The organism is Arcicella sp. LKC2W (genome assembly GCF_034931005.1).
Classification (GTDB): Bacteria; Bacteroidota; Bacteroidia; order Cytophagales; family Spirosomataceae; genus Arcicella.
The window spans coordinates 1-115,343 of record NZ_JAYGIN010000010.1 but is presented as its reverse complement, the minus strand read 5'-3'; the positions used below and the strand labels follow the sequence as shown (position 1 = coordinate 115,343).

Annotated in this window: 109 protein-coding genes, 1 pseudogene and 1 riboswitch (1 of these 111 running past the window's edge); of the genes and pseudogenes, 51 read left to right on the top strand and 59 right to left on the bottom strand. The window is 35.8% G+C overall.

What is annotated here, in order from left to right:
• From VB796_RS09500 to VB796_RS09485, 4 genes are all read left to right on the top strand, one after another.
• Window positions 1-407 carry the 3' portion of a LemA family protein gene (locus VB796_RS09500; protein WP_323346288.1) on the top strand. It extends 187 nt beyond the left edge of the window, so the window shows 407 of its 594 coding nt (coding positions 188-594); the start codon falls outside the window, past its left edge; its stop codon occupies window positions 405-407.
• Between the two features lie 102 nt (window positions 408-509).
• On the top strand, window positions 510-944 hold the full coding sequence (locus tag VB796_RS09495; RefSeq protein ID WP_323346287.1) for a TPM domain-containing protein: 435 nt from the start codon (window positions 510-512) through the stop codon (window positions 942-944).
• 83 nt (window positions 945-1,027) lie between these two features.
• Complete coding sequence (locus VB796_RS09490; RefSeq protein ID WP_323346286.1) at window positions 1,028-1,810, top strand: TPM domain-containing protein; 783 nt, start codon at window positions 1,028-1,030, stop codon at window positions 1,808-1,810.
• 103 nt (window positions 1,811-1,913) lie between these two features.
• Window positions 1,914-2,456: a hypothetical protein gene (locus VB796_RS09485; RefSeq protein ID WP_323346285.1), complete on the top strand. Its 543-nt coding sequence runs from the start codon at window positions 1,914-1,916 to the stop codon at window positions 2,454-2,456.
• A 199-nt stretch (window positions 2,457-2,655) separates the two neighbouring features.
• Here the strand turns inward: VB796_RS09485 and VB796_RS09480 are convergent, their stop codons facing one another.
• Together VB796_RS09480 and fmt are read right to left on the bottom strand one after the other, a co-directional pair.
• The gene (locus VB796_RS09480) at window positions 2,656-4,494 is read right to left on the bottom strand and encodes an acyl-CoA dehydrogenase (RefSeq protein WP_323346284.1); all 1,839 of its coding nucleotides are present in this window, start codon (window positions 4,492-4,494) and stop codon (window positions 2,656-2,658) included.
• A gap of 78 nt (window positions 4,495-4,572) precedes the next feature.
• Entirely contained in the window at window positions 4,573-5,514 is a 942-nt protein-coding gene (fmt, locus tag VB796_RS09475) for a methionyl-tRNA formyltransferase (RefSeq protein ID WP_323346283.1), read from the bottom strand.
• 439 nt (window positions 5,515-5,953) lie between these two features.
• Here fmt and greA point away from each other — a divergent pair, with 439 nt between their 5' ends.
• Together greA and VB796_RS09465 are read left to right on the top strand one after the other, a co-directional pair.
• On the top strand, window positions 5,954-6,427 hold the full coding sequence (greA, locus tag VB796_RS09470; RefSeq protein WP_323346282.1) for a transcription elongation factor GreA: 474 nt from the start codon (window positions 5,954-5,956) through the stop codon (window positions 6,425-6,427).
• A gap of 111 nt (window positions 6,428-6,538) precedes the next feature.
• The gene (locus tag VB796_RS09465; RefSeq protein ID WP_323346281.1) at window positions 6,539-7,123 is read left to right on the top strand and encodes a Uma2 family endonuclease; all 585 of its coding nucleotides are present in this window, start codon (window positions 6,539-6,541) and stop codon (window positions 7,121-7,123) included.
• On the opposite strand, the gene VB796_RS09460 is transcribed toward VB796_RS09465, so the two are convergent.
• Window positions 7,120-8,811 (bottom strand): sodium:solute symporter, encoded by a 1,692-nt coding sequence (locus VB796_RS09460; protein ID WP_323346280.1) that lies wholly within the window; start codon window positions 8,809-8,811, stop codon window positions 7,120-7,122. The two genes, VB796_RS09465 and VB796_RS09460, sit on opposite strands and share 4 nt — an antisense overlap.
• Before the next feature lie 241 nt (window positions 8,812-9,052).
• On the opposite strand from VB796_RS09460, the gene eat reads away from it, so the two are divergent.
• From eat to VB796_RS09440, 4 genes are read left to right on the top strand one after another with little or no spacing between them, the layout of a single operon-like run.
• Window positions 9,053-10,348: an ethanolamine permease gene (gene eat / locus VB796_RS09455; protein WP_323346279.1), complete on the top strand. Its 1,296-nt coding sequence runs from the start codon at window positions 9,053-9,055 to the stop codon at window positions 10,346-10,348.
• On the top strand, window positions 10,335-10,715 hold the full coding sequence (locus VB796_RS09450; RefSeq protein WP_323346278.1) for a group III truncated hemoglobin: 381 nt from the start codon (window positions 10,335-10,337) through the stop codon (window positions 10,713-10,715). Before eat ends, VB796_RS09450 begins: the two co-directional genes overlap by 14 nt.
• Entirely contained in the window at window positions 10,712-11,434 is a 723-nt protein-coding gene (locus VB796_RS09445) for an alpha/beta hydrolase (RefSeq protein ID WP_323346277.1), read from the top strand. Before VB796_RS09450 ends, VB796_RS09445 begins: the two co-directional genes overlap by 4 nt.
• Window positions 11,428-11,937, top strand: coding sequence for a hypothetical protein (locus VB796_RS09440; RefSeq protein ID WP_323346276.1), 510 nt, complete (start codon window positions 11,428-11,430; stop codon window positions 11,935-11,937). The genes VB796_RS09445 and VB796_RS09440 overlap by 7 nt, the downstream gene beginning before the upstream one ends.
• Window positions 11,938-12,099: 162 nt before the next feature.
• On the opposite strand, the gene VB796_RS09435 is transcribed toward VB796_RS09440, so the two are convergent.
• Entirely contained in the window at window positions 12,100-12,924 is an 825-nt protein-coding gene (locus VB796_RS09435) for a fumarylacetoacetate hydrolase family protein (protein ID WP_323346275.1), read from the bottom strand.
• A 234-nt stretch (window positions 12,925-13,158) separates the two neighbouring features.
• On the opposite strand from VB796_RS09435, the gene VB796_RS09430 reads away from it, so the two are divergent.
• Together VB796_RS09430 and VB796_RS09425 are read left to right on the top strand one after the other, a co-directional pair.
• Entirely contained in the window at window positions 13,159-14,640 is a 1,482-nt protein-coding gene (locus VB796_RS09430; RefSeq protein ID WP_323346274.1) for a hypothetical protein, read from the top strand.
• 63 nt (window positions 14,641-14,703) lie between these two features.
• A complete protein-coding gene (locus VB796_RS09425; protein WP_323346273.1) occupies window positions 14,704-15,162 on the top strand; it encodes a hypothetical protein in 459 nt (152 codons plus the stop codon).
• A 217-nt stretch (window positions 15,163-15,379) separates the two neighbouring features.
• Here the strand turns inward: VB796_RS09425 and VB796_RS09420 are convergent, their stop codons facing one another.
• The 11 genes from VB796_RS09420 to VB796_RS09370 form a co-directional block, all read right to left on the bottom strand.
• On the bottom strand, window positions 15,380-15,994 hold the full coding sequence (locus VB796_RS09420; RefSeq protein ID WP_323346342.1) for an inorganic pyrophosphatase: 615 nt from the start codon (window positions 15,992-15,994) through the stop codon (window positions 15,380-15,382).
• An 80-nt stretch (window positions 15,995-16,074) separates the two neighbouring features.
• Complete coding sequence (locus VB796_RS09415; protein ID WP_323346272.1) at window positions 16,075-16,749, bottom strand: TatD family hydrolase; 675 nt, start codon at window positions 16,747-16,749, stop codon at window positions 16,075-16,077.
• Window positions 16,750-16,762: 13 nt separating this feature from the next.
• On the bottom strand, window positions 16,763-17,110 hold the full coding sequence (locus tag VB796_RS09410; RefSeq protein ID WP_323346271.1) for a HigA family addiction module antitoxin: 348 nt from the start codon (window positions 17,108-17,110) through the stop codon (window positions 16,763-16,765).
• 2 nt (window positions 17,111-17,112) lie between these two features.
• Window positions 17,113-17,415 carry a type II toxin-antitoxin system RelE/ParE family toxin gene (locus VB796_RS09405; protein ID WP_323346270.1) on the bottom strand — a complete coding sequence of 101 codons (303 nt, stop codon included), beginning with the start codon at window positions 17,413-17,415 and terminating at the stop codon, window positions 17,113-17,115.
• A 39-nt stretch (window positions 17,416-17,454) separates the two neighbouring features.
• Window positions 17,455-19,518 (bottom strand): helix-hairpin-helix domain-containing protein, encoded by a 2,064-nt coding sequence (locus VB796_RS09400; protein ID WP_323346269.1) that lies wholly within the window; start codon window positions 19,516-19,518, stop codon window positions 17,455-17,457.
• Between the two features lie 107 nt (window positions 19,519-19,625).
• Window positions 19,626-20,762, bottom strand: a complete 1,137-nt coding sequence (locus tag VB796_RS09395) for a hypothetical protein (protein WP_323346268.1) — start codon at window positions 20,760-20,762, stop codon at window positions 19,626-19,628.
• Window positions 20,763-21,084: 322 nt separating this feature from the next.
• Window positions 21,085-21,816: a ribonuclease III gene (rnc, locus tag VB796_RS09390; protein WP_323346267.1), complete on the bottom strand. Its 732-nt coding sequence runs from the start codon at window positions 21,814-21,816 to the stop codon at window positions 21,085-21,087.
• Between the two features lie 109 nt (window positions 21,817-21,925).
• Complete coding sequence (fabF, locus tag VB796_RS09385) at window positions 21,926-23,176, bottom strand: beta-ketoacyl-ACP synthase II (protein ID WP_109743437.1); 1,251 nt, start codon at window positions 23,174-23,176, stop codon at window positions 21,926-21,928.
• A 156-nt stretch (window positions 23,177-23,332) separates the two neighbouring features.
• Window positions 23,333-23,569 (bottom strand): acyl carrier protein, encoded by a 237-nt coding sequence (locus tag VB796_RS09380; RefSeq protein ID WP_109743436.1) that lies wholly within the window; start codon window positions 23,567-23,569, stop codon window positions 23,333-23,335.
• 122 nt (window positions 23,570-23,691) lie between these two features.
• Complete coding sequence (locus VB796_RS09375; protein WP_323346266.1) at window positions 23,692-24,603, bottom strand: ROK family protein; 912 nt, start codon at window positions 24,601-24,603, stop codon at window positions 23,692-23,694.
• A 72-nt stretch (window positions 24,604-24,675) separates the two neighbouring features.
• Window positions 24,676-25,182: a YkgJ family cysteine cluster protein gene (locus tag VB796_RS09370; protein ID WP_323346265.1), complete on the bottom strand. Its 507-nt coding sequence runs from the start codon at window positions 25,180-25,182 to the stop codon at window positions 24,676-24,678.
• A 104-nt stretch (window positions 25,183-25,286) separates the two neighbouring features.
• Here VB796_RS09370 and VB796_RS09365 point away from each other — a divergent pair, with 104 nt between their 5' ends.
• Window positions 25,287-26,120 (top strand): rhomboid family intramembrane serine protease, encoded by an 834-nt coding sequence (locus VB796_RS09365; RefSeq protein WP_323346264.1) that lies wholly within the window; start codon window positions 25,287-25,289, stop codon window positions 26,118-26,120.
• 134 nt (window positions 26,121-26,254) lie between these two features.
• Here VB796_RS09365 and VB796_RS09360 read toward each other — a convergent pair whose 3' ends face one another.
• The 10 genes from VB796_RS09360 to murB all read right to left on the bottom strand — a co-directional run bounded on the left by VB796_RS09360 (window position 26,255) and on the right by murB (window position 34,451).
• Complete coding sequence (locus tag VB796_RS09360; protein WP_323346263.1) at window positions 26,255-26,422, bottom strand: hypothetical protein; 168 nt, start codon at window positions 26,420-26,422, stop codon at window positions 26,255-26,257.
• A gap of 8 nt (window positions 26,423-26,430) precedes the next feature.
• Window positions 26,431-26,871, bottom strand: coding sequence for a DUF6934 family protein (locus tag VB796_RS09355; RefSeq protein WP_323346262.1), 441 nt, complete (start codon window positions 26,869-26,871; stop codon window positions 26,431-26,433).
• Window positions 26,872-26,961: 90 nt separating this feature from the next.
• A complete protein-coding gene (locus VB796_RS09350) occupies window positions 26,962-28,242 on the bottom strand; it encodes an adenylosuccinate synthase (protein WP_323346261.1) in 1,281 nt (426 codons plus the stop codon).
• Window positions 28,243-28,369: 127 nt separating this feature from the next.
• On the bottom strand, window positions 28,370-28,918 hold the full coding sequence (locus VB796_RS09345) for a YceI family protein (protein WP_323346260.1): 549 nt from the start codon (window positions 28,916-28,918) through the stop codon (window positions 28,370-28,372).
• A gap of 86 nt (window positions 28,919-29,004) precedes the next feature.
• Window positions 29,005-29,511 carry a hypothetical protein gene (locus tag VB796_RS09340; RefSeq protein ID WP_323346259.1) on the bottom strand — a complete coding sequence of 169 codons (507 nt, stop codon included), beginning with the start codon at window positions 29,509-29,511 and terminating at the stop codon, window positions 29,005-29,007.
• A 77-nt stretch (window positions 29,512-29,588) separates the two neighbouring features.
• Entirely contained in the window at window positions 29,589-30,692 is a 1,104-nt protein-coding gene (locus VB796_RS09335; protein WP_323346258.1) for a M15 family metallopeptidase, read from the bottom strand.
• Between the two features lie 71 nt (window positions 30,693-30,763).
• Window positions 30,764-31,639: a DMT family transporter gene (locus VB796_RS09330; RefSeq protein ID WP_323346257.1), complete on the bottom strand. Its 876-nt coding sequence runs from the start codon at window positions 31,637-31,639 to the stop codon at window positions 30,764-30,766.
• Between the two features lie 34 nt (window positions 31,640-31,673).
• Window positions 31,674-32,249 (bottom strand): peptide deformylase, encoded by a 576-nt coding sequence (def, locus tag VB796_RS09325; RefSeq protein WP_323346256.1) that lies wholly within the window; start codon window positions 32,247-32,249, stop codon window positions 31,674-31,676.
• Window positions 32,250-32,457: 208 nt separating this feature from the next.
• The gene (gene kdsA / locus VB796_RS09320; RefSeq protein WP_323346341.1) at window positions 32,458-33,267 is read right to left on the bottom strand and encodes a 3-deoxy-8-phosphooctulonate synthase; all 810 of its coding nucleotides are present in this window, start codon (window positions 33,265-33,267) and stop codon (window positions 32,458-32,460) included.
• Window positions 33,268-33,431: 164 nt separating this feature from the next.
• The gene (murB, locus tag VB796_RS09315) at window positions 33,432-34,451 is read right to left on the bottom strand and encodes a UDP-N-acetylmuramate dehydrogenase (RefSeq protein WP_323346340.1); all 1,020 of its coding nucleotides are present in this window, start codon (window positions 34,449-34,451) and stop codon (window positions 33,432-33,434) included.
• Between the two features lie 169 nt (window positions 34,452-34,620).
• Between murB and VB796_RS09310 the strand changes: the two genes are divergently transcribed.
• Window positions 34,621-35,226 (top strand): SPOR domain-containing protein, encoded by a 606-nt coding sequence (locus VB796_RS09310; RefSeq protein ID WP_323346255.1) that lies wholly within the window; start codon window positions 34,621-34,623, stop codon window positions 35,224-35,226.
• Between the two features lie 241 nt (window positions 35,227-35,467).
• On the opposite strand, the gene VB796_RS09305 is transcribed toward VB796_RS09310, so the two are convergent.
• Together VB796_RS09305 and VB796_RS09300 are read right to left on the bottom strand one after the other, a co-directional pair.
• Window positions 35,468-36,238, bottom strand: coding sequence for a glucose 1-dehydrogenase (locus VB796_RS09305; RefSeq protein WP_323346254.1), 771 nt, complete (start codon window positions 36,236-36,238; stop codon window positions 35,468-35,470).
• A gap of 185 nt (window positions 36,239-36,423) precedes the next feature.
• Window positions 36,424-37,149, bottom strand: a complete 726-nt coding sequence (locus tag VB796_RS09300) for a DUF4377 domain-containing protein (protein WP_323346253.1) — start codon at window positions 37,147-37,149, stop codon at window positions 36,424-36,426.
• A gap of 1,001 nt (window positions 37,150-38,150) precedes the next feature.
• On the opposite strand from VB796_RS09300, the gene VB796_RS09295 reads away from it, so the two are divergent.
• The 3 genes from VB796_RS09295 (at window position 38,151) to VB796_RS09285 (ending at window position 42,313) form a co-directional block, all read left to right on the top strand.
• Window positions 38,151-38,699, top strand: coding sequence for a YfiT family bacillithiol transferase (locus VB796_RS09295; RefSeq protein WP_323346252.1), 549 nt, complete (start codon window positions 38,151-38,153; stop codon window positions 38,697-38,699).
• Between the two features lie 79 nt (window positions 38,700-38,778).
• Entirely contained in the window at window positions 38,779-39,870 is a 1,092-nt protein-coding gene (locus VB796_RS09290) for a DUF6089 family protein (protein ID WP_323346251.1), read from the top strand.
• Between the two features lie 184 nt (window positions 39,871-40,054).
• Window positions 40,055-42,313 (top strand): bifunctional (p)ppGpp synthetase/guanosine-3',5'-bis(diphosphate) 3'-pyrophosphohydrolase, encoded by a 2,259-nt coding sequence (locus VB796_RS09285; RefSeq protein WP_323346250.1) that lies wholly within the window; start codon window positions 40,055-40,057, stop codon window positions 42,311-42,313.
• 74 nt (window positions 42,314-42,387) lie between these two features.
• Here VB796_RS09285 and VB796_RS09280 read toward each other — a convergent pair whose 3' ends face one another.
• Window positions 42,388-42,753, bottom strand: a complete 366-nt coding sequence (locus VB796_RS09280; protein ID WP_323346249.1) for a glyoxalase — start codon at window positions 42,751-42,753, stop codon at window positions 42,388-42,390.
• Between the two features lie 309 nt (window positions 42,754-43,062).
• On the opposite strand from VB796_RS09280, the gene VB796_RS09275 reads away from it, so the two are divergent.
• Complete coding sequence (locus tag VB796_RS09275) at window positions 43,063-43,545, top strand: Fur family transcriptional regulator (RefSeq protein ID WP_109743416.1); 483 nt, start codon at window positions 43,063-43,065, stop codon at window positions 43,543-43,545.
• A gap of 87 nt (window positions 43,546-43,632) precedes the next feature.
• On the opposite strand, the gene tpiA is transcribed toward VB796_RS09275, so the two are convergent.
• From tpiA to VB796_RS09220, 11 genes and pseudogenes are all read right to left on the bottom strand, one after another.
• Window positions 43,633-44,394, bottom strand: coding sequence for a triose-phosphate isomerase (tpiA, locus tag VB796_RS09270; RefSeq protein ID WP_323346248.1), 762 nt, complete (start codon window positions 44,392-44,394; stop codon window positions 43,633-43,635).
• A 302-nt stretch (window positions 44,395-44,696) separates the two neighbouring features.
• Window positions 44,697-46,112: a tetratricopeptide repeat protein gene (locus VB796_RS09265; protein ID WP_323346247.1), complete on the bottom strand. Its 1,416-nt coding sequence runs from the start codon at window positions 46,110-46,112 to the stop codon at window positions 44,697-44,699.
• Between the two features lie 84 nt (window positions 46,113-46,196).
• The gene (locus tag VB796_RS09260) at window positions 46,197-46,520 is read right to left on the bottom strand and encodes a hypothetical protein (RefSeq protein WP_323346246.1); all 324 of its coding nucleotides are present in this window, start codon (window positions 46,518-46,520) and stop codon (window positions 46,197-46,199) included.
• A gap of 319 nt (window positions 46,521-46,839) precedes the next feature.
• Entirely contained in the window at window positions 46,840-47,652 is an 813-nt protein-coding gene (locus VB796_RS09255) for an enoyl-ACP reductase FabI (RefSeq protein WP_323346245.1), read from the bottom strand.
• A 155-nt stretch (window positions 47,653-47,807) separates the two neighbouring features.
• Window positions 47,808-48,839: a hypothetical protein gene (locus VB796_RS09250; RefSeq protein ID WP_323346244.1), complete on the bottom strand. Its 1,032-nt coding sequence runs from the start codon at window positions 48,837-48,839 to the stop codon at window positions 47,808-47,810.
• Window positions 48,840-48,924: 85 nt separating this feature from the next.
• On the bottom strand, window positions 48,925-49,584 hold the full coding sequence (locus VB796_RS09245; RefSeq protein WP_323346243.1) for an ABC transporter ATP-binding protein: 660 nt from the start codon (window positions 49,582-49,584) through the stop codon (window positions 48,925-48,927).
• Window positions 49,585-49,749: 165 nt separating this feature from the next.
• Window positions 49,750-50,727: a GSCFA domain-containing protein gene (locus VB796_RS09240; protein WP_323346242.1), complete on the bottom strand. Its 978-nt coding sequence runs from the start codon at window positions 50,725-50,727 to the stop codon at window positions 49,750-49,752.
• A 116-nt stretch (window positions 50,728-50,843) separates the two neighbouring features.
• Window positions 50,844-51,677 (bottom strand): hypothetical protein, encoded by an 834-nt coding sequence (locus tag VB796_RS09235; protein ID WP_323346241.1) that lies wholly within the window; start codon window positions 51,675-51,677, stop codon window positions 50,844-50,846.
• A gap of 109 nt (window positions 51,678-51,786) precedes the next feature.
• Window positions 51,787-54,597, bottom strand: a complete 2,811-nt coding sequence (locus tag VB796_RS09230) for a TonB-dependent receptor (RefSeq protein WP_323346240.1) — start codon at window positions 54,595-54,597, stop codon at window positions 51,787-51,789.
• Between the two features lie 196 nt (window positions 54,598-54,793).
• Window positions 54,794-55,576, bottom strand: a complete 783-nt coding sequence (locus VB796_RS09225; protein ID WP_323346239.1) for a class I SAM-dependent methyltransferase — start codon at window positions 55,574-55,576, stop codon at window positions 54,794-54,796.
• Window positions 55,577-55,588: 12 nt separating this feature from the next.
• A pseudogene (locus VB796_RS09220) lies at window positions 55,589-55,900 on the bottom strand (helix-turn-helix domain-containing protein); the annotation flags it as partial.
• Window positions 55,901-56,215: 315 nt separating this feature from the next.
• On the opposite strand from VB796_RS09220, the gene VB796_RS09215 reads away from it, so the two are divergent.
• From VB796_RS09215 to VB796_RS09205, 3 genes are read left to right on the top strand one after another with little or no spacing between them, the layout of a single operon-like run.
• The gene (locus tag VB796_RS09215) at window positions 56,216-57,181 is read left to right on the top strand and encodes a hypothetical protein (RefSeq protein ID WP_323346238.1); all 966 of its coding nucleotides are present in this window, start codon (window positions 56,216-56,218) and stop codon (window positions 57,179-57,181) included.
• Between the two features lie 5 nt (window positions 57,182-57,186).
• Entirely contained in the window at window positions 57,187-57,729 is a 543-nt protein-coding gene (locus tag VB796_RS09210) for a hypothetical protein (protein WP_323346237.1), read from the top strand.
• Window positions 57,730-57,741: 12 nt separating this feature from the next.
• The gene (locus VB796_RS09205; RefSeq protein WP_323346236.1) at window positions 57,742-59,433 is read left to right on the top strand and encodes a M43 family zinc metalloprotease; all 1,692 of its coding nucleotides are present in this window, start codon (window positions 57,742-57,744) and stop codon (window positions 59,431-59,433) included.
• 68 nt (window positions 59,434-59,501) lie between these two features.
• On the opposite strand, the gene VB796_RS09200 is transcribed toward VB796_RS09205, so the two are convergent.
• From VB796_RS09200 to VB796_RS09175, 6 genes are all read right to left on the bottom strand, one after another.
• On the bottom strand, window positions 59,502-60,215 hold the full coding sequence (locus tag VB796_RS09200) for a LytTR family DNA-binding domain-containing protein (RefSeq protein ID WP_323346235.1): 714 nt from the start codon (window positions 60,213-60,215) through the stop codon (window positions 59,502-59,504).
• Between the two features lie 156 nt (window positions 60,216-60,371).
• A complete protein-coding gene (locus VB796_RS09195) occupies window positions 60,372-61,394 on the bottom strand; it encodes a sensor histidine kinase (protein WP_323346234.1) in 1,023 nt (340 codons plus the stop codon).
• 179 nt (window positions 61,395-61,573) lie between these two features.
• On the bottom strand, window positions 61,574-64,945 hold the full coding sequence (gene infB / locus VB796_RS09190) for a translation initiation factor IF-2 (RefSeq protein WP_323346233.1): 3,372 nt from the start codon (window positions 64,943-64,945) through the stop codon (window positions 61,574-61,576).
• 127 nt (window positions 64,946-65,072) lie between these two features.
• Window positions 65,073-66,320: a transcription termination factor NusA gene (gene nusA / locus VB796_RS09185; RefSeq protein ID WP_323346232.1), complete on the bottom strand. Its 1,248-nt coding sequence runs from the start codon at window positions 66,318-66,320 to the stop codon at window positions 65,073-65,075.
• Between the two features lie 134 nt (window positions 66,321-66,454).
• A complete protein-coding gene (rimP, locus tag VB796_RS09180) occupies window positions 66,455-66,925 on the bottom strand; it encodes a ribosome maturation factor RimP (RefSeq protein ID WP_323346231.1) in 471 nt (156 codons plus the stop codon).
• Window positions 66,926-67,164: 239 nt separating this feature from the next.
• Entirely contained in the window at window positions 67,165-68,514 is a 1,350-nt protein-coding gene (locus tag VB796_RS09175; protein WP_323346230.1) for an aspartyl protease family protein, read from the bottom strand.
• 214 nt (window positions 68,515-68,728) lie between these two features.
• On the opposite strand from VB796_RS09175, the gene VB796_RS09170 reads away from it, so the two are divergent.
• A complete protein-coding gene (locus tag VB796_RS09170) occupies window positions 68,729-69,202 on the top strand; it encodes a hypothetical protein (RefSeq protein ID WP_323346229.1) in 474 nt (157 codons plus the stop codon).
• 121 nt (window positions 69,203-69,323) lie between these two features.
• Here VB796_RS09170 and VB796_RS09165 read toward each other — a convergent pair whose 3' ends face one another.
• The gene (locus tag VB796_RS09165) at window positions 69,324-71,903 is read right to left on the bottom strand and encodes a hypothetical protein (RefSeq protein WP_323346228.1); all 2,580 of its coding nucleotides are present in this window, start codon (window positions 71,901-71,903) and stop codon (window positions 69,324-69,326) included.
• 201 nt (window positions 71,904-72,104) lie between these two features.
• A riboswitch (SAM riboswitch) is annotated at window positions 72,105-72,213 on the top strand.
• Between the two features lie 245 nt (window positions 72,214-72,458).
• Between VB796_RS09165 and VB796_RS09160 the strand changes: the two genes are divergently transcribed.
• The 5 genes from VB796_RS09160 to VB796_RS09140 all read left to right on the top strand — a co-directional run bounded on the left by VB796_RS09160 (window position 72,459) and on the right by VB796_RS09140 (window position 76,615).
• Window positions 72,459-72,983: a YfiT family bacillithiol transferase gene (locus VB796_RS09160; RefSeq protein WP_323346227.1), complete on the top strand. Its 525-nt coding sequence runs from the start codon at window positions 72,459-72,461 to the stop codon at window positions 72,981-72,983.
• Between the two features lie 104 nt (window positions 72,984-73,087).
• Window positions 73,088-74,170, top strand: coding sequence for a hypothetical protein (locus tag VB796_RS09155; protein WP_323346226.1), 1,083 nt, complete (start codon window positions 73,088-73,090; stop codon window positions 74,168-74,170).
• A gap of 130 nt (window positions 74,171-74,300) precedes the next feature.
• On the top strand, window positions 74,301-74,678 hold the full coding sequence (locus VB796_RS09150) for an endonuclease domain-containing protein (RefSeq protein ID WP_323346225.1): 378 nt from the start codon (window positions 74,301-74,303) through the stop codon (window positions 74,676-74,678).
• A 192-nt stretch (window positions 74,679-74,870) separates the two neighbouring features.
• Window positions 74,871-75,971 (top strand): homoserine O-acetyltransferase family protein, encoded by a 1,101-nt coding sequence (locus VB796_RS09145; RefSeq protein ID WP_416233521.1) that lies wholly within the window; start codon window positions 74,871-74,873, stop codon window positions 75,969-75,971.
• Window positions 75,972-76,036: 65 nt separating this feature from the next.
• Window positions 76,037-76,615, top strand: a complete 579-nt coding sequence (locus VB796_RS09140) for a transposase (protein ID WP_323346224.1) — start codon at window positions 76,037-76,039, stop codon at window positions 76,613-76,615.
• A 105-nt stretch (window positions 76,616-76,720) separates the two neighbouring features.
• Here the strand turns inward: VB796_RS09140 and VB796_RS09135 are convergent, their stop codons facing one another.
• The gene (locus tag VB796_RS09135; RefSeq protein ID WP_323346223.1) at window positions 76,721-77,374 is read right to left on the bottom strand and encodes a phosphatase PAP2 family protein; all 654 of its coding nucleotides are present in this window, start codon (window positions 77,372-77,374) and stop codon (window positions 76,721-76,723) included.
• 142 nt (window positions 77,375-77,516) lie between these two features.
• Here VB796_RS09135 and VB796_RS09130 point away from each other — a divergent pair, with 142 nt between their 5' ends.
• The 9 genes from VB796_RS09130 (at window position 77,517) to VB796_RS09090 (ending at window position 85,600) form a co-directional block, all read left to right on the top strand.
• Entirely contained in the window at window positions 77,517-79,871 is a 2,355-nt protein-coding gene (locus VB796_RS09130; RefSeq protein ID WP_323346222.1) for a S8 family serine peptidase, read from the top strand.
• A gap of 41 nt (window positions 79,872-79,912) precedes the next feature.
• On the top strand, window positions 79,913-80,944 hold the full coding sequence (locus tag VB796_RS09125; RefSeq protein WP_323346221.1) for a serine hydrolase domain-containing protein: 1,032 nt from the start codon (window positions 79,913-79,915) through the stop codon (window positions 80,942-80,944).
• A 102-nt stretch (window positions 80,945-81,046) separates the two neighbouring features.
• Window positions 81,047-81,409, top strand: coding sequence for a hypothetical protein (locus tag VB796_RS09120; RefSeq protein ID WP_323346220.1), 363 nt, complete (start codon window positions 81,047-81,049; stop codon window positions 81,407-81,409).
• A complete protein-coding gene (locus tag VB796_RS09115; protein ID WP_323346219.1) occupies window positions 81,406-82,320 on the top strand; it encodes a zeta toxin family protein in 915 nt (304 codons plus the stop codon). Before VB796_RS09120 ends, VB796_RS09115 begins: the two co-directional genes overlap by 4 nt.
• Before the next feature lie 102 nt (window positions 82,321-82,422).
• Complete coding sequence (locus tag VB796_RS09110) at window positions 82,423-83,568, top strand: Gfo/Idh/MocA family oxidoreductase (protein ID WP_323346218.1); 1,146 nt, start codon at window positions 82,423-82,425, stop codon at window positions 83,566-83,568.
• Between the two features lie 84 nt (window positions 83,569-83,652).
• Complete coding sequence (locus tag VB796_RS09105) at window positions 83,653-83,898, top strand: DUF433 domain-containing protein (RefSeq protein ID WP_323346217.1); 246 nt, start codon at window positions 83,653-83,655, stop codon at window positions 83,896-83,898.
• Window positions 83,898-84,251, top strand: coding sequence for a DUF5615 family PIN-like protein (locus tag VB796_RS09100; RefSeq protein ID WP_323346216.1), 354 nt, complete (start codon window positions 83,898-83,900; stop codon window positions 84,249-84,251). Before VB796_RS09105 ends, VB796_RS09100 begins: the two co-directional genes overlap by 1 nt.
• Before the next feature lie 9 nt (window positions 84,252-84,260).
• Window positions 84,261-85,313, top strand: a complete 1,053-nt coding sequence (locus VB796_RS09095) for a sugar phosphate isomerase/epimerase (protein WP_323346215.1) — start codon at window positions 84,261-84,263, stop codon at window positions 85,311-85,313.
• Between the two features lie 77 nt (window positions 85,314-85,390).
• Window positions 85,391-85,600: a hypothetical protein gene (locus VB796_RS09090; protein ID WP_323346214.1), complete on the top strand. Its 210-nt coding sequence runs from the start codon at window positions 85,391-85,393 to the stop codon at window positions 85,598-85,600.
• Window positions 85,601-85,610: 10 nt separating this feature from the next.
• Here the strand turns inward: VB796_RS09090 and VB796_RS09085 are convergent, their stop codons facing one another.
• From VB796_RS09085 to VB796_RS09050, 8 genes are all read right to left on the bottom strand, one after another.
• Window positions 85,611-86,366, bottom strand: a complete 756-nt coding sequence (locus tag VB796_RS09085) for a glycosyltransferase family 2 protein (protein ID WP_323346213.1) — start codon at window positions 86,364-86,366, stop codon at window positions 85,611-85,613.
• A gap of 21 nt (window positions 86,367-86,387) precedes the next feature.
• On the bottom strand, window positions 86,388-87,695 hold the full coding sequence (locus VB796_RS09080) for a glycosyltransferase family 4 protein (RefSeq protein WP_323346212.1): 1,308 nt from the start codon (window positions 87,693-87,695) through the stop codon (window positions 86,388-86,390).
• Between the two features lie 5 nt (window positions 87,696-87,700).
• Window positions 87,701-88,351, bottom strand: a complete 651-nt coding sequence (locus VB796_RS09075; RefSeq protein ID WP_323346211.1) for a hypothetical protein — start codon at window positions 88,349-88,351, stop codon at window positions 87,701-87,703.
• A gap of 8 nt (window positions 88,352-88,359) precedes the next feature.
• The gene (locus tag VB796_RS09070; protein WP_323346210.1) at window positions 88,360-88,950 is read right to left on the bottom strand and encodes a hypothetical protein; all 591 of its coding nucleotides are present in this window, start codon (window positions 88,948-88,950) and stop codon (window positions 88,360-88,362) included.
• A 12-nt stretch (window positions 88,951-88,962) separates the two neighbouring features.
• The gene (locus tag VB796_RS09065) at window positions 88,963-89,688 is read right to left on the bottom strand and encodes an FkbM family methyltransferase (protein ID WP_323346209.1); all 726 of its coding nucleotides are present in this window, start codon (window positions 89,686-89,688) and stop codon (window positions 88,963-88,965) included.
• Window positions 89,685-90,689: a glycosyltransferase family 2 protein gene (locus VB796_RS09060; RefSeq protein ID WP_323346208.1), complete on the bottom strand. Its 1,005-nt coding sequence runs from the start codon at window positions 90,687-90,689 to the stop codon at window positions 89,685-89,687. Before VB796_RS09060 ends, VB796_RS09065 begins: the two co-directional genes overlap by 4 nt.
• A 100-nt stretch (window positions 90,690-90,789) precedes the next feature.
• Window positions 90,790-91,821, bottom strand: a complete 1,032-nt coding sequence (locus VB796_RS09055; protein ID WP_323346207.1) for an acyltransferase — start codon at window positions 91,819-91,821, stop codon at window positions 90,790-90,792.
• Complete coding sequence (locus VB796_RS09050; protein WP_323346206.1) at window positions 91,818-93,314, bottom strand: lipopolysaccharide biosynthesis protein; 1,497 nt, start codon at window positions 93,312-93,314, stop codon at window positions 91,818-91,820. The genes VB796_RS09055 and VB796_RS09050 overlap by 4 nt, the downstream gene beginning before the upstream one ends.
• 213 nt (window positions 93,315-93,527) lie before the next feature.
• On the opposite strand from VB796_RS09050, the gene VB796_RS09045 reads away from it, so the two are divergent.
• The 10 genes from VB796_RS09045 to VB796_RS09000 all read left to right on the top strand — a co-directional run bounded on the left by VB796_RS09045 (window position 93,528) and on the right by VB796_RS09000 (window position 105,032).
• Complete coding sequence (locus VB796_RS09045; RefSeq protein WP_323346205.1) at window positions 93,528-94,382, top strand: hypothetical protein; 855 nt, start codon at window positions 93,528-93,530, stop codon at window positions 94,380-94,382.
• Window positions 94,383-94,456: 74 nt separating this feature from the next.
• On the top strand, window positions 94,457-95,455 hold the full coding sequence (locus VB796_RS09040) for an NAD-dependent 4,6-dehydratase LegB (protein WP_323346204.1): 999 nt from the start codon (window positions 94,457-94,459) through the stop codon (window positions 95,453-95,455).
• Window positions 95,452-96,588: a LegC family aminotransferase gene (locus VB796_RS09035; protein ID WP_323346203.1), complete on the top strand. Its 1,137-nt coding sequence runs from the start codon at window positions 95,452-95,454 to the stop codon at window positions 96,586-96,588. The genes VB796_RS09040 and VB796_RS09035 overlap by 4 nt, the downstream gene beginning before the upstream one ends.
• Window positions 96,585-97,217, top strand: a complete 633-nt coding sequence (locus tag VB796_RS09030; RefSeq protein WP_323346202.1) for an acetyltransferase — start codon at window positions 96,585-96,587, stop codon at window positions 97,215-97,217. The genes VB796_RS09035 and VB796_RS09030 overlap by 4 nt, the downstream gene beginning before the upstream one ends.
• Window positions 97,218-98,225, top strand: a complete 1,008-nt coding sequence (neuB, locus tag VB796_RS09025; protein ID WP_323346201.1) for an N-acetylneuraminate synthase — start codon at window positions 97,218-97,220, stop codon at window positions 98,223-98,225.
• On the top strand, window positions 98,222-99,376 hold the full coding sequence (gene neuC / locus VB796_RS09020) for a UDP-N-acetylglucosamine 2-epimerase (RefSeq protein ID WP_323346200.1): 1,155 nt from the start codon (window positions 98,222-98,224) through the stop codon (window positions 99,374-99,376). The genes neuB and neuC overlap by 4 nt, the downstream gene beginning before the upstream one ends.
• 34 nt (window positions 99,377-99,410) lie before the next feature.
• Entirely contained in the window at window positions 99,411-100,466 is a 1,056-nt protein-coding gene (locus VB796_RS09015; RefSeq protein WP_323346199.1) for a nucleotidyltransferase family protein, read from the top strand.
• A gap of 101 nt (window positions 100,467-100,567) precedes the next feature.
• Complete coding sequence (locus VB796_RS09010) at window positions 100,568-101,269, top strand: acylneuraminate cytidylyltransferase family protein (protein WP_323346198.1); 702 nt, start codon at window positions 100,568-100,570, stop codon at window positions 101,267-101,269.
• A 150-nt stretch (window positions 101,270-101,419) separates the two neighbouring features.
• Complete coding sequence (locus tag VB796_RS09005; protein ID WP_323346197.1) at window positions 101,420-102,469, top strand: LamG domain-containing protein; 1,050 nt, start codon at window positions 101,420-101,422, stop codon at window positions 102,467-102,469.
• A gap of 448 nt (window positions 102,470-102,917) precedes the next feature.
• Window positions 102,918-105,032, top strand: coding sequence for a prolyl oligopeptidase family serine peptidase (locus tag VB796_RS09000; RefSeq protein ID WP_416233520.1), 2,115 nt, complete (start codon window positions 102,918-102,920; stop codon window positions 105,030-105,032).
• Between the two features lie 95 nt (window positions 105,033-105,127).
• Here VB796_RS09000 and VB796_RS08995 read toward each other — a convergent pair whose 3' ends face one another.
• The 3 genes from VB796_RS08995 to VB796_RS08985 form a co-directional block, all read right to left on the bottom strand.
• Window positions 105,128-105,679 (bottom strand): hypothetical protein, encoded by a 552-nt coding sequence (locus VB796_RS08995; RefSeq protein ID WP_323346196.1) that lies wholly within the window; start codon window positions 105,677-105,679, stop codon window positions 105,128-105,130.
• A complete protein-coding gene (locus VB796_RS08990) occupies window positions 105,660-107,057 on the bottom strand; it encodes an AAA family ATPase (protein ID WP_323346195.1) in 1,398 nt (465 codons plus the stop codon). Before VB796_RS08990 ends, VB796_RS08995 begins: the two co-directional genes overlap by 20 nt.
• Window positions 107,058-107,139: 82 nt before the next feature.
• Window positions 107,140-108,336 carry a Gfo/Idh/MocA family oxidoreductase gene (locus VB796_RS08985; RefSeq protein ID WP_323346337.1) on the bottom strand — a complete coding sequence of 399 codons (1,197 nt, stop codon included), beginning with the start codon at window positions 108,334-108,336 and terminating at the stop codon, window positions 107,140-107,142.
• A gap of 284 nt (window positions 108,337-108,620) precedes the next feature.
• On the opposite strand from VB796_RS08985, the gene VB796_RS08980 reads away from it, so the two are divergent.
• The 4 genes from VB796_RS08980 (at window position 108,621) to VB796_RS08965 (ending at window position 112,620) form a co-directional block, all read left to right on the top strand.
• Complete coding sequence (locus VB796_RS08980) at window positions 108,621-109,841, top strand: MFS transporter (RefSeq protein WP_323346194.1); 1,221 nt, start codon at window positions 108,621-108,623, stop codon at window positions 109,839-109,841.
• Between the two features lie 143 nt (window positions 109,842-109,984).
• Window positions 109,985-110,848 carry an alpha/beta hydrolase gene (locus VB796_RS08975; RefSeq protein WP_323346193.1) on the top strand — a complete coding sequence of 288 codons (864 nt, stop codon included), beginning with the start codon at window positions 109,985-109,987 and terminating at the stop codon, window positions 110,846-110,848.
• A gap of 80 nt (window positions 110,849-110,928) precedes the next feature.
• Complete coding sequence (gene ispF, locus VB796_RS08970; RefSeq protein ID WP_323346192.1) at window positions 110,929-111,408, top strand: 2-C-methyl-D-erythritol 2,4-cyclodiphosphate synthase; 480 nt, start codon at window positions 110,929-110,931, stop codon at window positions 111,406-111,408.
• A 60-nt stretch (window positions 111,409-111,468) separates the two neighbouring features.
• Complete coding sequence (locus VB796_RS08965; protein WP_323346191.1) at window positions 111,469-112,620, top strand: MFS transporter; 1,152 nt, start codon at window positions 111,469-111,471, stop codon at window positions 112,618-112,620.
• A 105-nt stretch (window positions 112,621-112,725) separates the two neighbouring features.
• Here VB796_RS08965 and VB796_RS08960 read toward each other — a convergent pair whose 3' ends face one another.
• Window positions 112,726-113,262 (bottom strand): GNAT family protein, encoded by a 537-nt coding sequence (locus VB796_RS08960; RefSeq protein WP_323346190.1) that lies wholly within the window; start codon window positions 113,260-113,262, stop codon window positions 112,726-112,728.
• Between the two features lie 148 nt (window positions 113,263-113,410).
• Between VB796_RS08960 and VB796_RS08955 the strand changes: the two genes are divergently transcribed.
• Window positions 113,411-115,312: a tetratricopeptide repeat protein gene (locus VB796_RS08955; protein ID WP_323346189.1), complete on the top strand. Its 1,902-nt coding sequence runs from the start codon at window positions 113,411-113,413 to the stop codon at window positions 115,310-115,312.
• The last annotated feature ends 31 nt before the right edge of the window (window positions 115,313-115,343 follow it).

The window sequence follows — 115,343 nt, the reverse complement described above, 5'->3', positions numbered from 1 at the left end:
ATTTTGAAAAAGGAACGCTTACCGATGTAATTTCTGCACGTGCGAGTGCAACACAAATTAAATTAGATGCCAATGACCTTTCTCCTGAAAATATCCAAAAATATCAGGCTGCTCAAAGTCAATTAAGTGGTTCATTATCACGTTTGATGGCAGTTGCAGAAAACTATCCTCAATTAAAAGCAACTGAAAATTTCTCGGAATTACAGTCGCAATTAGAAGGTACTGAAAACCGTATCAAAGAAGAAAGAGACCGTTTTAATGATACTGTAAAAGGATATAACAACAAAATTGTTACCTTCCCTAATAGCTTAATTGCAGGTTTCTCAGGCTTTGCTACAAAAGGATATTTTGAAGCAGATGCAGGTGCATCAAAAGCTCCAACGGTTGATTTTGGTGGTGCAAAATAATGTTTTTGAGTAAACGGTTCACGGTAAACGGTTCATGGTAAACAGTGAACCATTCACCGTGAACCGTTTACCTTTTCCCCTTTACTGTTTTCCTGAAAAATCATGCCTCAAAATTTTTTTACTGATTCCCAAAAAATAGAAATTACCAAAGCTATTCAAGCCGCAGAACTCAATAGTTCGGGTGAAATACGTATTCATATCGAAAAGGTTTGTGCCACCGAAAATGTTCTCGACCGTGCTGCCGAAGTTTTCGTGAATCTTGGCATGGCAAATACTGCTCAACAAAATGGTGTGTTGTTTTATCTGTCGATTGACGACCGCAAATTTGCTGTTTTAGGAGATAAAGGAATTGACAAAGTTGTTCCCGAAAATTTCTGGGAATCGACCAAAACTTTACTTAAAACTCATTTTGCCCAAGGACTTTATACAGAAGGTTTAGTCAAAGGAATTCATTCAGCAGGAGAGCAATTGAAACATTATTTCCCTTATCAATCCGACGATGTTAATGAACTTCCTGACGATATTTCGTTTGGGTAAATTGTAGCACGGGATTTTGTCCCGTGAATTGTACTCCGACACGGGACAAAATCCCGTGCTACATTACTAATCACCATAATTTCATGTTCAGAAAATTATTTCCATATATAATTACTGTTTTCTGCTTTCTGTTTTCTGCCATTTCGCAAGCACAGAATATTCCAGCAAAACCTAACCCACCCAGATTGGTCAATGATTTTGTAATGAAATTATCACCAACGGAATTACAATCTTTAGAACAAAAATTAAGAGGTTATGCCGATAGTACCTCCACACAAATTACCATCGTAATAGTGAAAACTACGGGCGATTCTGACCCTTATGATTATGCCATGAAAATTGCAAAAGATTGGGGCGTTGGACAAAAAGATAAAAACAACGGCTTGGTGCTTTTATGGGCTACGGAAACTCGTAAACTCAGAATTGTAACTGGGCGAGGCATGGAAGCCACCATTACTGATGCCATTTCTAAAAGAATTATTAATACCATTCTGAAACCCTATTTTCAAGCAGGGCAATTTTATCAAGGTTTAGATGAAGCGACTTCCGAAATCATGAAGCGTGCTTCGGGGGAATTTCAGGCAGAACCTGAATCGGATGGAGAAGGTGGTTTTTGGGTTATCTTAATTATCATCATCGTCGTTATTGTGATTTTGTACATCATTGGCTCTAAAAATGGCGGTGGCGGAGGCGGTGGCAGACGTAGTTATAGAGATTCAGGTTGGGGAGGTCCAATAATTTTCTCAACTGGTGGTTCATCAGGCTGGGGCGGAGGTTCAAACAGCGGCGGAGGCGGAGGTGGCTTCGACTTCGGTGGCTTTGGTGGTGGCGACTTCGGTGGCGGTGGTGCTGGGGGTGATTATTAGAAGTTAGTTTGTTGATTTGAAATTTTAATAGTCAGTTACTTGCCCAATGTTATTAAATACCTTAACTTAATGACATTGGCAGAGCGACTGCATGAAAAGTAGAATGAGACAACTTAAAGAAAAAGAATTAGCATTAATTGACGAATGTATCTTAGGATTAATTTCGGAAGAGGAATTTGAAAATAAATTCCCTTTTAGAGTTTCCATACAAGAAATAGAGTCTTATTTGGATAGCTTCATAACCAATAAAAAAAATCAACGTTTCGAAATTGTACTTTGGAGCATTCCCAAAGAATTTGCAAAGACCGAAGAAGGGAGTTTGTTTGGTCGTTATTTACTTGTTGATGGACATTTTGGTCATGATAATATAGCTTCTGCGTTTCAGACTTATTTTAACGATAATAAATCTTTTATAAATCCCTTGATTGAGGCAGTTAGTAATGTTCCAGAATACTTACAAAACGATGATGTAAAGTATCCTTATTTAAGAAAAATTATTTACGCAATTGGTGCACAACCTGAGCCATATAATATTAATGCATTGGAAGGTTTACTAACAAACGATGATTTAGCAATAGTTGATTTAGTAAAACATCAGATTGAAAAAAGAAAAAGCCGTGGAAGATGGGAACCTAAAAGTATTTAGAGCTCAATTCCCCGCAGTCGCTTGCCTAATGTCATTAAGTTAAGAGAATTTGTAAGGAGTTGTTTTATTTTTAAACTATTTACCTTCCCGAAACAATTCCTTTGTGGGTTAAACTTTCGGGAAGGTTGCACCAAATTGCACTTCTTATAATCCTTAACTTGATGACATTAGGCAATCGACTGAGTAATCCAAAACAACTCTAAAACCACTCCGCCTTCATTTCCACCGTCACATTATCTTCACTCAAAAGTCGTTTCATCAAAGCATCAATTTTTACTAATTCGTATTCATAAAAATATCGTAACGTAAAGATTTTACCTTGATAGAAATTCTCTTCATCGCCCGATGTGCCTGCTTGTAGAGCTTCTTCTGCCTTGATACTTTGCACTAACCATTGCCAAGCAATTGTCATAATTCCGAATAGTTCTAAATATAAAGTAGCGTCTGACAAAAAGATTTCTAAATCCTTACTTGCCAAGCCCAAAAGGTGTCGGGTTATGCTGTCCGTTTTACCTAAATAATGTTGTAATTTCTGAGCAAAAGGCTTTAATTTCTCAAATTGATTGGCTTTTTCAATCGTTTTCAATATTTCAGTTACCAATAATTGAAGTGACTTACCATTCTTAATAATGATTTTTCTGCCCAATAAATCTAAACCATGAATGGCTGTCGTGCCTTCGTGAATCGGGTGAATTCTTGCTTCACGGTAGAATTGTTCTACGGGAAAATCCGTTGTATAACCTGCCCCACCCAAAATCTGAACGGCGGCGGAAGTTGTCAAACAACACATTTCCGAAGGGTACGATTTAGCAATGGGCGTGAGTAAATCTAACAATAAATGATAGTTTTCACGTTCTTCTCCCTCAGTTACATGAGCTAAATCGGCATACATTGAACATTGTACCAAAAGCGACAAAGAGCCTTCCACAACTGCTTTTTGGAATAACAACATCCGTTTCACATCGGCATGACGAATGATTTGGACTTGTGGCTTAGTTACGTCTTTATCCGAAATAATTCTACCTTGCGGACGTTCCTTCGCATATTCCAATGACGCATAATACGCAGCCGTCCCGATAGCGGTGGCGTTCATACCCACACCAATCCGAGCCTCATTCATCATTTGGAACATATACGTAAGTCCTTTGTGTGGTTCGCCAACTAAATATCCCAAAGTATTATCATTCGAGCCAACCATTAAATGAGCAATTGGAGCTCCTTTATAACCCATTTTATGATAAACGCCTGCGGTAATTACGTCGTTGTTAATTAATTGTGACGTTTCCTCATTCCCCATTACACTTAACTCCTCAACTCTTTTCTGTGGGACGACAAACAACGATATTCCTTTTGCACCCGCTGGACCACCTTTTATTTTGGCGAGCATGAGGTGAATTACGTTTTCGCAACCATCGTGGTCGCCCGCAGAAATGTATATTTTTTGTCCTTTTATTTTGTAAACGCTTGGGCGGCACTCCGCTTCTTGGTCGGTTGGTTCTGCGGTGGTGGAAATATCCGAAAGCGAACTTCCTGCATCGGGTTCGGTCAATGCCATTGTACCTTGCCACACACCTGCATACATATTGGGCGTGTAGGTATTTTTTAATGCTTCCGAGCCAAAACTACGAATCAAATTTGCAGCTCCAGAAGTTAAAAATGGAAAAACTGAAGCCGAATAATTGGCAGCTTGAAAAATAAAAGCCGCAGAATTGAGTATTATAGCAGGAATTTGTTGTCCACCTTCATCGTAAGAAAAACCTGCATTTATCCAGCCATCTTCTCCAAATTTTTTCAAAATCGGAAACATTCCTTCGTGAATTCTGATTTTACCGTCCACCAATTGCGGTTCTTTTCTATCCATTTCCGTGAGGAGTGGTTTCAAAAGTTTTTCCGCAATCTGCTCCGCCGAATCCAACACCATGTCAAAGGTTTCACGAGCGTGGTCTTGGAAATATTCGTATTGTGTAAGTGATTCAGCATCAAATACTTCGTACAGAAGGAATTGTAAATTTCGTTTGGAGAAGAATTGAGTAGCCATGAAATGTATCACGATTCTCCTGAATCGTATTGGTTAATGATTTAAAATCGCTGTATGCTAATTTTGAATAATTATATTTTATAATCTATATCCTCTTAAAAATTCCTCAATTCCCATGCGTTTTTTACCTTCCAATTGTAAGTTTTCAATAGCTAAAATTCCGTCAACACATTGAAAATGGATATATTTCTTGCCATCGGTTGTGTATGAACCAGCCTCTGAAGCCCTCTCCATTGGGGAGGGTTGGGTGGGGTCTTCCGCTTCTAATATTTTCGCCTCATAAATCCGACAAGTTTTATCATTCAACATCGTCCAAGCCACAGGGTAAGGCGAAAGTCCACGAATGAAATCATAAATTTTCTTCACGGGCTGATTCCAGTCGATTTGACAAGTTTCCTTAAAAATCTTAGGAGCGTGATTCAGATGTACCGATTCATCTTGTGGTTCTTGCGGATAATTTCCTGCTTCGATAGCCTTAACCGTTTTCAAAACCAAATCCGCCCCTTTGTGCATGAGTCGCACATAAACATCACCAACATTATCAGTTAGAGCAATCGTTTCTTTTTCTTGAAAAATAATTGAACCAGTATCAATATCTTGTTTCAAAAAGAAAGTTGTTACGCCTGTTTCCGTTTCACCATTGATAATTGCCCAGTTAATCGGAGCAGCCCCACGATACTGCGGTAATAGCGAACCATGTAAATTAAAAGTCCCCAATGATGGCATTGCCCAAACGACTTCTGGTAACATTCTGAAAGCTACAACGATTTGTAAATCAGCTTGGTAGCTTTTTAGTTCGGCTAAAAAGTCTGGATTTTTCAATTTTTCGGGTTGTAAAATTGGGATGTGTGGAGCATTTGCTAAAACATACTCTTTTACCGCCGACATACCTAATTTTTGTCCTCGCCCGATGGGTTTATCAGGAGCCGTAATAACTGCTACGACGTTATAATTATTTTCTACTAAAATGCGTAAACTCTCAACGGCAAAGTCGGGAGTTCCCATAAAAATTATTTTCATCTGATTATAATGTTTAGTCATTTTCAAAGGTATCAGTTTGGAACGCATAGTTGGAACGCCTCATCGTCTATTGGGGTATCAAAATCTTGATATGGGCGTTTCATTTAGATGCTCTTTAAATATGGTTTTACTTTCTTGAAGAGTCTGAATTAGCTTATTGATATTCAACAATCAAATTAAATAAGCTGTGTGAAAAAAAACCTTTGAAATCGTTAATCGTTTTTGTAATTTTGTTGTTCAAAATTTTACAACAAATGCAACGAAAAGAGAAACAGGTAATTTTATATACTAATTGATGCTTCTGCAAAGGTCATAAAAAATCTTGTAGAACGGTCAAAAGCCGTTCTTTTTGTTTGTAAATAATAACGTTTTTTGCTGGGCAATTTCCAGTATTTTTTATTTAATCATCATTTAGAATTTCAGAAATTAATACCCAATTATGGCGAAGTTTCAATACTATACACAAGAGAAATTAGACGAATTAAGAGCTGAATTACAGTTCCTTAAAAGTCAAGGGCGTGCAGATATGGCAAAACAAATTGCGGAGGCTCGTGACAAAGGCGACCTTAGTGAAAATGCCGAATATGATGCCGCTAAAGATGCTCAAGGTTTATTGGAATTGAAGATTTCTAAAATGAACGAAATCGTTGCAAACGCCCGAGTGATGGATGAGACGAATATTGATACTTCTAAAGTTTCAATTTTATCAAAAGTGAAAATCCGTAACAAAAAAAGCGGTATGGAAGTGGTTTATACGATTGTTTCGGAAGAAGAAGCGGACTTGAAAGCAGGTAAAATTTCTAATTCATCACCTTTCGGAAAAGGTCTTTTCGGAAAATCAGTGGGTGATACAGCTCAAATTCAAGCTCCTGCGGGCTTAGTTGAGTTTGAAATTTTAGAAATTACTCGATAATATTTCTTTAGATTTATAGATAGAAAAAGGCTCTTGATATTAAAATTCAAGAGCCTTTTTGTGTAAATTCGAGCATTAGTAATTTCTTAAATGAATTAAATCGTCAATACAATGTCTGCATTACCTAAAATATCTCATTACTCTCCCGAAGAATATTTGCATTTGGAAAGAGAGGCAAATTATAAAAGCGAATATTTTCAAGGAGAAATATTTGCGATGGCTGGGGCTTCTGAAAATCATAATATGATTTCAAGAGGAATTTCTGGAGCATTATTTAATCATCTCAGAGGAAAAAAATGTACTCATTATTCCTCTGATATGAAACTCCATATTCCTGCAAATACGCTTTATACCTACCCAGATTTAATGGTGGTTTGTGGTGATAAAAAGTTTTTGGATGACGGCAAAGATGTTATTCTTAATCCCGTTATCATCATTGAAATTCTCTCAAAAAGTACGGAGGCTTACGATAGAGGCGAAAAATTTGCTTTGTATCGCAGTATTCCGAGTTTGAGAGAGTATGTTTTAATCAGTTCTACAAGTATCCGTGCGGAAGTTATGCGAAAGGAGAATGATTTAGGGCTTTGGTTTTTGGCTTCCGAAGCAGACACTTTAGAAGGCTCAATTGAAATTAAAAATATTGATTTAACTCTTTCTTTATCAGGTATTTATGAAGAGACGGAAGGTGTTTTCTAAACCGTCTTTTTCAACTGATTTTCAACCATTTGAAATAAATAACCGAACACAATCACCAAAACACAGCCAATGAGATTTAACCATAAAAATGCCGTTAAATCTATCCACCAAGTATAAATAACTACGATTTCAGCCAAAATAGTTGCCCAAAATACTGCCGTACTTCCGATAGATTTGAAGTAAAAAGCTACTAAAAATACCCCCAAAATTGTTCCGTAAAACCATGAACCTAAAATGTTTACGGCTTCGATTAAACTCCCAATGTTTGCCGTAAATTGAGCCACAATAATGCAGAAAATCCCCCAAAATAAGGTAGAGATTTTAGACGCATTCAGATAATGTCTTTCCGAATCTTTTGGGTGAATCATGCGTTGGTAAATATCCACAATGGTACACGAAGTAAGCGAACTGAACGCTGATGCCATTGACCCCATCGAGGCTAATAAAATGACGGCTATCAGTAATCCAACCATTCCTTGTGGTAAATATTTGGTTACGAAAGACAGAAAAATGTAATTGGTATCGTTGGTGTCTGCCGTTCCATCGGTTTTTTTGATTAAGGTTTTTACCTCTTCTCGCAATCCGTTGGCTTGTTTATCAGCGGCTAAAACTGCCGTTCTTCCTGAATTGATACCTGCTTCGTCGTTGGTCTGAATGGCAGTGAATAAGGTATTTACAGCCGACTGTTTTTGCTCAAAAACTTCTTTATTTTTCTTAGTAATTTCTTGATATTCAGTAGTTTGTTCTACTTTTTGTAAAACCGTTTTGTTGAAAAATAGAGGTGCTTCGTGAAATTGATAGAAAACAAAAACCAAAACGCCTACTAATAAAATCAAGAATTGCATCGGGATTTTGAAAATACCATTCATCAATAAACCCAAGCGACTTTCACCAACGGATTCTCCCGAAAGATAACGTCCAACTTGCGATTGGTCGGTTCCGAAATAGGATAATTGCAAAAAGAACCCACCAATCAATCCCGACCAAACATTGTAACGATTACTCAAATCAAATTTCCAGTCAATTACATTTAATTTACCCATTTTCCCTGCCACTTTCAGCGTATCTACGAAACCCATTTCGGCGGGTAATAAATGTACAACCATGTAACCCGCCAAAAACATACCGCCCAAAACCACGAACATTTGTTGCAATTGGGTGTAAGAAATGGTTTTTGAACCGCCAAATAAACAGTAAACCGTTACGACAGAACCCGTTAGGATATTCGTCCAATATAAATTCCAACCTAAAATAGTTGATAAAATAATGGAAGGTGCGGCAATGGTTACACCCGTTGATAAAGCCCTTGGAAGAAGAAATAAAAATGAAGTTAAGGTTCTGGTTTTGAGGTCGAAACGTCCTTCCAGAAATTCATAAGCCGTGAAGACTTTCATCTTTTTGAACATCGGAATGAACGTAATCGACAGTACAATCATCGCCAAAGGAAGTCCGAAGTAAAACTGAACAAATCGCATTCCGTCGATGTAGGCTTGCCCTGGAGCAGACAAAAACGTGATTGCACTCGCCTGTGTAGCCATTACTGAAAGCGTAACATGATACCAAGGCATTTGACGGTCAGCTAATAAATATCCTTCAATATTTTGTTTGGACATTCGCCCTTTCCAAAATCCGAATCCTACAATTCCTCCTAACGTAAGCAATAAAACTAACCAGTCAATATTTGTCATTTTCTAAAAGAGTTGATGGGTTATGAGTTTATAAGTTTATAAGTAACGATTTCACCCATAGCAACATAAACTTTAGCACTCCTTATCAAAGCTATTCACGATAATATTAATCTGCAAATTGTTGGCTAAAAAATGTTGAACGTTTACATTTGTTATGGCTACTGTGGCTGTCGGCTTTCGGCAATCAGCAACCAACAAACATTGTCGACAGCCGATTGCTGAAAGCCTAAAACCTATCAATATGTCCCAACTCAAAAAAGTAATCAATACAACACAACTTTGGTCAATTGCGGTAGGCTTGGTAATATCAGGCGAGTATTTTGGTTGGAATTATGGTTGGGCAACTTCTGGAACAATCGGTTTTTTGATTTCTACACTGATTGTAACCGTTATGTACGTCACTTTTATATTCTCTTATACCGAATTAACGGCGGCAATTCCAGACGCAGGAGGTACTTTTGAATACGCCAGTCGAGCTTTTGGAACATTGGGCGGTTTTATTGCTGCTTTTGCTACTTTAGTTGATTTTTTGCTTGCTCCGCCCGCAATTGCTTATGCTTTAGGGAGTTACACGCATTTTTTGAATCCCAATATTCCCGTAATTCCTGTAGCCATCGGGACATATTTTGTTTTTATCGCCATCAATGTTTTAGGAATAAAAGAATCCGCTCGTTTTTCGTTGATTGTCACCATTCTTTCTGTGGTAGAATTGGTAATTTTCATGGCTATCATTTTTCCATTTTTCAAAACAGATAACTTTTTAGCTCATAATCCACCAACTTTAACTACTGATAATATTTTTGCAGGAATCCCATTTGCCATTTGGTTTTTTGTAGCAATTGAAGGTGTAGCCATGGTTGCTGAAGAAGTAAAAGACCCCAATACTACCATTCCCAAAGCCTATATTTCGGGTATTTTGACTTTGGTTTTATTGGCTTTGGGCGTGATGATTTTGAGTGCTGGCGTAGGCGATTGGCGACTTTTAAGCAACATTGATTATCCCTTGCCCGAAACCCTCGCCATGACTTTAGGACGTAATAATTATTGGGCAAAAGCCTTCGCCAGCCTTGGGCTTTTTGGTCTGATAGCCTCATTTCATTGTAATACCATCAGTTATTCTCGACAAATTTATGCTTTGGCTCGTGCGGGATATTTACCCAAATTTTTATCAGCAGTCAATCAGCGATTTCAAACACCACATTGGGCATTAATTGGCGGTGGATTGGTCGGTTTTGTTGCTATCTTTACAGGAACAATCAGTCAAATCATCATTTTATCGGTATTAGGAGCAGTTATTATGTACGGAATTAGTATGTTGAGTTTGATAGTTTTGAGACGAAAAGAACCCCATTTGGTGCGTCCTTTCAAAGCTCCCTTTTATCCAATTTTCCCAATAGTCGCTTTCGTTTTATCTTTGATTTGTATGATAGCGATTATTTATTACAACCAATTTTTAGGAATGATTTTCTTTGTGGGAATGTTAGTTTCATTAGGAGGTTTTTATTTGATAAGAAATAAGAAAAATGCAAGATATTAGTAACAGAACGGACGTTGAAAATTTAGTAAAAACATTTTACGAAAATGTCCATCAAGACCCATTGCTGGCATCAATTTTTGAAATGCCTGCTGAAGAATGGAAACGCCATTTAACTCGTGCGGTGAACTTTTGGGAAAATTGGCTTTTTGATACAGGTAGTTACACGGGCGGAATGATGTGGGCTCATGCCCAAGCAAATATGGCTCATGGACTCACTACGGAGCGTTTTGAACATTGGTTATCACATTGGTTTTCAACGGTAGATAGCCTTTTTGTGGGTGAAAATGCTACCTTTGTTAAAAATAAAGCCTTAGAAATTGGACAAATTATGAATTCAAAATTCAATAATAAGCCCTCAACATTATGAAAAAAGCAGTTGTTTTACTACACGGTTTTGGCGAAGACTCTACCATTTGGGCAGGGTTTGTTCCATTTTTGCAAAAGGATTATTTCTTGATTTTGCCAGATTATGCTCGTTTAAGTCATTTGAAAAGTATGGATGATTATGCAGATTTTGTGCATGAAAAAATACAAGAAAAAGGCTTTGAAAATTGCGTAATAATTGGACACTCAATGGGTGGTTATGTAGCTTTGGCTTTTGCTGAAAAATATCCAACAATGGTGGCAGGACTTGGACTTTTTCACTCAACTGCCTATGCAGATTCTGATGAAAAGAAGGCAGCGAGAGCTAAAAATGCGGAGTTTATCTTGAAAAACGGAACGGAGTTATTTATCAAAACTTCTACGCCCAATTTATATGCTGACGGATTTGTAAAACACAACCCAGAGGTGATAGAAAGACACATAGAATACGCCTCACAATTTCCTGCTGAGGCGTTGGCGGCTGGAATGTTAGCCATGCGTGACCGCCCAGACCGCCGTCAGGTTTTGAAGTCTTTGCGTTGCAATGTCATGTTTATTATTGGTGAAAAAGATAAAAGTGTATCACCCGAAGATGCCAAATCTCAAATTATGATACCTAAATTTTTCTCATCATCAATTTTAGATAATGTCGGACACATGGGAATGATTGAAGAACCCGAAGATTGTTTGAAATTTGTTGGTAAATTTTTATTAAAATGTTAGAAATCAATACAATAGCTCTGAAACAACTTTTTGCAGAAGAAGACCTTTATTTATTGGAGAATGAATTTTCTAAGCCTGAAAAACCTTCTGAAAACGTAGTGGAAGTTGTGGAAGAGAAACCCAAAATAGAGGAAGTGAAACCCAATTATTATCAGCCTAAAAGTAAGGTAATTATTTTATTGAAATCATTGAATCCTGCTGATAGTGAATTGCTTGGGAAAATTTTGGTAGCGATAAAATTAGATTTTCATTCGATAGATTTGATTGAATTGGATAAAATTGGAGAGATAGATTTGAGCCAAATCATTGCACAAAAATCGGTAAATCAATTAATTACCTTCGGAATAGCTTTGCCGACTGTTAAATTACCGATTTCTCTAAATCCATATCAGTTTACTGAACAGCAAGGCATTAAATTAATTTATTCCGATTCCCTCTCGAATTTACAAAATGATATTCCAAAGAAAAAAGCACTTTGGGGAGCTTTGAAAGGCTTTTTGTAGGTAGAAATTAGTATGTGAGATAAATTAGACCACGGATGGCACGGATGGCACGGATTTAATAGATTTACACTGATTATTTATCATTTTATCTGTGAAAATCTGTATAATCCGTATCATCTGTGGTCTAATTTTGGGTAGTCCATATTTTATTGTAGGAACAATCTATTCAACCTCATTGCTCAAAGTTCCGATGCCTTCAATGGTAATATTAACAACATCACCACTCAAAAGCGTAAAGTCATTATCAGGAACAATGCCCGTACCTGTCATCAAATACGCCCCGCTTGGGAAAGACATTTCTCGGAACAAATAACCCACCAGTTCGTCCAATCCACGTTTGATTCTATTGATAGAAATGTCACCTGCAAAAACACCATTTCCTCCACGTACAATTTCGATTGAAATTTGGGTATCAGGATTGATTACACCATTCGGAACGTACAAACAAGGTCCAATAGCGGCAGCTTTATCATAACTTTTAGCTTGGGGTAAATACAAAGGGTTTTCGCCTTCAATATCTCTTGAACTCATATCGTTACCAACGGTATAACCTACAATTTTACCATTTGAGGTAGCAAAAACCGTCAATTCTGGCTCTGGCACATTCCATTTTGAATCTTTACGGATACGTACTTTTTCACCAGTACCTACGCAACGAGCCGCTGAAGATTTAAAGAATAATTCTGGACGTTCAGCTTCGTAAACTTTGGCATAAAAATCTGCTCCGCCCGAATCTTTTGATTCGTCCATTCTTGCCTCACGACTACGCATATAAGTTACGCCAGAAGCCCAAATTTCTTGTTGTACAATAGGAGCAAGAATACCAGAACCGTCCCAAGAAAATTCGTTAAGTTCTTGAATTTCAGCATTTAATTCGTCAAAAAGATTATCACGATTTACGTAAGTGTCCCAATTTTGGGCATTAGAAAGATAAAATTTTTCGTTTGCTTCAATAATAATTCCTTGTGTTGTTCTATAAATTTTCATAGAGATTTTGATTGTTTTGAAATGATAAACTAAAATTAGTTTAAATTTAATGTTTATGTGTGCTTAATTATATTTTCTATGGTTAAATGTCAGACGATAGTCGGACTACCTTTGCGAGTTCGTTCTGACTATCGTCTGACCGAAAATTACTAAATTCTTTAAAAATCTATAAAATCTGCGTTGCAAAGCATCTGCGTAATCTGCGTACCATGACCCAAAACCTGTTGTACTGAAATGCAAAAAAATCTTTTCATACTCCTTTTTTCTCTTATTTTTCAAAAGTCACAAGCCACAGATTTTGAGTTTAATCCGACGATGCAAAAAGCGTATTCGGAAATTATAAAAACAAAATTAAGTCTTGGAAGAACCATTCTCGACAATGATAAAAGTAATAATGGCGTAAAAATTTACTTGAAAAGTTATGCCGATTTAGTTCAATTATTAATCACAGAAGATAAAGTTTTTTATGGACAATTTGTTGATAATCAGGAGAGTAGGTTGGATTTTGTGAAAAAATTAGATAAGAAATTACCTTATAATCGTTTTATTCAAGCTGAAATACATTTACATTCGGCTTTTGTAAAATTAAAATTTGGGCATGAGGTAAAAGGCTCGTGGGAGATTATCAAAGCGTATAAATTATTAGAAGCCAATGCAAAAGAATTCCCAGATTTTCTTCCGAATCAAAAATCACTCGGTTTACTGCATATTCTTATTGGTTCAACACCCGAAAATTATCAATGGGTTGCCAACGTTTTGGGACTGAAAGGTAATATCAAGCAAGGGCTTGCGGAGATACAAAATGTTATTTCGAAAGACACAATTTTTGGAGATGAAGCCCAATTAATCAATTATTTGATTTACGCTTATATTTTGAAATTTACGCCAAAAAAACTCACAGAATTTCAAGACTTCATAAGTCAAAGTCATGATAATCAGTTATTTATATTTTTTGGAATAACTACATTGATGAAAGAGGGTAGGAGCGAGGTCGCATTGTCGCTTTTGGAGAATCATAAAACCGATAAAAATTATTTGCCTTTCCCGTTTTTAGAATACCTTAAAGCAGAGATTTTTTTGCAGAAAGGACAATACCAAATAGCTATAAAATGGTACCAAAATTTTCTTGCTAAATATAAAGGGTTCAATTTTCTGAAGGATACTTATTATAAATTGTTTCTTTGTTATTGGCTTAGTAATGAAGAAGTTAAGGGTGTGTTTTTCTTAGGGAAAATCAAAACAGTTGGTGAAAATATTGTAGAATCAGATAAATCTGCCACTAAGTTTGCTGAGAATTTTCTTACTAAAAAATCACAAAAGCCAATCGCTCAAAAAGTATTAATGAAAGCACGTTTAGCTTTTGATGGTGGTTATTACGATAAGGCTTTGGAGTTTTTAGAGCTTTATTCCGAAAACAGTTTTGACCAAATATCTGACCGTGCCGAGTTCAATTATCGTAAGGGAAGAATCTTTCAAAAACTCAATAATTTGGCTCAAACTATTCCGTTATTTGAACGTGCCATTGTGCTTTCGGAGAATCAAAGCTGGTCGTTTGGAGCGAGTTCAGCTTTGCAATTAGGCTATATTTTTCAGCGTAAAAATGAGAAATCGAAAGCCAAAATGTATTTTGAAAAGGCAATTTCTTACAAAAAACATGAATATAAAAATTCGGTAGATAATAAAGCCAAAGCCGCCTTGAATGAGATGGGTTTTTAGCGAATTCCATTATTATTTTCTACTTTCGTTATTATTTCATTTTTCTAATACTCACAAATCCCAATGAAAATTTTACACAGAATTTATATCGTTATCTTGCTTTTTTTTGTTTCACAAAGTGTTTATTGTCAAGCAATTAGCTATTATCCATTTGGAAATGCCCAACAATTGTCAATTGCTACCAATCCTACTAAGGTAGTTTGGTTAGATGTCCGCTTTCAGATGAATTCGTTTATTTCTTCTCTCAATACAGAACCTGCTTTGATGTTTAATTTGGCGTATTCACGCAATGCGAATTTCTACGCAGGCGGTGGCGCAAATTTAGGAATTATTGGTGCTGCAGTTGACAATAGAAGGTTAGTAAATGGTTATTTTGGTAGTTTCGGCGTGCGTGCTTATCCGTTTAAAGAAGCACCAAAAGTAAGTATCAATTTTGAATTTGGACCTTATGTACAATACGATGGAGCTGCGGGACAATTTAGGGCTTGGTTGGGTGTAGGGTATCATTTTGGAGGAAAGTAATAAAAAAGGTTTCGATACTTTTAAATATCGAAACCTAAATATTTTAACGGAACTATCTACAATTTGTCGCAGAATAAAATTAGACCACAGATTGTACTGATTCAACGGATTTACACGGATAAATTTAAAGAAAAATCAGTGTAAATCTGTTTTATCTGTTCTATCCGTGGTCTAATTTTGTCTTCCGACAAATAGTAGATAATTCCGTATTTTAAAACTATCCTACCAAGTTTCTGTAATCTTCTCTTGATTTCAAGATAACTTCGTGAGCCATTGCTGCACCATAAACTTCGTCAATATCAACGGCAACTTTTTCTTCTCCAGGGATATTTTTGTAAGTCAAAAAGTAGTGAACCAAACGGTCGATAATTGGTTTTGGACATTCAGTAATATCAGTCCATTTGCCATAAAGAGAATCGCCTTTCAAAACGGCAATAATTTTATCATCAGCTTCACCTTTATCAATCATTCTGATACCACCGATTGGAATAGCCTGACAAAGAATATCTCCGTGAGTGATTGTTCTTTCTGTCAAAACCAAAATATCTAATGGGTCGCCATCACCTTTTTCAATTTCTTTACCAGATTTTTCACGAGCCAAAACCGCCGTACCTTCTCCGCAATATGTTTGTGGCACAAAACCGTAAAGGGCAGGAACGATGTTAGAGAATTTCTGCGGACGGTCAATTTTCAAATAACCAGTTTCTTTATCGATTTCGTATTTAACGGTATCAGTTGGTACAATTTCAATAAATGCGGTAACAACTTTAGGCATATCTTCTCCGATTTGGATGCCGTGCCAAGGGTGCGATTTGTAAAAATTTCTTTGCATACTTATTGGTGGATAAACAGTCGGGGAAGTAGAAACTTTGGCAGGTACTATTTCTGGTTTTTGTTTTCTAACTCTCTTTCTCATGTTTCAAGGTTTTGATTACTGAATATCCGATTAAAATTATTTATTATTATTTCTTGTAATATTTCAATTGGTACATTGCTATATGCAGATGCAAGTGCAAATATACTTGATATTGTGCAATTTTTATCGTCTGTTTCCAAAAACAGTTTTTCTTTTGGAATCATCTTAATTACTTTGCTTGCATTAGAATTTGGATTGATTAAAGCTGCCCCCAAAGAGATATAAAATTGATGTTCAATGAGTTGTTCACAAATTTGAGAATTGTTATTAAAGCCATGAATAATCATCGGAATGGAAGGTTGTAATTTCTTTTTAATCGCAATTATTTCGGGGAAAGCTCGTACACAGTGAATAACTACGGGTTTTTGTAAACGTTCGGCTAATTGAATTTGTCGAATGAAAATATCTGTTTGAAAAGCTAAATCTATATCAATATTTCTGTCCAAACCACATTCACCAATCATAACAACTTGTTGATTTTTAGCACTTTGTTCTAATTTTTCAAAGTCATTTTCAATGGTGTTTTTATCTAAATACCAAGGATGAAGCCCAAGTGAAAATAGGTTTGGCGTTTGCACCGAAAAGGAATGAGATTGTGGTGCATTAACGATTTTTAAAGTATTTTCTTCTGTTGTTTGGTTATGTGTGTGAATGTCTATGAATTTGGGCATAGTTTCTGAAATATTAAGCCAATGCTTCCAAAAGCGATTTTTTCCGTTGTTGAGATAATTGTAGTTTCTCTAATAATTTCTGATTCCGTTGATAAGTAGTTACATAATCGTAACGTTTTTGAAGATTAAGCCATGTTTCTGCTGGAGTTTCTAAAGCACTTTCTAATTTCAACGCCATTTCAATTGAAATACGTCTTTTTTGATTAATAATTTCACTCAAAAGGGGCTGGCTAACTCCTAATAAATCAGAAAGTTGCTTTTGTGTAAGTTGCCTTTCTTTCATTTCGTCTTGCAAAATAATTCCAGGGTGAGTTGGATTTGCAGGAAGAATATTTGCTGTTATTTTGAATGTTTTTCCCATTTTTAATGATAATCTGTTAAGTCTTCAACTAAAACACCTTCAATTTGAATTTCATCCTCTATCAAAGAAAATACAATTCTATATTTCATATTAACTCGTACTGCAAATTTTCCAACTAAATCTCGTTCAAGTGTATGAAGGTTAAGAGACTTAAATTGTCGCAAATCTGTTATACTTTCAACTGAAAGCATTAAATCAATTACTTTTCGATATTGTCGTAAAACACTTTCTTGAAATTTAGGCTTTCCTTTTTGATTGCCAATATATAGACTCAGTAGTTCTTCTGATATAAATTCAACTGTCATAGTGTATGTGTATAACAAGTTATGTTATATTTTTGAAAATTAAAAATGTAAACGAATCTGCATTTTCACTTCCGACCGATGTGATAAAGGAATTTCCTCCAAACCAGAACTGAAAATACCTCCGTTAAATAAATCCGTTCTTGCCCAACGTACCCACGCATCTACATTTCGAGAAATTTTGTACTGAGCTATTAAATAGTGCCTAATTCCGTGCTGATAATAGGCTGGAAATGCAAAGGCATACAAAACATCTTGCTCATAAAAATATTGCCGATTATCGTAATCATCGGTTTTGAAAAATGCTAAACGTCCTGATAATGAGAGTTTTCCAAAGTCTGCATTAACATCTTGGGCAATGGCAAAACCTTGTGTAAATTCTTGCCCATCAAACTGATAAGTGCTATAAGAAGCTCTGGTTTGGAGATTCAACGTTTTAGAAATTTTATAGTCTAAATTGGCAATAAAAACGTTCCGAATTCTGTCTCGAACCACGGTAATTTCACGAGTTTTCTCCTTGCCTTTGTCGAGGTACGTTTCAGTGATTTTAGTATTTTCTTCTTTATTTTCTTGTCTGAATTGGAAGAAAATTTGAAGATTTTTCTGTGGTTGGTAGCTGATTCTTCCCAAATAATCAAAGCCAGTTGTCGGCATTTTATCCACCAAATAGCGATACCAAGGAAACTGAAAATAATCAAAATAAGCTGAAACCGACCACTTTTTATTCAAGGCGTGTTTTATGCCAACATACAAACCTGTTTCATTGATATTTCTGGAGTTTTCTGAAAACCCATTAGCATAAAAACTGTGAAAATCACGGTCATATTTTCGGAATAAAATGGAAAAATCCGTTCGTTTCCCCAAACTCGCCAATACGCCCGAAACTGTCCCGATACTGCCGCTGCTTGACCGTGCTACTTCCCCGAAAAGATTGAAATTCTGATAGTTATAACTGTAATGAAAACCCGTCAAAATATTTTCATTTCCCGAAAATTCATACAAATTATAATCTTTTTCCGCTTTTTGGAGCGTTTTGTCGAAGTTGGTTTTCAGAGCCGTAAAGCCAATTTGAAACGTATTGTCTTTATTTTTAAAAGTAATATCAGTTCCGATATTTTCTTCAAAAATGCTGCCTTTATCAGCAATTTCTGAGGGAGTTCGATGTAAACCAGACGTTTGTAAGGAAGAGGCATATTCCAAATTGGTGGTTTTGTCTTGAATAATATTTCCATCCCGATTTAACCTTGAGTAAAATCCTGTTACTTCAAATTTCCCTAACTGATAAGTAGCGGCTGCACCTCTAAAAAAGTTGTTTTCCAAAGCGGAAGTATAAGGTCTTACGCCTAAATGATTTCTACGAATGGTCAAAACTGTTTCAGAACCTTTGCCAATATAAAAACCTGCGGACGAAATTAATCCTTGTCCTAATTGTAATTGATAGTCACCTAAAGTGATATTTTTCCAATGTCCTTTGTTTTGAAATTGTAAGTGAAATGACTTAAAATCAGTCAATTGGCTTTCTCCTTCGTCTTTTTCGACAGTAAAGCCCAAACTAAAGTCTTTGGACGAATACATTTTATAACGGGCGTATAGCTTCATTGGAGAACCTTCATACCGTACTTTACTCCGAGAGTCAGGTTCGGTAAAACCTTTTTTAGTTTCCAATATTTGGGCATATCGCAACAGTAAATACTGGTTTGAACCCGAAAAGCCATCAGTTAATGTACCAAAAGAAAGTCCATCGGATTTTACCGCTACGAAAGGAATTAGTTTGTAAATCGTTGATAAATCGAAATCAGGAATGGCTTGTAACTCATAGATTGACAATAAGTTACCTGCTTTTTGGCGATAAGAAAAGAATGAATTAAGTTGTTTTTCGGAGAGGACATAAACCGACGCTAATTGTTGACGATTGACCTTATTCAAATCAATAGGATTCAAATAATTTTGGTAGAGCGATTCAAATAAATCTTCATTGATACCACCGTCTGGATTGCCCACAATATCTTGAATGAAGTTTCTGATATTGATTTCTTTGCGGGGATATTCTTGGGCAAAAGGTTTGAAAAAGCACAACAATAGTGCTAAAAATGTAATTTGTTTCATTGAGAACTAAATTTATAAATGTGATAACGTAGAAAAGCCCATTCTTTCAAATGGGCTTTATGATATTTCTAAATTAAAAAATGTTATTAATATTTACAAACGATTGCTTAGCTCTGAAACTTACGACTAACCACTTCCAAGAAATCATTAGCTTCTTCGGCTGCCATAATCCAGTTGTATTTTGGAGCTAAAGACTTGTTCATCAGGTTTTTAGCATCGCCAAAGTTTAAGCAATTATCTAAATCTTCAATGGCTTTATTGTAAGAATTAATATCGCCATCAAATAATTTTCCTATGAAAACAAATTTTTGGTTGATACTTACACCATCAACAATACTTTTGATAGGACGTTTAAATGCTAATTCTGATAATGGAGTCCCATTGCCGATTACTTCTTTTTTCAACAAATCATTAACCGTTGGCAAGTCATCGGTAAAAGTATCATTTAGTCGGTCTAAACCTGGTAGTTTAATGTCTGCAACTGGACTATCTTGTTCAAATTTTGCTTGCACTTGTGCCACCGTTGGAAGTGGAGCGTCTTCATCATCTAATTCTTCTTCGCTATCAAGGTCGAAGAAAGATTGCGACATTTTCATGGCTGAGGAGTCTTCCGCAACTATTTTAGGTGTCGATTTGATGAAATCCTCTTTTTTCAAAGCTACCGTTGCGGAAAGCATATCCAAATATTTATCTGGATTTTCAAATTCGCCTTTTTCCCCAATTTCATTCAACCAACCTAAAGCCGTTGTCACGTAAACTTTCTCTTCATCACCCAATTTTTCGGTTAATGCTTTCGAAACCTGTCCGTTAATTTTAGTATATTTTGTTAATTGAGCCAAACGGTCTTTCGTCAACGTGAAGTCGGGAGAGTCACGAACAAACTCATCAAAATGCTTGCTTGGGTCTAATAGCAGGACAATTGTTCTGTTTACAGCACTGGAAAGCATTGGCTCAAAGTCTTCTCGTTTCACCATAATGTGTTGAGAAGCCGTATTCATGAAAGTTTTTAGAGCCGCTTTTACATCTTCATGTTCAAAATTAAAATATGGACTTTTGAAGGCTTCTGTATCGGCTTTCCAACGCTCAAATAGGTCACTAACCACAAACATATTGACTTGAGCAACATTACTCAACTTCAATATTTGCTGACCATTGATGGTGGCAGTTCTATTAAAAAAATCATCACATACTTTAGCGGCGTACTGCCGCCCGTAGCTTTCTATTGCCGACAAATCTAACTTCATGCTTTCTTATAAAGTTTTAATTTTATTGAAATGGGGTGGGGTGGATTTTAATTATTGGACTTTTCGTATTTTCAATCTTCTTTTCTCTTAGCTTTTCAATACTTTTGAGTGCCATATCCAATACTTTTTCAAAATTACATTAATCCTTTCAGTAGAACGCAAAAACTAAACCAAAGATTTTGAAAGAGAGAAAAGAAATATAATTTAGGGATTAAATCAGTAAGAGAAAGTTTGAAAAGAACAATGAACATATAGCAATCACAATAAAAAATCCCGAAGAGATTTTCGTCTTCGGGATTTTTTATTGTGATTATAGCCTGTTTTAACTAATCTCCAATTTTTCACAAGCTTTCATGGCTGCGGTTTGTTCGGCTTTTTTCTTAGAATAACCTTGCCCAACCGAGAATGCTTCCTCTGCTACAAAAATGGTAGCGGTAAATTCTTTGTTGTGTTTTGAGCCTTCTTCCACAATATCAAAACGAATTGGCTTCCCTTCTCGTTGAGCCCATTCAATAATAAGTGATTTGAAGTTGGGATTATTTGATACAACTGTCTCAATATCAAAATGTTGTGTTAGTATTTTTTTGATAATGAATGAACGTGTAAATCTAAAACCTTTGTCTAAATAAATTGCTCCGATGAGAGCCTCAAAAGCATCCCCATACATAGATGTACGTGTGAGAACAGTTTTGCGGTTTCCATCATATTCTACCAATTTATCAATGCCCATTTTACGAGCTACGACATTTAATGATTCTCGACTTACCATTCTCGAACGAATTTCAGTTAAAAAACCTTCGTCTTTAAACGGGAATTTTTTAAATAAATATTCGGCAGTAATCATCCCCAAAACTGAATCTCCTAAAAATTCAAGTCTTTCGTTAGACTCTCTATAACTTTTAGAAACTGTTTCTTTTGAAACCGAGGCGTGCATAAAAGCCAAACGATACAATGTCAAATTAGACGGATTTTCGCCTATGATATGTTCGATAGCATTTTTCAGCTTTTTATCCTTGGGGTCGCTGGAAAAAAAATCAAGAATGGGTGAAAGCATTGTGTTCAGTTATCAGTTATCAGTAAACAGTTATCAGTAATTATCGTCCGTTATAAGCCTTAATAACTTATTTAATTGTTTACTGATAACTGTTTACTGTTCTCTGTTTTTATATTTTCTTAAAAATTACGGTTGCGTTGTGACCTCCAAAACCAAATCCATTACTTAAAGCAACGTTGATTTCACGTTCTTGGGCAGTATTGAGCGTTAAATTCAATTTATTATCTACCTCAGGGTCTTCTGTGAAATGGTTAATTGTTGGAGGAACTAAATTGTGTTGCATTGCCAAAATACAAGCCACTGCCTCTACCGCACCAGCACCACCTAAAAGGTGACCAGTCATAGATTTTGTTGAGCTGATATTCATTTTATAAGCGTGGTCGCCAAAACAATCAACAATTGCTTTTAATTCTTGTGGGTCACCTAATGGAGTTGAAGTACCATGTGTATTGATATAATCTACTTCCTCAGGTTTAATTCCTGCATCATCTAAAGCATCTTGCATCGACAATAACGCTCCGTAGCCATCTGGATGTGGAGCCGTGATATGATACGCATCAGAAGAGAATCCACCACCGATTAACTCAGCATATATTTTTGCTCCACGTGCAATTGCATGGTCATAATCTTCCAAAATCAATGCACCTGCACCCTCACCAACCACAAAACCATCACGGTCTTTGTCGTAAGGACGAGAAGCCGTTTTAGGGTCATCGTTGCGTTCAGACATCGCACGCATGGCAGTAAATCCACCAACGCTGGCAATGGTAACAGCAGCTTCAGAACCACCCGTTACGCAGATATTAATTCTACCCAAACGGATATAATTAAATGCGTCGATGATGGCATTGTTTGCGGATGAACACGCTGAAACGGTTACGTAGTTTGGACCACGGAATCCATGACGAATCGAGATATTTCCCGAAGCCGAATCCGCAATCATTTTTGGAATGAAGAAAGGATTGATTTTGGGAGTTCCATCACCTTTTCCGAAATAAATCATTTCGTCTTCAAAGGTTTTTAGTCCACCAATACCCGAACCCCAAATTACTCCAACTTTATTTTTATCAATTTTTTCAAGGTCAAGACCTGAGTCAATAATGGCTTCATCAGAGGCAACAATACCAAACTGAGTGAACATATCCATTTTGCGGGCATCCTGACGAGGAATAAATTTTGTAATGTCAAAGTTCTTTAACTCACAAGCAATGCGTGTACGGAATTTCTCAGCATCAAATCTTGTAATATGGTCGCAACCACTTACGCCATTTTTTAATCCTTCCCAGTATTCTGGGACGTTATTTCCGATAGGAGTCAACGCTCCGATACCCGTAACAACTACTCTTTTAAAACTTTTCATGCTTTTAGCAAATCTCGGTTGTATGAAAATCAATGATTTTTCAAATTTGAACAAATTAATCTGAAAATCAATAAAAATGTGCTAATCTGTCATAAAATTATAGCTTAAGAAGAAACTATAATTTCATTTTCAAATTAGCACATAAAGAAGTTTCAATTACTTGGCGTTTTCTTCAAGATATGTGATTGCCTGTCCAACTGTTTGGATGTTTTCAGCTTGGTCATCTGGAATAGATACGTTAAATTCTTTTTCGAATTCCATGATTAACTCTACTGTATCCAATGAGTCTGCACCCAAGTCATTTGTGAATGAAGCCTCTGTAGTAACTTCTGCTGCGTCAACGCCTAATTTCTCGACGATAATGCCTTTTACTTTTTCTGCAATGTCTGCCATTTTAAGAACGAATTTTGGTTAGAAAAACGGTGCAAAGATGATGATAAAAATTAGATTATCAAACTATTTTTTACAACCGTATTACTATGAAAAGATTTATTTTAATTTTTCTAAGAATATTACTAAAAACATAATGAAGCCGCTCCTAAAAGCCCTGCATCATTGCCCAGAGTTGCCCTTGTTATGGTCAATCCTTCGGCGTGATATTTAGTAAGCCATGTGCTGAACGTCTTGTTCATCGCTGGAAGAATGTAGTCAAATGAAGCCGATAACCCACCACCAACTAAAATTAAATTGATGTCAAGAATGGCAATTAAATGACAAAGACTTTCGCCTAATAATTCACCAACTCTTTCAAAAATTTGAAGAGCTAATACGTCGCCTTCACCAGCCGCTGCTACTAATCCCGTAGTGCTAATGGTTTCATCATCAGGGAGTTGTGTTGAACCTGTAAAGCTTTTACGCATAGTGTTTGCCATTGCTAAAAGTTCATTTTTACCAATGTTTCTCTCTAATACTTTACTATTCGATGAGGGCGTATGTCCAGGTTCCATAGCGTTTCCACGTCCGCCTGTAAATACTTTTTTATTAATAATGGCTGCTCCACCTACGCCAGTTCCTAAAGTGATGAAAATATAACTTTCGTCGATACGTTCTTCACCGAAATAAAATTCGCCTAAAGCCGCAGCATTAGCATCATTTTCCAAGAAGAAATCTACCGTTGGAAAACGCTTTTTTAGCACTTCCACTAATGGAACGTTATTCAATTCTGGAATTGCCGTAATTTCTACTGGTGTGGTACGTGATGAATCAATCATACCGGGCAGACCAATACCAACTTTATTAATATGCTTATGGTCAATCAGTTGTAACGCAATTGCTTCGCCAAGACGTTCTTCAAAATGTCCTGATTTTCTCCAACTAACACTGTCGTGACTGTAGAAATTAGAAATGTGTCCTGTCTCAGCATTCACAATGCCCATTTTGACGTTTGTTCCGCCAATATCAATACCTAAATACTCGATTGCCGCCATTAATTCAGAAAATATTTAATAGTTAATGTTTATATAGTTTTTGGGAGCTCAAAATTACGGTATATTTTTATATTATTTACCAAGACCTGCACTTTTGAGTTGCTCAACAATTTCAAATACAGCAGGACAGACTTTTGTATTATCTAAAGTCAGGGGCAAAATACCTGCAATATTTTTCCTATCTGTATGCGGATATTCACGACACGCTTTGGGGCGATAATCGTAAATTGAGCAATAATTATCTGAACCTAAAAATGTACATGGAGAGGAATTAAGGACAAAATCTCCGTCAGAATCAAGGTGTAAATGTTGCTTTACAAGTTCTGCTGGGCGTATTCTGAGATGTTTTGCAATTCTGTCAATGTCAATGTCTGAGAAAATTGGACTGGTTGTTTTGCAACAATTGGCACATTTTAAACAATCAATTTCTTCAAAAACTTCATCATGTTTTGGATGGAATGCTTGGTCTAAATTTTTGAGTTTTTTATTTTTTAGACGGTCAAAAAATTTTCTATTTTCTGGATATTTTAAACGACTTTCTTCGTTGAATTGGTCGATGGTTTCTTCTGTGTATATCATGGAATGATGTTTGATAACCCAAAATTACTCAATTACCGACACAATCAGTTCAAGATAAATGATTATGTTCGTAATGACTTTTGTCAATAAACTGTTTTTTACGCATGATGAACACTCCAATAACCTTATTTTTAACAATAATTACAGTCATATTTTCCTTTCAAGGCTTTCAAAATAAGCATTTTTTTGATAAATACGCTTTTAATGTAGATGGAATTCTGAAGTATAAAGAGTATTATCGTATGATTTCTTCTGGATTTCTACATGGTTCTTGGTTTCATTTAATTTTTAATTTGTACACGTTTTTCTCGTTTGGAGAAAGCCTTGAAATGGTCGTTGGAAGTGTAAATTTTCTTCTTATTTTCTTCACAAGCTTAATTGGAGGCAATATTTTAGCTTTAATAATTCATCGTTTTGAAGCTGAATATACTGCCATTGGTGCGTCTGGAGCCGTTTGTGGAATAATTTTTGCTTCAATTGCTATTTTCCCAGAAATGCAAATTGGAATGTTTTTGATTCCATTGTCGATAAGTAGCTGGATGTACGGTTTACTTTTTGTCTTGATTACGATTTATGGAATAAAATCGAGAAAAAGTAATATTGGACATGAAGCCCATTTGGGCGGTGCGTTGATTGGCATGGTAACAGCTGTTGCTCTCTATCCAGCAGTTTTGAAGGAAAATTATTTGCCTATTGTCTTGATTATCACTCCAACTTTGGCATTTATTTTCTTACTTATTTGGTATCCTGATTATTTATTTATCGAAAAATTTTCATTCCGACAAACGGATTACAAAGATATTGACGCTGAATTCAACGAACGAAAAGCCGCACGACAGGAAGAAATTGATGCCATTTTAGACAAAATACAAATGAAGGGAATTGATAGCTTAACGCCACGTGAGAAAGAGGCTTTGGAACGGTTTTCGGGGAAGTAACCCGATGCTTTCGCATCGGAAAATAGAGTCTGTCGATGCCAAAGCATCGAGTTACACTTTCTATTGAAATAAAAAAGGTTCAGCAATTTACGAAAAATGCTGAACCTTTTTAGCTGTATATTTTCCAAGGACTTCTACAATAATGCTTGAATTTGAGATAAATCTGCATTCAGAGCAATATCATTCGCCCATTCTAATTTCGTTTTTTGTGTTTTTGATGGAATACCACTTTCTCCTTTTCCTAATGCCTGTAATTTAGGAGAAATTTTTTCTTTCTTGATATTTTTTAATGTCTTTACCATATTCAATATTAATGTTTTTTGAGAGCAATTGCAAAACCATCATAGCTTTTATTTTTCCGAAATGGTTCAAATTTCATCCCATTAATTCCTAAGATTGTGAATCTCGAAATGATGTTGTCCAACTCTTTGTTAATAACTATTTGATAAAGTCTGGTTCTTGATTCTGTGCTACCTTTAAATAACACGATGGCCTCAGGATTTTGTTCAAAAAAGTAGATGAAAGATTTTACAACGGTGGCTAATACTTTCTCCATATCACCATTATTACTTTCGACAGTATCATCATAACTGCCATCTTCTAATATATCTACCAAAGCTAAATTATAAAAATTTTCTCCACTCGTACTTTGATAGAGAATTTTCTTTTTGATTTTTTCCTTTCCAATGCTCTCAAAATTAAAGGTTTGTGCATTATCTAAAGTAGTTAGGTCATAGAATGGTTGATTCATTTTCTAAAGTGTCTGTTATAGAAAAAGGTTCAGCAATTTACGAAAAATGCTGAACCTTTTGTGATTCAATGCCGAAGCATCAAACTACAATTATGCTAATTTACCTCTCAATACACACTCATCACGGTCTGGGCCAGTTGAGATGAAGTTGATAGGTAAGGCTAATTTCTCTTCTAAGAACGCAATGTACGCTGAAAGTTCAGCAGGCAATTCTTCAAATTTACGAAGTCCTTCTAATGAACAATTCCATCCTTTCAATGTCTCATAAACAGGAATAACTGTTGTGTCAGTCATGTCGTAAGGTAATTGTTCTGTAATTGTTCCGTCAGGTAATTGATAAGCGGTACAAACTTGAATATCTTCAAAAATATTCAAAACGTCTGCTTTCATCATCACCAATTGTGTTACGCCGTTAATCATCATAGCGTATTTTAATGCTGGCAAATCAATCCAACCACAACGTCTTGGGCGACCCGTTGTTGAACCAAATTCACGACCTTCTTGACGCATTCTTTCGCCAACTTCGTCCATCAATTCAGTTGGGAATGGCCCAGAACCTACACGTGTTGCGTAAGCCTTGAAAATCCCGTAAACTTCGCCAATATTTTTTGGAGCAACCCCCAAACCTGTGCAAGCACCTGCCGTAACGGTATTTGAAGAAGTAACAAATGGATATGAACCAAAGTCAACGTCCAATAAAGAACCTTGAGCTCCTTCAGCTAAAATAGTTTTGTTGTCAGTAAGAGCTTGATTTACAACATATTCTGAGTCAACTAAATTGAATTTTTTCATAAATTCAACAGCTTCAAAGAATTCAGTTTCAGCGGTAGTTAGGTCATATTCAAATTTATAAACATCCAAAATTCCTTTGTGAACATTTACTAATTTATCATATTTTGCTTTGAAATTCGGAGAAATCATATCACCAACACGCAATCCCTGACGAGAAATTTTATCGGTATAAGTTGGTCCAATTCCTTTCAAAGTTGAGCCAATTTTAGCATCTCCTTTGGCTTTTTCGTAAGCAGCATCTAACAAACGGTGCGTTGGAAGAATAATAGAAGCTTTTTTAGAAACCTCTAAATTTTGAAGAATATTGAGGTTGTATTTGGCTAAACCATCAATTTCTTTTTTGAAAATAATTGGGTCAAGTACAACGCCATTTCCGATAATATTTTGTACTTCCTGACGAAAAATACCCGATGGAATTTGGTGCAACACGTGCTTGAAACCATCAAATTCGAGTGTATGCCCAGCATTCGGACCACCCTGAAAACGTGCAACTACTTGATATTTAGGGGCTAAAACATCAACAATTTTACCCTTTCCTTCGTCTCCCCACTGCAAACCTAACAATACATCTACTGCCATTTCTTTATTTAGAAGTTCCCCCAAGTTTACGTTTAAAAAGTCTCCCCCTCTGAGGGTTGGGGGGCTTTTTCAAAGTTGCAAAGATAAACAATCTAAAAAGAAAAATGCTCGAAATTGCTTTACTTTATCAATTCTCGACTAATAAATCTGTTTTAAGTTCAAAATTATCTTTGATGGCATAGTCGCCCAGATTTTGGAAAAAGTTAGTAGAATTGTACTTTATCCCAAATTGGGTACGGTCAATATTAATGGTTGATTTAATATGAATTTTGTCCTTAGCCTGTTCAATAATTATTGGAAATGTGATTCTTTTTTGAATATTTTTTATTTTTAAAATCCCAACTGCTTGATTTTTAACAACTTTTTCTAAAGTAAAAACTGCTTTAGGGTACTTTTCAACATCGAAGAAGTCTTCGTTTTTAAGATGAATCTGCAAATCTTTATTTTCGTGTGTGATAGTTTTCATATCAAATTCAATAACGGCTTTCAAGATTTTATTGTCTTTCAAAACGACCGTTCCTTTTGAGAGCGAAAGCGTTCCTGTTGGTGCATAATTTCCTACTGAAGCATAGCCCGTCCATGATATTTTAGTTTCTAAAATATTTACATTGAAGGTTTTTTGAGCCTGTAAACTAATGGATAATAATATATTGGCAAAGATTAATATCGTTTTCATAGTTGCAAGTTTTAATATTGGGTATCCGACGAATATATTTTGAAAAAAGTATTCTGTTGTTTTATTGGGAACGATTCCCGAACTACTTATTTTAAACTTCCTTCTGTTTCAATGATTGCCATTCCTTTGTAGATTTTACCATTTTTATCTTTTGCCAAAACGTACCAAAGTGCGTCGCCACCGTAGAGATTATCGCCAAAACGGTAATTTTTCTTGAAAATATAGGTTTGTCCCTTCTTTAAAATACCATTTTTGCAATTGAATTTTTCGGCAAAATCCGCCTTTGTGTATTGAACATTGGTAAACCAACCTGCTTCTGAATACCAAATATAACTCCCCGCTGAAATGACTTCTAAATCTTCCATTTCTGAACGAACAAAGGTGCTGTGTTTCCAAACGTATTTGCCATCATATTCACCTTTTACATCGTTCAAAACGGGATAATTCGGATTGGGATTGTGGAAAATTGTAATACCTACTGGAACTTTGCGTAGGGTATCTGGAAGAATACGGGAATGGTCTGTCCAACCTTTTTGAGCAAAAAGTGGCGTACAAAATAATGAAAGACAGACAAATAAGAAGAGGTTTTTCATGTCATTATTGTTTAAAATAAACAACAAAATTGCTCTTGAAAATGTTTTGGGATTACTTACTTGAGAATTTTAAGCAATTATTTCCAAAGTCCTAAGGGATAGGTGATTATGCCGTTGTCGGTAATGAGTGAAACCGTTTTTGAGGCTAAATCTCCTATTAAAAGTATATCAGTTTCAGGTTGATAGCCTTGATTTTTTGCTTGATTTTGAGCGGAAGAAATTAAGGTATTTTGTAAATTGACTTTCCCTTTTAAACATGGGCAAGGTTTATCTTTTTTGTAATTATTGAGTTCAATTAACAACTCTTTCGTATCATTAGCCTTTTGTTCTTTTCCTGCCGAAATCATTTTATTCATCCAAGAATTATATTGCGGACGATAGGGTTCAAATTCAAAAATAAGGTCGGGATATTTTCTGAGCATTTCAGCCCCATTTCTAAATAACTGAATATGTCCAGGGTCAATAAATCCCACAAAATTTCCGCCCCAAGTCATGCCATGAAATGCTGTAAGTTCATTTAAAGGACGATAAAGCGATAAGTCATTTGAAATTCTATTCCGTCGAAAAACCGCAAAATCAGCTGCAAAACCAAAATTGTGCATCGAGATAGGAGAGGCGGTTTTATTTTTTGAAAGATATTTTTGTTGATTTGCCATTGAACGTAAATCAGAAATGACTTTGACGGTTCCGTTCAAATTTCTCATGATATTATGAATAGAATCTCTCTTTGAAAGGAAAATAATTCGCTCATCTGCCAATAATTTTTCCCAACGGTTGTACAAATAACGTGGCTGAGTTGCCAAAGCCCAAAGATATTCTTGGTCTTGCCAAGTTAATCCCAACGATTGGTTTACGGAAGAATCTACAATTTGCGGATGGTCTTCGCCTTGTGCTGTTACGCCATTAATTTTCAGCCGTCCTTGTTTATCGGCAATAGCTACGAAAACCCTTTGAGGTTTAAAATTCTGTTTGAGTAAAGTATCGGCTAAGTAAAAAGACTGTGTAATATCTTGAATGCTGAGGTCGTTCACTCGCTGAGTGGTGTCGCAAGCATAGTCTTTCCAAGTGGGGTCATTGTGGAATAATTTATTGGTACGTTCAATTAGATTACACGCCCAGAGGGAAAGGCAAGTTAAGGATATTTTGAAAAAATTTCTCAAAAGTAAAGTCGTTAAAAGCATTATAAATAGTGGTTCGTAAAGCTAATTAATTCTGAATTTAATAAGAAACGGTGAGAAATGATAATTTGAATTTACTTTGAGGATATTCTAAATTTTTCTCTTTGTGCCAAATATAGTCCTGCAATCACGAGTAAAGTGCCTATGTATGTGTAAGTTGTGATAGGTTCTTGTAGTATGAATGAGGCATAAATAAATCCAAAAATTGGGCATAAAAATAGCCAAAGAGATGCTTTTACGGGGTCAATTTTCAGCAGATAAAGCCACAACTGAACCGCCCCAATTGACACGGGAATAACCAACCAAAACACCGAACCCCAAAAACGAAAATCGTAAGTATTTGCTGACCAATCCGTGAAAAATAGGGTAATTGGTAATAATAAAATTCCGCCTAAAAGTACCTGCCAACCGTTGATTACGATAATTGGAAGTTCCCATTTTTGAGAAGAATAATACACCGTTCCGACGGAATAGGAAAGCATACTGATTGCCAAAATAATTAAGCCTTCCACATCTGCAAAACTGTTTTTGAGTAATGGGTACGTGGCAATACCAACGCCAGTGATGCCGAGAATTAATCCTAATATTTCGGTTTTTTTGACTGGGCGACTTAGCCAAAATGCAGATAAAATGCTGATAAATAAGGGATTTGTTGCCGTTGACAAACTGCCAATGCCTGCCGAAACGTGTTTCATCGCTAAGACAAAACACCCTAAATAAATGCTAACGTTTAAGATTCCGTAAATGGTCAATTGTTTCCATTCAGAACTTTTAGGCATTCGATTTTTTTGGAAAATATAAGCATAAACAAGCAATAAGATTCCTGCCAAGAAAAAGCGGAAATTCCCAATGACAAAAGGTTGTGCTGATAATAATCCTATTTTTGTAGCTGCCGAAGCCGATGCCCACAACATGGCGAAAAGAATACCTATGAGTAAATTTTTTATCATAAAAAAACCACGAGTTACAAACTCGTGGTACAATTTACTTCGGAAATTTCATTTTATAATCCACATCCACTCGCCCTTTCGTGATTTTTGCGAGCTTATTTTTTAACATTCGCTTTTTAATCGGGTTCAAGTGGTCGGTGAAAAGAATTCCGTCAATGTGGTCATATTCATGTTGAATGATACGAGCGGCAAGTCCTTCGTATTCTTCGGTATGTTCTACCCAATCTTCGTCAAAATATCTAATCGTCACAAATTCAGGGCGATACACGTCTTCACGAATATCTGGAATTGACAAACAACCTTCTTCAAAACCCCAATCGTCACCATCTTCTTCCAAGATTTCAGCGTTGATAAAAACCTTTTTGAAATCGACTAATGAAGGGTCTTTATCACGTTCTTCCAAATCTTCGCCTTCATTAAATGGACGACCATCCACCACGAACATACGAATATTTAGTCCGATTTGTGGGGCAGCCAAGCCAACGCCTTTGGCATTGTACATGGTTTCAAACATATCTTCTACAAGTTTTTTAACATCAAAAGATTTGTCTATATCAACAGCGACTTTTCTTAAAACGGGGTCTCCGTATGCAACTATGGGGTAAATCATTTTTACTATCTGCTTGAATTTTCGTGCAATTTACGAATTTTTAGTTTAATGTAGGACAGGTTTCCAACCCAATATCGTTTAGTTAAGCCGATTAACTTCCCGAAAGTTTAAAACTTTCGGGAAGTTTGTACCAAATAAATTTCTTAACTAAACGACATTGGTTTTCAACCTGTCTTCTGTTTTAAATACAGGTTAGAAACCTGTGCTACTAAATAATCGCTTGACGAATTTTTACTAATTTTTCTAAAAGTCCTTCCAATTGGTCTAAAGGTAACATATTCGCTCCGTCAGATTTGGCAATGGCAGGATTTGGGTGAGTTTCGATAAATAAACCTTCTGCACCAACGGCAATGGCAGCTTTGGCAATGGTTTCAATCATTTGGGGATTTCCGCCCGTTACACCCGAACCTTGATTGGGTCTTTGTAACGAGTGCGTACAGTCCATCACCACAGGTACGCCATGTGCTTGCATTTCAGGAATGTTACGATAATCAACCACTAAATCTCCATAGCCGAAAGAGTTACCTCTATCCGTTAAGAAAACTTGAGCATTTGGGTTTTCGTGAAGGACTTTCTCAACGGCAAATTTCATCGAAACGCCCGCCATAAATTGCCCTTTTTTGATATTTACAGCTTTGCCAGTTTGAGCTGCGGCAGCCAATAAATCCGTCTGACGACATAAAAACGCAGGAATTTGCAAAACATCTACATATTTTGCTGCCATTGCTGCTTCTTGAGACTCGTGAATATCTGTCACCGTTGGCAAGTCGTAAAATTCACCAACTTCTTTCAAAATTTCCAAAGCCGTAATGGCTCCAATTCCTGTAAAAGAATCCAATTTTGTACGATTTGCCTTGCGATAAGAGCCTTTAAAAATATAAGGAATACCAAACTGGTCGGTAATTCCCTTGATTTTTTCGGCAATTTCGAAAGCCAAATCACGGTTTTCAATCGCACAACTTCCTGCCATGAGGAAGAAGTTGTTTTTGTCTAAGTTTTTTAATTTTGGGATATTCATGTGGATATTGGCACGCAGATTACGCTGATGCTTTGCATCGCAGGTTTTATTTAGATTAATTAATTCCAAAAAAAAGTTTTATCATGAAAGAGTAAAATCTATAAAATCTGTACGGTTCGACGATTCGATTGCGAAGCATCAGCGTAATCTGCGTGCCATAAAATTTATATAAAATTAACTTCTGCCGATAGTTTAATGCCAAATTTCTCAAAAACCGAAGCCTGTACTTTTTCTGATAGTGCTTTGATTTGTTCGCCAGTTCCGCCACCATAATTGACTAAAACCAATGCCTGACGTGCGTGAACGCCTATTTGTCCGTCTCTAAAACCTTTCCAGCCTGCTTGTTCGATGAGCCAACCTGCGGGTACTTTCACGGTGCTTTCATTGATTGGGTAACTTGGAATATTCTCAAATTGAGCTTTCAGCGTGTCGTATTGTGTTATTGGAATTTCTGGATTTTTGAAAAAACTGCCCGAATTACCAATTTCGGCAGGGTCTGGGAGTTTGCTTTTACGGATGCTGATAACGGCATCGCTCACGGCTTTAATGCTTAATGCTTTTACGCCCATTTCTTCCAAAGTTTTCTGAATATCGCCGTATCCAACTTTGAAAATAGGTTCTTTCGTTAATTTAAAAGTTACTGAAGTAATCACATATTTTCCCTTGAATTCATGCTTGAAAACACTTTCACGGTATCCAAAATAGCAATCTGCCAATTTAAAAGTCTCGATTGTCAAGGTTTCTAAATTCAGAGCCTGTAATTCCTCAAAAATATCTTTTATCTCAACGCCATACGCTCCAATATTTTGCATCGGAGCAGCACCAACCGTTCCTGGAATCAGCGAAAGGTTTTCCATACCAGCGTATTGATGTTCAACGCAATACATCACTAATTCGTGCCAAACTTCACCCGCACCCGCTTGTATGTGGGTATGTGTATTGTCTTCAAAGTTTTTATGAATACCTTTGATACTGATTTTGATGACCAATCCGTCAAAATCCTTTGTCAAAAGCATATTGCTACCACCACCTAAAAATAGCTTTTCGGTGGACAGAAAATCTGGATTTTGTAGCACTTCCATCAATTCTTCTACCGACTGGATTTCTACGAAAAACTTTGCCGTAGCATCTAATCCGAAGGTATTGTAAGATTTTAGGGAAATATTTTGTAGTATCGTCATAATTTAATGCTGATTGAGAGATTTGTGATTGAGTGATTATTTTCGTCCAATATTCACTCAATCACAAATCTCCCAATCACTAAATGTACAATGACAAAGTTACAATGAGCGAAGGGTATTTCAAGTTTTTAACAAAAATTGTATCTTTGAACGAATTACCATCCCAAATTTTATGCAACGTTATAATCCTGCTTTTTTATTGATTTTATGGCTCTTAGCAAGTGCTTGTGGCTCAAAAGTAGTTTCAGGAGGAAATAGTTCGAGGACAACCACTGACGGAACCACCACTACAAATCAATCTTCAAACTCCTCTTCCCCTAAAAAAAATACGGAGGAGGATTTGTCTTTGTATCGTCCGAAGTTTAAAGGTTCGAATGATTCTGAGTCTAATTCACAAAGTAATGCTTCGCAGCCTGTCGAGGATTCTAAAACACCCTTGTCGGATATGCCTCTGCACGTAAATAAGAAATTAGATGCTATTTTGGATACCATTTCGATGCGAAACAAAAGTATCAAATTTACAAATGGTTTTAGAATTCAGATTTATGTGGGAAATGACCGCAAAGCCGCTGATGATGCTAAGATTTATACATACCAAAAATATCCAGAAATATTCCCGTACCTGAGTTATCAACAACCGATTTATAAAGTGAAAATTGGGGATTTCTTGAACAGAATGGATGCGGAGCGTTATTATGCAGATTTGAAAGATTTATATCCTTCAGCCATGATTTTACCCGATAAAGTAGAAATAAAGAAGGGAATTATGGTTAAGTAGAGTTTATGAGTTTATGAGTTAAGAGTTTATGAGTTGTGGGTTTATGAGTTAAGGGTTTATGAGTTTATAAGTGAAACGTTTAAGGTTGATTTCACCATAATGATTCATATTCTGTTCAAATATTTCGTGTTCTCTTAACTCATAAACCCTTAACTCATAGACTCATAAACCCTTAACTCATAGACTCTTAACTCATAAACCCTTAACTCACAAACCCTTAACTCATAAACTCTTAAAGACTCTACTGTTCCTTATAATGGAAAGTCAAGCCTCCATCTACGTAATACGTTGAGCCAGTTACATATTTTGCATCATCAGACGCTAAAAATGCTATAACCGCTGCAACATCTTCGGGTTCGCCCAAACGAGCCAATGAAATATTATTTTGAAGAGTAGCCAATAATTCTGGTTTACTTAAAAGGTCAGCATTTATAGGAGTTTTAATGGCCCCTGGAGCTACGTTATTGATTCTGATTCCCAATGGAGCCAATTCTACCGCCAAATTTCTCATTACCATTTGCATACCGCCTTTACTGGCACAATAAGCCGTAAAATTTGGGAAAGGCAATTCTTCGTGAACCGAACTATTATTAACAACCACACCAGCACGATTATTTTCCTTTACGTACTTTACAAATGCTTGCGTCAAGAAAAACATTCCTTTCAAATTGACATCCATCACAATATCATATTGTTTTTCAGTTACTTCCCAGAACGGAGCGTTGATTTCAACACCTGCATTATTAACTAAAATATCTAAAGTCCCGAAAGTCGCAACAGCTTCGGCAACCATTGCTGTAACTGCATCGACATGAGAAATATCCGCTTGTATAAAATGAGCTTTTGCTCCTGTTGCTTCTACCTGTCTAACCGTTTCTGTGGCGTTATCATCATTTCTTAAATCATTAATTACAACACTTGCACCTTCTTGTGCAAGTCTAACGGCGATGGCCCTACCAATACCTCTTCCACTACCAGTAACTAAGGCAACTTTCCCTGTGAATCTTCCCATGTTTAAAATGTTTAATAAGTATTCGTTAAGAATTAGTTGATGTTTGGCTATGTTTCAATGACCTGATTAATACAGCGTTTCAACACTAATGCCAACCCCTAAATTCAAATCTTTACTTAGTTTGATTAATTTTAGAGTAAGTTTAATCAAAAAAAAAGATATTCTTGTTCTGAGAATGTTATTTCTTATCTTCTTTTAAAGGCTAAGATTAATTCAGTGCCATGATAAACAAACATTCTATTGCCTTCAATTACAAAATTCTGCGAAAGAGGTAACAAATCGAAAAACGCTTTTTCTTTATCAGTCAAATTACAAGCAGACTTTGTACTACCAATGTTTTCAAAACGTACCCGATTTTTATCCAAGTCTCTTAATGTGCCAAAATAACGATTGCAGGGACCTTGTCCGAACACTTTCTTTTGGGCAAAATCCATTGTTAAAGTTGCTTCAAAACCTTTAGCTTCCAGTCCGTTATTTTTAAAAATAAAATCTGTCAAAATCCACTCTGTGGCTCGGCTTTTATTAGCTGGCGGAGTGGGTGTAACAGGAGCAATACTACTGGCTATATGGTTAGACTCCATCGCTCTTTTACTAATTACTTTTTTCAAAACATACTTTACAAACGAACCATCAGTCAGACCTTCTGGAACATCCACGATTTCAATAAGTAATTGATATTCATAGCCTTGTTCGTGTTTGAAGCCCTCTATTTGGTCATAGAAATATTCCCAACTTTTCTCAGGCGAGTTCTTCACCATCATACATTTGCCTTTTCCATCGCCTGTACAATCGACGGTTTTAGCACCTACAAATAGCTTTCGATACGGAGATTTGATTTTTAATTTAGGAGATTTCGTTGGGGTAAAGCACAAGAAGATAGCACTCAAACAAATTAATAGTTTGACTTTCATACAATTTTTATGGGTTTTTAAAACTTACTTAGTGACCCCATAAAACGAGCAAAAATGATGCCTTTTGTTGATTGTACAGAATAAAAAGAAAACCTCAACTTGTGGTTGAGGTTTCTTAATCATGGTTAAATAGTTATTATGAGAGGAGTTGTAAATACACTTAGAAATTCAAAAAAATATTCGTTTATAATAAAAATCAAGATTGTTTTTGGAATAATTATTGAATCTTAGAATATGAGTATTCTTATATTGTTCATAATTATGTTACAAAGATAATTTTATTTCATGAATAAAATATAACTTTCTTAACTATTTTTTTCACTTTATGGCTATTTTTTTGATTAGCTTCACGAATGGAGATTTGTTTAAACGAAAAAATCCTTTCTCCAATGAAGAAAGGATTTATGGAAATATCCAAAAACAATCTCAAAAAATTAAATATTTTGATAGTCTTTTCAGACTAATGAATGTTAAGAATAAAAAAGAATGGTTTGAAGACCATTGCTTGAATTTGGTATAATTTGTTGATGAAGTTGTGTCGTCATTTTTCAAAATAACATTTCAATATTAATTCAGAAGTGTTAATTTCACTAAGAACTTATACCTATGAGATGTTGCGTAGCCGTCGAGAATCTCCTGAAGTTTACAATATTTTAGTGTCTTGATGAAAAATGATACTTCGATAATAATACATAAAATGGTAAGTCCAAATGTTTTTTTGTTAAATTTTTTGAAGGTGCAATTTTTTCTTAAAAACATTCTAAAACAGAGTGTAGTTTGTAGTAATATTTTAATAAAAAGTATAACTGTGTAGAAAAGTTGATTTTAACTTATTAAAACGCTTAATGATTTATGAAAATAATCATAGGGTCATTTATGAGCATATTTACTCAAGAAATCTTAGAAATATAACAAGCATTTTTCTCAAGTTTAAAATTGTATTAAATTAAGAATTAAAAAAGAAAATTTTATAGCATTTATAACAATTAAATAGAAAGATTATGAGCATTCAAGAACCAAATTTAGAGCAATTACGCTACCCAATCGGGACATTCAAAAAACCAGAAATTATCACCAATGAAACATTACAACAATGGATTGCTGATATTGAAGCTCTGCCAGCATTGTTGAGCAAAGCGGTTGAAGGTTTGACAGAGGAACAGTTATTATTGCCTTATCGTCCAGATGGGTGGACGGTTCGTCAGACTATTAATCACGTAGCAGATTCTCATGCCAATGCTTTCATTCGTTTTAAATTGGCTTTGACCGAAAACACCCCGACTATAAAACCTTATGAAGAACATCTTTGGGCTGAACTGGAAGATGGTAAAAATGCACCCATCGAATGGTCATTGACAATGTTGGAGGTGATGCACAAGCGTTGGGTAATGTTGTTGAAATCAATGACTGATGCACAATTTGAACACCAATTTATGCACCCTGAAACCAAGCATTTGAATGCTTTGCGTACTGTAACAGGAATGTATTCGTGGCATGGAAAACACCATACTGCTCACATTACAGAGTTGCGTAAACGAATGGGAATCTAAAATATTTTTGCCGATTACTCATTCAAAAACATAAAACCTAACCAGAATACGTTATAAAAAAGAACCCATAAAAATAGTAATGAAAAAATCTATCAATTATAAACTAAACCAAGAGAAAAAACGGCGTTTGTTGCCGTTGTTCTTTATGATATTTTACTTGTTCTACAATCCTTGTTTTTCTCAATCGTTTTTCTCGAAATTATTCAATAGCGACGGAACAAAACGCAAGAGTTTGTATGAACGCCATTCGGATATTTCGTTTGGTATCGGTACATCAACTTATTACGGTGACCTTGCCCCTTATAACCGTCCGATACAATCAACTCTCCAGAGTGTTAGGTGGAATGTAGCATTTGGCTATACTCGCCATTTTAATCCACATTTTAGTGGTCGATTAGGTTTGACTTGGGCAAGAATTTTTGGCGATGATAATAAATTTGAAGGCATTGCAGGACTTGAACAATTGTATATGCGTAATGCTCATTTCAGAAATGATGTGAAAGAATTATCCTTTTCGGGCATCTATAATGTTATTGCAGAGTCACGTAGTTATCGTAATCGTCCGCAGTTAATTCCTTATTTCTTTGCAGGAATAGCGGTTTTTCATCATAACCCTGTGGCTAAAGCACCAACAGATTATGCAGGTACAGAAGCATTTCCAGGAGAATGGGTAAGTTTACAGCCGCTCAATACAGAAGGACAGGGATTGACGGGTTATACCGACCAACCTTACAATTTGGTAAACGTAAGTATTCCGTTTGGAGCAGGACTTAGATATAAAATCAATAGAAATGTTGATGTAGGCTTTGAGGTTGGTGTGAGATATACTTTTTCAGACTACCTTGATGATGTGGGTGGATATTTTGCCAAATCTTCAGATTTATCAGCAGTGAGTAGTTTATCAGCAGCAATGGGACACCGTGAAAATGAATTAATTGCAGCCTATTCAGGTAAAAATCGTGAAGCATTTATCCGTAATTATTATGGAACAAGGGTTAATCCTGCTTATATTGACCCAAATTTAACGCCAGCGAATACTTTTCCTGAATTAGATGGAACAATTGGAGGGGTAAGAAATAGTTCTTCTAAACTAAATGATATGTACGTACTAACGAGTTTTAAGATTATTTATCATATTGCTCCAAGTATAAAATGTCCTGTTATTAAATAGGAAATTTGCCAAATGAATGATTTTAGGAGTCTATTTAATTAAGCACTTGATTATAAGCGTTTTGTTAAAGGTTTCTAAAATCATTCATTTTTTTGTGCGTTTCTTTCATCTAAAAAACTCAATTCTAATTTGTCATTGTGCTTGGTTTCTATTAATTTAGTTTAATCACCATTTATAATATGCAATGTCAAAAACCGTGGAAGTCGTAGCAATTGATTTAGAACAGGAAAGAAAGGAAATCCTCAAACGGTACAGAAAATTACTTCATACCGCTCGTCCATATCTTCAAGATGATGATGCCAAATTAATAAAGAAAGCCTTTTTGATGTCAGCAGATGCCCATAAAGAAATGAGGCGAAAATCTGGCGAACCTTACATTTATCATCCCATTGCCGTCGCTCAAATTTGTGTGGAGGAAATTGGTTTGGGTGCTACTTCCATTATGTGTGCCTTATTGCATGATGTAGTAGAAGATACTGAAATAGAATTGAGTGAAATTGAAGGACTTTTTGGGAAAAATGTTGCCAAAATCATTGATGGACTTACCAAAATTTCAGGTGTTTTTGATTACGGAAGCTCACAACAAGCGGAGAATTTTCGTAAAATGCTCTTGACGCTTTCGGATGATATTCGTGTGATTTTGATTAAACTTGCCGACCGTCTTCACAATATGCGAACATTGGGGAGTATGGCACGTGATAAACAACTCAAAATTGCTTCTGAAACCTTCTATTTGTATGCTCCATTAGCTCACCGTTTAGGTTTGCACGCTATCAAATCAGAGTTAGAAGATTTGTGTTTGAAATATACCGAACCAGAAGCATACAAAGACATTGCCCGAAAATTAAAAGAAACCAAAACATCAAGAGAAACTTTCATTCAAAACTTTATCCGTCCAATTGAGAAAGATTTGAATGAAATGGGTTTTAAACACATTGTAAAAGGTCGCCCTAAATCCATTTATTCGATTTATAATAAACTCAAAAAGAACAATACGCCTTTTGAGGAAATATACGACCTTTTTGCGGTTAGAGTAATTTTGAATGTACCGACGGAGCAAGAAAAAGCTGCTTGTTGGGCAGTTTATTCGATGGTAACAGACCATTATAAACCCAATCCTGACCGATTGAAAGACTGGATTTCTAACCCAAAATCAAACGGTTATGAGTCTTTGCATACCACCGTTATGGGGTCGGGTAAGCGTGGGCGATGGGTTGAAGTTCAGATTCGGAGTACAAGAATGGACGAAATTGCAGAGAAAGGTTTTGCCGCTCACTGGAAATACAAAGGTAATGATACCCGAACTAATACTGCTTTCGAGTCGTGGTTGAGCCAAATTAGAGAAGCTTTAGATAATTCGGATAAAACTCAATCAGCCGTTGACTTGGTAGATGATATTCGCAGTAGTTTATACAACGAAGAGGTTTTTGTTTATACGCCAAAAGGTAAATTAGTGGTTCTGAAAGACGGAGCAACCGCTTTAGACTTTGCCTTTGAAATTCATACCGAAGTAGGAGCAAGGTGTATTGGAGCAAAGGTAAATAACCGTTTAGTTCCTTTGAGCCATAAACTCAAAACGGGTGATATTATTGAATGTATGACTTCGCCAAAACAAAAACCGTCGGAAGATTGGTTACAGTTTGTGGTAACCACCAAAGCCAAGTCACGCATTAAAGATTATATCAAAGAAGCCAACAAATCGCACGTCATTATGGGGCGTGATATGGTTGAACACCGACTCAAAGTTTTGGGGATTTCTCCACTTACTTTGGAGGTTACAAATCAATTACGAGCCTATTTCAACGCCAAAGATTCTAATGATTTATTTTATCGTTTTGGAAAGGGATATTTGCAATTAGATGAGTTAAAGCGTTGGAAGTCAGACCGTGAAGCACACGAACGTAAGCAAGAAGCAAAGGCAATAAAAGAACCTTTGACGGATACCAAGAGTATTACGAAAGAACTGAAAAAACTGCACGGAGATAAGAAAAATGCTGACGGAATTTTGATTGGAGAAGACATGGATAAGGTAGATTATACCTTAGCAAAATGTTGTAATCCAATTGCAGGTGATGGTGTTTTTGGTTTCGTTACGATTAATGAAGGTATTAAAATTCACCGAACGGCTTGTCCAAATGCTACTGAATTATTGTCTCGTCATGGAGATAGGGTTATTAAAGCTTTCTGGACGAGTCAAATACAAATGTCGTTTGTGGCACATTTAGTGATTCGTGGGACTGACCGTATGGGACTCATGAGCGATGTAACAAGAGTTATTTCACAAGAACTAAAGGTAAATATTCAAAACCTCTCTATTGGCGTAAAAGAAGGAATTTTTGAGGGTAAAATAGCTTTGATGGTAAGTGATACAAGTCATTTAGAAACTCTTGTAAACTTGCTTGAACAAGTAGAAGGCGTAATTGAAGTGGAAAGAGAAGAATAGTGGTTTGATGTTCGTTTTTCGATATTTGATGTTGGGTAATTGTCTGACATCAAGTTCCGAAAAACGAACATCGTCTATTTATAAAACTCTCCAAAGTGCCATAAAACCCCCGCAGGGTCGTGTAAAAAACATTCTCTACCCCAGTCATAATTGATAATTGGAGCAAGACGAACTCCCTCATATTTACTGCTTAAATCTAAAGCTGAAAGTTCATTCCAATAACGGCTTACGTCGTCAACTTCCATGAAAATCATAGAATTGTCAATCCAATCTTTCACGTAAGCATCTTGTAAATAAAAGCCCAAAGTCTCCGTTTTGAAATAGGACATATTATTCCCTAAAATCACTTCTTCAAAACCTAAATCACGGTAGAAGTTGCATGAAATTTCAAAATTTTTTGCTCCAATAAATGGTCTGATTGATACTGCTTTATGTTCCATTTTGTTGTTATTTTGGATTTTACTCGTAAATTTATTGAAAAAGTAGCATCTTTCTAACTCATATTTTAGCTTAAATTTAGTTTGAAAACTCAAGATAGAGGACTACAAGAAGGTATTTTGAATCAGTAGAAATTATGCAGTAGTTTTCTAATCATTTTCTTGAAGTTAAAATGAAAGAACTCTAAAATAAAATTGATTGTTGTATTTCAAGTAAATAATTTCTCTATCTATCAAAAATTGATTTAATTTGTAATACATAATAGAATTAGTCCAAATTAATAGTGAGTCGGGCTAACATTACCACAAAGAATGCAATCAAATTCAGATTCTGTTAAAAAAATATTTACGGCGTATCTTGAGAATAAAGGACTTCGTAAAACCCCCGAACGCTTTGCTATTTTGGAGGAAATATATTCACGTGATGACCACTTTGATGTTGAAGAATTATATATTTCAATGAAAAATAAGAAATATCAAGTCTCACGTGCAACAGTGTATAATACGTTGGATGTATTGGTTGAGTGTGACTTGGTAACGAAACATCAATTTGGACGTAATCAGGCTCAGTATGAAAAATCGTATGGTCGTCGTCAACATGACCACTTAATTTGTACTGATTGTCATCATGTTACAGAATTTTGCGACCCTCGTGTACAAGGAATTCAGAATATGGTAGGGGAAATGCTCCAATTTAATGTGATGCACCATTCCTTAATTTTTTATGGTTCATGTACCAAAACGGACTGCGAACATAAAAAAGCAATGTTGGCAGAACAACGGGAAGTTGCTTAGATAATTCAAAAAAAAGAACTGTAATGGCAATCATTACAGTTCTTTTTTTTGAATTATTATTTACAGACTAAAGTCTGTGTTACTAAATTAGAATGATTTTGCGATGTTTGTAAATTCACGAGATTTCAATGAAGCTCCACCGATAAGTCCACCATCAACGTCTGGACAAGCAAAAAGTTCTTGTGCATTTTTCTCATTACAACTTCCACCGTATAAAATAGAAGTATTGTCTGCCACTTCTTGACCGTACTTTGTAGCTAAATGACCTCTCAAAAATGCGTGCATATCTTGTGCTTGTTGTGAAGAAGCAGTCAAACCTGTACCGATTGCCCAGATTGGTTCATAAGCAATAACTACCTTGCCAAATTCTTCAGCAGAAAGATGGAAAAGACTATCTGTCAATTGAGAAGCTACAAACTCAAAGAAACCTTCAGCCTGACGTTGTTCCAATGTTTCACCACAACAGAAAATAGGAGTCAAATCATTTTCCAAAACGATATTTACTTTTTCAGCTAAAACTTCATTGCTTTCGTTGAAATATTGACGACGCTCAGAGTGTCCCAAAATAACGTGAGTTGCTCCGATTGATTTCAACATTGAAGCTGAAATTTCACCTGTATAAGCACCAGAAGCCTTGTTTGAACAGTTTTGGGCTGCAATTCCCATGTTGGCAACCGCTTCAGTATGTTTTTGTAAAGTTGTCAAATACAAAGCAGGAGGTGCAATAATTACTTGAACATCAGAATTAACTTCGTCCTTAACCATGTGAACCACTTCAGAAGCTAAAATCAAGGCTTCTTCCATTGATTTATTCATTTTCCAGTTTCCTGCAACAATTTTCTTTCTCATTATTTTTTGGTTTTATTTATACAAAATTATAAACGACAATCTTTAATTCCGAATCTATCTTGAAATTTTCGGTTTTGAGTAGGTTTGAAGTTCGGATTTCGATGTTAGATATTCAGATAACCGCTTAATTTAAAAGCCTTGCAGAAAAGATTTCTACAAGGCTTTTGATTATTTGGTGATTAGTTATTGGTAATTAGAAAAGGGTAAAATACCAATAACCAATTCATTATATTTTGTGAAATTACCCGATATATTTGAAAATCTATTAAAATGTATCGAGCATCAACTTACAAACATCGAAATTATAATTCTTTTTTCACTGCGTAATCGTCTGAGATAATTTTGAAAATATAGCCTGAAATCCACGCTACGTCACCACCTTTGATGAAGTAAAAACGCTTTTGAACACCGTCACGAGCGTATTCTTTCATTACTGTTTCTAAAATGGTAGCTCCCGCAATGATGTCTTGATTATTATATAATTTGGTAGTAATCAATTTTACATCTTCTTCTGCAATTTGTTTTACGATTGGGTCAGCGATTTTTCCAAAGTCAGGGTTAATCAATTCTTCGTAATTTGATACAGACATCTGACGGAATTTTTTTACATCATCCAACGAAACTTCTACTGGACGACCAATAATTGCAGCACGTTCTGGGTGTAATAATGTGTTCATCACAAAGGCGATACCTCCTAATAAATATACATTTTTACGGTTTTTCAAACCTACACGACGATTCATTTCGATTGCCATTTCTTCACGAACAGCTACGATTTCGTTATCAACACCTGCAATATATCCTTTGATGTCAGCATCTGGGTATTTCGTTTTTACAATTTTACCGAAAGCTTTTGTTCCGTAAGGAAAGTTAACTGCTTCAAATTTTGAACGGTTTAACAAATATCCACCTTTTACGTTACCACCGCCAATATCCATGATTGAAGATGATAAGTGTAATTCAGGAACAATCATTGCCAATGCACCGTATTTTGCTTCATCTTCAAATGAAACTACGTCAACTTTTAGACTTGGATTTTTAACGGCATCTCTGATAGCCGCTACTAATTCTGCTTCTTTACCTGGAGCTTTGTCAGTTGCTTGTTTCAATCCGCTACTCATAACCACAAAAAGGCGGTCAGAAACTACTGAATTTTTTACGGTTGCTGTGTCAATCAAATCTCTAACGGCTGCGGCAGTTTCTTTGATTGAAGCGGCAGACAAAGCACTTGGTTCAGTATTGATTGACATACTTTTTCTCAAGTTATAAGTCAAGCCTTTTTTAGGAGAAACTGAAACGCCAATGATACTTAATTTAACGCCTTTTGAGCCAATGTCGATACCAGCAAAAAGTTCTTCAGTATCTTTCAAACCTGCCATTAATTGCATAAGAGCTTTTTCACTCATTGCCATTTTAAGCGAACGATAAATGTCAATGGCTTTGCTGAAATTACGAGATGCTTCAAGGATATTTTCTTGGTCACGATATAAAAAACCTAAGTTTTCATAAGCTGCTGCTTCCCAATATTTGTCTTTATTTCTTACAACGTTAAGTGCTTTATTGAGGTATTCTTCGGCTTGGTCGTACTGTTTTACTTCACGTAAGGTGTTGCCAGCTTTAATGTATTTGAGGGCTGTGTTGAAGTCTGCCGTAGCTTGAGCGAAGCCTGATGCCCACACAAACATTCCTAAAAGAAGGGTAAGGAGTAATTTTCTCATGATTTGGGTTAATAAGGAATAATTTAATTTGAAAAAGTATAATTGATTTTACACAAAATCTTCAACTCTATGATAGGAGTTGTATTATTTGTTATTTGTTTTTTGATATAAAGGTGAGCTTGTATTAGCAGGGTCTATATCGCTAAGCGTATCTTTTCGGATAAGATTAGACTTACGTCCTTTGGTTTTTGCTTTTCCTTTTTTGGCAGTTTTTGCCTTAGTTTTTGTCGGAGTTGGTTTTTGAACTACCGATAAATTGGTGGCTTTAACTTCCGAGAAAAAACTCAAAGAAAAAAAAAGAAATACTGCTAAAAATAGCGAAGATAGTGAAAAAAGAGCATTGTGGTGTGTATTTTTACGAACGGGTAAGTCAGTAAAAAAAGAGTTTTTTTTAGGGACGGGTTTCATTATATTATGATTATTAGCGATTAAATACTTGAATAACAGATACTTGTTTTGTTACGAAAGTAGTTATTGTACCTTTTATAAGCAAAAAATGTTCCAAAGTTTTATAAAAAAAAGGTTTGAATCATTTGTAGGCGTAAAAATTAGTATTTATTACCTAAAGCTTGAGGCTTCGTTGCACAAAATAATGATGGATAAATGCAGAATTTAATTGCAAAAATATCAGTTTGTTTGGTTTAAGCAACTTAATATATAAAAAGGGAAGATTCCATTGATGAAATCTTCCCTTTTGTATTTGGCATTTGTATTGATAATCAAATACTTATTGCCCCATTTTATTAACAATTTCTTCTGAAATTCCTACACCGCTGAAACCTCCGTCATGGAAAAGGTTTTGCATGGTTACTTTCTTCGTTAAATCAGAGAATAATGTGATTACATAGTCTGCACACTCTTCAGCAGAAGCGTTTCCTAATGGAGACATTTGTTCTGCATATTCATAAAAAGCATTAAATCCAGAAATACCAGTACCAGCAGATGTTTTGGTAGGCGACTGAGAAACGGTGTTTACTCTTGTTCCGTTTTTCTTGCCATATACATAACCATAAGAGCGAGCAATAGATTCTAACATTGCTTTTGCCTGTGCCATATCGGTATAATCAGGGAATGAACGTTGAGCGGCAATATATGATAATGCTACAACTGAACCGTTATCATTGATTGCGTCCATTTTGTCAGCAACTTGCAACATTTTATGGAATGAAAGAGCTGACACGTCTAATGATTTTAAAAACCATTCGTAGTTCAAATCACCATAAGGACGGTTTTTACGGATATTGGTACTCATACCGATTGAATGTAAAACAAAGTCGATTTTCCCACCAAGAGCCTCCATTGAGCCTTCATAAAGTTTCTCTAAATCTTCTACGGAAGTTGCATCAGCAGGAATAATTTTTGCTTCACATTCTTCTGCTAATTTATTGATTTCGCCCATACGCATGGCTAATGGTGCGTTAGTGAGCGTAATAATAGCTCCTTCTTCTTTGGCACGTTGAGCTACTTTCCAAGCGATTGAGTTAGCATCTAATGCTCCTGAGATAATACCTCTTTTTCCTTTTAAAAGACCGTATGACATTTTGATTTGGGATTTTTAATTTCTAATTCGGGATTTTAAATATCTCCCAAATTATTCTTTTTTGTTACAAAAGTACATAGATTTTACAAGAAAAAACAAAAAAGTCGCTTGCTGAAAATCAACGAGCGACTAATACTTAACCAAAACTAAAGTAATTATAAAGACTTCACAGTGAGGTTTCCTGAACTTACTTTCAAGTTTATAGGAATGCCACCACCATTGAGTGTTCCTTTGATGTAGTTTTTCTCGGTATTTCCCTGAAAATGATTCAAAGGACTAACATTTATTTTGTTAGCAGCCCAATCTAAGGTCGCACCTTTATTCATGGGCATTTTTACGTTCATACTTCCTGATGAAACGCTCAAATTTAATGATGTTCCTAATTCTAAAATTTCTGCATCAATACTTCCTGCACTGGTAGCGGCATCTAAAGTTCCACGAATTTCACTCAAAACGATGGAGCCACCTGATGTTTTCACGATAGATTCCCCTCTTAATTCGGTTGCTTTGATACTTCCGCCTGAGGTGATAGCACTGGTTTTGCCTTTTAAATTATCTAAAGAAATACTTCCACCAGAAGTTTTTAGGTCGATTATCCCATCTAAATCAGTAGCAGAAATACTACCGCCAGAAGTAATAAGGTCAATATCTCCCGTACAATTTGTGGCAGAAATACTTCCTCCAGAGGTTTTTAGGTCTATTTTATTCTTACAATTTGTTACTGAAATACTACCTCCTGATGTTTTTCCAACGGCATTTCCAGCAATTTCTTTCACACTAATACTTCCTCCACTGGTACTTAAATCTGTCGTTATTTTTGTTGGAACAAAAGCTTTAAAAGCAATACTTAGTGATTTTTTGCCCCAATTATTGGTTTTATTTTTTGAAAAAGCAATGAGCGTATTACCATTTTGTGAAATCGTCAATTCGTAGTTTTGTAAACGTTCTTCAAGTTCTTCTTTACTGATTTCTTCTTTCCAATTATTCCCACGAACATACACTTCGATTTTAGCTTCGGATTCGTTTGTTCCCGTTACAGTTAGGCTTCCGCCTGAAGTAGTCATTTTTAAATTTTTGATAGCATTTGCCGAAAAGGTCTTAGTCATGTAAGGTTTATCACCATCTTTTTGGGCTATTACCACACAGGTTGTCAGTAGAATTGCGAGTATTATATTAAGCGTTTTCATATTGTTGAAGGGTTTAAATGGATAAATCTGGATTCTATTTTTAATAGATGCCATTATTGAGGAAATTGTTGCATTGTTTATCGAATTAAGCTAATCGCCCATCTAATAAGTTCACAATTCTGCTTCCGTAAGTAGCATTTTTTTCTGAATGTGTTACTTGTATAATCGTTACGCCTTCTTTGTTTAGGGCTTGAAACAATGCCATGATTTCTTCGCCTTGTTTAGAATTAAGGTTTCCTGTTGGTTCATCTGCCAAAATCAAATCTGGTTTGGTAATAACGGCACGAGCAATACCTACCAATTGCTGTTGCCCACCCGAAAGCTGATTAGGAAAAAGGTCTTTTTTGCCCACAATATTGAAACGGTCTAAGACATCAGCCACCATTGCTTTTCGTTCTGACGAACCAAAGCCATGATATAGTAATGGTGTTTCGATGTTTTCATAAACCGTCAATTCATCAATTAAATGGTATGCCTGAAAAACAAAACCTATGTGTTTTTTATAAAGTTCGGCTCTTTGCTTTTCCTTGATATTGAGTACACTATTGCCAAAAAAAAGATATTCGCCTTCGTTAGGGTCGTCCATCATGCCCATCACGTGCAAAAGAGTAGATTTGCCCGAACCCGACGGGCCCATGATAGAAATGAATTCACCTTTTTGAATTTCGAGACTTATATCACGCAAGACAAATGCACGATTTGCTCCTGAGTTGTACCAACGGAAAATATTTTTGAGTTGTAGCATTGTTTAGAAAATATTTAATCACAATCATTGAAGTAACATTATACTTCAATGATTGTAAAGATTGTGCCAAGAAGTTAATCGGTTGATTGTTAAATATTTGAAAGGAATTGTAGGAGGTAGAACTGTTCGTTTTTGATACAGTTTCGTTCGATAATGGACAAGGTTTTAGAATACAGACAAGGCAGTTTGTACTTCGTAGATTTCTTCACTTACGCTTACCTTTTTTGACATTTTGATTAAGTCTTCTAATAAATTCTTCAAGAACTTCTGATGACTTTCTGACTTTTCGTTGAAAGGACGGTGATTGATGGCACGACGAATTTGTTGCCATTCGGTCATGAAAGATTTTAAATCATCATCAAAATAAGTTTCGGCAAATTTTTCAAAAATGTATTGCTCTGCTACTTCGTTTGGATGAATTAAATCTGCTTTATAGAAACGATAATCACGTAAATCATCCATCATTATTTCATAAGATGGAAAATACGTAATGTCTTCATAATCAGTAGTTAAATAATGACAAGCAGCGATTAAAATGGACTTTGATACCTGATTCTCAGGCACACCATCTTTGGTATGTCTCACGGGCGAAACCGTTAGAATAATCTTTAAATCTGGATTTGCGTCTTTCAGTTCTTTGTATAAAATGGCAAAGGATTTACAAATATCTTTTACACTCAATAAGTTTTTTTCAAACAAATTATTGGGCATTTTATGACAATTGGAAATATAAGTTTGTGGATTTAGTAGTTTGTAGATAAATGCCGTTCCGAAGGTGATAACCAAGTGATTGGTAGTCGGTAGGAGGGAGTTGATTGCATAAATGGTTTGATTGATTTGCTCTTGTAAATTCTCCTTTGAATTACTTACAAATTGAGAATGGAAATCATAATTAAACCATAATTTTTGATTTTCCACAAATAATCTTTCATCTGCTTCTCGGTAAGATGGCGATAAAATTTTGAAAATGGAAAGAGGATTGAAAAGTGTCCCAAATGGATTTACTAATGTATCTAATTTGTTTTCTCTCAATTGGTTACCAACGACATCCGCAAAGCAAGAACCCAATGTTAGAATTTGAGAATCAAGCGAAATATGATGTTTAGATACTGGAATCGGAAAGGTTGTTCTGAAATTTTGCATTATATTTTTTGTAATTACTTAGCTACTACTTCCAAGTATATTTGATTATGTCCAAAAACAAAAAAAGGGATAAAAGAAACGTTACTTCCTTTTATCCCTTTCCGTATTGCTGTTTTTTATCTTTCTTTTACTAAAAACGCTAAAGTATCAGCATTTACACCTGTAAAAATACCAAGTCCGTTGGTAATAGTAGTTGGCGGTGTACTGATATTTTGAGAGGTCGTTCCTGAAGTATTATAGAGAGCTGCATAGTCTGGATTTACCTTCAAAACGACGATGTTGTATTTTCCAAAATACTCAAATTGTTGAGAACGCAAACGTGTCGCAGTTCCTTGTACGGGCTGACTTCTAAAACGACGATTGAAATCTGTAACCGTTGTTGAGCTTGAAGTTGGCAAAGTAACCACTAAGTCCAATTTAGATTCAAGGTTATCGGCAACCACAAAATGATACTCATTATTTGGGTTTGTCCAAGATAAATTAATGTCCACATTTTCGTCCAAATCTCTTCCAAAACCACCAGTTGATGTAATTACTTGGCGAGTTCTCACGATTGATTTTATGTCAGAAGCAACCCCTGTTGGTTTTGTAGGGATTATAGTGCTTGCTGAAACCGTTTTTCCGTTATAATCAAATGATAGACTGTAAGTTACGCCAACTTTCAATTTGACATTACTGTCAGATACATAAAGCGTATCTTGAAATGGTTTCAAAGCATAAGAAGAACCATCTGTTCCTGTAACTTTGATGGATAAACCTGCTATAAAAGTTTCTTTATTTGCCAAGTCTTCGCTGTAAGCAATTTCCTTCTTTACTTTTAAAGTAATCGGTTTATTTGGAATTAAATATGCTTCAACAATTGCTTTTGCTCCGCCTGGAATGGAAGTCGAAACTTCTTCACAAGCAGTTAAAACACCCAAAGCCAACGCAAAAAGTAGCGTTGATGCCATGAATTTTATATATTTTGAATTTGATTTCATCTTTCGTATTTCAATTATTTATTATTGCTTGCTGAGTACACATCAGAGATAATAAATTCAGACTTATTTAACTGATAAACTATCTAAATTTATACGTAAACGTAATATTTGGTGTAAATCCAAGATAGTTTACATCCGTGATTGATAAGTAACGTTCGTTGGTTGTAGCATCGGTAACAGTTTGGTATTTTTTATACCACACATTTGTACGAGCATACAGATTATAGATTGAAAGTCCGATGGTACCATGTGAATAATTATAAGTAGCTGATACATCTAAACGGTGCGAATCAGGTAAGCGGTTACCGTTGGTTGTTGACGGGTCAGTGAAATCTTTAACAGTACCATCTAATAGTTTCACGGTATAACCACCCACAATTGAAGTATATGGCTTGCCTGTTGCAAAAATCCATGTAGCTCCTAAATCCCAACGACCTAATTTATAAATATTGACAGACTTAAATTCGTGTCTTACATCAAAATTGGAAGGAAATGGGTCTGCCGAAAATTGCGTTATTACTTTATCCGACTGAGCCAAAGTATAACCTACCCAACCTGTATAATCTCCAAATTTCTTCTGAACCAAAAAGTCAATACCTTTTACTTTTCCTGTACCATTAAAGAAACTTTCGCTTGCTAATAACCCACGACCAATTTGTGGAGCAAAGCGAAGTGTATAGCGAGTATCGTTTTGAATGTCTTTGTAATAACCTTCTACGTCAAAAAGATAGTCATTCAATTCGTAACTAAATCCGAAAATATAATGTGTTGACGAAGTAACAGGTAAGTATGAATTATTGGCTAACACCCAGAAGTTACGGCTACCGTTGGTGATGTCTTCACGCTCAACTTGTTTAGCAAATTGATTATAAATACCCCAAGCTCCTTTAAACTTCAAGCGGTCATTAACGGCATACGATGCTGATAAACGTGGTTCAAAATAGGTCTTAGCAGTTGGGCTAAAATATGACATTCTCAAACCGCCTTTCAATGCTAATTGCCCCAACTTTAATTCATCTTGTAAATATGCAGAAATAAGATTTCCTCTGTCTCTTTTACCAATAATTTCAAGTGTATCGTTTTGGCTGTAAGAATAATCAATGGCTAATTTGTTAGCTTGAATACCAAAAAGAACGTTATTGTTAGACGATGTTTTATATTCTACGTCAAATTTTGCTGAGAAATCAGTCAAATTATTTGATTCCAACGCTCCAAATTTCACAGTACGAGTTTCCGTTGCAGTTGTAAAAGTTGATGAATTTGTGTTATCTCTGTTGCTGAAGAAGTTTGAGTAACTTACGAGTGCGTTGGTGTAAAGTTTATCACTCCAACGTTTTGACCATTTCAAACTTGACCCTGTATTTCCCCATTTAGAAAGGTCGGTATTACTAAAACCACCCGTTCCTCCAAATGGCGAAGTGATGCTTTGAGAATTATCCAAAACGTCATCACCATTATAAAAACTCAATGAAATATTTTCGTTTTCAGAAGGTTTGAAAGTTAGTTTTCCGTTCAAATCATAGAAATATGAACTGGCAGTTTGAGAATTAGTTGTTTGACGACGGAATCCAATTCCTCCTGTTTGTGCCGTTGAATTATTGAAAGTGTCAAAGATTTTATTGTAAAGAGGTCCTGCCCATGAGCGTCTGCCTGCCACCGAGAATGTTAATCTTTTATCTTTATTCACTGGTCCTTCTGCCCAAATATTGGCACTCATTAAGGTGATGTCTCCACCAAAATTTCTTTCACGTTTGTTACCGTCTTTACTCGTGATTTCTACTACGGAAGAAATACGTCCCCCAAATTTAGCATCAAAGCCACCTTTGTAAAGCTGAACATCTTTGATTGGATTTGAGTTGAAAGCTGAGAAGAAACCGTAAAGGTGGTCAACGTAATAAACCGTGAATCCATCATAAAGTACCAAATTTTGGTCAGGCGTACCACCACGTACATACAAACCAGAAGATGATTGATTGGCAGCACTAATACCTGGCATTAATTGGAATGAACGGAAAATATCTTTTTCACCGATATTTGGCAATTTAGCGATATTTCGAGGAGTCATTTTAAACATACCGATTGTTTCGGCAGCTTTTAGCACTTCTGTTTTTTCACCTTTAACAACTACTTCGTCTAATTCTGAATTATCAGGTTCCATTTCAATCGTTACGCCATTAATGGGTGCATCGGGAACAAGTTTGATAGTAGTTGTGATGTAGCCAATATAGCTCAAAACTAAAGTTGTGGTATCACTCGGAACTTTCAATAAAGTAAAATATCCGTCCACGTTACCCTGTGTACCCGATTTATTACTTTTGATTGAAATATTTACGAAAGGTAAAGGCTCTGATGAACGAGTATCAATAATACGACCCGTGAAGGTAAAGTTGAATTTCGTTGGCGATTTTACAACTTGTTTATTATTAACAATCGCAATTTTGGGACGTTCTGTTGGAACTGCTACCACACCTGTTGATGGCGTATTTGGCACAGTCGGTGCAGTAATAACGGGTACATCACTGGCATTTCCACCATAGTAAGTTCCGCTATTATAGCTACTTTTTACGTAAACTTTCTGAGATTTTGGAATAATGTTTACGATTTGATTATCATCCACATAGAATTTCAAACCTGAGCCTTTTAAAAGCCCCTTCATTCCTATTTCCAATGACATATTATCAAACCAATAACTTGCATAAACTCCTTTAAGAATGCTTGGTTCGTATTTGAATTTAGCTCCTGTTTTAGCTTCTAAATCCCCTAAAATTTCAACCAACTGTCGATTATTATAAAATTCATCTTTAATAGTTATCCCCGTTGAGGTTGTCACCTGCGAGAACCCCTGCAATGAGCATATAAGAAAGGTGGTTAATAGAAAAAGTTTTTTCATTTACTTATTTTTTAAAAAGAATACAAAGTTAGGGCAATCTTATCAAGAAATTGCCATTTGCTTGTGTAATACTGAACTGGTGAAAGGTTTTCTATTAATAATACACCGAATTTTGGGTAAATATTGTGGAGACGTAACGTTAAAATTTGTTAAAAGCAAAAGAGAGCAAAATATTTTGCTCTCTTTATTAATGATATTACCCGATGAGATAATCACACGTAGTAGTGAAGTAATTTCTAATGTATTTCAGGTTTTCAAGCCATTTGAACTGTAATCTCGGTTTCATTTTAAACTTAAACTCATACATAGGGCTAATTAAATACAAGTCTCTTTCCAAAACCTTAAATTGTTCTTCTTTTACAATTTTCTCAAAAATTTCTGGCGTAATTCGAGTTTCTTTTGTTGCCTTAATAAATCCAATATGGTTTGGGTCAATCAATTTAATAATGTTGTAATAAATAAAATTAGGCAACAAATGATAGTATGGTAACAACGCAAAAAACTTATTTTTAAGTACCTGCTGATGTCCTCCAAATGGATTTTGCCAAGGTGGAAAACCAAAATAAACAACGCCTCCTTCTCTTAATATACTTTTGATACCATGTATCATTTCTTGATGTCCATAAACGTGTTCAATTACATCTTTTAAGATAATTATATCAAATTTTTTGTCTATATTATCTGCGATATAATCATGTACATTTTTGATGAAAAAATCTGCCTTGCCTTCTCTAATATCCTTTTCATAAATTAGTTTAGCTTTTTCAACAGGTCCGGTATCCAAATCAAAGCCTGTGATATGACATTCTAATTCTAAAAAAGGTAACAAAACTCCTCCATCTCTACAACCTATTTCCAGAACTTTCATTCCTTTTTCTATCTTCTTTTTTCTTTCTATAAAAGGGATAACATTGTTTTTGGTGTTGGAATATTGCAATTGGAAATACTGGTCTCTATTTGCGTGAAAATCAAATGCCATTGGGTGTTTTTTTTATGATTGTGAAGAATATTTATTGTTTTTAATGGAGTTTAATTCCTCCTTTAGATGAGTAATTAGTTCGTCTTTTGTTTTGTTGGCATCTTCGAGTGTTAAGATTAGTTTTGAAACAAGCGTTTCTTTCTCAGGATTTAGAAGGTCAGTTTTTAATTTATCTACTTCGGGAAAAAATTCTAAAATATTCACTTCAAATACTTCTGCCAATTTAACGTAATATTTTGCTTTTGGAATAACGTTATATTCCCAAGTTCCATAAGTGCTTTGAGTTACGCCAACCCTTAAAGCAACTTCTAATTGAGACAATCTTTTTTCATCTCGTCAAGTGCGTAGTTTTATTGCAAGTTCCATTAATTTAAGTGTATAAGTTTAGGGTTATTGAGAATTGATGTTATAGGACACCTACTATCTAAATATATGCCAAATTGATAAAAAAAAGTAATAGATGCAAATTATCGGTGATGAAATTTTAAAAAACATTAAAAATTATTAAAAAACCACTTGGTAAATAATGATAATGACTTTGTTTTAAATGGTTTTACGGTTGAGTTAGTAGTCTCAGATGCTCAACTTTGTGAAGTTATTTTTACAATTTTTTTAAAACCTTAAAAACAAAAAAACATTATGAAGAAGTTATTTTTATCATCTATTTTTTTTATGTCATGTGCCTATGTTGGGTTTAGTCAGACGGCTGTAAAAATCCTTCCAAATTCAACTACGCCAGGGAATAGTGTGTTGATTGGTATTGGTGCTGGCACAACTTCTACTGGAGATGCAAATGTTCTTATTGGAAATCAAGCTGGTAGTTCATTAACAGGGGGAAATTATAATATGTACTTAGGTAGTCAAGCAGGTCAATTATCAACTTCTGCAAATCAAAATGTATTTATTGGTCATGCTACTGGATACAATTCTGCTACTGGTGTTTACAACACATTCATTGGTAGAACTGCTGGTTTTCAAAATACCAGTGGCACAGGTAATTCATTTATTGGGGTGTTCGCAGGAGGATTTGATGGATATAATGCATCTGGGGGTATATCGAACACCACAGGAAATTATAACACGATGATTGGTTTTAAAGCCTGTACAGGAGCATCAAATTTAACAAACGCAATGGCAATTGGGGCAAATGCAGTAGTATCAGCAAGCAATGCCCTCGTTTTGGGAGCTTCTGGAACTAAAGTAGGAATTGGCGTAACAGCACCACGGACAACCTTAGAAGTAAATGGTTCAACAATCATTGGCGGAGGTATCACAAGTTTGCCTACTGGTTACAACCTTTACGTAGCCAATGGTGTCATTACTGAAAAGATAACGATTGCAGCAAAAAACACAACGGCATGGGCAGATTTTGTTTTTGAGAAAAACTATAAACTCAGACCCTTAACGGAAGTAGAGAGTTACATCCAACAAAATGGTCATTTACCAGAAGTCCCTTCTACGCAAGAAGTACAAACCAACGGAATGAACTTAGCGGAGAATGATGCTAAATTATTGCAAAAAATTGAAGAATTGACTCTGTATATGATTGCACAGGATAAAAAAATAAAATTATTAGAAAAACGAATAGTTAAACGTAAATATTAATAAATATGAAAAAGGTAATTTGGTATTTGATTATTGTGTTGGTTGGGGTGTTGGCTTGTAAAAGTCAAATGGTTCAACCCGAAGTTACGAATTTTGAATTTGTAGGAGAAAGCACTGGTAATGCGTCTTTTAATGTCTCGCAATTAACGAATGATAAAAAGACAAAGTTGATTATCTCAGCAAATCCTCTAAAACTCAAAATAACGACAAAAGAACAGGTATATGATTTTAAAAATTATGCGAGTTCTTTGGATTTGAAAGCACAAATATTAGAGTATCAAGACCCTTTGAAAGGCATTTTGCCAGAAATTCCACCTTCAACCAATGTAAACTCCAATCCTATTATAAAGACTTGGAATGTAACAGAAGGAACAATAACAGTTCAACTCATCGAAGGACAGCCCTTAGAAAATCGTGATTGCTCGAATCCATATAAAATAACTGTGAAATTGTCAAATGTTAAATTTACAACAAATGATAGTAAAGAGGTTTTTATGCTTAAAACACAGCTATTTAAGGATTTTCGTGTTGGGTGGTGTCCTGAATAAACGATTCAGAAAATGAAATATTATTTTTTATTCGCAATGTGGGGTATTATTTTATCCTTTAATACTATTGCACAAAGACCATCAAATGATTGTGCATCCAGTACACCATCTATCAGTGTATTTAACAGTAATCAAACTAAAATAGACCAAATTAGATTATCTGGAGTTAACGATAATGGCATTACATATGTACCAATTAGAGTTAATATTATTAGAAGAAATGATGGAACAGGTGGAGCAACATTAGATATTATTAATAGAGGTTTAGCAAGAACAAATGCGTTATATATTAACTCAAATATTCAATTTTATTTTTGTGGAACAACTCCAAATTATATCAATAATACTACGTATTATGATTTCACAAATACAAATGAAGATGCTTTGGCTAACTCAAATGATGTAACCAATGCTATTAATTTTTATATAGTAAATTCGATAAATGTCTCAGGGTTTGGAGGTGCTTGTGGCTACGCTTATTATCCAACAACTGCTAATCCAAAAGCAACCAATAGAGTTTTTTTTGATGATGATTGTGTGGACTATTCTTCATTCCCTCACGAATTAGGTCATTATCTCAATCTTATACATACGTTTGATAGAGCAAATGGTGCAGAGTTAGTTACAAGAGGAGTAGGAGCAAATTGTACTACGGCTGGAGATTTATTATGTGATACTCCTGCTGACCCATACGGATTATCTGGAAATAACAGGAGTGGATGCTCATATACTGGAACGGCAGTAGATGCTAATAATCAAACATTTAGTCCATTGACAAATAATATAATGTCATATTATGATGTTTGCAGAACTTCTTTTACTACTGGACAATATAACAGAGCAAAGGATGGATTATTGTTAAGATTATCGCCTGCAACAACAGTTTCGGAGAGATATACTCTTGATTGTTCTGGCACAATTTTAACGGCTCCAAGTTCAGTAATAGCAACCATCAGTGGAACGAATGCAACCATTACTTGGACTGATAATTCAACTACTGAAATGGGTTTTATTATAGAGCGTTCAACATCATCAACAACTGGGTTTGTTGCTGTTGGTGGGGTTGCTCCCAATGTAACAACCTTTACAGATAATACTGTTATGACTGGTACAAGTTATTTTTATCGTGTAAGAGCATCAAATACAACAGATAACTATTCAAATGTAGCTTCTACTGGCGGTGCTTCATGTCCAGCAACTTTAACTTTAACAACTTCAATCAATTCTGGCTCACAAGTATTCCAAGCATCTAATAGTATTACCTCAACCAGTCAAATTTCTGGTACTGGTACTGATGTAACTTATCGTGCTGCTTCACAAATTGTGCTTAATCAAGGCTTTAAAGTAGGGTTGGGTTCTCTTTTTAAAGGTAGAATCTCTGCTTGTAATGTTAGTGCAAGACAAGCAAGTGAGTCAGCCCTATATGTAAATCAAGAAATCGAAGGAGTAGAATTATCAGCCTATCCAAATCCAGTATCAAATGGAGAAGTTATAATTCAATATACTCTACCAGAAGATGGAAACGCCAGTATCAATTTAGCCAATATGAGTGGTATAAACGTAAAAAATATTGTAGAAGAAAAATTTCACGAAAAGGGTACATACAAAGTAAAAGCTACTTTAAGTGACTTAAAAACAGGAATTTACCTTTATATTTTGCAAGGAGATAAAGTAAGATTAGCTAAAAAATTAGTAATAGAATAGAAGAAGAGTGCTAATTCTGTGCGTGATACAGTTTGTGGCTGTATCACGCTTTTGCGTATAATAGGTACTTACTGTCCAATCAATTTGAAAAACTCTTCGGAATAACTTTCACTCACAGGAATTTGAGCATTCCCGATTTTGATTTTTAGATTACGGATAGACTCGATTTTGTCTAAAGAAACAATAAATGATTTATGCACACGAAAAAACTCCAAAGAAGGTAATTTCTCTTCGATAGACTTCATCGTCATGCGGGTAACAATGGGTTTTGTGGAGGTATTGAGATGAATTTTGATATAATCTTTTAAACCTTCAATATAGGTGATTTCATCTATTTTTAATTTCACCAGAGAGTAATCTGCATTGACAAAAATGGTAGTTGGCTTAGTTTCCACAATAGTTTCAATGACTGTTGATTTCTGCTTCAAATTATGGAGTTCATAAGCTTTGTTGACAGCTTTTAGAAAACGTTCAAAATCAATAGGTTTTAATAGATAATCAACCACGTTTAGGTTAAATCCTTCTAAAGCATATTGTTTATAAGCCGTCACAAAAATCACCATTGGGCTATTGGGGAGACTTTGCAGAAACTGAACACCTGTAATACCAGGCATTTGAATGTCTAAAAATAATAAATCAATTTCTTGGTTTTGAAGCACTTCCATCGCTTCAAACGCATTTTTGCATCTTTTTACAAGATTCAAAAATGGAATCTTCTGAATATTATCTTCTATAAGGTCAAGAGCCAGATTTTCGTCATCGACGGCGATACAGTTTAGCATAGTTTTATGATTTTAAAGAGTAGCACAGACTTTAGTCTGTAATTTTTAAGTAATTTACCATAGCCGTCAGGTTAAAGGCTTTTTGAATTCTGACTTATTATTACTTAGACTGACGGTTATGTATGAGCAAATTACAAGCTAAATTTTATCCTACTCCTAACTAATTTCTAAATAAATTCCATAAAACTCATCTTCATCTTTAATACTGAGGTGATGATTTTCAGGATATAAAAGTTCTAATCTTCTTCTTACGTTAGCCAATCCAATGCCAGAGGCTTCGTCTTTTTCCTCTTTAAATTGTCGGTTTACTTTATTTTTTACTGAAAATATAATTCTATTGTCAACCGTATGTAAATCAATCTCAATAGTGGGATTTATAATCATTCCAACACCATGTTTAAAAGCATTTTCAACGAAAGGAATCAATAACATGGGTTCTATGGTTTTGTTTCCATTCAATTCGTTGGTATTAAAATTAATCTCAATGTCATCGCCAAACCGTAATTGTTGTAATTCAATATATGCTCTTAAATATTGAGCTTCTCTTTGAAGAGTAACTTTGGCATCATCAGATTCATAAAGCATATAACGCATCAAGTCTGACAGCTTAACTACCACAGGTTCAACCCGTTCTGGTTTTCGTCTCGACAATGAAACGATACTGTTCAAGACATTGAACATAAAATGTGGACTAATCTGTGAACGTAAGAATGATAATTCAGATTTCAATTTTTCAGTTTCTCGTTCTTTTTGCTCTTGTTCGTTCTTGAGATTATCTGATATAACTCTATAAGATGCACTTATGGCAAGGAAGAAAAGTAGTTGAAATGTTGAGCCTGTTCTGGGAATAAATTGTCCTGGGAAAAATATATCTTTAATCAATGTATGCAAAAGAAATACACCAAGCACCAAACCAATTGCTGAGAGTAAATATATCCAAATACCTTTTTTATGTAAAATTTTTGGAATCAATACTTGACTATTAAAATAAAAAAAAGGAACATTGATTAGAGCAAAAATGGTAAAAAACTCTGTCATGGAGAATGACTGTATTACGGCTTTTTTAGGTATTCCAGCAGGTGGAGCAGAATACTTTAGCAAAAAGGGTAAAGCCAACACAAATGCCCAAAAAGCAAGGTGCAAAAATATGGTTTGGTATTTAGGAAGTGTTTTGGTCATGGGATGTTTTTTTACAAATCTAATAAAACATAAGCATCAGAGAAATAAAATCCTTACGTGGCATGATTTTTTAACGACCATAGAACACTTTTGTGCGACCAGTCATTTCTAAAATAAAACAGGTTTCTACAAACTTGCAGAAACCTGTTTTCTATACCTAATAGAAACGATTTTGTTGATTACAAAGTACGTTTCATTTCTTTCATTTCGTAACATTCAATAATATCGCTTACTTCTAAATCATTGAAGTTTTTGATAGAAAGACCACATTCGTAGCCAAACTTAACTTCTGCCACATCGTCTTTGAAACGTTTTAGAGCAGAAATCTCACCTTCATGAATTACAACGAAGTCACGAATTACACGTATTTTGTTAGAACGTTTAACCGTACCATCCAATACATAAGAACCTGCAACTGTACCCACTTTAGAGATTTTGAATACATCACGAACCTCAATGTTTGCGGTAATTACTTCTTCAAATTTCGGAGCTAATAAGCCTTCCATTGCATCACGTACATCGTCAATTGCTTGATAGATAACTGAATAAGTACGGATTTCGATTTGCTCGTTTTCTGACAAACGACGTGCGTTTGTACTTGGACGAACTTGGAATGCTACAATTACTGCATCTGAAGCCGAAGCCAATAATACGTCTGATTCTGAAACTTGTCCAACACCTTTGTGGATAATTCTTACTTGTACTTCTTCTGTTGATAGTTTCAATAATGAATCCGACAATGCTTCTACTGAACCATCTACGTCACCTTTCACAATTACGTTCAATTCTTTAAACGCTCCGATTGCCTTACGACGACCGATTTCTTCAAGAGTAATGTGTTTACGAGTACGTAATGATTGTTCACGTAGAATTTGCTCACGTTTGTTTGCAATTTCACGAGCATCACGTTCATTTTCCATTACGCTCAGTTTATCACCTGCTGCTGGGGCTCCACTCAAACCTAATACTTGTACTGGTATTGATGGCCCTGCTTCTTTCAATTTATTACCACGATAGTCAAACATGGCTTTTACACGTCCGTAGTGAGCTCCTGCAAGCATCATATCACCTACTTTCAATGTTCCTGCTTGTACTAAGATGTTGGCAACATAACCACGACCTTTATCTAATGAAGCTTCCACAACTGTACCAACGGCACGTTTGTCTGGATTAGCTTTCAATTCTAACATTTCAGCTTCAAGCAATACTTTTTCAAGCAACTCATTTACACCCATACCTGATTTAGAAGAAAGTTCTTGAGTTTGGTATTTACCACCCCATTCTTCTACAAGGATATTTTTGATAGATAATTGCTCACGAATTTTTTCTGTATTAGCTCCAGGCTTATCAACTTTCGAGAACGCAAACACGATAGGTACACCAGCAACCATTGCGTGGTTGATAGCTTCTTCAGTTTGTGGCATCACGGCATCATCTGCTGCAATTACAATAATGGCAACGTCTGTTACTTTAGCTCCCCTTGCACGCATGGCCGTAAAGGCTTCGTGACCAGGTGTATCTAAGAATGTGATTCTACGTCCGTCATCTTGTTTTACTGAATATGCACCAATGTGTTGGGTAATACCTCCTGCTTCACCTGCGGCTACTTTTGCACGACGAATATAGTCAAGCAATGATGTTTTACCGTGGTCAACGTGACCCATAATCGTTACGATTGGAGCTCTTGATACTAAATCTTCAGGAGCGTCTGGTTCTTCGGCAATGGCAGCTTCAATTTCTTCTTCGGCAGATACAAATTGTACTTCAAATCCGAATTCTTCGGTAATTAAAGCAATTACATCAGCCTCAAGACGTTGGTTAATTGAAACGAACATTCCTAAACTCATACAAGATGAAATGATTTCGTTTACCGAAACATCCATCAAAGAAGCTAATTCGCTGGCTGAAATAAATTCAGTTACTTTTAAGATTTTTGCTTCTTCGTCTTCTGCTAATTGCCGCTGTTCATTTCTATCTGCACGGAATTTACGTTTTTCACGACGCTCTTTCGCACCAAAGTTCGACTTGTTTGACTGTCCTTGCAGACGAGCCATTGTTGCCTTGATTTGGTCTTGGATTTGCTTGTCAGTTACTTCACCTTTTGGTACTGGTTTTGCTCCTGCGTTGGCATTATTATTATTGTTGTTATTATTGCGATTTCCTTTATAGTTCGGGCTGTTCCCTGTTCTATTATTGTTGTTGTTATTATTGTTATTACCGCCTTGTCCTGATGTATTATTACCAGTTCCTGTATTAGCAGGTTTTTTAGGAGCGTTCGGGTCAACTGGGGCTCCGTCTTTTTTCGGACGAGGAGCTCCTTTTTCGTTACGAATTTCAGTTTCAGTAACTTTTGCTCCACCAGGTTTATCAATACGCTTACGTTTCTTCTTGTTATTATTGTTGTTATTACGGTTGTTTCCACCACGACCAGTTTCAACGGGTAATTCGATTTTACCCAAAACTTTCAATCCTCGTAATTGTTCACCTTTTGCTTCAATCAACTCTACCGCTGAAGTATCCTCTGGAATGGCATCATTACGTCCTAATTTCTGAGGTCTATTTTCTTGTTGCGTTTGTTGAGGATTTCTGTTTTGCTGATTTTGGTTATCCTGTTGTTTTGGCTGCTGAGGAGCATTGTTTCCGCTACCTTGTTGCTTATTCTGAGGATTTTGGTTGTTGCCGCCACCATGTTGTTTGTTCTGAGGATTTTGGTTATATCCACCACCTTGTTGTTTGTTCTGAGGATTTTGGTTATTTCCTCCACTACCTTGCTGTGGCTTGTTCTCAACAACTGGATTATTAGGCTGAGTTACTGGTTGTTCAGAAGCTTTAGGTTGTACTACAACCTCCGCAACTGGAGTTTTTTCTACTACTGGTTGCACGACTTCTGCTACTGGTTTTTCAACGATTGGGGCTTCTATTACTGGTTTTTCAATTACCTCTGGTTTAGCTTCTACCACGATTGGCTTCGGAGCTTCCTCAATTTTTACAGGTACTATCACTGGTTCAACCGCTTTGGGTTGTTCTATTATCACAGGTTTTTCTTCTACTACCACAGGTTTTACTTCTTCCACCTTTGGTGTTTCTATTTTCGGCTCTGGTTTTGGTTCTACAACTGGTTTTGGAGGAATTACATTTCCTTTTGCATCCAGTTCTACTTTACCAATAATTTTAAGCTGAATCTCTGCTTTTGCAACAATTTTCTCTGGTTCTGGAGCTTCTTCAACTTTTGGCGTTTCTGTTGGCGTAGTCACCGCAGGTTGAGTTTTTGCACCTTCACGAGAATATAAAGGCAAATAATCATCATCTTGTCTCTTCACAGGGACAACAACTTCTTCTTCGTTAGCTCTTGGAGCTGGAGCAGATTCTTTTAGCAGATATTCTGCACCGAATTCTTTTGCGACGATTTTTAATTGTTCAAAATTTAATTTGGCGTTTGGGTTATTTTCTACCCGATGTCCTTGAACAGATAGCTTTTGTACGATGGTTGAGGTACCTACGCCAATTTGCTTTGCCACAAGGCTCAAACGCATCATTTTATCTTCTGCCATACTTTTTGATTGATACTTTTCTATAATAATGTTGGATTTTGAGTGATTGAATGATAGAATAGCTTTGATGGGTAAGTGAAATGAATACAACGACTATTCTATCATTCTATCACTTACTCATGCTACATTACTCAAACTCTGAACGCAAGATTGACAATACTTCCTCTACTGTTTCTTCTTCGAGTTCAGTACGACGAATCAATTCGTCGCTATTTAAAGCCAGAACTTGCTTGGCTGTATCCAAACCGATTTTGTGTAATTCTGCAATTACCCAATCTTCGATTTCATCAGAGAATTCTGATAAGTCAACGTCTTCGTCGTCAATCTCGTGTTCTTTAATATCACGATAAACGTCTAATTCGTAACCCACTAATTTACCAGCTAATTTAATGTTTTGTCCACCTTTACCGATTGCCAATGATACTTGGTCGGGTTGTAAATACACCGCAATACGCTTTTTCTCTTTATCAACATTCATTGAACTTACTTTGGCTGGGCTTAATGCACGACCTACTAAAAGTTCAAGGTTTTCTGTGTAATTAATTACGTCGATATTTTCATTCTGTAATTCACGAACAATTCCATGAATACGTGAGCCTTTCATACCTACGCAAGCTCCTACTGGGTCAATACGGTCGTCATAAGATTCTACTGCTACTTTTGCACGTTCACCTGGTTCACGTACAATTTTACGAATCATGATTTGACCATCGTAAATTTCAGGAATTTCTTGTTCAAACAAACGCTCTAAGAATACTGGCGATGTTCTTGAAAGAATAATCTTTGGTGTTCCATTATTCATATCTACTTTATGAATAACTGCTTTTACAGATTCTCCCTTTTTGAAACGGTCTTTCTGAATCATCTCTGATTTTGGAAGGGTCAATTCATTACCTTCACCGTCTGTGATGATAAACTCTTTTCCAATAATCTGATAAACATCTCCCGAAACCATTTCACCTACTAAGTCTTTGTATTTTTCAAAAAGACCTTCTTTTTCTAAATCTTTGACTTTCTGAATAAGTGTTTGACGTGCGGTTTGAACAATTCTACGACCGAAATCTTCTAATTTAACTAATTCTGCTACTTCTTCGCCAATTTCAAAATCGGGTTCAATTTTTTTAGCTTCTTCCAATGGAATTTTATCATAATCCCAAATGTCTTCTGAATTGTCATCAACGATTTCACGAGTACGCCACATTTCTAAGTCGCCACTTTCAGGGTTGATGATAACGTCAAAGTTTTCATCAGTTCCATATCTCTTACGAATCATCGTGCGGAATACGTCTTCCAGCACTTTTATCATCGTCGGACGGTCAATGTTTTTTTCTTTTGCAAAATCCGCAAACGACGAAATTAATTCTGCACTATTCATCTTTTCATAATTTTAAGGATAATTGTATTCAGTATTATGTATTGAGTACGATGTATTACGGAAATGGGACAAAATTACTGAACCTATATTTCTTAATACTTAATACTTGATACTTCGTACTATACACAAAACACCTATTTAAACGATATTTGTACTTTGGCTTGTTGAATATTTCCAAATGGAATAACAATGCTTTCTTTGGGTTCAACTTTTTTGCCCTTTGATTTCTTAACTTCTTCTTTAAAAACGATTCCTTCATCAGTTACGTTCTCCAACGTTCCATCTTTCTCTCCTTCAACTAATTGAATTTTTAGATTACGACCAATATTTTTGATGTATTGGCGTTTGAAAGTAAGTGGCTGGTCTATTCCTGGTGAGGATACTTCTAAATTGTAGGCATCTACGATAAGCTCGTTGGTTTCGATGAAATGTGCTAATCTGCGACTAATGGATGCACATTCTTCAATTTTGATACCTTCGTCTGTATCCAACAGAATGGTAATGTTTTGACGAGTTTTGCTGGCTGTTACTGTTACCTCAACCACGAAGATTCTGTCATCTTCCAAATAGGGTTGGAGTAATTCGATTATTTTTTCTTTGGTCATTCAATTATTGTAACACAGACTTTAGTCTGTCCGTTTGTCCGATTTACAGACTAAAAGTCTGTGTTACGGAACACCTTATCAAAAAAACAAAAAAGAGGGATTAACGACCCCTCTTTCTTTAAATTCTTCGCAAAAGTAGTGAATTATTAATCAAAAAGCAAGTATTTCTTCGTCTGTCTTGAAGATAAAACCTTGATTTATATCAGATTGCTAAATTTGAGACGATAAAATGATATTTTTTAAATTAATCGTCTCAAATTTACCGTTGTGAAGAATATATCATTTCCTCTTTTTACCATTAAGTTGATAGGTTTCCCTTCGCCTTTCTGAAATATTTTATAAATTTCACTAATGGTAACATCTTTTGATGATTTGTTATTGATGAAAATGACTCTATCTCCTTGTTGTAAACCTGCTAATTCGGCAGGGGAGTTCTCAATAATTCTATCAACCATAAATTCGTGATAATCTTCTCCTCGTGCCATCAATTCTATGCCACTCATGTTGTGTTCAAAAGGCTCTTTCATGCGGCGATTGATGGGCTTCAAAACGATGTATTGGTCACGGTAGTTGAAGGTGACTTTAAATCGTCTCAAAAATTCACATCCAATATTGCCTTGTCGCTCGGTAAGGTCAACTCCTCTAATTCGGTAAGAAGCACTATCTGGGAAAGAAGCTACTAAGTTTTTTATCTCGAATTTCCCTATTTTCAACATTGGGATTCTACCTAAGTTTCCGTTAATGATACCACTAAGACCACGCCCCAACTGTGCTTTTACTATTTTTTCAGGCATGGGAATACTATTTTTCTGATTTGCATCCAACGAAATGGCATGACCAGCTCCTGTATCCAAAATTACTTTTAGGGGTAAATTTTGGGTGTCATTAATTAATTCAATGGTACTTAAATAAGGTTTGTTTTCCTCAATAGTAATGGGGAATCTTTCGCCTTTGCTTGGTTTGTATTTATAATGTTCGGGGTTTTCCAGAATGAGTTCATTGGTTGAAAAATCAATAGTAACGGCAAAACGATTGAATATCTCATAGCCGATGATGCCGTGAACGGGTCGTCCCACAAATTCACTTAATTTGAGAACATCGTCTTTGATGACAACTAAATTTTGACGATAACCAATCATTTCTCCCATCGTGATGGTGTTATCCAACACAATTCCTGCTTCAATGCTATTTCCTTCTCCTACACCTGCAATGCTCACATTCCTTGTATATTTCATCCGTTGTTGCTGGACAATATTTGCATCCGTTAGAATAATTGAACTAACGCCTGTGTCTAAAATGAACCGCAATGTGTCTGAGTTATTGACTTTTACGGGTACTATCACTAAATTTGCTTGAAATTCAAATGGAATTCTCGTTATCTTCCGCTTTTTAATGAGTTGAAAGCCAAATTTTTCATCAGAAACCGCCTTTAATTTTACTTTTTCTTGGGTTGAATTTTGCTTTTTGGTTGAATTTATTTGTTTCTCAGAATCTAAACGTTGTTTTGTTTCAAGATTTGGACTCCATTTATTTGGGAGAATATCTTGTACTTTACAATATCCTACAACTGGGAGCATTGTAATTGCCATTATTTTTAACCAAAATAATTTCATGATTATCTAATAGAGAATAATGTTGAGATTGCAAATTGCTGTGATTGTTTCGTCCGTTTTGTTTCGTAGTAATATAAGACTTGTCCTAAAATTTTAATACTAATATAAAGTAAAATTTATGAATATTCAAATATTTAATGTTGATTTTTAGATATTTGAAGCTAAAATGAACCATAACCCCCCTAAAATCATGATTAATGTTCTCCGTAAAGTAAGTGTAGTTCTTGCGTTAGCGATTATGGTTAGCTCGTGTGTGAGTCAAAAGCAATACACTGAGTTAGCAAAAGACAAAGACCGTCTTGATGTAAATGTCGAGAGGGCTCATAAAGAGATTCGAGAATTGAAAGAGGTAAAACTTACCTTAGAAGACCAAATTAAAGCGAAAAACGTAGAGATTACGAAGCTCGAACAACAAGTAAATATTTTTAAACGTCAGACTGACGAGATGGGTGCAAAGTTCAATGTATTGGACGAACAAATGAAGAAAATGACGGTGGATTTAGAAGCAAAGAAGTCTGAAAGTGCTTCATTGATTGCAAGTTATGAACAAAAAATTACAGAATTGCAAATTGCTAATGCAGCAATGGCTTCTCGTAAATCAAGTACAAAGAGAGGGAAAGTAAAGCGTGCAAAAGTAGCCTTGCCAGCTGTATTGAAATTGTAATTGAAGATTGTGAGCGGAGGCTTTTAGGGGTTCGCTTGATACAGTAAAATGCTTGATGTAATAAAATCTTAATCTCAGAATTTATTACATCAAGCATTTCTTTTTTTATCGGTAAGATTAATTAGAACTCAATTTCTATCCGATTAACACCTAAGCTATCAACCGAAAACGTTAAATATTCTGATTTCTCTATTTTATTAATCAGAAAAGACTTTTGGTTACCATTTACTCGTAAACTTATCGTTTTTTTGTGTTGAGGTAATAAAATTTCTATATCCGCTAATGTGCCTGTGCCTGTATAAATTATCACTATTTTATTATCTGTATGTTTGTATTGGTAGGTGATGTAACCTCCTGATGCTTCGTATTTTACGGTTACAGATACTTCTTTTTCACCAGTTGATTCCCAGCGAGGAGATAGTTTTACTCGTTCAAACATTGTTGTAGCGTCTTTCACGCCTGCCAAACCTTCTAAAAGTGCATAAGTTACGGCAGCAGCACCCCAACGGTCTGGAATTCCGAAAGATAAATCATCTTTTGAGGTGTCTTTCCCTTTCAACTCAATGACCGAATCTCCTAAAGTTATTCCCGCAATCATCCAACGAGAGGTAGAGTTTTTCATGCCAAAAAGCTCAATCGACAGGATTGTTTTGTCAGGATTAGGATTAATGATTTGGGTAATACCTAAACCCACAAAAGGTGATTTTTTGTTTTTCCCAAACCATGCTACTTTAAAATTAGCTTTATCCTGAGGAAACCACCAATTTCCAATTTTATCGCCATGAATATAGTCGGTAAATGTAGAGCCATCACTGTAACGTATTGTCAGCATTCCAATCATATCTCCTTTTGAATGTGCATGAAGAAGACAAATGGTTGCCGCTTTTTTGCTAATTAATAGAGCAGTTGAAATTTGATAGTCTTTTTCAATATCATCAGAAAGAACGATGCACCCTTTTTCAGCATTATCTAAAGGGTCGGTTATTTGAAAGGGTATTCCTAAAAATGAATGTTGTCCTAAAGGAATATTGGAAGCGTCATTTTCTTCACCATCGCCATTCCAACCTGGCACTCCTTGACTGCCTTTTCCAGCAAAGTCTGCATTGGCAGATTTTGCTAAACTTATTGGGGTAAAATTGCCAGTTTTGGATTCAGTAATTTCTCCTTTATAAGTAGCATGGAGGTAATCATCATGTTTACGAGCAAGATTAAGGGTTCTATTTAAGATGTCCACTCCATAAGTTTCATAACCATGTTGGAATGCCCCATGAGCCAATTCTCCTGCCACGATGGTACTTACGCCACCGTTTATAAATTCCCATTTTTTGGCATCTTTCTGAAAGCCATGTTCAAATGGAGGGTAGATATTGTACCATTCCGCCACTGAATTTTTGGGCATTTCACTTCTTACTTTTTGGTATTCATTCAAAATGCCAAGAGCTTGCAGATGCGTTGCACCACGGTTGAGAGCATAAGCATTTGAAAGTGAAAGTTGTTCGTTGGGTTTTGTTTTACCAATATTTCGCTTCTGAAAAAATTGGGGGTCTTCTGGGATAAAATGAGTATAATGCTGACCGTTCCAAGCTAATTTATCTAAACGGTCTTGAATATTTTTTGCTTCCTGCTTGAAGTAATTCCCCTCTTCTTTTCTGCCACTTACCAAAAGCATTTCAGCCAACATCCGATATGCCGAAATCAAACCAGTATTATCGCCAAACATAATGCCGAAATCGGTTTTTTCATTAATCAACATACTGGCACCGTTGGTAGCTTTGGTATCATATTCGTGCTTAAAATTCCAAGTGTCAATGGTAAAAGCACGTTTGACTAACTGATATTTTTGCGACCATCGAAAAGTATCTGTCGTCAGATATTTTACCGCTTTGATGGCAGAATCAAGGTTTTCTCGCATCCAAGCATTATCGCCAGTTGCTTTCCAAGATTCATATAAACATTGCACAAATAAATATTCTACATCAGCCTCAATAGGTTGGCGTTTTAGTTCATAAGTGCCATTTTCTACTTTTTTGATAAAATTATCTTTTGTCAAAACCGAATCCCACCAATTAGGTTCTTTAGTTCTGGGAGCAATGTTATCCCAAATCATTCCGTCTTCTCGTTGATTATTGGCATATAAATCGAATCCATCTTTAAGGTTTGGATTGAAATATTTCATTGCCTTCAACGTATGCGTATGGTCACGAAGCCAACCCACGAAGACTTTGTAAATTCGTCCATTAAGGCGATAGGCAGACATTTCTCCAAATTCGCCAACCATTGACCAATAAAGTGTCTGTAATAATTCCTTATAAATACCTGCACTATCAATGATTTCTGTCTGACAATTGACAGAGAAATATATAGAGTCAATTCTGTCACCGTTATTATTTCTAAGCTCACAAAAATGATTTCCTAATGCTCCACCTGCTCTAAAAGTAATAGAACTGACTTTGCCTTCGCCTTTACGGTACATCCTAAAACGTCCATCACGAATGAAAAAATAACCTGCTTCTGTAGTCGTAATTGTCACAACATCAAGGGGTTTGATAACTTGTCCTTTTTCGTGAGATGTAATGATTAATTTACCATTTTGACTTTCAATTGGAAATATGACGGTTGGATTTTGGGCAAAACTTGAGAAGCCTATTCCAGAGATTAGGGAGGTAGTTTTAAGGAAATTTCGACGACTTTCGTGGTTCATCAGATACACAATAATTTAAATTGAGGCTTATGGTTGGTAGTATTGTGGTTTTTCGGGCGGGAAAACACGGAGCGGAATGGAATTACGAAATAACGAAATTTTAACTTAGCGAGCAAAGAAAATTTGCATTTTCGGCATTCTGGGTTTTACTTTGCATCATCAAATCAATATCCTCCGAGAGTATCCTCTCATTAGGTAGTTGATTTATAAAGAAGAAGGGAGAGAATAGGCTCAATGAACTTCTGGCAACCTACCAAGTCGTTATGGCAAGGTGCTAATTCCTACCTGTTTTGGTTATTAGTTATTAGTTATTAGTGATTAGTGTTCAGCTTGAACCAATCACCAATCACTAATCGCCAATCACTATCTCGGGAAATATAAACCAATTACGATTCAATTCCAGCCTTTAATTTTTGCTGTAAATTATTCGTCAGGTTTAATTATTTATTATTCGATGTTATTTATTCGATGTTTGTTTTTCGTTGTTCGATGTTAGCGTCGAATTTCTGAATATCAAAGAACGAAAATCTAACATCTAAAAAAACATCTAAAAAAATGACATTAGAACAATTACAGTATCCCGTTGGAAAATGGGCTGCGAAGGAAAGCTATTCTTCGGAGGAAATTCAGCACAATATTGCGGAGGTTTTGGCGTATGCTTCGAAATTCAAAGAATTAACCCAAAATCTATCGGAAGAAGATTTAGAAAAAACGTATCGTGAAGGTTCTTGGACGATTCGTCAGGTGATTCATCACGTAGCGGATACGCATTTGTGGCATTTTATCAGAATTAAACAAGCTTTAACGGAAGAAAATCCCGCAGGTGTTTTTGGGAATGTAAACGCTTTGGCGATTTTGCCCGACACACAAAAAGCCCCCATTGCAGACTCTTTACAGATGATTGAAAGTACGCATAAACGTTACGCTTATGTATTTTCAAATATTCCATCAAGCGATTATGGACGTACCTATTATCATCCATTCCGACAAATAAATGTAACTGTTCCACAGGCATTGGATATGACCGTTTGGCATTCAAGACATCATTATGGGCATATTTTGATTGCGTTGGGGAAATAGGCAAAACCTTGACAAATTTGCAATCGGATTACAGATTTGTCAAGGTTTTGAGTTTTTTTAATAGTTCCGTTCTGCATTAACGACAGTAAAATAAAACTAAATATATGTCAAAAAAGGGCAGAAGAGTTCCATACGAAGAATCTTATTTAGAGGAAATAAGTAAAGAATTTTCAAAAAATGAAGAATCTGAGAATGTATTTGATGAATTATTAATAACCATCAACTGTGGATTATGTAATTCTCTCGAATTGCATGAAAAAAGATGGTTTTTCCATATTGCTTCTGGAAATTATGAAATCTTCAAAAACAGTTCTAAGTATAGCATAGATTTGAAACCTCTGTTAGAATTAGCTTGTTTCGATGATTTTAAATTTAGGCAAGTTTTTAGCGATTATTATAATGACTTAGATGGATATAAAATTAATTCTAAATTCAAAGTTGATTATGAAAAAACTCTTCAAACATACGATTCGAATTTAGGGACTTTTGAATTAGTAGTTAAAGCAACTCCAATATCTGTTTTTGAAAAGGAAGCAGATATTTTATACCTAAATGCCAAATTTGAAGAATGGTCTTCAATCATTAATAACCATAAAGATGCAGGAGATATTTTATTGAATCGTTTAATTCATTATACAAATACCTTTAAAAATGAATTTATTGAGAATAGAGGCATGGGATATTTTTGGATAAAAACTCATAAAAGAATACTTCTTTTGCGTTCTAAATACATGTATATTTCAGGTAAACAAATATTCAAAGATTCAAAATATTTTGAGATAAATATTGGACAAAACAGGATTGAGTATAACTATGAAAGTCATTGCCATGTTGCTGTAAAACATTTCTCATTAGGTGTTGGGATAAATGATAAATCTCACTTTTATAAAGATTTTGACCTGACTAATATTATAAATTTGTTGCCCAAAATATTTTCTATTGCTAATAATTTACACATTTTTAATGAATCAATTATTGCTTCTAAGGATGCTAAATCTTTCTTTTTTGAATATAATAGTCAAGTATATGCTTTATGGGTATGTGAAGGAAAAGGAAGACAAGTTAGGTTTATAGAGGTTACATCATTTTATCCTACGGAAGGAAACAAACATATAGAAATATATTCAAAATTGACTAAAAGTAATCCAGTAATATTAGAGGGAAAAAGTTTGGCTTTTTTTCATTAAAACAATTTGTATCTAGAACATAAAATCTAATTTTTAGAAAAAAACTATGAGTAGGAGAATTCCCCCTTTGAAGGGGGTAGGGGGATGTAAAATCATGAATATCACATAACTAATTCACTATCAATCAACCATGAAAAATAAAATCATTCCCTATAATCCTAAATTGAAAGAATTAGCCCGAGAACTACGTAAAAACTCTACGCTTTCAGAAGTATTACTTTGGCTGAAAATAAAAGGAAAAACGATGGGAGTAGAATTTCATCGACAAGTCCCGATTGATAATTTTATCGTTGATTTTTATTGTCATGAACTAATGTTAGCCATTGAAATTGATGGTAGTAGCCACGATGATAAACAAGATTACGACCAAAATAGACAACTAATTTTAGAGAATTTGGGCGTTAAATTTATTCGATTTAGAGATATTGATGTGAAGCGGAGAATAGGATGGGTTTTGGAGGAACTTATGATTTGTGTGGAGGAGTGTAGAGTTTCTGAGGATTCGTAGTTTTTACATCCCCCTGCCCCCTTCAAAGGGGGAGTTTGTGGCTCGTAGATTTTAAATAAGATGTAATGTATTGGCATTCAAAATTTTATGGAGTTTTTGTAAAACTATATACTTTATTTATCTGTCAATTAGCCTAAAATATTTACCAAAATATCAGTTCGTTTTTTGTGACAAACTGAAAAATTAATAAAATTGAAAACGACTACTTTCAAATACAATAAACCCTTCCAATTAGAAGCAGGAGGTATTTTGCCAGAAATTGAACTGGCATATCAGGCATTGGGAGAAATTAATGACGATTGCTCAAACGTTGTGTGGGTGTGCCATGCCTTTACAGGTTCTCAGGATGTGGAGGATTGGTGGCAAGGTTTGGTGGGGCGTGGAAAATTATTTGACCCTGATAAGCATTTTATCATTTGTGTAAATGTTTTGGGCTCACATTATGGAAGTACGGGACCACTTTCGGTAAATCCTGCAACGGGCGAACCGTATTTCCATAATTTCCCTTTAATCACGATTCGAGATATTGTTAATTCGTTTGATTTACTGCGTGAACACTTGGGGATTCATCAAATTTATACGTGTATCGGTGGATCATTGGGTGGTCAACAGTCAGTAGAATGGGCAATTTCTCAACCTGATTTGATTGAAAATCTGATACTTATTGCCACAAACGCACAACATTCTCCGTGGGGAATTGCTTTCAATGAGTCGCAAAGAATGTCGATAGAAGTTGACCCAACTTGGCAGGAAAGTCACTCGCAAGCAGGTATCAAAGGAATGATGGCAGCAAGGGCAACGGCGTTGATTTCTTACCGAAATTATGAAACCTATAATGTAACCCAAGCCCGAAAAGACGAGCCTTTAGGAAAGTCACACCGTGCCGTTACTTATCAGCGTTATCAGGGTGAAAAATTGGCACAACGTTTCAATGCGTTTTCGTATTATGTACTCTCGCAGGTGATGGATTCGCAGGATGTGGGGCGTGGGCGTGGTGGAGCTATTCAGGCATTATCACAAATAAAATCTAAAACATTGGTGATGGGTATTAAGTCAGATGCCTTGTTTCCGATAAATGAGCAGGCATTTTTGGCAAAACATATTCATGGAGCAACCTTCCAAGCATTGGATTCTTTGTATGGTCATGATGGCTTTTTGATTGAAAGTCAACTGATTACAAAGGCAATAAAACTATGGCAAAAATTTGTCAAATTTGATGTGAATCCGATGTATGATTTCTTTAAGGGTTTGGAAAAGAAGGTAGCGGCGAATAGCATTCGCCAATCGGTGTGACAACTGGCTACATAAAAATATTGACTGGCGAATGCTATTCGCCACTACACAAATTATTAATTCAAATGAAATCTACAAAAAGTCGAAAATCTATAAGGTTGCAAGGGTTTGATTATGCTCAAAATGGATGGTATTTTATCACAATTTGTATAAAAGGGTTTGAAGAATTATTGGGAAAAATTTCAAATGATGGTATCTTTATCCCAAATGAGACAGGGAAAATAGTTGAGGAAACGTGGCTTTTGACCTCGCAGATTAGACCTACTGTCGAGTTAGATATTTATCAAATAATGCCCAATCACTTTCATGGGATAGTCGTGATTGGTAGCAAAAACTCTCCACCACTAATTCAGAGGTTTCCTGATACCCATAATCCACCCTCTAAATTTCAATCGCCCAAAAAAACTATTGGAGCAATCGTCAGAGGTTTCAAAGGAGCATCTACTAAACTAATAAGACAGAATATTACAAGAAATTTTGAGGAGAAAATATGGCAAAGAAATTACTATGAAAGAATTATTAGAGATGAAGCTGAATTGAATAGAATTAGAAATTATATTGCAAATAACCCCAAAAGATGGCAGGAGGATAAAGAGTTTTTTAAAAAGTTATTAGACAAAATGGCGAAAGGTAGTGGCGAATAGCATTCGCCAATTGGTATGATAACGCAAGCAATGATACAGCTCGTTTCCAACTCAAATTCGTAGTGGCGAATAGCATTCGCCAATTGGTATGATAACTGGCGAATGCTATTCGCCTCTACCAAAAAGACGTTTTTTATGCCAAGCCTTCGGGTTTTTAGTATGTAAATTCATAAGCCAAATATAGACCAGCACACTACTAAAAACCCCAATAATAACTCCGCCTAAAATGTCCTCTGGAAAATGTTGAAATAGATAACATCTTGAATAACCCGTTAGCCAAGCTAATGTTACGAAGACAAAACCCCAATTTTTATTTCTTGCAAAAAGCGTAAGCATGGTAAAAATGGCAAAAGCCGTAGTGGTATGTCCCGACGGAAAACTGAGGTGAATATTAATATCTACCCCTTCTACAAAATGCCAATTTGCTTTTATATCTTTGAAAAAAGCGAGAGGTCTTAAAGTGTTAAAAAAGAATTTTAATGAAGTTGAAAGAATCGTGCTTAAAACCAAAGAAGCCGTAAAAATCAAGGCTCTGTTATAGCTCACAAACAAAAATAGTAAAATAGTTGCCGCCCAAAACCATCCTTCTCCCAACTGAGTAGCTCCCCAAAAAAAGTAATCCGCCCACAAAGCATTGTGCGAATTAATAAATTGCATTTGTTCTAATTTGGTAGTCGTCAGTACGCACGCCAAAACTATAAGCCAAATAATGACGGTTGGAACGAAAAAAGATAGATTTTTTTGAAAAATTTGCTTCATTTCACAAAGTTCGGAACGGAATGTGTTTATTCAAAATAGAGATAGATTTACTTTGTGAGTAGCACAGGTTTCCAACCTGTTAATTTTACGTTGTTTTGACAGGTTGGAAACCTGTACTACTGAATCTTAAACCGCCATTACATTGAATAAAATTGCATTTTTCCTTTTAATGTGCTTGACCTCAGTCACTTTTGCTCAAACTATTTTGCCCGAAAGTAACATCGCTGAGATGGAATTGAGTTTGAATAAAATCAACCTCATACATCGTTTTTTGCCTGTTTTAACGGGTGAAGGTTTTACAATTGCCATTAAAGAAAATAAAATTGATTCTTTGGATATTGATTTTCAAGGGCGTTTAGTTCGCTCGACTTTAACATCGGCTTTATTCTCAAATCATGCGGCGGACATGGCAACGATAATGGCGGGAGCAGGGAATAATTCGGCTTCCAGAAAAGGCATTGCTTGGAAAGCCAAAATTATGTCGATTTCCTTTGCTAAACTTTTACCTGAGTCGGACGATTTTTATAGAAAAAATCAAATATTTCTTGAAAATCACTCCTATGGGACTGATATTCAGAATGTTTATAATACAAACTCCATTGCTTACGATGCTTCAATTAATCGTTTGAATGATGTTTTACACGTTTTTTCTTCGGGCAATTCGGGGAATATTACGCCAACTGATGGCAATTTTAAAGGCATTGCCAATTACTCAAATCTCACAGGAAGTTTCAAGCAAGCTAAAAATATTATTGCCGTCGGGGCGGTAGATTCTGTTGGAAAAATAGAAACTCGTAGCTCTCGTGGGCCTACGTATGACGGGCGTTTAAAACCTGAATTGGTAGCTTTTGGACAAGACGGAAGTTCGGGAGCGGCGGCTTTGGTTTCGGGAGTGGCTACGCTTTTACAACAACAATTTGCACGAAATAGAAATAACGTAAAACCGCCTTCACATTTGGTAAAAGCACTTTTGATAAATAGTGCGGAGGATGTTGGCACAAAAGGCATTGATTATCAAAGTGGTTATGGAAATGTAAATGCTTTTGCAGCGGTTCAAACACTCAATGCGGGACGGTTTTTTACGGGAGAAATTACCAATGGTGTAAGTCAAACCTATTCTATTTCTATTCCTTCCAACGTAAAAAACTTGAAAATTACCTTACTTTGGAATGATTTGCCAGCTACCGAAAAAGCCACGATTGCTTTGGTAAATGACCTCGATTTATCCGTCGTTTCTCCAGAAGGACAGCGGGTTTTGCCTTGGGTTTTAAGTGTTTTCCCGAATGCCGATTCATTGAAAAAACTGCCCGCTCGTCGCAGAGACGGTTTGAACAATGTGGAACAAATTACGCTTCAAAATCCTTCTTCGGGAAAATATTCGGTAGTTATTTTAGGTTATAAAATTCCGAAAGGAAGCCAAACATTTTCAGTGGTTTATGATTGGGAATTGGGCGATGAATTTCAATGGCAATTTCCGCAAAGTCAGGATAATTTAACGCCCAATGAGAATAACTTAATTCGCTGGAAATCAACATTTTCGGAGACAAAAGGAGTTTTGGAGTATTCGCCCAATGCAGGGCGTTCTTGGCAACGAGTGGGCGATATTGATTTGTCGAAAGGTTCATATCGTTGGAAAGTGCCAAATTTGTTTTACACGCCCGCCCGTTTGCGTATGAGTGTTGCTAACAAAGCATTTTTGAGCGATACTTTTAGCGTTTCAAAACCTTTAGAAATTAAGTTGGGCTACAATTGCCCTGATTCCCTTTTATTGTTTTGGAATACGCCAGAATTCATCAATCGCTACGTAATTTATCAGTTAGGAAATCAATATTTAGAGCCAATTATTCAGACTAATCGTTCTTCAAATGTTATCAATAAAAAGAAATATGGAGTTAAATATTTTGCCGTTGCTCCCATTTTAGATAACGGAAAGTTAGGACGTAGAAGTAATGCCATAGCCATTGATAATCAAGGAGTAGGGTGTTTTTTGAGGTCGTTTAATGTGGATAATTTAGACGATAAAAATGCTCAACTAAGTGCAGAATTATCAACATTGAACCAAGTCAAATATCTTGTTTTTCAAAAATTAGAAGGAACTGAATTTAAAGATTTGTACAGTTTAATTCCAACCCAAAATCGTTTAAAATATCAATATGAAAATGGACTATTGCAAGGTGAAAATACGTATCGATTGAAAGTAGTTTTTCAGAATGGGAGCGAAGGCTTTTCCAATAACGAAACCGTCTTTTTCTTTGCCGATAATCAATATATTTTGTATCCAAACCCGATTAGAAAGTACGATGATTTGAAATTTAAGCTCAAAAATCCAACGAATGAAATTTGGCAATTGTACGATGGGAGAGGAGCGTTGATTTTACAAAAAGAATTACGGAATATTGATGAAATCGAACCAATAAATTTGCCGTCGGGAATGTATTATTATGTAATTTTGAGTGATAAAAAAATAATGGCTTCGGGTAAATTGGCGGTCGAGTAAAACGGTTACTATTTACTGAAATATTTAATCCTAAACTCAAAATGACTTCTAAATTCCTGCTTACTTTACTTATTTTTGCTGTTATTTCTTCGGAAAAATTAGTTGCACAAACTGCTCTTCCTTCCAAAATTGATTCCTTTCTCAAAACGCAAATTAAACGTCCTTTCAACGGCATTATTTTGATTTCCCAAAATGGAAAAATGCTTTATTCCAAAGTGCAAGGTTACGAAAATTTAGAAACTAAAAAGCCTTTGGTGCTTGATAATCAATTTGTTGTGGGTTCAATCAGTAAGCAAATGACAGCCGTTGCGGTCTTGCGAGAATTTGAAAAAGGGAAAATTGAGCTTCATGTTCCTGTACGTAAATATTTGCCAGAAATGCCACAAATTTGGTTGGATTCAATCACGGTTCATCAATTATTAAATCATACTTCAGGCGTAATGGATTGGAATAAACCCTTGAAGTTCAAGCCGTCAACGGATTTTTCATACTCAAATGTTGGCTACGAATTATTGGCGAAAATTGCCGAGAAAGTTTCGGGGAAATCTTACGCAGTTTTAATGGGTGAAATCTTTAAAACGTGTGGAATCCAAAACTCGATGAGTCCAGCCTTAAACCAACATAAACAATTGGTAAACAGCTATGTAGAAGACTCGACGGGAAAAGTCAAACTGGTTAAAGGACTTTTGCTTGACTTAGGTATTCCATCTGGAGGCATGATTTCGACGGCTAAAGATTTACTATTATGGAATAAAAATCTGCACGGAGGCAAATTACTTTCCAAGAAAAGCTACGATTTAATGACGACCGCTTCCTCTTCGAGAAACCATTTTATTTTCGGAAAAGTAGATTATGGTTACGGATTCCAAATTGACCGAAAAGGAAAAACCTTAGAAATTGGACACAGTGGTTATGCAACGGGTTTTGCCTCTGCCAATTTTTATTATCCCGAAACCAACACAAACCTCATCATTTTAGAAAATATCGCTTGGGATGCCGATAATTTTAAAGATACCTTCAAGCATCACGTAGAGATTCGGAAGATTTTGGGTGGAGGGACTGAAACAAGATAAAACAGGATTGTGAAATTTGCTCATCACGTAATTTTGTTTTGCTTTTAAACATTTGTTATAGAGAGGTAAAACACTTATTTTTGATTTAAAAATGAATAGATTATGACCGTGCAAATACATTCTGACATAGAAGCAAATGATAAACGAGAATCTTTTAAAAAAGAAGAATCGTTAGAATTGTCTTATATTGAAAGCCAATTATCTGAAATGGGGATTCCATTTACGCCCATTTCTTGGACTGATAGGTTTTTGATTGCAGAGAAATTGCAAAACTATTTTGCAAGAGTAATCGCAAAATTTAGTCACATTAAGCGTAAAAATGGAGAAGAAAGTCAAGCATTAAAAGATAGAAAGTTAAAATGGATAGAACTTCGTGAAAATTATACTTTTTTTGACTTTGCACAAAAACAACAATTGATTTTAAACTTAATGAAAGAGAACAATTATTTATCTACCTTATTATGAAAATAGATATTTCTCCGACTGAATCAGACGAAATATTTAGTGATATTATTTTTGATTATGTTGAATATAAAAAACTCTCTATCCTTGATAATCCCAAAGGAGTAATTTTGGGAGGACAGCCTGGTTCTGGAAAGTCTTATTTGAAAGATGAAGTCATTCAAGAATTTAACGAACATTTTATTTTTATTAGCACAGATGACCTTCGTTTATACCATCCTGCCTATGAGTCGCTCCAACAAAATCCTGAAACTGTACAGAATGCAGCCAATTTAGTCAATCCTTATGCTTCTGCTTGGACGGAAAAGTTAATAAAATACTGCATCGAAAAAAAATATAATCTCATCATTGACAGCACATTGGGTGGGAATGTTGAAGCCAATTATGATACGATTGATATGTTTATGAATAATGGCTTTCAAGTACATCTTAGAGTAATGGCTGTACCTGCAATTATTAGTAAGTTGAGTATATTTCTGCGTTACGAAGACCAATTATCGGATGACGGTTTTGCACGTTGGACACGTATGGAAGACCATGATGATAGATATGAAAAATTAGAAACAAATTTATTGCAGATTATCGGTGCGTATGAATTAAGTTCATTGAAATTATATGGAAGAGTTTTCAACGATAATGAGACAATAAATATTGAATGTGTAGAGAATTGTAGTGAAAAAAATATAAAAATTTGGAGAGGATTTAGATATTTTAGAGAAATTACACTTGATAAAGTCCCTTATCTCATCAATACAAGCAATAAAGTAGGTAATATAATTCAAGAAACGGGACGAAATAAATTCGATTTTGAAATATTTATACAGAAATATTTTTCATTTTTTGATGATTTGAAAAGTGAGAAAAATAAGTTTATACCATTTATTATAGACCTTCTAAAACGAAACGAAAAATAACTCGTGGAGGAAGATTCTGATAATATTCAGTTACCAAATTAATGTAGAAATTAAACAAATCCCAATAAACAATCTTACCCCCAAAATAAATTCAACCAAAAAATGTCAAAAATTAAAGTAGGTGTCGTAGGCACAGGATTTATCGGACCAGCTCATATTGAAGCTCTTCGTCGTCTTCCAAATATTGAAGTTACTGCTCTTTGTGAAGTAAATATTGAATTAGCAACAGCAAAAGCGGCTCAGTTGGGCATCGAACGTCCATGTACGTTTGACCAATTGTTAGCAATGGAAGACATTCAGTGTGTGCATATTTGTACGCCAAACTTCTTGCATTATTCACAGTCAAAAGCGGCTTTATTAGCTGGGAAACACGTTGTTTGTGAAAAACCATTGGCGAAAGACTTGCACGAAGCCGAAGAATTAGTGGCTCTTGCTAAAGAAACAGGTTTAGTAAATGCGGTTCACTTCAACTTGAGATATTATCCATTGGTTCGTCAGATGAAAACCATGCGTGAAAAAGGCGATTTAGGTGATGTTTATTCAATCATCGGGTCTTATTTACAAGATTGGTTGTTCTTTAATACAGATTATAACTGGCGTTTAGAACCAGATAAATCGGGTGATTCTCGTGCCATTGCGGATATTGGCTCGCACTTGATGGATGTAATTGAATACATCACAGGTTTGAAAACGGTAGAAGTAATGGCTGATTTTAATACGGTTCATAAAACTCGTAAAAAACCATTAAAACCCGTTGAAACGTATTCTGGAAAAATGTTACAACCAGAAGATTACGCTGATGTAAATATCAATACAGAAGATACGGCTAACGTTTTATTGCGTTTCGATAATGGAAATAAAGGTTTAGTAACCGTTTCTCAAGTTTCAGCAGGACGTAAGAATCAGTTGAAATTAGAGATTTCGGGTTCAAACAAAACGTTTGCTTTCAACTCAGAAGCACCAAACGAACTTTGGATTGGTAATCGTGATAGCTACAATCAAGTATTAATGCGTGACCCATCGTTGGCATACCCAGAAGCAAGTGCCTTAATGACTTTCCCTGGTGGACACAACGAAGGTTTTCCTGATACGTCAAAACAATTATTCAAAGAAGTTTATGCAGCCGTAGCCGCAGGAAAAATGCCAGAAAACGCTCCATTCCCAACATTTGCAGATGGTTACCGTGAACTGTTAATCTGCGAAAGAATCTTAGATTCACACAGAAGCCAAGGCTGGGTAAAGGTTTAGCATTTAGTGATTTAGTGAATGGTGAAATGATGAACAAGTTTGTATATTTGTTCATCATTTCATTTTAAAGAAAAGCAATTAATTATGAATTGGAAAGAACACATTTCATCGGATTCAGAGATTCTAATGGGTAAACCATCCATCAAAGGAACTCGTTTATCTATAGAATTTTTAATCGGTCGTTTAGCGAATGGTTGGACAGACCAAATGCTTCTTGATAATTACCCAAGACTTACTCAACAAGATTTACAAGCGGTTTTTGCTTATATTCAAGATTGTCTAAGGGATAATTTATTGTATGAAATTAGTATTCCTAAAAATGCTGCCTAATGAAACTTCTCGCCAATGAAAATTTTCCTTATGCAAGTAAAGAAATTCTGGTAAAAATAGGGTTTGATATTATTCATATCGGTCAAGAATGTGCTGGAATTACAGATGAAGAAGTAATGGAATTAGCAATGTCAGAAGAAAGATTAATTTTGACTTTTGACCAAGACTATGGGACATTAATTTTTAAAAATGGGTACAGACCACCTCAGGGCGTTATTTTTTTTCGTTGGGATGAATTTTTACCAAATGAGCCTGCTAATTTTTTAATTGAGCTTTTTAAAAATAAAGAAATTACATACGATAAATTATTTACCGTCATTGACAAAAATAATATTCGTCAAAGAAAATATTAATCAAAACACATGAAAACAATCAAAGGGCCTGCTATATTTTTAGCCCAATTTTTAGATGACAAAGCACCCTTCAATACCCTTGATTCTATTACGGATTGGGTTTCGGGTTTAGGTTATAAAGGTATCCAAATCCCGACTTGGGATGCTCGTGCTATTGACCTTGAAAAAGCGGCAACTTCCAAAACTTACTGTGATGAACTTACAGGGAAGTTAGCTGATAAAGGTTTGCAAATCACCGAGTTATCAACCCACTTGCAAGGACAATTAGTAGCTGTAAATCCTGCTTACGATGCTGGATTTGACGGTTTTGCTCCTGATTCAGTAAAAGGAAATCCAAAAGCTCGTACCGAATGGGCGATTCAACAATTGAAATGGGCGGCACAAGCTTCTCAGAATCTTGGTCTGAAATCTCACGCTACATTTTCGGGTTCTTTACTTTGGCACACGATGTACCCTTGGCCACAAAGACCACAAGGTTTGGTAGATATGGGTTTTACGGAATTAGCCAATCGTTGGTTGCCAATTTTGAATCATTTTGACGAACACGGCGTAGATGTTTGCTACGAAATCCACCCAGGTGAAGATTTGCACGATGGTGAAACGTATGAGATGTTTTTAGAGAAAGTAAACAACCATTCACGTGCTTGTTTATTATACGATCCATCGCATTTTGTATTGCAATGTCTTGATTATCTGCAATATATAGATTTTTATCACGAAAGAATCCGTGCTTTTCACGTTAAAGATGCTGAGTTTAATCCAACAGGAAAACAAGGTGTTTATGGAGGTTATCAGTCGTGGGTAAATCGTGCAGGACGTTTCCGTTCTTTGGGCGATGGTCAAGTAGATTTTGCTTCGATTTTCTCAAAATTAACGCAATACGGTTTCGACGGTTGGGCAGTTATGGAATGGGAATGTGCAATTAAAGACCCCGTTCAAGGAGCTGAAGAAGGAGCACCATTTATTGCTTCTCACATCATCCAAGCGACGTCAAAAGTATTTGATGATTTTGCTGGCGGTGGTGCTGATATTGAATTGAATAAAAGAATATTAGGTTTGTAGAATGGTAGAGACAAGGCAATGCCTTGTCTCTTTTTTGTAATTTTGATATTTTATCTGTCACACCGCAAGACAAGGCAATGGCTTTTCTCTTTTCTTTTGATATTTTATCTGTCACACCGCAAGACAAGGCAATGGCTTTTCTCTTTTCTTTTGATATTTTATCTGTCACACCGCAAGGCGAGGCAATGGCTTGTCTCTTTTTTTGTAATTTTGATATTTTATCTGTCACACCGCAAGACAAGGCAATGCCTTGTCTCTACAAATGTACAAATGTACAAATACATTAAATACGTAAAATTACCAGTATTTGCCACGTTTTTTAACAATCAAATTAACACCTCTGAATAAAATTTGTAGGTGAGCAGTTATTGCACCAGATAAACCAAAATGTTTTTTTAATACTTCGTAACGGTCTAAAAGAGAGCGTTTTAATTGTTGGTTTGAAACCCCACCTGTCAAATATTTTGCTACGACAAAATCTAAATACTGAATTTTTTTCGCACGTTTTAAACATTCAATTTCCCAATCTACATCGGCACTCAAATTATTTGCCATGTACAAGGGAGCAATTGATTTTCGGGCAATAAAGGCTTGGTGACAAACCAACATTCCTAACTTCATGTCTTGCCATTTGAGATTTTTGGGCAAACGATGCGGTGTTATTTCAGAACGTAAACCTTGAATGTTACCATCGTTATCTACAAAATAAGTATCACCGTAAAGTACGTCAGTTTTTTCAGAAATGGCATTGTAAATATGCTCAACGGCTTGATTATCATTAATTTCATCGCCCGCATTCATAAACCAAACAAAATCTCCCGTTGCGGCTTTTAGCCCTTTATTCATGGCATCGTAAAGTCCTTTATCGGGTTCAGAAATTAGTTTATCAACCCGACTTTTGTATTTTTCAGCAATCGCCAAAGTTCCATCTTTTGATTTTCCGTCAATGATGATATATTCAAAATTTTGGTCAGTTTGTGCCAAAATACTTTGAATGGTACGCTCTAAAAATTGTTCAGCGTTGTAGGTTATAGTGATGATTGAAAGTAACAATTAGTTATGAGTTATTAGTTATTAGTTATGAGTTTTTGCCAACGACTCATAAACGCTCTTATACTTTTCAGCGACTACTTTTTCAGAATAATTATCCAATACCTTTTTTCGAGAATTATGGGTAAGTGACTGATAGTCAGACTCAAATAAAGTCCAATGAATTCCTCTGGCAAGGTCTTCAGTAGATTTATATTGAGCTAAATAACCGTTGTTTTCATGTTCAATCATTTCAGGAATTCCGCCTACATCAAAACCCACCGCAGGCGTTCCGCAAGCCATAGATTCCATGATGGTATTAGGCAAGTTTTCTTCCAATGAAGGAATCACAAAAACAGAAGCAGCAGAATAAGCTTGGGCAATTGTTGATAAATCAGAAAGCCGTCCGAGAATATTGACTTTAAATGGAAGTGACTCAAAATCAGAGGCTTCGGCTTGTCCAAAAACAATTATTTCGATGTTTGATGTTTGATGATTGATATTCGGTGTCGAGTCTTCGAGATTCGATAAACGAGCATTTAACATCGACATCGCTTCCGCAAAATACGCAAAACCTTTGCCCACTGCATCCACTCGCATGGCAGCAAAAAGGATATATTTTTTGTCTACCGAAAGTGCAAATTTCTGACGAGCTTTTGCTTTATCAATTGGGTGAAAAACATCAATATCAATGGGATTTGGAATTGATTCTACCCGCACATTTTTGAATAATGAACTTTGTTTTGCCCGATTCCCAAGCCATTGGCTACACGTAATAACGGTAAGATTTGCCCCTTCAAAAGCGTTTGATTTTGCTTGCCAAATTTGATTTGAAAGGTCATTATTGGCAGGATTTTTCAAGAATTTCTCGCAATTACCACAATATTTTTGATAGTTTTCACACGTTCCCGAATGATGACAGCCGCCTGTAAAAGCCCACATATCGTGCAACGTCCATACAATAGGTTTTTGAGTTTTGAAGAGTTTTTGGAGATAATCAATCGAAAGAAAACCAAAGTTTATCCAATGTAAATGAATAATATCTGAGTTTTTAATAATCTGATTATCAGTGATATCCAAGCCAAATTTAGCAGGATTGAAGAGGAAACGTACTTCCTTTGATTTCTCAAAAAAGAAAAAATAAAGCCTTTCTGCAACGAATCGCAAGAAAGCTTTTTTCTTAGCAAACCACGAATTGTTTAACTGAATTACACCTTCCTGACCAGATTTACTTTCTTGTACCAACATTTGTACATCCACATCAGTAGTTGTACGCAAGGCTTTGAGCAAACGACGGCAAGCAATGGCTGCACCGCCCGTAAAATCATCGGTATTTAGTAGGAGAATTTTCAAGGTTTTTAAGGACAAGTTATTTGGTTTCGGACAAAATTGCCCGTATCGTCAATAGTTACACGCCAACAAGTGCCATTTGGAGATTTTAAAATAATACCTCTTGATGGATTTTCCACGTAAACATCGCCATTGGTTACTTGGAGTTTTGCATTTGGAGCAGTTGTTCCAATGCCTACATTTCCCTCACCTGTGATTCGCATACGCTCTGGGGTGTATGGGTCTGAACCAGCTTGAAATGTAATGCCATCGTAATTTAAACCAAAGGTTGTTGGAGGAGTTGACCTCAGAATTAAACCTGATGAATTTCTTGAAATAATTGTTCCACGATTTGCATAAACTTCAAGTGGACTATTGCCAAGACCATAACCAGAACTGGCAAAACCTATTTCTAATTTACCTCCGCTTGTTCCCGAAATATATTCTTGGGTAACGTAGCTATTTGGGTCTAAATTCTTGTAAACTGCAAAAACTCTATCAGCGGGTACTGTATTGATTCTTGAATCGTCTTCAATGTAGATTCTTCTACTGACAGATGCAGTATTAATGCTTAATCTCTGCAAACTTAATGCAGGAGAAATTGATACAGGTTGAATAGTTTGGGCTTTCCCAAAAAACGCAAAGAAAAGCGTTATTGTAGTTACTATTATTTTTTTCATGATATAGATTAGTTAATTTGAAAACCAAAATCCACAATGCCAGAAATAGATGTTGTGTTATCTTCTAAAGTTGGCATTTTAGAAGGCGAGCCAATAAAATTCTGAACATATCCAAAGGCTTGTATTTGAATGTTACCTTTTAATAAAGGATATTTTACATTTCCACCTGTTTTGGGATAAGCATCAAACCAATTATCAGATATGACTGTGACATAATAAGACTTTCCTGCCTCAACACTGGCTTTTGAAATTGCTTGCCAAGCTAAATCACTATTTGTTTGATTAACAGTTGTTTCTGCAAGTTGCTTTTGCTCATTCACATTCCACAAACACATTCTATAACTTCCCTTTTTGGGTAGTTTACAACCCAATTTGGTAATAGAACCACTTACATTTGGTGAAAACCTAAGTCCAAATTCATAAACTCTGGGAGAATTAAGTTGTGTCAATCGTATAGTGTAAGTGCTATCTGCAAGAATACTTGAAAAGGTTGTTTCGTCTGGTATTAGGTTGTTTTTATCATTTTTACACGATAAAAATAATATGGTGTAAAATGATATAACTGCGGATAATAAAATGTAGTTAACTTTTCTGTTCATGATTGTATTTGTTTAATTTTTGTAAAACTTATCTAAAAAATATCCATTCATTGTAGCAAAACTCACTAAATCGTAATTCTTTGTAATTAAAAATTGATAAACTTCATTTTCTTGAATTGTAGATAAATCAAATTTATGTAATTCTACAACGATTAATTTAGGACGATATTTATCGAAATTTAATGATTTTAATACGTTAAAATCGTTTCCTTCAACATCAATTGTAAGTAAATCTATATTTTTATTACTGGGTAAATTCTCATCAAGAATTTTTGTAAGTGTTTCTGTTGTCATTCTGACTTCACTTTCTAAATTCCACTCTTTCTTCCATTCTTTTAAAGTCTTTTCATCAATAGTATTCACCTCGCTTTCCTTAAATTTATAGAATGTTACTTCTTGTTCTACGTCAGAAACTGCTTTTAAGAGTGAAATGTCTTCTGGACGAGCTTTTTTAAATTTACGAATTACATCCTCATTTGCATCAATTGCAATACCTCGCCATCCTTCTAAATACAGCTTGAAAGTATTAGAAATTTTGTAAGGATGATGGCAACCTACATCTACATAAACGCCCTTTTTTACATCTTTTAAAATCCATTGGATGATTATTTCTTCGCCTGTTTGTGAAAAGATAATTTTTCCAAACTTAAATATATATCGTCTTACAAAAGTTAAAATACTAAGTCGTGTAGCATCTATAAAAGGTAATAATTTGAAAAAGTTGAGATATTGACTCATAATAAGGCTTTTGTTAAATACTGACCAATAATAAAACTGTTTTGTAAAGTTAGTTTAAGTATTTTGGATTTAAAATAAAGACCTAAAACACTCAAACCTAATTCTGGATTTGATGTACAAATTTTAGTCCAACGATGAGCCAAAATATATTTTAAGGTTTCTGAGTCATAAATTTTACTTTTTTGATTTTGTTGTTCAAGTTTCAATAACCAAATTTCTGCTTTTTTGATAAATTCTCGGTTCGTTTTTTCTTCTTGTCCAAATCCCAAAAGATAGTGCAATTTGAGTTCTTCAGGGCTTGGTTCAATGCCCAATTTCCTCAATTGCCCTTCATGATTCAGTTTTACGGTACGCATGGCTTTATCGTTTTGGGTAAAGCTAATATTGGTATCATGCACCCGATAATCCACCAAAATGTCTTTTAAAATGGCGATTGGATGATTTTGAGCAATTCTTATCCAAAGTTCATAATCTTCCGTCGGCGGATAATCAAGGTTATAATGTTGGCTTGGTAACATTGATTTTCTGAGCAACACACTTGATTGAACTATATAATTTACAAACAACAGCAAGGCAGGCAAATGTGTATCGGGAATGTAAGATTTGATAAAACCGCCCGTTGGATTTCCGTTATTGTCCACCAGTCTCGCCCATGAAGCCACAAAGGCGTGTTTGGGGTGTTTTTCCAAAAAATCGACTTGTATTTGTAGTCTTTCGGTATGGGCAATGTCGTCTGAATCGAGCCATGCAATAAACTCGCCTTTTGCTTCAGCAATCAATCTATTTCGAGTTTTGGCAAGTCCTTGATTTTGTTCGTTGTGAACTAATCGAATACGTTTGTCTTGGAAAGAATGTACAATATTAACGCTCTCGTCGGTAGAACCATCATTGAGAATGACTAACTCGAAATCTTGAAATGTTTGATTTAAAATGCTCTCAATGGCTTTTCTGATGTATTTCTCAGAATTAAACATGGGCATCAAGACGGAGATTTTGGGCATAATTATTTGATATTATGTAGGGGCGTATCGCATACGCCCGATGGTAAGAATGTGGGTAATCCACGCTGGGCGTATGCGATACGCCCCTACGAGATTAACATTATTTAATTTTTTTCCCCAGACGAATTAACGGTTTTTCAAGCCATGAATATATTAAAAAGCTAACGAAAACGGTAACTAAAAGGGCAATTACAAAGAATGTTTGCGGAGGAATTTCAATATAATCACCCAAAAATTGACGAAGTTCTAAAAATACAATGGGGTGAATCAGGTAAACACCGTAGGAAATTTCGCCTAAAGTAGTTAATGGCTTTTCGATGAAAATGGGTAATGGTACATCCAATGTAAAAATGAAATAACAAATAGCAATTGACAAAAGCGAAAATACGATTCTGTTATTTCCCGAAATTAAAACCGTTTGTTGCCCAACCGCAGGATAAATCACAAATAAGCCAATAATCAGGAAGAGAACAAGGTAATTTAACACTTGGTGTTGTTTGAAAAAAAGCGTTGTATCGACCATTTTTCCAAGACCAATGCCTGCTATAAAAAAGAAAATTTGATTGAATGGATTGGTATAAGTCAGCCATTGTACGGTCATACTTGAAGTATTATTTAGCAAGAAAAAAGCGAAAAAAATACTAATGGAAATACTCCAAATTACCGTTAAAGAGAAATATTTTTTATTGCTTGAAAGCCAAATTAACAAAGGGAAAAAGGCGTAAAATACCAATTCATTACCGATTGACCAGCCGCCCGTCGTTAAAGATTTGCTATTGATAAAGGCAAATAAACCCGTAAAATTCCAAAAAATATCCGTTTTTGTAGCAGGGGTTTCCAAGAAGTAAATACTGCTCAGACAAGCTAACCAATAAAGCGGATAAATTCGGAATATTCGTTTGATGAAAAATGATTTGAGGGCTTTTGAATCTTGCATTTTGTCGTGGTAAACCAAATACATAGTTAAGCCACTCAGAACAAAAAAAATCGAAACCCCATAAAGACCAATACGCCCCAAAAAGGAATCAGCCATATAAGCTTCGCCTCTGTTTGTCCATATCGAAAAATGATAGAACATAATGGCGAAGGCGGTTAAACCTCGAAGAATATCTAAAGATTTTAGTCGGTTCATCGAATGACTTTTTTCAGCAATCCATCTACCAATTGATTTACATCCGATGAGATTTTGGTGAAATAAATAGCACCTCCAAAGAGTATTGATACGATTAGTGAACGAATAGGTGTATCAATCATAAAACTTGGAATACTACCAATAGCAGGGAAAGTTGGAATCATTATGGTGAAGCCAAAAACCAATGTGGCAATGATGATAACGGCGATATTTTTCAATGAAAAAGGAAACATTCCGAAGGCAACCCAAACAAAAATCGTTCTGAAAACATTAAAAATGAGGATAATAGAAGCCGTAGCGATGGCACTTCCCGTAATTCCGTAAATAGGAATCAACCATTGATTCATCAACCAAGTGCCAACGATGAGGAAAACCATAAAAATAACATCGTAAAAATAGTATTTTGAGGTTTGGAGAATAAGCCCATTCAAACCCGTAGCCATGTCAAAAAGTTTGCCCAAACCAATCCAGATTACCACCCATTTGCCTGCTTGGTATGCAGGTAAAATTTCAAAAACATTGTGCAAATTTGTTACAATACCAATGAATAAAAAACTACCGATGATAAGCAAAGTCAAACAGCTTTTTTCATAAACATCCTTGATGGTTTTTAAGTCATTATTTTTCCAAGCTTCCGCAATAATTGCTCCACCAATTCTCGAAATATGCGTTGTGGGTGTAAAAATCACCGTTCCAAACATCATCATGGTTGAATAAATACCATTAGCATCAAGATTTATGATGGAGGTTACTTGAAGTTGGTCGAGATAAATAACCACCTGCGACGTAAAGCCCGATAAGAACGTTAAACTGCTTAAACTGACAAATTCCTTTCTGATTTTATTCGTCCAAAAACCTTTGATGGGTTCAAAGAAAAAGTTGCCTTGTTGCCAAACCCTCAATGCCATGAAAACCGTCGGTAAACATAAACCGATGCAATAAGCCGCTACAAAACCTTTGAAATCAACGAATTTGAAGAGGTACAAAATAATGGCAATGAATAGAAAAACTCTTTGTCCAAATTCCCTCAGAAACGTTCCCGAAACGGTATCGTAAAGTACACGAGCATAATTATCAAAAACCAAAAAGAAGACCCCAAAAATAGTGAGGGGAAATATCCAAAATAAATATTCTCGGAGTAAAGGAGAAGCTTTTACGTTGAGTAAATTCAGGACAAACTCGTAATTGATGGCAAAAGTGCCAAGCGTGATGCACAAACCCACAAAGGAAACCACACAAGCCCAAAACAAATAACCATTGTGTTGCCTTTCGGGACTTCTGAAATAGGGGAACAGTCGCCCACCTGCGGCATTAAATCCCAAATTGGAAACTTGAGCCAACAATACCATAATTGAAACCAATAGTCTTACCAAGCCCACTTCTGCCTCGGTCAATACTTTGGGCATTAAAAGTGCCGTAGTAATAAAGCCCAGAGCAATTCCCGTATAAGCGTAAATTGAACTTTTTATGGTTTGTTTAATAATAATTCCCATTCAATGATTTTGTTATCGAACCTGTTTTAAACTTTCTGTTTTGAGGTATAAAGTATTGGATTTTTGAAGGATTCTAAAAGACTTAGTTTTAACCGAAAGAGAAAGTTTAAAGCAGGTTCATTTTTACAAAATTAGGTTGAGTTTGGCAAATTGGTATAATAATAGGTAATTTTATGCTTGGAAATCTTCCCTAATCATTAATCCGCTAATCCCTTGATTCAACGTATTCTTAATATTCAACGCTTTTTTGAGCAATTATTTGATAGTATTTCTTCGATATTAAAGGTAATTATCTGGTCGAAATTCAGCGTATCTCATCCGCCAATTCAATCCGAAAGTTGTGTTATTTTGGGAAATGGACCTTCATTGAAAGATTCTATGGAAAATCACAAGGATTTTATTTTGCAATCGGATATTCTTTGTGTGAACCTTTTTGCTATTTCTGATTATTATACGCAACTCAAACCGAATAATTATTTATTGTTGGATGAAGCGTTTATTAATCCAAATCATGAAAGAGCAAGCCAAGCTATTGAGTATTTAGTGAAAGATACGACTTGGAAAATCAACGTTTTTATTCCTTATAAATTTAAAAAGTCAGCTTATTTCCAAGATAAATTCTCTCAAAATCAATTTATCAATCCCGTTTATTTCAATTATGTTATCTTTGGCGGGTTCGATTGGCTTCGTCTTTGGATATATAAAAAAGATTGGGGAATGCCCCAAAGTCAGAATGTTTTGATTGCTTCTGTTTTTAGATGTATCAATTTAGGCTATAAAAAAATCTATCTTTTGGGGGCAGACCATACTTGGCACGAGTCGATAAGATTGGATGAAAATAACGAAATTATTGCCGACGATTCTCATTTTTACGGCAATAAAACGTACCAAATAAATCAGTTAGTTAGTCTGGAAGAATCGTATATGGCACGTCAGTTTTTGTCATTGCATAAGGCTTTTAAAGGTTATGAGGTCTTGGCGAGATACGCTAAATGTCGAGGAACGAAGGTGCTAAATGCCAGCAAACGCAGCTATATTGATGTTTTTGAAAAAATTAAATTATTTTAATTGTTTAACGCTGTCAGGGTTCAAAACCCTGACAGCGTTAAAACTGGAATTAATGTATAACGGGTACATAAATAATGGATTTACAAAATAAAAAAGTGTTAGTAACGGGTGCGGATGGATTCATCGGTAGTCATTTAGTTGAAAAACTCATAGCAGAAGGCTGTCAAGTAACGGCTTTTGTGTATTATAATTCTTTCAATTCGTGGGGTTGGTTAGACTCACTTCCGAAGGAAACTTTACAGAAAATCGAAGTCATCACGGGTGATATTCGTGACCCACACGGTGTGAAAAACGCCATGAAAGGCATCGAAGTAGTTTTCCATTTAGCCGCACTTATTGCCATTCCATACAGCTATCACTCGCCCGATACGTACATTGATACCAACGTAAAAGGTACATTGAATATCGTACAAGCGGCTCGTGAATTAGGTACGGAAAGAGTTTTAGTAACCTCAACGTCAGAGGTTTACGGAACGGCGATGTATGTGCCAATTGATGAAAAACATCCGAGACAAGGACAGTCGCCCTATTCTGCCACCAAAATTGGAGCAGATGCGATGGCAGATTCGTTTTATAGAAGTTTTAATGTGCCAATTAGCATTGTGCGTCCGTTTAATACCTACGGTCCACGTCAGTCGGCAAGGGCAGTTATTCCAACGATTATTACCCAATTATTAAACGGAAAAACCGATATAAAATTAGGTTCATTACACCCAACTCGTGATTTGTTGTTTGTAAAAGATACTGCAAAAGGTTTTATTGAAATTGCAAAATCAGACAAAACAATCGGGCATGAGGTAAATATCGCTATGCAAGAAGAAATCACGATTGGCGATTTGGCTCAAAATATCATTAATCAAATCAATCCTGATGCAAAAATCATTACGGACGAAATCAGATTAAGACCCGAAAAGAGTGAAGTAGAAAGATTATTTGGTTCAAACCAAAAAATCAAAGAATTAACCAATTGGAAGCCTGATTATACGCTCGAAAGTGGTATTGCCGAAACGATTCAGTGGTTTTCTAACAAAGCAAACCTTTCACAGTACAAAGCAGACATTTATAATATATGATTCCTCTTTCAGTCCCCAACCTTGCTGGCAATGAGTGGGAATACATCAAAGATTGTTTAGATACCAACTGGGTTTCTTCGGTTGGGAGCTACGTCAATCGCTTTGAACAAGCCTTAGCTGATTTCACAGGGGCAAAATATGCCATTGCCACCTCAAACGGAACATCGGCTTTGCATATCGGATTGCAACTGTCAGGCGTAAAACAAGGCGATTTAGTCATTGTACCTAATATTACCTTTGTCGCAACTGCCAATGCCGTAAAATACACAGGAGCAAGTCCACTTTTGATAGACATTGACACCGATACTTGGCAAATTGATTTAGATTTATTAGAAAACTTTCTGAGTAATAATACGAAAGTTATTGACGGCGAAACTTATCATACTGACAATCAAAAGCGTATCAAAGCTATTATGCCCGTACACGTATTGGGCAATATGTGCGATATGGAAAGATTAATGGAAATTGCCAATCGCTTTCATTTACAGGTAATTGAAGATTCTACGGAAGCATTAGGAAGCACTTTCAATGGCAAACACGCAGGTACTTTTGGGTTGTTTGGAACGAGTAGTTTCAACGGAAATAAAATTATCACAACGGGTGGCGGAGGAATGATTTTGACCAATGATGAAAACTTGGCAAAACGTGCTAAACACATCACAACGACTGCCAAAGCCGATGCTTACGAGTATTTTCATGACGAAGTAGGTTATAATTATCGTTTGGTGAATATTTTGGCGGCAATGGGCGTGGCTCAAATGGAACAATTACCAGCTTTTTTGATTAGAAAAAAAGCAATTGCTGATTTGTACAATGCCGAATTATTGAAAATTGAAGGCATTATTCCACAAAAAATCACGGATGGCGTTCAAGCAAATCATTGGTTATATACGGTGAAAGCTCCTCGACAAAAAGAATTATTGACATTTTTGGGAGAAAACGGTATTCAGGCTCGTCCATTTTGGGTACCCATGAACCGCTTACCATTTATGTCGGAAGAAATATATATCACCGAAAACGACGTAGCAGGCAATATTTACGGACAATGCGTAAGTTTGCCTTGTTCAACCAATATTACCGATTCGGAAGTCTTAGAAGTGATAAGATTGATACAACAATTTTATGGTGTATGAAAAAACTCATTTTAGTTGGCGGTGGAGGTCACTGTAAATCCTGTATAGACGTAATTGAATCAACGAAGGAATATCAAATTGTCGGTATTTTAGAAAAAAATACGGATAATCAAACCCATATTTTAGGTTATCCAATTCTCGGAAATGACGATTTAATTCCAACATTAGCCAATGAAGGATATGAATTTTTAATTACCGTTGGACAAATAAAATCGCCAGATATTAGAATCAAAATATTCGATTTTATTAAAAAATCAGGAGGAAGATTGGCAACAATTATTGCTTCTACGGCTTATGTTTCTCAATACGCTAAAATTGGTGAAGGCTCAATTATTATGCACCAAGCGTTTGTCAATGCGGAGGTAACAGTTGGGCGAAATTGTTTGATTAATACCAAAGCAATATTAGAACATGAAGTAAAAGTCGGCAATAATTGTCATATTTCCGTAAATGCCGTTTTGAATGGAGCGGTAATTATTCATGATAATTGTTTTGTAGGAAGTAGTGCTGTTTTGTACCAATGCGTGTCAATTATGCCCAATACGTTGATTGGGGCGGGTTCTGTTGTTAGCAAGTCGTTGAAAAGCGAAGGCGTTTATGTCGGCAACCCTTTAAAGAAAATTGGATAAATGAAACATACAATCATTATTGCAGAAGCAGGAGTAAATCATAATGGGGATATTGATTTGGCAAAAAAGCTAATTGACGAAGCCCACGAAGCAGGGGTTGATTACGTAAAATTTCAAACCTTCAAAGCTTCAAATATTGTTAGTAAAAATGCCCAAAAAGCATCTTACCAAAAAAATCAAACGGATGCCAACGAAACCCAGTGGCAAATGTTAAATCGTTTAGAATTAAATGAAGCATCACACGATGTTTTATTGAAATATTGTGCAACAAAGCCAATCAAATTTCTTTCAACGCCATTCGATTTAGAAAGTATTGATTTACTCAAAAATATTGGAATTACATTAGGGAAAATTCCTTCGGGAGAAATTACTAATTTACCTTATTTACGTAAAATGGCTCAAAATTTCGAGCAAATTATTATGTCGTCGGGCATGGCAAATTTGCAAGAAGTAGAAGAGGCAATACAGGTACTTTTACAATCAGGTACAAAGAAAGACAATATTACGGTGCTACATTGCAATACCGAATATCCAACGCCCATGCAAGATGTCAATTTGCTTGCAATGAATACGATTCGGGAGAAATTGGGCGTAAAAATTGGTTATTCAGACCATACTTTGGGCATTGAAGTACCTATTGCGGCGGTAGCTTTGGGAGCAACAGTTATTGAAAAACACTTCACGCTTGATAAAAATATGGAAGGTCCCGACCATCAAGCAAGTTTAGAGCCGCAGGAATTAAAAGCAATGGTGAGAGCCATTAGAAATATCGAAAATGCCATTGCTGGGTCGGGAATGAAGGAAACTTCTGCGTCAGAACGTAAAAATATGGTCATTGCTCGCAAAAGTATTTTGGCTGCCAAAAACATTAAAAAAGGTGAAATTTTTGACGAAAATAATCTGATTGTAAAACGCCCAGGAGACGGGATTAGTCCAATGAAATGGGATACCGTCATTGGCAAAGTAGCCGTGAGAGATTTTCAAGCGGATGAATTGATAGAATTGTGAAAAAAATTTGTGTCATAACGGGTACTCGTGCCGAATACGGATTGCTTTCGCCTTTGATGAAAGCAGTACAAAATGATGATGCTTTTTGTTTACAGATTTTAGTAACTGGAATGCACTTATCGCCAGACTTTGGTTTGACTTATCAACAAATTGAAAAAGATGGTTTTGAGATACATCAAAAAGTAGATATGCAACTCCATTCGGATACGCCCAAAGGAATTGTAAAATCAATGGGCGTTGGAATGATTGGATTTGCAGATGCTTTGGAGACGTTAAAGCCCGATTGGATTGTCATTTTGGGTGACCGCTACGAAGCTTTTGCCGTAGCTGCGAGTGCTTATTTAATGAAAATTCCAATTATTCATTTACACGGCGGCGAACTGACTGAAGGTGCAACTGATGATGCTTTGAGGCATTCTATTTCCAAAATGTCGTTTCTACATTTCACCTCAACTGAAGCGTATAGAAAACGAGTAATTCAGTTAGGCGAATCGCCAGAAAGAGTTTTTGATGTGGGAGCAATAGGAATTGATAACATTGTGAAAATGGAATTGTTACCTCGTGACGTTCTGAGTACATCAGTTAATTTTGATTTAAACAAACCGTATTTTTTGGTTACTTTTCATCCTGTAACCTTAGAAAGCCAATCTTCTGAAAGTCAGTTTCAAACATTGTTGGATTCTCTTGATGAATTTCCTGATTTTCAGGTGCTGATAACATTACCCAACTCCGACGCAGACGGCAGAATCATCATCAAAATGATTCAAGAATATGCTCAACAGAATCCCGAAAGAGTTTCTGTTCATACCAGTTTGGGACAATTACGGTATTTGTCGGCCATTAAATATGCTTCGGTGGTGATTGGAAACTCGTCCAGCGGAGTGATTGAAGTGCCATCATTTAAAGTACCAACCGTCAATATTGGCGACCGTCAGAAGGGAAGAGCAAGTGCCAAAACAGTAATTGATTGTGAAACCACTCAGGAAGAAGTTACGGAAGCCATCAATAAAGCCATTTCGCCCGAATTTCAAGCGTTTTGCCAAACCGTTGAAAATATTTACGGACAAGGAAATACAACTGAGCAAATTATAGAAATACTGAAACGATTTCAAGGAGAAATTAATCTGAAAAAATCTTTTTACGATTTGTAAAACATTAAATAGCTAAAATTGAGCATCATTTTCAATGAACTTTCAAAAATATCTAATCAGCCATAAAACTACCGCCCGTGAGGCACTCAGAAAGTTAGATTCTGAAGCAAAAGGAATCGTCGCTCCTGTGTTGTTTGTTCATGATTCGGACGAAAAAATTGTAGGTTCATTGACCGACGGAGATATTCGGAGAGGACTAATTAATAACCTCGGTATTGATGATTTGGTAGAGAATTTTATGTTCTCAAACTTTAGATATTTTACTAATGATAAATTCCCAAAGGCTGAAATACAGGCCTTTAAAGCTCGCAATATTCGTTTTATTCCTGTTTTAGACGATACAAAGAAATTGATTCAAGTGCTTGATTTACAGAATAATCGAGCCAATATTCCTGCCAGTGCCGTTATCATGGCGGGTGGACGTGGCGAGCGTTTAATGCCCCTGACCAATGGCACGCCAAAACCTATGCTCAAAGTAGGAGGGAAGCCCATTATTGAGTATAATATTGAGCATTTGGTACGTCATGGCATTACGGATATTACCATTTCTATACGTTATTTAGGAGACCAACTAATTGATTTTTTTGGCGATGGCTCGGCTCATCAAGCTAATATAAAATACATTACCGAAGACAAACCACTCGGAACAATTGGGGCATTGAAAGACATTAAATCTTTTGATCAAGAAACCATTTTAGTGATGAATTCTGACCTGTTGACTAATGTAGATTTTGAACAATTACATGAAGCTTTCTTGAGTGAATCGGCAGATATGGCAGTGGCAACTATCCCGTATGATGTCAATATTCCGTATGCCGTCATGGAATTGGAAAATGGCAATATTGTCAAGAGTTTCAAGGAAAAGCCGAAATATACTTACTATTCTAACGCTGGAATTTATCTATTTAAGCAAGAACTTATTAATCTAATTCCTGAAAATCAGAAGTATGATGCAACGGATTTAATGAATGAAGTGGTGGCTTCGGGCAGAAAACTGATTGCCGAGCCTATTTTGAGTTATTGGTTAGATATTGGTAGAATGGAAGATTTTTACAAAGCTCAAGAAGACATAAAACATTTAAGATTCTGATGAAACGCCTATCTCAAAAAATCAATTCTAAGAGATGATATAGCGTTCCGACTGTGCGTCCCAATCGTGAACCATTGAAAATAACTGAACATTATAATCAGATGAAAATCTCCGATACACTTTTTATAATTCCTGCTCGTGGAGGCTCAAAAGGCATTCCTCGTAAAAACATTAAATCATTAGCGGGCAAGCCTCTGATTCATTACAGCATTGACTACGCTCGACTTTTTACGGAAGATGAAAATATTTGTCTTTCAACAGACGACCAAGAAATTATTGAATGTGCTAATCAAATTAATTTAGCCGTTCCTTTTGTTCGTCCTCTCGAATTTTCTACGGATACCGCCAGCACATTTGCGGTATTACATCATGCCATTTCATTTTATCAAGCACAAAGAAAATACTATAAATATTTAGTTTTATTACAACCAACATCTCCTTTTAGAGAAGGAAAACATCTGGCAGAAGCTTTTGAGCTAATGGACAGTGAGTCAGATGTAACGGTGTCTGTGGTGCAAGAACACAACAATCCATATTTTAATGTATTTGAAGAAAATCAGAATGGTTTTTTGAAAATATCTAAAGGTGATGGAAACTATACTCGCCGCCAAGATTGTCCGCCTGTTTATGCTTTTAACGGTTCAATTTATATTTTTTCTATTTCTTCACTTCTAAAAGCAAATTCTTTCAAAGATTTTGTCAATATCAAAAAATATGTCATGGACGAAAAATATAAAGTAGATTTAGATACAATTAACGATTGGAATTATTGTGAATATCTGCTTCAGCTTAATAATCAGTAGATTACCTTTGTTTTGGCAAGATTTTTGTAAGATTTTTATAAGACTCTTACCGAAATAAAGGAATATTAATATTAGCTTTCTGCACAAAATACAAATTTAGATAACCTTTCATTTTCGGTATTTTTAATAACTCATAAACATACCCATAAAATGAAAAGTATTTACACCATTGCTCTGTTGATGTTGTCATTATCAGCATTTAGCCAAGTCAATTTAAAAAATGGACTTGTTGCTTGTTACATTTTTAATGCCAATGCTAACGATGAGTCGGGCAATGGCAATCATGGAACTGTTAATGGAGCTACGCTAATAACAGACCGCCTCGGGAAAGCTAATAGTGCTTATAAATTTGACGGATATTCTTATATTTCTTTAGTGCCAGAGCCATTCAAAAATAAAAATTACAGCTATTCTTTATGGGTCAATTTAGACGAACTTCCATTTGAAGGAGATAATAATTCATTCTTTTCTGTTGGAGGAACTGGTGCCGACCAATCTATATCCGTATTGAATAAATATGGGAATAATACAAATATCGGATTCAATGCTGGGGGGTATAATACAGCAAGTCCTGCGGTTTCAAATAATTTGACGGGAATGCTCCCTACTATTGGAAAATGGTATCATGTGGTCAGTGTGAGAGATAATATTTCCATAAAATTGTATGTTGATGGCGTATTAATTGCCAATAATTCAGCCAATATTGGTACAAATGGAACAGATGCCGCTTATGCAAATCCAACGTATGCAGAAATAGGTTCACGAGTGGGTGCAGATGGGTATTTTCAATCTGCTAAGGCAGTTATAGATGACATTCATATTTATAATAGACCTTTAACAGCCGATGAAGTCACGGCTCTTTTTGACGGAAATATAATTTCAATAACAGCCAATCAATCAGCACCTTGTGGAGGTGACCAAATCATATTTACCGCCAATGGAACTTCTCCAACGGCTAAATATCAATGGAAAGTAGATGGCATAAATGTTGGAACTCAAACCACATCTTCAACTTTTAACTATGATTCCCCCAGTAAAACATCAGACTATCAAGTCAAAATATCCGTAGAAGTTACAGAGAATGACCTGTGCTTTCCCAATAAAATTTCAACGGCAGATTCTACCATTTTGATTAAAAACTGTAACCCTTGCGGTGATATTATGGCTTGCATTCCTTATCGTGTGATGCGGGCAAAGTAAAATAATACGGAACTATCAACAACTTGTCGCAACCATTAGGACACAGATGACACGGATGTTCCAATTGCAGCGGCGAACCGCACAGATTTAAACAGATTTTTTTATATTTATCCGTGTAAATCTGTGTTATTTTATAGAGAATGACATAACTTATTGGAATAAGAACTTCCCGAAAGTTTAAAACTTTCGGGAAGTTGAGCCGAATTACTAAATTTTACTTCTAATAAGTTATGTCTCAGTCTATAATATCTGTGTCATCTGTGTCCCATTTTTTCGTCTTGCGACGAATAGTAGATAATTCCGAAATAATATAAGTTATTCAAAGGAGGTTTTGCTCAAAGCGAAGCCTCCTTTTTATCTATCTCACCAATTCTTAAATAATCTTAAAAAATCATTTCGTAACTTGTAGTTTAGTAAATTACTCATCAATTTAAGAACTAAACAACAAATGAAAAACCTTCACAAAAATCTCCTACTTGGCACTTCGCTGATGCTGGGAATCCAAGTTTCTAACGCTCAAATGCAGTATCCTCAAACTAAAAAGATTGACCACATCGACGAATATCACGGTGTGAAAGTAGCTGACCCGTACCGTTGGTTGGAAGACGACCGTTCTGCTGAAACGGCCGAATGGGTGAAAGCCGAAAACAAAGTTACGTTCGATTATTTGGATAAAATTCCGTACCGAACGATATTGAAAGAGCGTATCGAAAAGGTATTTAATTACCCAAAATATTCGGCTCCGTCTCGTAAAAACGAATGGTTTTATTTCTCGAAAAATGACGGATTACAAAACCAATCGGTGCTGTATCGTCAGAAAGGCTTAGACGGAACGCCCGAAGTTGTGCTTGACCCAAACAAACTTTCTCCTGATGGGACAACTCGTTTGGGAGCATTTTCAGTGTCAAAAGATGGGAAATATGCCGTTTATTATCTTTCGAAAGGTGGCTCAGATTGGCAAGAAGCCTATATTATGGATTTGGAAACCAAGCAAAACCTTACCGACCATATTGAATGGATAAAAGTATCTGGTGCAGCTTGGCAAGGAAGTGGTTTTTATTATAGCCGTTATCCAAAACCAGAAGGGAGTGCTTTGGCGGCTAAAAATGAAAATCACCAAGTATTTTATCACAAAGTCGGAACGTCGCAAGACCAAGACGAATTGGTGTACGAAAACAAAGAAAATCCGCAACGTTTTAATACCATGTCGGTTTCGGATGATGAAAAATTTGCCTTCTTGAATATTAGCGACCGAGGAAAAGGAAAAGAAGGAAATGCCATTTATTTTAGAAAATTAGGTCAATCAGCATTTACGCCAATTGTGGCAGAAGTCGGTGATTTTCAATACAATATTGTTGACAATATTGACGATAAATTCTTGGTAGAAACCAACGAAAAAGCTCAAAACTCAAAAGTTGAATTATACGACCCAGCTACAAAATCTTGGAAAAATGTAATTCCTGAAAAACCAGAACCCTTGCAAGGCGTTGGCACGGCAGGCGGAAAAATGTTTGCCAGTTATTTAAAGGATGTAACCACTCGAATATATGTATATGACTTTACTGGAAAATTGGAAAACGAAGTAAAACTGCCAGGATTGGGTACTGCGGGCGGTTTTGGTGGTGAAGCCGATGATAAATTTGTGTTCTATACATTTACGTCGTTTACATTTCCTCCTACTATTTACCGATATGATATTGCTTCAAAACAGACTTCAATCTTCCGTAAACCCGAAGTTCAGTTTAATCCTGATGCCTTTGAAACCAAGCAAATTTTCTATACTTCAAAAGACGGAACGAAAGTACCGATGTTCATAACTCATAAAAAAGGTCTTGAATTAAATGGTAAAAATCCAACGCTTTTGTATGCTTATGGTGGATTTAATGTTAGTTCTCAACCTGGATTTTCGGCTACTTTGATTCCATTTTTAGAGCAAGGAGGCGTTTATGCTTTGGCGAACATCAGAGGCGGTGCAGAATATGGTGAAAAATGGCACGAGGCAGGGATGAAATTGAAAAAGCAAAACGTTTATGATGATTTCATTGCGGCAGGAGAATATTTGATTGCTCAAAAATATTGTACGAAAGATTTCTTGGCAATCAGAGGAGGCTCAAACGGTGGACTTTTGGTGGGTGCAGTTATCAATCAGCGTCCAGATTTGTGCAAAGTTGCTATTCCGCAAGTGGGTGTAATGGATATGTTACGTTACCATAAATTTACGATTGGTTGGAACTGGTCGCCAGAATATGGAAACTCGGATGATGCGACAGATTTCAAAAATCTTTACGGTTATTCACCACTTCATAACATCAAAGAAGGCGTGGAATATCCTGCCACCATGATTACTACTGCCGACCACGACGACCGTGTTGTACCTGCTCATTCATTCAAATATGCAGCGACATTACAAGAAAAAGCAGGAAAAAGTAAGAATCCGTTACTGATAAGAATTGACGTAAACTCTGGACATGGTTCGAGTAATACCAAGAAGAATATTGAATTGACTGCCGATTTGTACGCCTTTATTTTTGCGAATATGGGGGTTGTGGTGAAGGGGATGTAAGTTTTATTTGATTCTAAATGCCTTATTTAATATTCCTAAAGTCTAAAACTTTAGGAATATTTTTTTTTACTAATTAAATATCCAAGATTTGATTATTAAAGTACTTCTAAAACTTCTCTAATTCTAAAATCATCACCATAGTCATAGTTGATAATATCATTTTCATCATACTTCAATGAACCAGGTTTAGTTAGCCTATTTCTATTTTTAGCTCTTTCTTCACTGACTCTAATTTTCCTAAAATAGATATTCTCAGTTAATTCAATTCCCACTCTTCTTGCTGATTTTATCATAAATTCTGCAAAACATTCAGAAGCAATTAGTTGATTTCTTGCAGATTCTGTACCTAATTTTAACTCTATCAATAATAGAGATAAATGTTGACCTTCTTCTGCAAATAAGATATAATCGCAAATTTTCTTTAATCCAGATATATCTGCAAAATAAGGGAAAAGCTTGATGTTATTTGGGTCATATCTATACAAAAGATAGTCTATTCTGTCAGCAACAATAGACCTTCTCATTATAATTTTCCCAGTCAAGTCATCTCTTTCGATTAAGTTTTTAGCATCATTACCTTTTTCAAGGTACGTATCATGAAGTAAAGACTTAATCAATTCTAATTGACTAATTTTCTTGCTTGCCATATTTTAAGGTATAGTATAATTCATCTGAACGCTTATTTAAATCCTCTATGGTATTATCAAGAGTGGAAACCTCAAAGCCATATTGGTCAATTTTTATCGCTTTCACATCCGTCTGTTTCGCTTTGTTATTTTTATAATTAAACATATAAGCACCAACATCATTTATTTTTAAAAACTCATCATCTCTGTACATTGATTTCTCTTTGATGGAACTAAGGTTTGGATTATCGGATGAAATCATAATTAAATTATTAAATTCTCTAATGATATAATCGCTATGTGTGCTTATTACAAGTCTCAAACCTTTATTAACTAATCTTGCGAATACTTTCGCCAATCTAACTTGATTATCAGGGTGAAGATTTAACTCAGGCTCATCAATAATTACTAAATCATTTTTTGTTGCTCTGTATTTTAAATAAATCACCAAACTGGCTAAGGTTTTGACGATGGAAGAACTCTGATGAAAAGACAGTTTAATTCTTGGTGCTTTTTCACTTACAAATTCAACGTTTCCTTCTTTCGTAATAACTACTTTCCCTTTTAATAATTCGTTTTCGATTTCTGTCGCATACTCAAAATATTCATTACTGTTTCTTTGTTGAATATTATCTAAATCTTCTGCTACCTCTAAGCCATCTCTTATTGGTTGTGGGTATCTGGTATTACGTTTAAAAACTAAATCGAACAAACTAAAATCTTTTTTATTTGTAATTGCTTGTATGTGTTCCAAAGCATCATTTTTACGAATAGAGAGTTCATTACTGAATGTATAAATTGAGTTTCTTTCAACAGGAAAAATTGTAGAAGATGTAATAGGATAAAATGCAATAATAGAATACAGTCTTGACAGGAATACAATTTCCATGAAATTGTAAAATTCTTTATTTTTGATTAAAGAATCACTAATTGAAAATGTTATTTCATTCGTATTTGGTTCTTTTATCAAAACAAATGAATAATCATAAAATCTAATTGTTTCCTTTATGGCTATTTTATTTATTTTAACTTGAAAATCCTCTTTGGTTTCTAAAATGTTGATTTCGGTTTTTGCAAAAAAGTCTTTGGATTTGTTCTCTGGAATTGCGAACAAATTCCAGAGATTATCTTTAATGTTTTCTACTTCTCTAACTCTAAAATTCCAGATTAAATCGTAATTAATGGTGATTTTTGCAGAATTATCTTCCACCAAAGTTTTAACTATTTCTTCTTCAAGCCGAATTCCAATATTCTTATTATTTAAATTAGTAAGAGCGTAAAGAACATAAGCCATATATGTTTTTCCTGTACCATTAGGACCGCAAAAAATGGTTATTTTTTTTTCTAAATCTATGGTTGCTTCTTTAATTGCTCCTAACTCTTTTATTTGAATTTTCATATTCCCAATTATTTGTTAGTAAAGGTAATAATTTGGATTTTAAAAAGTGTCACCGAAATTTAGTATTTTGTTTAATTCAACCCTAACACACCTCCACCTTCGTCCAAACCGCACCCGCCTCATTAGATTTTACCACAGTATCAATAAATACCATGCCTCTGATGCCTTCTTCAATGCCTGGGAAATCGTGAATATCTGGGTTGTAGCCACCCGTTAAAATTTCGCTTTCTCCTGCTAAACCACCCGCTGCATTTTCTTTGGCAACTTCGCCCCATCTTGCACGTAGAGCATAAGAGAAATTGCGGTAGATGCTCGCAAATGTCTCAATATAACCTTCTGGGTGTCCTGCTGGTTGGCGAGTATGTGCTTGGGCTTGCGGCGATAAATCACCTACACCTGTGCGGATAATGCGAGAACCTTTTTCTTGATTGGTCAAAATCAGTGTATTTGGGTCCATTTGCTTCCATTTCAAACCACCAAATTCTCCGTAAATTCTGATATTCAAATCATTTTCTTCGCCATTACAAATCTGTGAATTATGCAAAATTCCTTTTGCTCCGTTATCAAAACGTAAAAGCATATTGGCATCATCATCCAACTGACGACCTTCCACGAAAATGGTCAAGTCGGCACAAATTTCGGTGATTTTCAAGCCTGTTATGTATTCCGCCAAGTTTTCGGCGTGCGTTCCGATATCGCCCACACCACCCGCAGCTCCACAACGAGCTGGGTCAGTTCTCCAGCCCGCTTGTTTTTGTCCCGTAGCTTCTAATAATTGCGAAAGCCAACCTTGTGGATATTCAACAATTACTTTACGAACCTTTCCGATAACGCCATTTTTAATCATCTGTTTTGCCTCTTTTACCATTGGATAAGCACAATAATTATGCGTCAAACAGTAAATTAGACCAGATTTTTCGATAATATCTCTCAATAAATAAACCTCTTCTGTATTAAGCGTTGCGGGTTTGTCAGAAACCACATGAAAACCATTTTCAAGAGCCATTTTAGCGGCTGAAAAATGCACGTGATTTGGGGTTACAATCGTAACAAAATCCATTCTTTCGCCTTCTGGAAGTTCTTTTTCTTTCAAAATCATTTCCTCAAAAGAACCATAAACTCGGTTGGCAGGAAGATAAAGTGCTTCTCCCGTTGCTTTTGATTTTTCAGGATTTGAGCTGAATGCCCCACAAACCAATTCAACTTCGCCATCCAAAGCCGCACCACGGCGGTGAACTGCTCCAATGAAAGCATCCAAGCTTCCACCAATCATTCCCATTCTAATTTTACGTGCCATTTTTCTTAGCTATTTGCCTTTAGTGATAAACTTTAGGCATTTTAAGTTTTGATTTATTCTTGTGTTTTGAAACAAATTTAAGCCCTAATATTTGGTCTTAAAACCTGCCTTATATTGGTACTAATACAAATTTTCATAAAAATACTGATAAATCGGTGCATGAAATATGAATATTTTTTCGTTTTTTTGATAGATTTTTCAAAGACGAAATTTCATAAAACCAAGAAATTAACTAATTTATTCAATTTTAAAATCCCTAATTCACTATGTCTCAAATCATTAACCGTGACAAACTTTTTTTAGGAAGTTGTTTTGCCCTCATTACAACGGCGATGGCTTTCGGTATTCGTGCAGGTGTGCTAACACAACTTGGCGTAGAATTTAACCTTACTTCTCAAGAACTTGGTTATGTAAACCAAATGGCATTTTTGGGTTTCCCAATCGCAATGATTATCGGAGGACCGCTTTATAATGCTCTGGGCCCTAAAAAAATTATTTGGGTGGCTTTTGCTACGCACGTTTTGGGTTTAGTAATGACTATTTTTTCTGGTGGATTCTGGACACTTTTGATTTCGACTTTCTTTGTTGGCTTTGGTAATGGAACGGTTGAAGCGGCTTGTAATCCAATGATTTCGGATATGTATGAGGGTAACGAAAAAACAAAAATGTTAAATCGTTTCCACATGTGGTTTCCTGGTGGAATCGTAATCGGTAGTCTTCTTTCTCAATTTATGACTTCTGCGGGCATGAGCTGGCAAATGCAAATTGGAGCAATTTTGATTCCTGCAGTTATTTATGCTTTCTTATTCTTCGGACAAACATTCCCAGAAAGTCAAGATGAAGGTGCTGCTTCAACGGGTGATAACTTAAAAGCGATGATGTCTCCTTTGTACATTTTTATGCTTGCGTGTATGGCTTTAACAGCAATTTCAGAGTTTGGACCAGAGCAATGGATTGGACCAGTTTTAGGAAAAGCAGGAGCAAGTCCGATGATTATTTTGGCTTTAGTAACAGGTTTGATGGCGGTAGGTCGTTATTTCGCAGGGCCAATTGTGCATAGTATTAACCCAACAGGTGTTTTATTAGGTTCAGCCGTATTAACAACACTTGGTGTGGTTTTGATGAGCCAAGCAACAGGCGGAATGGTATATGCTTCGGCTATTATTTTTGCTTTGGGTGTATGTTATTTCTGGCCAACCATGATTGGTTTTGTGGCTGAAAACTTACCACGTACTGGTGCATTTGGTATGTCAATTATTGGCGGTATGGGAATGTTCTCAACTTCAATTTTCCAACCAGTAATCGGGAAATGGTTAGATGACGAAAAAGCTTCGGCCGCTGCTCAAGGACTTACGGGTGACGTAGCCGAATTAGCTGCTGGACAAGCAACATTAGATAATATGGCAGTTTTCCCTGCGATTTTAGTGGTAGCTTTCGCAGGTTTATTCTTCTATATGCGTAAAAATAAAACAGCTTCACACGCATAATTTATTTATGTTATTTGCTGAATAATTAAAACAAAGCCTTACAGATTTTCGTATAATCTGTAAGGCTTTGTTTTTGTAGGACAGGTTTCCAATCTGTCATTTGTAGAACAGGCTTCCAACCCGTCACTAAAAAATAACTTTAAATGTTCCTCAAAATCTCAAAACGTATCCTAATTGCTTACGGAATTCTTTTTATAATATCCCAAATACTCTCTTCGTGTTTAACTTTTAAAGTAAAACAAAAAGAGATTGATGAGAAGTTTGCAGGATTCTCTCAAAAGCCAATGCAACATCAAATTGAAGTGCAAGGAATTAGTATGAATTATGCTGAAATCGGCTCTGATTCATTGCCTGTGGCTTTTTTCGTGCATGGCTCGCCTGGTTCTTGGGGAGCATTTATTGATTTTATGAGAGATACAACTTTACTGAAAATAGTAAAAATAGTATCGGTGGACAGAGTTGGTTTTGGTGATTCAGATTTTGGTGATGCCGAAAAATCATTAGTTAATCAAGCGGAATTATTGAAACCCATTGTGGCGAAATATAAGAAATCAGGTAAGAAATTAATCCTTATTGGGCATTCTTTAGGAGGACCTTTAATTGCCCGCATGACGATGGATTATCCAGAATTGATTGATAATCTTATCATTGTGGCAGGTTCAATTGCTCCAGAACTTGAACCTCACGAAAAATGGTTTAGAATTCCGATGGAAATTATTCCGATACGGTTTTTAGTGCCTGCTTCGTTTCGGGCTTCCAATCATGAAATACTTTATTTGAAACCCGAATTAGAAAAGATGTTACCTTTGTGGAAGAATATTCGTCAGCCTGTCATTGTTATTCAAGGCGGAAAAGATATGTTGGTGAGTCCCAAGAATGCGGATTTTGCCGAGAAAATGTTGGTAAATGCCAAAAGTTTAAAAGTTGTACGAGTTGACACCATGAATCATTTTGTGCCGTGGTCGCATCCGCAATTGATTAAAAAAGCAATCATTGAATCTTTGTGATTGGTTATTAGTGATTGGAAATTTGTTTTATGTCGAAGCTAATCCCCAATCCCCAATTTCCAATCACCAATCACTAAAATATGAAATTAAGAGTAGGACAAGGGTACGACGTACATCGCCTCGAAGAAGGCAGAGATTTTTGGTTAGGTGGAATTATCGTTCCGCATACACACGGAGCCGTTGGGCATTCCGATGCGGATATTGTTTGTCATGTAATATGTGATGCCCTTTTGGGAGCGGCCAATATGCGAAATATTGGCTATCATTTTTCGGATAAAGACCCACAATATAAAGGTGTAGATTCAAAAGTCTTAGTTAGAAAAGTGCTTGAAATGGTGCGTGGAGCAGGTTGGGAAGTGAATAATTTAGACGTAACCATCATATTGCAAGAACCTAAATTGAATCCACATATTCCAACGATGAAAGCTTGTTTGGCGGAGGTTATGAATATTCCCGAAGAGGATTTATCCATCAAAGCAACTACTTCTGAACACATCGGTTTTGTAGGGCGTGGTGAAGGCGTGGCTGCTCAATGCGTAGCTTTGATTATTAAGGAGTAACTATATTTATTAAGCAAAGAATCAAAGGTTAGAATTGTGAGTTTTTGCGACCTTTGCTTTATGAAAAAAATAGTAGCCCCACATCATATTATTGCCTACGGATTGCTTTTGGTGACATTAGCCGTTAATGTTTCGATGCCATTGTTCAGAGTTTATGCTGCCCAAGCCAATCTGAATAATGGGCAAACTGCCTTAGTATTAGCGGCTTATATTTCTGGAATGTTGCCTTGTTATATTTTTTTGGGAGGAATTTCTGATAAATTAGGTCGGAAGCCTGTTCTATTCATTAGTTTGTGCTTCGCTTTTTTAGCGACTTTGGTCATTACCTTAAATCCAACGGTTTGGGCTTTGATTATCGCCCGAATGTGTCAGGGAATTGCTTTGGCTTTGAGTATGGGAACAGGCACGGCATATTTAACGGAAGTTCTTAAAGATAAAATAGCAGACGCACCTACCAAAGCGGCAAATTTGGCTTCTTTATCAACTGCTATTGGATTTAGTGGCGGGGCGTTATCCACTACTTTGTATTTATTTTACGAGTTTACTTTAGTACCACCGTCTTATTATTTGTTACTAATTATCACCGCAATCGGTATTCTTTTGGTGCTATTTTTGCCCAATCCAACGCCAATTGGTGGCGATATTATTCGCTTACCCTATTTCCCGAAAGGTTCGTTTCCTGTCAATATGTCGATTGCTCTTTGTTGGGCGACTACGGGCGTTGTTATTGCTATTGTCCCAACTCAATTAGCTAAATTTGGTATGACTGCTTTTGCGGGTTTTTGCTTGGTTTTAATTAATTGGACGGGGGCATTTACACAGCCATTTATCCGTAAAATGAACCCGATAAAATCGGTAACGATTGGTTATTTCCTTATTCCAACGGGATTTTTATTTGTGATTTTGGGCTGTCATTTTGAGCAAATTATCATTATTTTATTCGGAACATTTATCGTCGGTTTGGCGGCTTATGGGTTTTCGTATGTGGGCGGATTGGCTCTAATCGCTAATTATGGCGGACAACAACGTGCCAGAGCTGTATCTGGTTATATGCTTTTTGGCTATTTAGGTTTTGGGATTCCTGCTATTTTCTTGGGCTATCTTTCGGATAGTTTAGGCATCGTAAATGCCCTGATATTTTTTGAGGTTGTTCTTATTGTTTTGACGGCTTGGTTGTTGAAAGGATTTAAGGGATTGGGTAGTGACAAATAGCAAATTTCAACGCTGGCAGAGTTCAAAACCTTATCAGCGTTAGACGGATAAATGGGCAAAGTAGTGGCGAATAGCATTCGCCAACATAGCGAATGCTATTCGCCACTACTTGGTCATTTCTCTAAACTTGACATACACGTGAATATCCAAAACAACTTCATTTTTAATAGCCGATTTCTTCTGAATTCCCTCAAAATGGTAATCAGCCTTTTCTAAAACTCGCATAGACGCTTTATTGAAATCAAAAATACCCGCCCAAATTCTTTCAATGTTGGGGAAGTTCTTAAAAGTATAATCCGTCATCAATATTACCGCTTCCGAAGCAATGCCTTTTCCCCAATAATTTTCGCCCAACCAGTACCCAATTTCTGCGGATATTCGGTAAATATCATTGCCAAGAACAAAGCCAACTGCTCCAACAACTTTTCCATCAATATCAATAGCAAAGCAAGTGGCAGGTTTATCCGTTTCCTTATTCGCATCAATCCACCATGAAGCGTCATCATGCGTATATGGGTATGGGAAAATATCTCGGACATGATTGAAAATCTTGATATTATTGGCATTCGCTACCAAAGAATCTTGGTCGCCCTCTTTGAATGGGCGTAGGGTGAAATTTTGAGAACTTATTTTCGATGGCATCATTTGAAATTTATCCCTGTAAATATCTCAAAAATCCCGTATTTTTGGAATGATTGTTGAATAAATATAGAACGTAACCCAGACTTCAGTCTGTTTAAATAAGTACAGACTAAAGTTTGAGTTACGTTTAATGAACAAATATTAGCCCATGTCTAAAAATAATAAATCACAAAAGAAAACTATCGTTTTGCAATCTACTGTTAATCAGTCGATTAAAAACGAAGGTGTTTCATCTAAAACTTCATTTAGTTACGGAAAATGGCTCGCCATTGGAGCATTAATCATCACACTTTTTGTCGCATTTTCGGGTGGATTTGACAACCAATTTGTTGATTGGGATGACCACGTTTATATTGAAAATGATTATCTCGTAACCGAACCCAAAGGACATTTTGGCGAAGCCTTCAAAAGCCACGTTGCCCTCAATTACCACCCTTTGACGATTGTGTCGATGATGATAAATTCGTCTGTTTCAGGTGCTGACAATCCAAAAGCGTTCATCGTTACCAACTTTATTATTCACTTATTGAATACGTTAATGGTATTTTGGTTGCTCATGCTTTTGACTAAACGCCGTTTGATGGCTTCATTTTTTGCCGCTTTATTATTTGCCATTCATCCCATGAGAGTTGAGTCGGTAACTTGGATTTCGGAGCGAAAAGACGTTTTGTATGGCTTCTTTTTTATTGCAGGTTGTATTTCGTATTTATATTATTTAGATGCTGGAAAGAAAAATAAGTATTTGATAATCAGCTTGATATTGTTCGTTTTGTCTTGTTTGTCGAAAGCTCAGGCGGTTGTTTTACCGATTGTTTTCTTCTTATTTGATTATTGGCGTGACCGTAAAATTGATACAAAAGCTATCGTCGAAAAAGTGCCATTTTTAGTATTTTCATTACTTTTTGGTTTGATTGCCACCAATATTCAAAGTGGAGGAGATTTTCACGGAACAATTCATATTATCGGTGAACAACGTTCGGCTTTGAGTTTAAAAGTGTTTACAATGATGGATAGAATCCAATACGCAGGTTATGGATTTGTGATGTATTTCTACCATCTTTTTGTGCCAATCAATCTGTGTACATTTTATCCTTACGAAGCTGACGGAGTTAATAAATTGTATTCAACGGGTATTGTTTTTTCATTAATTATTGTTGGATTAACGATTTTTTCTGCTCGTAAATCAAAGTTATTTCTTTTCGGAATTGGCTTTTTTGCCGTTACCGTAGCCTTAGTTTTGCAGTTTATTTCGGTGGGGGCGGCTATCATGGCAGACCGTTATACGTACATTCCGTACATCGGATTATTTTTTGTATTGGCAATGCTTTTAGACCAATTGGCAGAAAAAAATCAAAGCCTAAAACAAGTAGTTTGGGTTGGGGCATTCGCCTTTGCGGGTTTTTGTTTGTTCCAAACTCGTAAACAAGTAGAAACTTGGCAAAATACGGGAACATTATTTGGGCAAATTATTAAACTTTTTCCGAACGATTACCGTGCCTATTATACCTACGGAAAATATGTGGGAGAGAAAGAAGGGAAATTAGAAGAGTCGATTGAGGCCAATAAAAAAGCGATTGAATTGGGTTATAAAGACGATGCTGGACCTTGGGAAAATCTCGGAACGGCTTATGGAATTAAAGGCGATACACCCAAAGCGTTAGAATATTTTTCGGAAGCAATTAAACGTGGAGCAAGTTCTGGTGAAACCTACATGAATCGTGGAATGGCGTATTTTAACCTCAACCAACCCGCCAAAGCAATCCCAGATTTTGAAAAATCCCTGACGATGAAAAATGATAAAATTGTGATGTCAAGAGGTTTATTGGCTACTTCTTATTTAGCTTCTGGCAATGCAACAAAAGCCTTAGAAAATTTCAATCAAGTAATTGAAAAAGATGGTAGCCAAGACCCTGTGCATTTTTATAATCGTGGTTTAGCCAAGCAAACTTTGGGTGATAGGGCAGGGGCAATTGCTGATTTTCAGAAGACTTTAACGCTACAACCAAATTACGAAGCAGCTAAAAAGAGTTTGGCAGGTTTGGGTGCATAATTTGTTTTAATATAATTAGGTAGAGACGTTG

What these genes read in the sequence shown, in the direction of transcription:
- VB796_RS09495 (WP_323346287.1), top strand. Translation starts at nt 510, where the DNA reads ATGCCTCAAAATTTTTTTACTGATTCCCAAAAAATAGAAATTACCAAA.
- VB796_RS09490 (WP_323346286.1), top strand. Translation starts at nt 1,028, where the DNA reads ATGTTCAGAAAATTATTTCCATATATAATTACTGTTTTCTGCTTTCTG.
- VB796_RS09485 (WP_323346285.1), top strand. Translation starts at nt 1,914, where the DNA reads ATGAGACAACTTAAAGAAAAAGAATTAGCATTAATTGACGAATGTATC.
- VB796_RS09480 (WP_323346284.1), bottom strand. Translation starts at nt 4,494, where the DNA reads ATGGCTACTCAATTCTTCTCCAAACGAAATTTACAATTCCTTCTGTAC.
- fmt (WP_323346283.1), bottom strand. Translation starts at nt 5,514, where the DNA reads ATGAAAATAATTTTTATGGGAACTCCCGACTTTGCCGTTGAGAGTTTA.
- greA (WP_323346282.1), top strand. Translation starts at nt 5,954, where the DNA reads ATGGCGAAGTTTCAATACTATACACAAGAGAAATTAGACGAATTAAGA.
- VB796_RS09465 (WP_323346281.1), top strand. Translation starts at nt 6,539, where the DNA reads ATGTCTGCATTACCTAAAATATCTCATTACTCTCCCGAAGAATATTTG.
- VB796_RS09460 (WP_323346280.1), bottom strand. Translation starts at nt 8,811, where the DNA reads ATGACAAATATTGACTGGTTAGTTTTATTGCTTACGTTAGGAGGAATT.
- eat (WP_323346279.1), top strand. Translation starts at nt 9,053, where the DNA reads ATGTCCCAACTCAAAAAAGTAATCAATACAACACAACTTTGGTCAATT.
- VB796_RS09450 (WP_323346278.1), top strand. Translation starts at nt 10,335, where the DNA reads ATGCAAGATATTAGTAACAGAACGGACGTTGAAAATTTAGTAAAAACA.
- VB796_RS09445 (WP_323346277.1), top strand. Translation starts at nt 10,712, where the DNA reads ATGAAAAAAGCAGTTGTTTTACTACACGGTTTTGGCGAAGACTCTACC.
- VB796_RS09440 (WP_323346276.1), top strand. Translation starts at nt 11,428, where the DNA reads ATGTTAGAAATCAATACAATAGCTCTGAAACAACTTTTTGCAGAAGAA.
- VB796_RS09435 (WP_323346275.1), bottom strand. Translation starts at nt 12,924, where the DNA reads ATGAAAATTTATAGAACAACACAAGGAATTATTATTGAAGCAAACGAA.
- VB796_RS09430 (WP_323346274.1), top strand. Translation starts at nt 13,159, where the DNA reads ATGCAAAAAAATCTTTTCATACTCCTTTTTTCTCTTATTTTTCAAAAG.
- VB796_RS09425 (WP_323346273.1), top strand. Translation starts at nt 14,704, where the DNA reads ATGAAAATTTTACACAGAATTTATATCGTTATCTTGCTTTTTTTTGTT.
- VB796_RS09420 (WP_323346342.1), bottom strand. Translation starts at nt 15,994, where the DNA reads ATGCAAAGAAATTTTTACAAATCGCACCCTTGGCACGGCATCCAAATC.
- VB796_RS09415 (WP_323346272.1), bottom strand. Translation starts at nt 16,749, where the DNA reads ATGCCCAAATTCATAGACATTCACACACATAACCAAACAACAGAAGAA.
- VB796_RS09410 (WP_323346271.1), bottom strand. Translation starts at nt 17,110, where the DNA reads ATGGGAAAAACATTCAAAATAACAGCAAATATTCTTCCTGCAAATCCA.
- VB796_RS09405 (WP_323346270.1), bottom strand. Translation starts at nt 17,415, where the DNA reads ATGACAGTTGAATTTATATCAGAAGAACTACTGAGTCTATATATTGGC.
- VB796_RS09400 (WP_323346269.1), bottom strand. Translation starts at nt 19,518, where the DNA reads ATGAAACAAATTACATTTTTAGCACTATTGTTGTGCTTTTTCAAACCT.
- VB796_RS09395 (WP_323346268.1), bottom strand. Translation starts at nt 20,762, where the DNA reads ATGAAGTTAGATTTGTCGGCAATAGAAAGCTACGGGCGGCAGTACGCC.
- rnc (WP_323346267.1), bottom strand. Translation starts at nt 21,816, where the DNA reads ATGCTTTCACCCATTCTTGATTTTTTTTCCAGCGACCCCAAGGATAAA.
- fabF (WP_109743437.1), bottom strand. Translation starts at nt 23,176, where the DNA reads ATGAAAAGTTTTAAAAGAGTAGTTGTTACGGGTATCGGAGCGTTGACT.
- VB796_RS09380 (WP_109743436.1), bottom strand. Translation starts at nt 23,569, where the DNA reads ATGGCAGACATTGCAGAAAAAGTAAAAGGCATTATCGTCGAGAAATTA.
- VB796_RS09375 (WP_323346266.1), bottom strand. Translation starts at nt 24,603, where the DNA reads ATGGCGGCAATCGAGTATTTAGGTATTGATATTGGCGGAACAAACGTC.
- VB796_RS09370 (WP_323346265.1), bottom strand. Translation starts at nt 25,182, where the DNA reads ATGATATACACAGAAGAAACCATCGACCAATTCAACGAAGAAAGTCGT.
- VB796_RS09365 (WP_323346264.1), top strand. Translation starts at nt 25,287, where the DNA reads ATGATGAACACTCCAATAACCTTATTTTTAACAATAATTACAGTCATA.
- VB796_RS09360 (WP_323346263.1), bottom strand. Translation starts at nt 26,422, where the DNA reads ATGGTAAAGACATTAAAAAATATCAAGAAAGAAAAAATTTCTCCTAAA.
- VB796_RS09355 (WP_323346262.1), bottom strand. Translation starts at nt 26,871, where the DNA reads ATGAATCAACCATTCTATGACCTAACTACTTTAGATAATGCACAAACC.
- VB796_RS09350 (WP_323346261.1), bottom strand. Translation starts at nt 28,242, where the DNA reads ATGGCAGTAGATGTATTGTTAGGTTTGCAGTGGGGAGACGAAGGAAAG.
- VB796_RS09345 (WP_323346260.1), bottom strand. Translation starts at nt 28,918, where the DNA reads ATGAAAACGATATTAATCTTTGCCAATATATTATTATCCATTAGTTTA.
- VB796_RS09340 (WP_323346259.1), bottom strand. Translation starts at nt 29,511, where the DNA reads ATGAAAAACCTCTTCTTATTTGTCTGTCTTTCATTATTTTGTACGCCA.
- VB796_RS09335 (WP_323346258.1), bottom strand. Translation starts at nt 30,692, where the DNA reads ATGCTTTTAACGACTTTACTTTTGAGAAATTTTTTCAAAATATCCTTA.
- VB796_RS09330 (WP_323346257.1), bottom strand. Translation starts at nt 31,639, where the DNA reads ATGATAAAAAATTTACTCATAGGTATTCTTTTCGCCATGTTGTGGGCA.
- def (WP_323346256.1), bottom strand. Translation starts at nt 32,249, where the DNA reads ATGATTTACCCCATAGTTGCATACGGAGACCCCGTTTTAAGAAAAGTC.
- kdsA (WP_323346341.1), bottom strand. Translation starts at nt 33,267, where the DNA reads ATGAATATCCCAAAATTAAAAAACTTAGACAAAAACAACTTCTTCCTC.
- VB796_RS09310 (WP_323346255.1), top strand. Translation starts at nt 34,621, where the DNA reads ATGCAACGTTATAATCCTGCTTTTTTATTGATTTTATGGCTCTTAGCA.
- VB796_RS09305 (WP_323346254.1), bottom strand. Translation starts at nt 36,238, where the DNA reads ATGGGAAGATTCACAGGGAAAGTTGCCTTAGTTACTGGTAGTGGAAGA.
- VB796_RS09300 (WP_323346253.1), bottom strand. Translation starts at nt 37,149, where the DNA reads ATGAAAGTCAAACTATTAATTTGTTTGAGTGCTATCTTCTTGTGCTTT.
- VB796_RS09295 (WP_323346252.1), top strand. Translation starts at nt 38,151, where the DNA reads ATGAGCATTCAAGAACCAAATTTAGAGCAATTACGCTACCCAATCGGG.
- VB796_RS09290 (WP_323346251.1), top strand. Translation starts at nt 38,779, where the DNA reads ATGAAAAAATCTATCAATTATAAACTAAACCAAGAGAAAAAACGGCGT.
- VB796_RS09285 (WP_323346250.1), top strand. Translation starts at nt 40,055, where the DNA reads ATGTCAAAAACCGTGGAAGTCGTAGCAATTGATTTAGAACAGGAAAGA.
- VB796_RS09280 (WP_323346249.1), bottom strand. Translation starts at nt 42,753, where the DNA reads ATGGAACATAAAGCAGTATCAATCAGACCATTTATTGGAGCAAAAAAT.
- VB796_RS09275 (WP_109743416.1), top strand. Translation starts at nt 43,063, where the DNA reads ATGCAATCAAATTCAGATTCTGTTAAAAAAATATTTACGGCGTATCTT.
- tpiA (WP_323346248.1), bottom strand. Translation starts at nt 44,394, where the DNA reads ATGAGAAAGAAAATTGTTGCAGGAAACTGGAAAATGAATAAATCAATG.
- VB796_RS09265 (WP_323346247.1), bottom strand. Translation starts at nt 46,112, where the DNA reads ATGAGAAAATTACTCCTTACCCTTCTTTTAGGAATGTTTGTGTGGGCA.
- VB796_RS09260 (WP_323346246.1), bottom strand. Translation starts at nt 46,520, where the DNA reads ATGAAACCCGTCCCTAAAAAAAACTCTTTTTTTACTGACTTACCCGTT.
- VB796_RS09255 (WP_323346245.1), bottom strand. Translation starts at nt 47,652, where the DNA reads ATGTCATACGGTCTTTTAAAAGGAAAAAGAGGTATTATCTCAGGAGCA.
- VB796_RS09250 (WP_323346244.1), bottom strand. Translation starts at nt 48,839, where the DNA reads ATGAAAACGCTTAATATAATACTCGCAATTCTACTGACAACCTGTGTG.
- VB796_RS09245 (WP_323346243.1), bottom strand. Translation starts at nt 49,584, where the DNA reads ATGCTACAACTCAAAAATATTTTCCGTTGGTACAACTCAGGAGCAAAT.
- VB796_RS09240 (WP_323346242.1), bottom strand. Translation starts at nt 50,727, where the DNA reads ATGCAAAATTTCAGAACAACCTTTCCGATTCCAGTATCTAAACATCAT.
- VB796_RS09235 (WP_323346241.1), bottom strand. Translation starts at nt 51,677, where the DNA reads ATGGCATCAACGCTACTTTTTGCGTTGGCTTTGGGTGTTTTAACTGCT.
- VB796_RS09230 (WP_323346240.1), bottom strand. Translation starts at nt 54,597, where the DNA reads ATGAAAAAACTTTTTCTATTAACCACCTTTCTTATATGCTCATTGCAG.
- VB796_RS09225 (WP_323346239.1), bottom strand. Translation starts at nt 55,576, where the DNA reads ATGGCATTTGATTTTCACGCAAATAGAGACCAGTATTTCCAATTGCAA.
- VB796_RS09215 (WP_323346238.1), top strand. Translation starts at nt 56,216, where the DNA reads ATGAAGAAGTTATTTTTATCATCTATTTTTTTTATGTCATGTGCCTAT.
- VB796_RS09210 (WP_323346237.1), top strand. Translation starts at nt 57,187, where the DNA reads ATGAAAAAGGTAATTTGGTATTTGATTATTGTGTTGGTTGGGGTGTTG.
- VB796_RS09205 (WP_323346236.1), top strand. Translation starts at nt 57,742, where the DNA reads ATGAAATATTATTTTTTATTCGCAATGTGGGGTATTATTTTATCCTTT.
- VB796_RS09200 (WP_323346235.1), bottom strand. Translation starts at nt 60,215, where the DNA reads ATGCTAAACTGTATCGCCGTCGATGACGAAAATCTGGCTCTTGACCTT.
- VB796_RS09195 (WP_323346234.1), bottom strand. Translation starts at nt 61,394, where the DNA reads ATGACCAAAACACTTCCTAAATACCAAACCATATTTTTGCACCTTGCT.
- infB (WP_323346233.1), bottom strand. Translation starts at nt 64,945, where the DNA reads ATGGCAGAAGATAAAATGATGCGTTTGAGCCTTGTGGCAAAGCAAATT.
- nusA (WP_323346232.1), bottom strand. Translation starts at nt 66,320, where the DNA reads ATGAATAGTGCAGAATTAATTTCGTCGTTTGCGGATTTTGCAAAAGAA.
- rimP (WP_323346231.1), bottom strand. Translation starts at nt 66,925, where the DNA reads ATGACCAAAGAAAAAATAATCGAATTACTCCAACCCTATTTGGAAGAT.
- VB796_RS09175 (WP_323346230.1), bottom strand. Translation starts at nt 68,514, where the DNA reads ATGGCAATTACAATGCTCCCAGTTGTAGGATATTGTAAAGTACAAGAT.
- VB796_RS09170 (WP_323346229.1), top strand. Translation starts at nt 68,729, where the DNA reads ATGATTAATGTTCTCCGTAAAGTAAGTGTAGTTCTTGCGTTAGCGATT.
- VB796_RS09165 (WP_323346228.1), bottom strand. Translation starts at nt 71,903, where the DNA reads ATGAACCACGAAAGTCGTCGAAATTTCCTTAAAACTACCTCCCTAATC.
- VB796_RS09160 (WP_323346227.1), top strand. Translation starts at nt 72,459, where the DNA reads ATGACATTAGAACAATTACAGTATCCCGTTGGAAAATGGGCTGCGAAG.
- VB796_RS09155 (WP_323346226.1), top strand. Translation starts at nt 73,088, where the DNA reads ATGTCAAAAAAGGGCAGAAGAGTTCCATACGAAGAATCTTATTTAGAG.
- VB796_RS09150 (WP_323346225.1), top strand. Translation starts at nt 74,301, where the DNA reads ATGAAAAATAAAATCATTCCCTATAATCCTAAATTGAAAGAATTAGCC.
- VB796_RS09140 (WP_323346224.1), top strand. Translation starts at nt 76,037, where the DNA reads ATGAAATCTACAAAAAGTCGAAAATCTATAAGGTTGCAAGGGTTTGAT.
- VB796_RS09135 (WP_323346223.1), bottom strand. Translation starts at nt 77,374, where the DNA reads ATGAAGCAAATTTTTCAAAAAAATCTATCTTTTTTCGTTCCAACCGTC.
- VB796_RS09125 (WP_323346221.1), top strand. Translation starts at nt 79,913, where the DNA reads ATGACTTCTAAATTCCTGCTTACTTTACTTATTTTTGCTGTTATTTCT.
- VB796_RS09120 (WP_323346220.1), top strand. Translation starts at nt 81,047, where the DNA reads ATGACCGTGCAAATACATTCTGACATAGAAGCAAATGATAAACGAGAA.
- VB796_RS09115 (WP_323346219.1), top strand. Translation starts at nt 81,406, where the DNA reads ATGAAAATAGATATTTCTCCGACTGAATCAGACGAAATATTTAGTGAT.
- VB796_RS09110 (WP_323346218.1), top strand. Translation starts at nt 82,423, where the DNA reads ATGTCAAAAATTAAAGTAGGTGTCGTAGGCACAGGATTTATCGGACCA.
- VB796_RS09105 (WP_323346217.1), top strand. Translation starts at nt 83,653, where the DNA reads ATGAATTGGAAAGAACACATTTCATCGGATTCAGAGATTCTAATGGGT.
- VB796_RS09100 (WP_323346216.1), top strand. Translation starts at nt 83,898, where the DNA reads ATGAAACTTCTCGCCAATGAAAATTTTCCTTATGCAAGTAAAGAAATT.
- VB796_RS09095 (WP_323346215.1), top strand. Translation starts at nt 84,261, where the DNA reads ATGAAAACAATCAAAGGGCCTGCTATATTTTTAGCCCAATTTTTAGAT.
- VB796_RS09090 (WP_323346214.1), top strand. Translation starts at nt 85,391, where the DNA reads ATGGCTTTTCTCTTTTCTTTTGATATTTTATCTGTCACACCGCAAGAC.
- VB796_RS09075 (WP_323346211.1), bottom strand. Translation starts at nt 88,351, where the DNA reads ATGAAAAAAATAATAGTAACTACAATAACGCTTTTCTTTGCGTTTTTT.
- VB796_RS09070 (WP_323346210.1), bottom strand. Translation starts at nt 88,950, where the DNA reads ATGAACAGAAAAGTTAACTACATTTTATTATCCGCAGTTATATCATTT.
- VB796_RS09065 (WP_323346209.1), bottom strand. Translation starts at nt 89,688, where the DNA reads ATGAGTCAATATCTCAACTTTTTCAAATTATTACCTTTTATAGATGCT.
- VB796_RS09060 (WP_323346208.1), bottom strand. Translation starts at nt 90,689, where the DNA reads ATGCCCAAAATCTCCGTCTTGATGCCCATGTTTAATTCTGAGAAATAC.
- VB796_RS09055 (WP_323346207.1), bottom strand. Translation starts at nt 91,821, where the DNA reads ATGAACCGACTAAAATCTTTAGATATTCTTCGAGGTTTAACCGCCTTC.
- VB796_RS09050 (WP_323346206.1), bottom strand. Translation starts at nt 93,314, where the DNA reads ATGGGAATTATTATTAAACAAACCATAAAAAGTTCAATTTACGCTTAT.
- VB796_RS09040 (WP_323346204.1), top strand. Translation starts at nt 94,457, where the DNA reads ATGGATTTACAAAATAAAAAAGTGTTAGTAACGGGTGCGGATGGATTC.
- VB796_RS09035 (WP_323346203.1), top strand. Translation starts at nt 95,452, where the DNA reads ATGATTCCTCTTTCAGTCCCCAACCTTGCTGGCAATGAGTGGGAATAC.
- VB796_RS09030 (WP_323346202.1), top strand. Translation starts at nt 96,585, where the DNA reads ATGAAAAAACTCATTTTAGTTGGCGGTGGAGGTCACTGTAAATCCTGT.
- neuB (WP_323346201.1), top strand. Translation starts at nt 97,218, where the DNA reads ATGAAACATACAATCATTATTGCAGAAGCAGGAGTAAATCATAATGGG.
- VB796_RS09015 (WP_323346199.1), top strand. Translation starts at nt 99,411, where the DNA reads ATGAACTTTCAAAAATATCTAATCAGCCATAAAACTACCGCCCGTGAG.
- VB796_RS09010 (WP_323346198.1), top strand. Translation starts at nt 100,568, where the DNA reads ATGAAAATCTCCGATACACTTTTTATAATTCCTGCTCGTGGAGGCTCA.
- VB796_RS09005 (WP_323346197.1), top strand. Translation starts at nt 101,420, where the DNA reads ATGAAAAGTATTTACACCATTGCTCTGTTGATGTTGTCATTATCAGCA.
- VB796_RS09000 (WP_416233520.1), top strand. Translation starts at nt 102,918, where the DNA reads ATGAAAAACCTTCACAAAAATCTCCTACTTGGCACTTCGCTGATGCTG.
- VB796_RS08995 (WP_323346196.1), bottom strand. Translation starts at nt 105,679, where the DNA reads ATGGCAAGCAAGAAAATTAGTCAATTAGAATTGATTAAGTCTTTACTT.
- VB796_RS08990 (WP_323346195.1), bottom strand. Translation starts at nt 107,057, where the DNA reads ATGAAAATTCAAATAAAAGAGTTAGGAGCAATTAAAGAAGCAACCATA.
- VB796_RS08985 (WP_323346337.1), bottom strand. Translation starts at nt 108,336, where the DNA reads ATGGGAATGATTGGTGGAAGCTTGGATGCTTTCATTGGAGCAGTTCAC.
- VB796_RS08980 (WP_323346194.1), top strand. Translation starts at nt 108,621, where the DNA reads ATGTCTCAAATCATTAACCGTGACAAACTTTTTTTAGGAAGTTGTTTT.
- VB796_RS08975 (WP_323346193.1), top strand. Translation starts at nt 109,985, where the DNA reads ATGTTCCTCAAAATCTCAAAACGTATCCTAATTGCTTACGGAATTCTT.
- ispF (WP_323346192.1), top strand. Translation starts at nt 110,929, where the DNA reads ATGAAATTAAGAGTAGGACAAGGGTACGACGTACATCGCCTCGAAGAA.
- VB796_RS08965 (WP_323346191.1), top strand. Translation starts at nt 111,469, where the DNA reads ATGAAAAAAATAGTAGCCCCACATCATATTATTGCCTACGGATTGCTT.
- VB796_RS08960 (WP_323346190.1), bottom strand. Translation starts at nt 113,262, where the DNA reads ATGCCATCGAAAATAAGTTCTCAAAATTTCACCCTACGCCCATTCAAA.
- VB796_RS08955 (WP_323346189.1), top strand. Translation starts at nt 113,411, where the DNA reads ATGTCTAAAAATAATAAATCACAAAAGAAAACTATCGTTTTGCAATCT.